Raw genomic sequence first — 80942 nt, 5'->3', positions numbered from 1 at the left:
AGAACCCGCGCCGCGTCTTCATCTCCGGCCAGAAGCGCGGCGTCTTCGGCACTATCAAGCGCCAGCTGCGGCGCCGCTCCGCTATCGAGCCCGTGATCGGCCATTTGAAGGCTGACGGACACCTCGGCCGCTGCTACCTCAAAGGCCGCGCCGGCGATGCCGCCAACGTCATCCTCTCCGCCGTCGGTTACAACTTCCGCCGCATCCTCGCCTGGCTAAGGGCTCTTTGGTACCTCTTCCTGGCTGCCTTCTTCTCAGTCACCAGCCACCGCACACCACTCAAATCGGCTTCTTAACCGACGACGAAGTAGAGGCCGCCTGCGAGGAACGGCACCGAGGCCAGGCGGAAGTACCACTCCTTCAGCCATTCGATGCGCACGCCCTGGCCGTCATGGGTGATTGCAACCGACATCCTGTCCTCTGCCATCAGCTGGAAACGGGAACAGGCGGTAGTCGGCAGTCCGGTGTGCCAGGTTCGACGAAAATCGCCCGTTTTGCAGCGAAAAGCCGCGAAATCAGGCCCGTTTCGGCCGGGAAATCCTTGACTTCCCACGGTTTATGGCTAGTTTCCCGGCCAAACGCGGGCCGATTTGGCCGGCTCCCGATATCTCTGCATTTTCGAGGTTTTGCACATGGCCAAGGCGGTCACCATCAAGGTCAAGCTCGTGTCGACGGCCGATACCGGCTTCTACTACGTCGCCAAGAAGAACTCGCGCACCATGACCGACAAGCTGGTCAAGAAGAAGTACGACCCGGTCGCGCGCAAGCACGTCGAGTTCAAGGAATCCAAGATCAAGTAAAATCGCCTGCTTCTGACGTTTCAAACGGGGCCCTTTGGGCCCCGTTTTTGCTTCGTGCCCAAGCATCATCCCTGATGCGTCCCGGACCGCCCCGGGCGAAGGGCTCGCATGATTGCAACCTTGGACGAGGGAAACGTCGGCGGCTATTCGGTCGCCTACGGCCGCGAGGACATCTACTTTCCGGTCTATGTCACGGCCGCCCTGGCCGCGATCTTCCTGACCGCGAGCTGGATCACGGGCGCGATCTACTGGCTGGCGCTGGCGGCTGCGGCGGCCGGCTTCACCTACTACAACATCCCCCTGCTGGAGGCCGGTCGTCCGACCATCGGGGCCAACCAGTACGGCATCTTCATCCAGGCCTTCGGGCTGATCCGCTGGCGCGCCATCGCGCGCATCGACCTCGTCGAGATCGCCGAGCGCGCGATGACCGTTCACGAGTTGCAGATCGCGCTCAATGGGCCGCTCGGCAGCGCGCTGGTGGCCGATTGGCGCAAGCGGCCGGCCTATCGGCTGCTGATGCGCTTGCCGTGGCGCATGGACCAGCGTGGCGTGGTGCGCGTCGATCTCGAGCCATTCGACCGGACGCCCGACGAGATCCACCGGACGTTCCTCAGGATGTGGCGCTACTACCGGAGCTAGCGCTTGAACGCCTCATCACGCAGATGCGCATCTGCGATTTGCGCATCCGGATTGTGCGTGATGGTCATGAACCAAACCAGGCTGAAGAACAGCGACCACGCTGTGTTCCAATAGAACCAGTTCATGGGATCACCTCGAACAGCTTTGACCCGCACCGGCCAGCGAAGATCGCCGGCCTTGCGGAACGCCGCCCAGTCTACTGCACGACCTCGCCGTGCAGCGCGAGATCCAGTCCTTCCCGCTCGATCTCCCGCGTCACGCGAAGCCCGACGAAGAGATTGATCACGAACAGGATGACCAGACTCACGACGGCATCATACACGAAGACGGTCGCGACGCCGATGCACTGATTGATGAACTGCCCGGCATTGCCCTCCAGAACGCCTGCCGTACCACCATACTGCTCGACCGCGAACACGCCCGTCAGCAGCGCTCCGACGATGCCGCCGACGGCATGGACACCGAAGCAGTCCAGCGCGTCGTCGTAGCTGAACATCCGCTTCAGCCCGGTGCATCCCCAGTAGCAGCATACGCCGGCGGCGATGCCGATGGCGAAGGCGCCGACCGGCCCGACGAAACCGGAGGCCGGCGTGATCGCGACGAGGCCGGCGACGGCACCCGAGCAGATGCCGACGACGGTCGGCTTGCCCTTCAGCGCCCACTCCACCAGCATCCAGGTGAAGCCCGCCACCGCCGTGGCGATCTGGGTCACCAGCATGGCCATGCCTGCCTGCATTCCCGCCGTGACGGCGGAGCCGGCGTTGAAGCCGAACCAGCCGACCCACAGTAGCGAGGCGCCGATGAATGTCAGCACCATATTGTGAGCCGGACCCGTCTCGACGCGCTTGCCAAGCATGATGGCGCACATCAGCCCGGCCACGCCGGCATTGATGTGCACAACGGTGCCGCCGGCGAAATCGAGAACTTTGACATACGCGGCGTCGTTGCCCGCCGAGAAGATCCCGTCAGGCCCCCAGACCCAATGCGCGATCGGCGCATAGACGAAGATCGCCCACAACCCGATGAACCAGAGCATGGCAGAGAACTTCATCCGCTCGGCGAACGCACCGGCAATCAGCGCCGGCGTGATGATGGCGAACGTCATCTGAAAGCAGATGTAGACAGACTCAGGAATGGTCGCGGCGAGTGGATTGGGATTGCCGATGCCACCCTTACCGATGTCACTCAGGATGTCCTGAGGAACATGCGATCCAGACCGCCGATAAACGGCGTGCCGGCACGGAACGCCAAACTGTAGGTCAGGACGGCAAACAGGATCGTGACCAGGCAGGTGAGGGCGAAGCTGGTCATCACGGTATCGCCGACATTCTTCTTGCGCACCATGCCGCCGTAGAACAGGCCGAGGCCCGGCACCGTCATCATCAAGACGAGTGCGACGGATGTCAGCATCCACGCGGTGTCGCCGGAGTTTGGTGTGCACTTCTCGAGAATCTTGCCGCCGCAGGCCGGCGGCGCCGCGTCCTCGGCCAGCGCGAGGTCGCTGAACAGCAGGCACAGAAACGCTACTCCAAGCAGCGCAACCACTGTCCTCACGAGCTTCTGGCGCGTGTATGTCCCAGACTCCATCATCTTCCTCCCATCACAAGAAATGTTGCTGTTCGGAATGGGCGCGGCGCGTTCGGGGCGTGAGCACCGAGAGGCCACTTGCGCGTTCGGTTATCGGGATGTCTCGAAGTGCCGCGATGCGGGTGGCAGGATGCGGCGAAGTCAGAGCGGCATCACGCCGGACGTCGGGCACAAGGGCCTCCTGCTCGGCGGCGCGGCGAAGGCCGTGGTGCGCGGATGGCTGGAGAGTGACGGCGACTAGCCTCATCGCGGCCAGCCCTTCCCATAGTCCCCAAGCCGGAAAGCCTAAGCGACGGCGTCCGGCACGAATTCTAGCCAAATTCAATCAAGATTCGTGCCACCAGTGCGTACGGAGTAACGCTTTGAAAGCGCTGTTACTTCAATCGCCGTACGGAACCATGTCGCGCTGCGCTGCGCGTTCTCGCAGCAAGCGATCGACTGAAAAATAGGCAGACATCGGCGGCTGCCCACGGACGTGGCAGCCACCGACCTGGTCGGGATCGGAAGCTAGGCGGCCTTGAGCAGCGGCGGCTGCGCGGGCCGGATCAGCGCGAAGGCGACTTGGATGATGCCGCCGGCAAGGCCGAGCGCGACGCCGATCCGCCAAGCCATGGTGTAGGAGCCGAGCGAGTCGTAGATCACTCCGCCGCCATAGGCGCCGAGGAAGCTGCCGACCTGGTGGCTCATGAAGGCGAGGCCCTGGATCATCGCCTGCCAGCGCAGCCCGAACATCTCGGCGACCGCGCCCGCGACCAGCGGACCGACGCCCATCCAGAGGAAGCCCATGATGGCGCCGAACAGCAGCGTCGAGCCCGGCGTTGCCGGCAGCATGAAATACCAGGCGAGCGCCAGCGAACGCAGGATGTAGATCGCGCCGAGCAGCGCGAGCTTGTTCCAGCGCTGGCCGGCCCAGCCGAAGAACAGCGAGCCCAGCACGTTGAAGCCGCCGATCATGCCGAGCGTCTGTGCGCTCAGCAACGGATCGAGCCCGCAGATCGCGAGATACGACGGCAGATGCGTGGTGAGAAAGACGAGCTGCATGCCGCAGACCATGTAGGCGCAGGTCATCACCACGAAGGATGCGTTGCCGAACGCGGTCTTCGCCGCGGTCGCCGCAGTGGCGTTGCCGATATCGTCGGCCGCGGGCTTCGGCAGCGGAATGCTGTCGACGCGCCCTGCGAACCAGGCGGCCGGAATCATCGCGATCGACAGGATGACAAAGCCGGCGAGCCCGACGCGCCACCCGAATCCTTCATTGAGCATCTGGCCGAGCGGCGCCGAGAGTAGTGCGCCGAGCGAGCCCGCACCGGAGACGATGCCGAGTACGGTCGAGCGCACCGTCTCCGGCACCGCCCGCGCGGCAACCGACATCGCAATCGCCGCCGCGGTACAGGCCAGCGAGGTGCCGATCAACACGCCGCCGCCGATCATGACACTGACCAGCCCATGCGCGGTCGTCATCAGCACGAGGCCTGCGATATAGAGCAGCGCGCCGACCACCATGATGGGTCGGAAGCCGTACCGCACCGTCATCGCACCGGCGAGCGGCTGCAGGAAGCCCCAGGCGAGGTTCTGCACGGCTAGCGCCAGCGTGAAATCGGATATCGAGATGTGGATGTCGTGCGTCAGCGGCTGCATGAAGATGCCGAGGCTCTGCCGCAGCCCCATGCTCAGCGTGAGCATGATGGAAGCACCGATCAGAATGGGAAGCGTGGGACGCAGGACCTGCAACAGGGGCATTGTTCTTGTTCTCCCAAATGGGCACGGCACGAGTGCCGCAGCCTGCGATTCACGCTTGTTTTGGTTACACAGACCTGTGTACTTAGGCTACACAGGGGGCGAGCTGTCAAGCAAAGAGGATCACGGCCGGCGCATGGCTTCCCCGCCTCCCAAACAGACCATGAAAGAGCGGATCCTCGAGACCGCCGACAAGCTGTTCTACCTGCAAGGCATTCGCGCCATCGGCGTCGACACCATCGCGGCCGAGATCGGCATCAGCAAACGCACGCTTTACAATCACTTCCCGTCGAAGGACGCGCTGATCGAGGCTTATCTGCAGCGCCGCTTCGTGCAGCCCCGCCCCTCCGACAAGCCGCCGGCCGAGCAGATTCTCGCGACCTTCGATTCGCTGGAGCGGCGCTTTTCAGCGCGGGATTTTCGCGGCTGCCCGTTCGTCAACGCGGTGGCCGAACTCGGCCCGGAGGACGACGACCGGACCGTCAGAAACATCGCTGTTGCCTTCAAGGAAAGCCGCCGGGTCTGGTTTCGCGACCTGCTGCGGCAACTCGGCGTCGCCGATGCCGAGGGACTGGCGACCCAGCTCACGCTGCTGGTCGATGGCTCGATCGCGCAGGACCTGGTGCGCGACGATCCCGCCATGGCGCGCGCGGCGAAGGAAGCCGCCCGCGTGCTGCTGGCGAATGCGGGGGTCAAGGTCGGCAAAACCGATCCCGCAGCCAGGAAGCCAGCTGGCTGAATACGGTTGCGTCCCGAAGCGGCGTTTGGTTGGTAGCGCTGACGACGCGCGACGGCGTCCGAAGGAATATTCCGTCAGGCGAGATTGACAGCGACCGCGCCAAAGGGCCCGCGGCGCAACAGGGGAGCGACCATGGAAGATCCGAAGGTGACCGCGACCGGCTACGATTTCGCGCCGGCGCGCGCGGCCATGCAGCGTTATATCGACAACGATCTGCTGTCCGGCATCTCGTCGGCGGTCATGGTCGGCCGCGAGCTGGTCGATGTCAGCTGCGTCGGATGGGCCGACAAGGAAGCGCAGATCCCGCTGCGCACTGACCACATCTTCCGGGTCTTCTCCAACACCAAGCTCATCACCTCCTGCGCGGCACTGCTGTTGGTCGAGGATGGCCGCTTCCAGCTCGACGATCCAATCGAGAAATTCATCCCGCAGCTGCGCAACCGCAAGGTCCTGCTGAAAGGCGCGACGTCGATCGACCAAACCGAGCCCGCGAAGAGCTCAATCACCATCCGCCAATTGCTGAGCCACAGCGCCGGTCTGAGCTACGGCTTCTTCGATCCCGGCACCGTCATTTTCAAGGCGCTCAACGAGCGCGGAGTGCACAATCCCAATACGAGCTTGGCTGAGATGGTCGACGTGCTGGCCGATCTGCCGCTGATCTATCAGCCGGGCACGTCGTGGGAATACTCGCTCGCGATCGACGTCGTCGCGCGCCTGGTGGAAGTCGTCAGCGGCCAGACCTTTGACAAGTTCATCAAGGCACGCATCCTCGATCCGCTCGGCATGGTCGATACCGGCTTCGTTGTTCCGCAAGAGGATCAGGGTCGCCTTGTTGCGTACTACGCCGGCGCCGATCTGATGGAGCCGATGAAGCCGGGTCTCACCCGCACCGACAATGCGCCCTTCCCCGGCGCCTATCTGCGTCCGGTCGCAAGGCTCAATGGCGGCGGCGGCCTGGTGTCCACACTGCCCGACATGGTTGCGCTGATCCGCAGCCTGCTGCCCGGCGGACCGACGCTGCTGAAGCCGGACACGATTGCGCAGATGATGACCAACCAGTTGCCCGAGGGACAGTGGATCCGCTTCGCGATGATGGGCGAGCAACCCGGCAAGGTGCACGGACTTGCCGGCGGCCTGATCCAGAAGCCCTCGCCGATTGATCATCCCGACGCTGCCGGCGAATTCTATTGGGGCGGCGTTGCGGGAACGCAGTGGTGGATTTCGCCGAAGACCGGGATGGCCGGCGTCATGATGGCGCAGCGCCAGATGGCGTTCGTCCATCCGTTCTCGTTCGAGTTCAAGCGGATGGCCTACGACGCGGTGAAGCGCGGGCGCTAGGTTCATCTATCCTGTCGTCACCCGCGCATGCGGGTGACCCAGTATTCCAGAGGCAGTGTCGTTTAAACGAGAGGCCGCGGCGTACTGGATACCCCGCATTCGCGGGGTATGACGATGGATATGACGGTGTGAAACGCGGACGTTATGCCGCCGCAGAAACCACGCGGTTGCGGCCGTCGTGCTTGGCGCGGTAGAGCGCGGTGTCAGCTCGCTTGAGCACGTCGGTGACCTGCTCGCCCTTGCGCTCCAGCGTGGTGAGCCCGATCGAGATTGTGACCGTGATCCGCTTGCCGCCCTTTTCGACGGAAAAGGGCTCGCCTGCGATCGAGCGGCGCAGCCGCTCGGCGACCATGCCGGCGACGTGCAGGTCGGTCTCCGGCATCACGATCACGAACTCCTCGCCGCCATAGCGGCAGGCGAGATCGATGCCGCGGATCGACTTGCGAATCCGGACGGCGAATTCGCGCAGCACGTCGTCACCGGCGTCGTGGCCGTAGGTGTCGTTGATCGCCTTGAAGTAGTCGATGTCGAGGATCATCAGCGCCAGCGGCTTGCCGCGAACCGAGGCCTGCTCCGCGAGCGTCGCGAGGTGGCTCTCCATGTAGCGGCGGTTATTGAGGCCGGTCAGCGCATCGGTGATCGCCATCTCGATCGAGTTCTGCACATTATCGCGCAAATGATCGGTGTAGCGGCGGCGGCGGATCTGGGTGCGCGCGCGCGCCAGCAGTTCGTTCTTGTCGACGGGGCGCAGCAGATAGTCGTTGACGCCGATCTCGAGCCCGCGCATCAGCCGCGCGTTGTTGTCGGCATCCGAAATGGCGAGGATCGGCACCTGGCGGGTGCGCTCCAGCGAGCGGGCCTGGCTGCACAGCCGCAGACCGTCATAATTGTCGAGGCTGAGCGACACGATCAGCAGGTCGTAATTGCCCTCGGCGGCGTGGAACAGCGCGTCCGCCGGATTGATTTCGACATCGACGGTGTGCTCGGCAGACAGGATCGGCGCCAGCTTCTCGTAGGATGACGGCCGGTCGTCGACCAGGAGGATGCGGCCGCCGGTGCCCCGGTCGGCGATCGCGCTGCGCTCGGGCGCCTGCATGCCGATCTCGAGCGAGGTGATGGCGCGCATGCGCAGCTCGTCGGTCATCATCTTCAGCCGCGTCAGCGAGCGCACGCGCGCGATCAGCACGACGTCGGACACCGGCTTGGTCAGGAAATCATCGGCGCCGGCTTCAAGCCCGCGCACGCGGTCGGCAGGACTGTCGAGCGCGGTGACGATGACAACGGGAATGAAATGGGTCGCAGGGTTCGACTTCAACCGGCGGCAGACCTCGAAGCCATCCATGTCCGGCATCATGACGTCGAGCAGGATGATGTCGCATTCGGCGCGGGTGCAGATTTCCAGCGCCTCCGTCCCGTTGGAAGCAGTCAGCACATCGAAGTATTCGGCTGACAGGCGGGCTTCCAACAGCTTGACGTTCGCCGGAACGTCATCGACGACGAGGATACGCGCGGACATGGCACCACAACTCCCCTATCCGATAAAGCGTCGGACAGTCTCAATAAATTTGCCGACCGAGATCGGCTTGGACAAATAGGCTTCGCAGCCGCCCTCGCGGATGCGTTCTTCGTCGCCCTTCATTGCGAAGGCGGTGACCGCGACCACCGGAATCGCGCGCAGATCGGGATCGTCCTTGATCCAGCGCGTGACCTCGAGGCCGGAAACCTGCGGCAGCTGAATATCCATCAGGATCAGGTCGGGGCGCAGCTTGCGGACGAGATCGAGCGCTTCGAAGCCATTGCTGGTGCCCGAAGTCTGATAGCCGTGCGCTTCCAACAGATCGCGAAAGAGCTTCATGTTGAGCTCGTTGTCCTCCACGATCAGGACGGTTTTGGCCATCCCGTCCCTCCCAAACCCAGGAGACAGGCCCCGCTGCGGCACCTCACGCACCGCGCTTGGGGCGCGTCGAAAAAGTGAATTCAAACTAGCGCCAGAATCGGTCTAACCCGTTAATCCCGTAGTCCAAACGTCCGCGGTGAGGTTTCCGTTGCTTGAACACCTGCGGAAGACTCGGGCATGATGGGCCTCTCAATAGAGACCATAAGTTAACGGAAAGGCAAACCGGCGCGTTGAAAAAGCCTGTTCACAACCCCCGGGAAGTTGCTGAAATCGTTGCGATTCAGGCGCTCGGTTTTATTGCCGGCGATCCTGAGCGGCTGGGTCTGTTTCTGGCCGAGACTGGAATCGGTCCAGAGACGCTGCGGAACGCCGCATCCGACCCTCAATTTCTCGCGAGCGTGCTCGATTTTGTGATGCGCGACGACGCCACCGTGACGGCGTTCGCGAAGGCCTCCGAGCTGCACCCGACCAACATCGCTGCCGCCCGTCAGGTGCTGGGCGACCCGCAATGGGAGCGCGACGTGCCGTGACGACGGCACCGGCAGCTCACGACGGCCCCCTCAGTTTCTGCCGAGACTGCCTCGGCGATCTCGATATCAAGGTGAAGCGCTGCAGCCAGTGCGGGTCGCCGCGGCTGGTGCGGCATCGCACCCTGCCCGCGCTGACGCTCGCGCATATCGACTGCGACGCGTTCTATGCCACCGTCGAGAAGCGCGACAATCCCGATATCGCCGACCGCCCCGTCATCATCGGCGGCGGCAAGCGCGGCGTGGTGTCGGCCGCCTGCTACATCGCCCGCACCTACGGTGTCCGCTCGGCGATGCCGATGTTCAAGGCGCTGGAACTGTGCCCCGACGCGACCGTGATCCCACCCGACATGGCGAAATATGTCCGGGTCGGGCGCGAGGTGCGCCATGCCATGCAGGCGCTGACGCCGCTGGTCGAGCCGCTGTCGATCGACGAGGCCTTCCTCGATCTCGCCGGCACGCAGCGCGTCCACGGCATGATCCCGGCCAAGGTGCTCGCCAAATTCGCCCGCGATGTCGAGCGCGACATCGGCATCACCGTCTCGGTCGGGCTGTCCTGCAACAAGTTCCTCGCCAAGATCGCCTCCGACCTCGACAAGCCCAGGGGCTTCGCCACGCTCGACCAAGACGAGGCGCGCGAGATGCTCGCAAGCAAACCGGTCGGCTTCATCTACGGCGTTGGCCCTGCGACGCAGGAGAAGCTGGTGCAGCGCGGCTTCCGCAACATCGCCGATTTGCAGCGCGCCGACGAGAACGAGCTGATGAAGCAGTTCGCCAGCGAAGGCCGCAGGCTGTGGCGGCTGGCGCGCGGCATTGACGACCGCAGCGTGGTGCCCGACCGCGGCGCCAAGACCATTTCGAGCGAGACCACCTTCGAGACCGACATCCGCGACTTCGCAACGCTCGAACGGCTGCTCTGGAAGCTGTCCGAAAAGGTCTCGGCGCGGCTGAAGACTTCTGAGCTTTCCGGCTGCACCATCACGCTGAAGCTGAAGACCGCGGACTTCCGTCAACGCACCCGCTCGCAATCGATCCAGACCCCGACCCAGCTCGCCGCCAAGATCTTCGCGGTCTCGCGCGAGATGCTGGTGAAGGAGATCGACGGCACCGCCTTCCGCCTGATGGGCACCGGCGTCAGCGCGCTGCGCCCGGGCTCGCAGGCCAACGATTCCGACATGCTCGACCGCCGCTCGGCGCACGCCGAACGCGCCATCGACAATCTGCGCAAGAAGTTCGGCAACGCCGCCGTGATCAGGGGCATTGCGTATGAGGGGCCGGCAAAGCCGGCGGAGGAGTAGTCTCCAGTCGTCATGGCCGGGCATAGCCGTCCGAAGGACGGCGTCGCTTCCGCTCGCCTATGCCCGGCCATCCATCCAGAATGATTCTTTGAAGAGCGATGGATGCGCGGGTCAAGCCCGCGCATGACGATCGGTATCAATCCGCGACCGCGACCGCCTCGATCTCGATCAGCCATTCCGGAGCCGCGAGCGCGCTGACGCCGACGAGCGTACTGGCCGGCGGCTCCATGCCTTCGAAGAACGCCGAGCGCGCCTTGCCGATGATCGGGCGGAGCTCCGGCTTGTAGCCGACCACGTAGGTCGTGATCTTGACGATGTTGCCGTAGCTGGCTCCGGCGGCCTTCAGCGCCATGCCGAGATTTTGCATCACCTGCGTCGTCTGCGCGGCGAGATCGCCGGCGCCAACCACCCGGCCCTCCTCGTCCACGGACACCTGTCCCGAGATGTAGATCGTGCGCGCGCCCGACGCGACGACGACGTGGGTGTAAGCCGGATTGTGATGAAGGCCGCTGGGCCGAAGATGGTCGCGCTTGCTCATGATGTGCCTCCCTGACACGCGTGTTTTGGGAAGCGTACTCGCGTCGGACGGTTCCGGCCAGAGCGGTCTCGGAGTGCTCAGGCTTGCTCCGCGGTCGTCCCGGCGAAAGCCGGGACCCATAACCACCGAAGGTGATTGCTGCGCGACGTTGGGGCCACAGCCCCCTTCAACAACTCAACCCTGTGGTTAGTCCCGGGTCGCGCGGAGCCTGTCATCGGGCGGCGCTTCGCGCCGACCCGTTGGCTTGCCCGGGACGACGCCAAATGGGTGGCGCTAGCCAGCCATCACTTGCAAGGCTTGGAATCCCTAACGTCGAACTTGTCCAGCGCGCCCGAGATCACGAAATCGTTGTAATCCAGCACCAGCGCGCGGGAGACACCGTTCTCGTAGAGTTCGAACGACATCGCGTAGACCGGGGTCTGCTCGCCGTCCTTGGCCCGTGCGTCGCTGTCGTAATAGCTGACCGTCACCGGCCAGCGCGTCATCGTTTTCATCGCATCGCTCGCCGTCGACGGATCGGGCGACGACGGCGTGCGGTCGCCTGCGATCGGCCGGCCGATCACGGTCAGCGTGTTGTAGACCTTCTCGCCATTGTCGGAGCCGTCATAGACGGTCTGTTCGAGCACCGATTTGCCGTCGCGGGCGGCGACGATGATGTGCTGGATCTGCTCGGTCGGGAACAGGACCTTGCCGTCGATATTGAACGTCTTCTTCACCGGCTGGGTCAGCTTCACGGTGATATGATCGCCCACCCGCTCGGCGATGCCGTCCACCGGCGCCGGTTCGCTGTCGTTCATCCGCGTGTCGATCTTGAAGCGGTAGCTTTTGCCCGCCGCATCCTCCCAGGACGAGGAGCGCAGATCAGAGAGCGTCACCTTGCCCTCGCCGCTGTCGAGCTCCGACACCTGGCGGAATTCGGAGGTGTAGCCCTCGCAGGAGCTGCCGGAGAAATTGTAGAGGATGCGCCCGCGCGCATCGCTGACCGAATTGGAGCCGCGCGACTTCACCAGGCTCAAATCGTACAGCGCCTGATGCGCGAGAAACGGCCCGCTGGCCGCAGCGGCGGCCGGCCCCTGAACCAGACCGGACCCTGCGGCAACGGCAATCGACAGCACCAGGGCACGCGACGGCTTCCGAAACGGCAGGATCATGATTTCTCCTCAGGGAGGCAGGGATTCGCCACAATAGTGACGGTGGTATTGCGCCGCAACTGGGGCAAATTTTACAAAATGGCAATGTGCGCGGTGAAAATGCCGTCAATTTCGACCGCTTTCCGTGCGATTCCACACCCAACAGCAACGTTATTGCTGCCGTACCGTCGCTTGCAACCGGCGGCACGATGCGCGAAACAAACCCGGCCCTGACCGCGTTTCAGGCTTCGTGCAAATCCAATTTGGGGATCAAAAATGGCGGGTACCGTCGAACAGAAACTGGCGTCACAGGGCATCACACTTCCCGAGCCGACCTCCCCGGTCGCGAACTATGTGCCCTTCGTCCGCAGCGGAAACCTGCTGTTCGTCTCGGGCCAGGTCTGCTTCAACGCCGAAGGCAAGCTGATAGCCAAGGGCAAGCTCGGCGCCGGCGTCACGATCGAGCAAGGCACCGAGGCGGCGCGCGGCTGCGCGATCAATCTGCTGGCGCAGATCAAGGCCGCGCTCGGCGACCTCGACAAGGTCGTGCGCGTGGTGCGGCTCGGCGGCTTCATCAACTCCGCACCGGACTTCTTCGACGGACCGAAGGTCCTGAACGGCGCCTCCGACCTGATGGTTGCGGCGTTCGGCGACAAGGGCCGTCACGCCCGCACCACCGTCGGCGTAGCCTCGCTGCCGGCGGATGCCGCGGTCGAAGTCGAAGGCGTGTTCGAAGTCTCCTGACCGATGCGTGCCCCTGATTGGCTGACAAAGCGGCCGGTCGCCCATCGCGGCCTGCACGATGCCGCACGCGGCATCATCGAGAACATGCCGGCCGCGGCCACCGCCGCGGTCGCAGGCAATTTCGCTATCGAGTGCGATATCCAGCTTACCTCCGACGGCGAGGCGATGGTGCATCACGACGATGCGCTCGGCCGCCTCACCGAGGGCTCGGGCCTGCTGTCGACCAAGACCGCAGCCGAGCTGAAGGCGGTGAAGTTCAAGAATACCTCCGAGCAGATGATGACGCTCGGCGATCTCTGCGCGCTGGTCGCAGGCCGCGTTCCGCTGGTGGTCGAGGTGAAGAGCCATTTCGACGGCGACCGCAAGCTGGTAGCTCGGATGGCCGAGGTGCTGTCGTCCTATTCCGGCCCGGTGGTCGGGATGTCGTTCGATCCCGACCAGGTGCTGGCGCTGCGCGAGATCATGCCGGCCCTGCCACGCGGCATTACCGCCCAGCGCACCTATGACGACAGTTCCTGGACCAAGCTGACGCCGGCGCAGCGCGACAGCATGCTCTATCTGCGCCACGGCTTCAAAACCGAGCCGCATTTCGTCGCCTTCTGGGTCGACCAGCTACCGGCGCCGGCGCCCTGGATCGCCCGCAAGGTGTTCGGCTGCTCGCTGCTGGCCTGGACCGTGCGGACGGCGGAACAGCGCGAACGCGCCGCGCGCTACGCCGACCAGATCATTTTCGAGGGGTTTACACCGGGAACCTGACATGTCCCCTTGCAGCCTTGAAGTCGTCGCTGCGATGCACGATCTTGGCAAGGGCTGGTAAGGCGTTGGTCAAGCGTTGGTCGTCATCGGCGATGGCGGAATGCGGAGCATGATCCGGAAGTGGAGCCAGCTGTTCCGGAAAGATCATGCTCGAACGAGGCACCGGTCTTCATTCTCGATGGCGTCTTCTGAAATCACCCTAGAGGCTGTAGCTGACATCGGCGGCATTCCACCCGCCGAATGGGACGCCTGCGCCAATCCGAAGCCGGATGCGGACAGCATCCATCACCTCGACACGCTGGCCTCGCCCGGCTCCGCAGGCAATTGCCAGGCGACCGCAAGTTCAAGCTATAACCCGTTCGTTTCCCACGCTTTTTTCGCAGCCGCCGAAGCCTCCCATTCGGCCTGCCCGCGGACCGGCTGGGGGCCGCGGCACCTGGTGGCAAAGCTCGATGGCCGGATCGTCGGTGTCGTGCCCTGCTATCTGAAATCGCACTCGCAGGGCGAATACGTGTTCGACCGCGGCTGGGCCGAGGCCTATCACCGCGCCGGCGGCAGCTATTACCCGAAGCTGCAGGTCTCCGTCCCCTTCACGCCAGCGACCGGGCCGCGGCTTCTGATCCGTGACGGCGTCGACCGCGAGGCAATTGGCTCAGCGCTGGCGCGGGGCCTGCGGGCGCTCTGCAACGCCACCGAGGCCTCGTCGGTGCATGTGACATTTGCCCGTGAGGATGAGGCAAAATTCTTGGGCGCGCATGGCTTCCTGCAGCGGACCGACCAGCAGTTCCACTGGTACAATGCGGGCTACAAGACCTTCGACGATTTCCTCGGCTCGCTGAACTCGCGCCACCGCAAGGGGATCAAGCGCGAACGCCGCGAGGCGGTCGCCGCCGGGATCACCATCCACTGGCTGACCGGCTCCGACATCACCGAGGACGCTTGGGACGCGTTCTTCGAATTCTACATGGAGACCGGCTCGCGCAAATGGGGCCGGCCGTACCTGACCCGACAATTCTTCTCGCTGATCGGCGAGAGCATGAGCCGGGACGTGCTGCTTGTCATGGCCAAGCGCAACGGCCGCTGGATCGCGGGCGCCATCAACTTCATCGGCTCGGACACGCTGTTCGGCCGTAACTGGGGTGCGGTCGAGCACCACCCATTCCTGCATTTCGAGGTCTGCTATTATCAGGCGATCGACTTCGCGATTCAGCGCGGGCTCAAGGTGGTCGAGGCCGGCGCGCAGGGCGAGCACAAGCTGGCGCGCGGCTACCTGCCGCAGATCACCCATTCGGCGCACTACATCGCCGATCCCGGACTGCGCAAAGCGATCGCCGATTACCTCAAGCGCGAGCGCGACTATGTCGCCGAAGTCGGACGCGAGCTGGCCGAGGCCGGTCCGTTCCGGAAGACTGCCGACGACGACGCTTGACGTTTGGATCGCGACCGAGACATTAGACTTGCAGATTTAGACCTGCAAAATCCAGGGAGCCGCCGCCATGCCCGCCGCCTATGACAACAACAATCCCTTCGCAAAAATCCTGCGCGGCGAATTCCCCTGTTACAAGGTCTATGAAGACGAGCACGTGCTTGCCTTCCTCGACATCATGCCGCGCTCGCCCGGCCACACGCTGGTGATCCCGAAGGCCCCTGCCCGCAACATCCTCGACATCAAGGCTGACGACTACGCCCATGTCGCGCGTGCCGGCCACAAGATCGCCGCCGCTGCGATGAAGGCGTTCGAAGCCGACGGCATCACGGTGCAGCAGTTCAACGAGCCCGCCGGCGGCCAGGTGGTTTTCCACCTGCACATGCACGTGATGCCGCGCAAGGACGGCATCGCGCTGCTGCCGCCTGCGAGCCACAAGGAAGACGGCAAGGTGCTGGAGGCGAATGCGGCCAAGTTGATCGCGGCGTTGAAGTGACGCCCTCGTCGTCATTCGTTGGCCCATCCCACAAGGTTGATCACTGAGGCTGGTGATCACCCAAAGCTTAACTGGTTCTGGCGAGAAGCAAGTCGGCTTGCGATGAAGTCCATAAAGCTTTGGATTGCGCTTGAGAGATATCGCCGCGTCGGATGGAACAGGTAAAGCGGGACATCTTCGGGTCTCCACGCAGCAAGAACCGGCACGAGGCGCTTGTCGCTCACCGCATCCCGGCATATGTAGCTCGGAAGCAGCGCGATGCCTGCGCCAGCGATCGCGGCGTCACGCAGCAGGCTGTAGTTGTTGGCTGCGATGGATCCACTAATCGGCACATTGCGCTTGCCGGTCGCGCTCACAAGGGTCCACTCGGGTATCCGGCCCCCAGTCGGGAACCACAGGCAGGAATGCCGGCGTAGGTCGGTAGGCTGTTTCGGCTTTCCCCTATTTTTCAGGTAACCTGGGCTGGCGTACAATCCTCGATGCATCGCCAGTACCTTGCGTGCAATGAGCGAGGGGCTCCCAACGAGGTTCACTCGAATTGCTATGTCGACGCCCTCCTCGACGAGGTCGACGAGGCGAGACGTTGCATCGACCTGCACCTGTACCTCCGGATATTGACCGACGAATTCGCCGATCAGCGGGCCCAAGAAATTCACAGAAAACTCGACGGGAGCCGTCATGCGAATGAGCCCCCGCGGTGCCTGGTGCGCGCGTCTCAGCGCAAGTTCGGCATCCTCGATCTCAGCTATCGCTCTGACGCAGCGTTCATAATAACTCACGCCTAGATCGGTTGGCCTCACCTGGCGCGTGGATCGAGCCAGGAGCTGCACGCCGAGGCGTTTCTCCAAGCGGGCGATCTTTTGGCTCACAGTCGATTTGGGAAGGCCCAGCTTCTCGCCGGCCGCAGTGAAGCTCTTGGCTTCGACCACCCTGGCGAAAACGATAAGTTCGTCGAGGCTCATTTGATTGTCCATTTTTCCGAACAATATGTTTCGATCAGGCCAGCTTATCCATCTTTTCGAACAGAGGTAAGAGCTGCCGAAAGGTTCGCCGGATGCACCGGCCGAACCGCTGACCTCAGCCGCACGAACTGGGGCTCTCCACACCCGTCAAGGGGGGGATCGATGACAGCTCTGCGGAACGTCAGCTCGTTGTTTCGCTCGCTCAGCAAGTTGGGCGATCGCCTGGAGCCGCTTGGCTACCGGCTTTGAATATTCGCTGATCCTGTTGGCGCTCGCACTGGCCTTCCTCGTCAAGGGAGGCGGCCCGTATTCGGTCGATCGTTTGAGCGGCAGTGGAAATTAGGTCTCGCGCAGGCCGTCAAGGGAGGTCCAGGTGTTAGAGAGAAGAAAGAAAATAAATCTGATGTTCGCGAGCGCCGTCGGAACCACGCTCGAGTGGTACGATTTCTTTATCTTCGCCGCATGCTCCGTCCTGGTTTTCGACAAACAGTTTTTTGCGGCAAGTGATCCATTCCTGGCCACCCTGCTGGCGCTCGGCACATTCGCCGTCGGCTTTATTGCCCGTCCGCTGGGCGGCATTGTGTTTGGCGTTGTAGGTGATCGCATCGGGCGCAAGCGCCTGCTCGTTGCCAGCCTGATCGCCATGGGCGCGGGCACTTTCGTGATCGGTCTGCTGCCGACGTACGCGAGCATCGGCGTGGCCGCACCTATGCTTTTGGTCGCGCTTCGCATCGTGCAGGGTGTCGCGGTCGGCGGCGAAGCGACGGGTGCAATCCTCATCGTTGCGGAAACGATGCCTGCCGCACAGCGCGCCTTCTGGACCAGTTTCACAATGTTGGCCGGTCCGGCGGCCAATGTCATCGCAGCGAGCGCTATTGGCACTGTTCAGCTGATCTACGGCAACGACGCCTTCGTCGCGTGGGCCTGGCGAATTCCGTTCTTCCTGTCGGGGTTGCTAGTGCTTCTGGGATTCTGGACGCGCAGACAGGTGGAAGAGTCTTCAGCGTTTCTCCAGTTGGCCGCTCGCCCGGACAAGGTGGCGCATGCGCCGCTGCGTGAGGCGTTCACTCATCACTTCAGGGAGATGGCTCAGACGTTCTGCGTCAAGGCAGCGGAAAATACGCTGCTGTATCTCTTCTCGACCTTTCTCCTGCTGATGGCGACCAAATTCCTGGGCTTCTCGCGAGGTCAAGCTCTCAATGCCTTGCTCTGGGGCTCGGCGCTAGAAGTGTTCGTGATCCTGCTAGCGGCGCAGCTTTCCGACAAAGTTGGACGGCGCCCGATCATTCTCGTGGGCCTCGTCAGCAGCATCGCATCTGGCTTTGGCCTGTTCACCCTCGCTCCCGGGAGCAGCTACGTCCAGCTTCAGGTCGGCGTTGCTCTATGCCTTGCTTCCCATGGGGTCATTCTCGGTGCGATGGGTGCGTACCTGTCGGAACTGTTCCCAACGTCGGTTCGCTACACCGGTCTGTCCACGAGCTATCAGCTCGCCTCTGTCCTGGGTGGCTCCATCGCCCCGATCGTCGGAACCGTGTTGCTGGAAAAAACCGGAGCAAACTTGTCGGTCGCTTTCTATGCAGCCGCGATTGCATGCCCCGCGCTCATCTGGGTTTATCTCGCGCCGGAGACCAGGGCGCGCGAGTTCTCTTCCGACAAGGCCGGCCCGCACCTGGACCGGTATCCGCAAGCGATCACCGAGCAGCCGACATCGCAAACGCAAGAGCGCGTGCCCAACTGATGCCACCAAGCAAGATCTCTCAAAGAGAGAGCTATGAACGTCAATTCACTCCGTCTCGAAATCCCCCGGCTGCGGCGGGGCGAGCGGGGTGAACTCGCAGCGGTCGGGCTTGACGTCGATCAGGGGCGTCTCGTCGAGGCAGTCGAGCCCGCGCACCAGGATGACGTTGCCCTCGACGCCGACCAGCTTGACGATCGAGGTGCCGATCGGGTTCGGCCGCACCGGTGAGCGCAGCGAGAAGGTGCCGCGGGTGTTGCCGTTGTTCTTCGGGCTTTGCAGCACGATGTCGCGGCGCGACTGGTGCAGCCAGTACAGCACTTCGAGATTGCTGTAGAAATCGACGCCCTTGATCGCGGCAACCCAGGGCTCAAAGATCTCCAGCCGGCACACCGGGCCGTCATGCCGCCCCTGCCGCGGCGTCGCCAGCCGCGAGGTCCAGGGCGTGCGGATACGGCCGATGAAGACCAGGCCGGCATCGCGCGCCGCCGGCATGTCGACGGCGACCTCGCCCTGGCGCAATTCCATTTCACGTACCATGTGTCAGTCCAACGATATGTTCAGCGCCTTGACCACGCCCGCCCATCGCGCGCGATCCGCACCTACGTATTTGTCGATCTCGGCCTGGCTCTTCGGGCGCAGCGGCGGGAAACCGATCTTGACCAGCGAAGCGCGAAACGCCTCGTCGTTCAAGGCCCGGTCGAGGCTGGCCTTGATCTTGTCGGCGATCTCGTCAGGCACTTTCGACGGCGCTGCGATACCATACCAGACGCTGACCGCATAATCGGGATAGCCGCTCTCGGCAATCGTGGGCAGATCGGGCAAGTCGGAGATCCGCTCGGTCGAGCTAACGCCGAGCGCGTGCAGCATGCCGGATTTGACCGGCGGCAGCGCGGTGCCGAGCGTGTCGAACATCAGCTGGATATTGCCGGACAGCAGATCGGTCAGCGCCGGCCCGGCGCCCTTGTAGGGCACGTGGGTCATCTCGACGCCAGCCATCTGCTTGAACATCTCGCCGGCGAGATGAACCGTGCCGCCGGTGCCGGCCGATCCGAAATTGAGCTTTCCGGGATTCTTTTTGGCGTAGGCGACGAACTCGGCGATCGTCGTTGCCGGCACCGAGGGATGCACCTCCATGATCATCGGCGCGTCGGTGATCACCGCCAGCAGCCGAAAATCCCTGGTCGGTTCGTAAGGCAGCTTTTTGTAAAGCAGCGGATTGAGCACGAAGATCGAGGCTGCCGTCACGAACAGCGTGTAGCCGTCGGGATCGGAGCGCGCCACGGCTTCGGCGCCGATCGCGCCCTGCGCGCCGGCCTTGTTCTCGACCACGACCACCTGCTTGAGATCGCGCCCGAGATACTCACCGACGATACGGCCGAGCACGTCGGTCGGTCCGCCCGCGGCATAAGGCACCACCAACTTGATCGGACGCGCCGGATAATCGGCGGCAGGCGCCGGCAGCGCCGCCACCAGCACGGCGGCCAGAGCAACCATGAATGCCGATGATGCGCGCCGCTGCATGCCGTTTCCCCCGTTGTTGTTGTTGGGGACGAGAGTAGCGGATAATGCGTGCGCCGCAATCAGCCGAGCCAGTATTTGCCCGCCAGCATCACGATTTCACCCGCGATCACGCCGGCGAAGATCGATTTTCTCGTCAGCATGAACACCGCAAAGCCCGCTGCGACGGCGCCGTAGCGCAGCCAGTCCGGAACGCTGGCGAGCGCGCCCGGCGGCTGCACCACGATCTGCGCGATGATCCCGGCAAGGATCGCGGTGGCGACTGCCCTCACCCAGACCAGCAGCTCGGAATTCTCGTCGATGCCGCCGCCGAACCACAGGCCGAGCATGCGCCAGATCTGGTTGGGGATGACGCCGGCAACGAACAGGATCGCCAGCGCGTGCCAGTCGCCGATGAAGCCCGTCATGCGCGCGCCCTCACGCTGCCTGCCCTCGCCCGGTGCACGCCATAGGCGATGGTGCCTGCGACGACGCCGCTGACCAGGATGTCGACGCCGCTGTTCAACATCGCCGCCAGCGGGAACAGCAACAGCCCGAGCACCAGCGCGATGACGTCGGCGAGCTCGCGGCAGTTGCGCGCGGTCGAGAACAGGAAGGCGAGCGGCGTCAGCATCAGCATGCCGGCGGCCAATAGCGGCGTGAGGTTGGCGGCGAGCGTGTAGCCGATCGTGTTGGCGATCAGGCAAACGGTCACCAGCCCGCAGCCGAGCCCGTGGATGAAGGCGATCCGCCTGATACGCGGCACCTGCGGCAGGAAGCGGAAGCACTCGACCCACAGCGTCACCGCCGTCAGATGCGCCACCAGGATCAGATGCCGCCGCTTGGTGTCCTCGGTGCGCATCATCGGCAGCACCGACACCACCATCGGAAACAGCCTGATCGCGCTGACGGTGACCGCGATCGCCGACTGCAGCACGGTGGCGCCGGAGCCGAGCGTCGTGATCACGATGATCTGCGCGGGCCCCGCCCAGACGAACGCCGTGCTCGCCAGGGTCCAGCCCAGCGAGAAACCGGAATCATGCGCCAGCGCGCCGATGCCGAGATAGGTCGCAAACAGCACCAGGGTCAGCACCGTCGCGCCGATCGACCGCGCGCCCCACAGGAAAGCGCGGAACGAGGTCTGCCATTGCGGAGAATCGAGCGGAGGAAGCGCCACGGGATACCGGATGGTTTTGCAATGGCGGCGGCTTAGGGCGCGATGCTCAAGCGGTCAAGCGAATGGCTGCACAGATCCGGTATGCAGTAGCCCGGATAACCTCTGTCCGTCATTCCGGGGCGATGCGCCAGCATCGAACCCGGAATCTCGAGATTCCCCGGTGCGCAATTGCGCACCTGAGGTTCACGCTTCGCGTGCCCCGGAATGACGATGATGCGAAGCGCAATTCGAGATATCCGGATTTCGCTTCGTCCGGGCTACGGGACTTAGACATCACGCCCTGTTCTTCAGCACGAAGCACGCGCCGCCCGCCTTGCGGATGCGGCTGCAGAGGCCGTCGGCCTCGGGGCGCGTATCGGCGCCGATGCGCACCTGGTAGAAGGTGGCGCTGCCACGGGTCCGCAGCCGCGAGCTCAAGAGGCTCGGATCCTGATCGCCGATCACGCTCGACAGCCGCTTGATGGCCCGGGCATACATCGCAAGTGCCTTGTCGCGGCTGAAGCCGGCGGCGAGCTGCACGCCCCACAGCTTGGCGGCCGACAGCGTGACGTGCTGCTCGAGCCCGGCCACGAACGGATTGGGCGCGCGCTTCAACAGCGCCATCAGCTGGCGGCAGCTCGTGGTCGGCGCGCGCGCCGGCATCTTGCCGCTGCGGCCGGCGGCGGCCCAATCGTCGACGCTGGAGCCGGTGATCGCGGAGACATAGTTGCGCGTCTCCTGCGGCATGTAGCCCGAGCCGGCGAGCCAGTCCTGGATCCGGCGCGGGCCGGCATTGTAGGCGGCCGCCGCAAGGCCGAGATTGCCGAACTGGTTGCGCAGCTCGCTCAGGAATTCGGCCGACTTCGGCAGCGCCTGTACCGGATCGAGCGGATCGAGCAGTCCGCGCTCGTTGGCGGTGCCCGGCATGAACTGCGCGATGCCCTGCGCGCGCTGGCCGTTGCGGGTGACGGGCCCCACCGCATCGGCCTGGAAGCGGCTCTCCTGCCAGATCACGCGGGCGAAGAATTCGAGCGGCAAATCGTTGGCCCGCGCCGCCGACTCGATCATCAGGCACATCGCCTCGCGGGTGTCGCTCTCGCGCGCGTCATCTGCGGGCTTGTCGGCCGCGGGCGTGTCCGCTGGAGGTGCCGCAGGTTTGTCGGCCTGCGTCCCCGGAGGCGTCGCAGGCTGCTCCGCTGGCAGAGCCGCGGGAGTCTCGGCAGGCGTGGCCGGCTTGTCCGCCGGCGGCGATGCGGGCTGCTCGGGGCCTGGCGGCGTCGCCGGGGCTGCGGCAGGCGCGTCCTCCGCGCCGGCGCCGACCGGCGGCAGCAGCGTCAGAAGCATGACCAATGCGGCGCAAAGACCCGTTCGCATCGCAAATCTGTTCCCGCGCAACGCGGCTTGACACCGCAGTCTCGTGGTCTAGCTATGGACCGAAATGATGGCGCGCAAAAGGGAGCGCAAAATGGCCGCAGCCTCCGACGATCAAACAGGCTTTGCCCCCGACGACGACGCCCCGATCGGCTACATGAAGCGAACCCGCGATTATTACGCGGCGATCGGCTACACCACCCCCTACCGCTGGGCGCATTACACCTCCGCCCCGTTCCAACCCCTGAACAAACCGCTGAGCCAGTCCCGCGTCGCCATCATCACAACGGCGGCACCGTTCGATCCCATCAGGGGCGACCAGGGTCCCGGCGCAAAATACAATGGCGGGGCAAAATTCTATTCGGTCTATGACGGCGACACGTCGCAGCCACACGATTTGCGGATTTCGCACGTCGCCTATGACCGCACCCACACCGCGGCGACCGACAGCGGCACCTGGTTCCCGCTGGCGCAGCTCAAGCGGCTCGCCGCGGCCGGCAAGATCGGCGAAGTCGCTCCGCGCTTCTTCGGGGCGCCGACCAATCGCAGCCACCGCGTGACCATCGAGACCGACGCGCCCGAAATCCTCAAACGCTGCCGTGACGACAAGGTCGACGTCGCGGTGTTGGTGCCGAACTGCCCGGTCTGCCACCAGACCGTCAGCCTGGTCGCGCGGCATCTCGAAGCGAACGGTATCCCGACCGTCGTGATGGGCTGCGCCAAGGATATCGTCGAGCACGCCGCGGTGCCGCGCTTCCTGTTCTCGGATTTCCCACTCGGCAACTCCGCCGGCAAGCCGCATGACGAGGCCTCGCAGGCGTTCACGATGGAGCTTGCGCTGCGCGTGCTGGAGCAGGCTCCCGGTCCGCAGACCACCGTGCAATCGCCGCTGCACTGGAGCGAGGACGCTTCGTGGAAGCGCGACTACAGCAACGCCGACGCACTGAGCGCCGAGGAGCTGGCGCGCCTGCGCCGCGAGTTCGACGCGCAGAAGGAGATCGCGAAAGGCCTGCGCGTCGCGTAGCACAAAGCTGAGCGTCGAAGGCCATCGCTTGCCAAGCTGACAGTGTCATCGCCCGGCTCGACCGGGCGATCCAGTATTCCAGAGACACTGGTCAGTGACGGAGAAGCCGCGGCGTACTGGGTCCCCCGGTCAAGCCGGGGGACGACACGCGAAGGCAAAATGCCTACGCGCGCACCGGGACGACATCATGTGACGTCCCTTGCTCGTTGCCCGCATAACGCCGCGCCAGCGCCGCGCAGGTCATCAGCTGGATCTGGTGGAACAGCATCAGCGGCAGCACGATCAGCCCGACCGACTGGCTGGCCAACAGCACGCTCGCCATCGGCAGTCCGCTTGCGAGGCTCTTCTTCGAGCCGCAGAACATGATGGCGATCCGGTCGGCGCGGGAGAAGCCGAGCAGCTGGCTGCCGAAATGGGTGATCAGCAGCACGGTTGCGAGCAGCAGTGCATCGAGGCCGAGCACGATGGCCATCTGGGTCGCATTGACCTGGTGCCAGATGCCGTGGCTGACGCCGTCGCTGAACGCGGTGTAGACGATCAGGAGGATCGAGCCGCGGTCGACCAGGCCGAGCATCGCATGATGCCGCTCGACCCAGCGGCCGATCAGCGGCCGCGACAATTGCCCCGCCACGAACGGCAGCAGCAGCTGCACCACGATGTCGAGCGCGGCATTGCCCGAGAACCCGCCATGGCTCGAGAGCAGCACGCCCGCCAGCAGCGGCGTCGCGACGATGCCGAGCAGATTGGAGGCGGTCGCCGAGCACAGCGCCGCCGACACATTGCCATGTGCGATCGAGGTGAAGGCGACCGACGACTGCACGGTCGACGGCAGGATGCAGATCAGGATCACGCCCGCCCACAGCGCCGGCGTCAGTAGATGCGGCGCCAGCGCATGCGCTGTGAGCCCGAGCAGCGGGAACAGCGCGAAGGTCGAGAGGAAGATCACGAGGTGCAGGCGCCAGTGCCGGGCGCCCACCAGCGCCTCCGACGTCGACAGGCGGGCGCCGTGGAGGAAGAACAGCAGCGCGATCGCAGCATCGGTGGCATAGCCGCCGATCACGGTGCCCTGCCCGTGCAGCGGCAGCAGCGTGGCGAGGCCAACCATGCCGACGATGGCGGCGATGTAGGGGTCGACGGGCACGAATGAGCGCAGGCGGGTGATGGTCATGGCGGCTCCCTTTCCTTGATGGGAAAGTGCGTCTTCGCAGGGCGATTGTGAACCGCTCTTACCGATGTTATTGTCATTACGTTATGTAATGACGGACCGCCGGCATGCTCGACCCGACCCAGCTCGAAACCTTCCTCACCGTGGTGCAGACGCAGAACTTCACCGAGGCCGGCCGCCGCCTCGGCCTGAAGCAATCGACGGTGAGCCAGCACATTCGCAAGCTCGAGGCCGCCGCCGGCCGGCGCCTGTTCGTGCGCGACACGCATTCGGTCGTCCTCACCGCCGACGGCGAGGCGATGACCGGCTTTGCGCGTCCGATCCTCGAGGCCAATGCGCGCGCCCGCGATTACTTCGCGGGGTCGCAAATACGCGGCAAGGTCCGGTTCGGCGCCGCGGAGGATTTTGCCAATTCGCGCCTGCCCGATCTGCTGCGTGACTTCGTCCGCCGCCATCCGCAGGTCGATCTCGAGCTGACGGTGGGCTTGAGCGCCGTGCTGTACCAGCAGCTTGACGCCGGCGAGCTCGATCTCGTGCTGGGCAAGCGGCGGCCCGGCGACGCGGCGGGGCAATTGGTGTGGCAGGACCGCCTGGTGTGGACCGCCGCGCCCGGCATGCGGCTTGATCCCGAGCAGCCGCTGCCCCTGATCCTCTACCCGCCGCCGAGCGTCAGCCGCAGCGTGGTGCTGGAAGCGATGGAGCGGTTCGGACGGCCCTGGCGCATCGTCTGCTCCAGCGGCAGCCTCAGCGGCCTTCGCGCCGCGGCGCTGGCCGGCCTCGGCATCACGCCGCAGGCGCAGGGCCTGATCCCCGACGGATTGGAAGCGATGCCGGCGTCAGGCCTGCCGCCGCTTGGCAGCGTCGAGTTCGTGGTCCGCACCGCGCGCCGGACCAAGCGCGGCCCGGCGGTCGAATTGGCGCAGGCCATCACCGCGCACGGCGGCCGGCTGCGGCCCTAACCACGGCGATGTCAGCTCGGATCGGTGCTGCGGCAGACTAGCTGCACCTCTCCCGCTTGCGGGGAAGGTCGGATCGCATCGTTAGATGCGATCCGGGCGGGGGCTCTCTCCACGATACGACTGGCGGAGAGAGCCCCCACCCTAGCCCTCCCCCGCAAGCGGGAGAGGGAACGCAGTTCCGATGTGGCCTGCGCTCGCTCTATCCGAGCATCTGCAGCGTCAGGCGGACGGCGCCGCCGCGAGTTGCACCGCGCCCAGCATGCCGGTTCGTTCGTGGCAGCCGAGATATTCGAAGAACTGCTCGTCGGCGGCGGCGACGGTGACCTCGTGATACAGCCTGAGCTTCGCGCTCGGCCCCAAGGTCGACAGATACTTCATCGCCGCGCCAAAGATCCTGACATGGGTCGGATGCGATTCCGCCCAGCGCTCCAGCGCCGCCAGCGACTTCCACCAGCTCTGGCCGTAGGATTTTTCGGTCAGCCGCCCCTCGGCGTCGACCACGCGCAAGTAGCGGTTGGCGTAGCAGCCGATCGGCACGCCCTCGTCGCGCAGGAAATCCATGCCCTCGCGCAGCACCGGCTCGACATCGTCGAGATACATCTTGCGTTCCGACGCTTCCGTGTCGCTCCAGTCCTGCCCGGAGCGGATCAGGCAGAGATTGTCATGCGCGACCACGCGGATGCGCGCGCCGTCGCGGATCACGCGCGGCTCGCCGTTCGGCGACATCGCGTCGGTTTGCGACAGCGGAATGCGGTCGCGCATGCCGCCCCAATAGGCGTGCTCCTGCACCTCGCCGCTCATGCCGTCGGCAAGAACGGCGACGCCCTCCGGGCGGCCGAGCGACGAGAACAGCGTCTCGTAGCGCGCAACATGCGGCCGCAGCACCTCGATGAAGCGGCCAACGCCGCCACCCGCCGCGCCGCCACCGGTCCAAGCCTCGCGCGCGCCGTCGAACCAGGCATCGAAACGCCCGGCATCGTCCCAATAGGCCACCGAGACGACATTGGTGAAGCCGGCCTGGTCGATATATTGCGCGCGATCCCAATGGGTCGGGCCGTTGTCCCCGGCAAAGCGTTTTGCGATTTGCGCCAGCGCCTCGGCCGCTGCGGCGGTCGGCTCGCCACGAAACTGCACGCCGAAATAGGCCATGATGACGCTTTTGACCGCGGGCTTGTGGCGCGCGACGAACGATGGATAAGGCGGCGCGTAGTCGTCGGGCACGCGACGATGACGGGACCGTTCTGCTTGCAGATGAGTGGGAATCGCGGATTCCATGGCAGTCGCCTCCGTTTGGATTTCCCGATGCTTCAGCTCGCGGCCGCGTCGATCTCCTCAAAACTGTCGAGCGGCAGCGCGAAATGTTCGACCCGCTTCGAGGGCTTCTTGTTCAGCAGCAGACGCGTCACGTCGGGGCGCGAATAATGCCCGGCCGGATCGGCGGCGTTCTTGGCGATCCCGATCGCGCCGAGATCGATATCGGCGAGCAGCAGGCCTTCCTGATCGGGCGGCAGTTTCTCGGCAATCGAGCTGCCGTCCGGCCCGTAGATCGCCGCGTGTCCACCGCCGACATGCAGCAGCCCGTGCTTGTCCTCGCGGTCGCACATCTCGTCGATCATCGCCTGCGAGACCGTGGCGCAGGGCGCCAGCACGAAGCAGGAGCCTTCGACCGCATAAACGCGCGAGGCCGCGTTGTTGACCTCCCAGCCGAGCGCCGGCGCGAACGGATCGTACAGCGAGAAGCTCGGCCAGGCCGCGACATGCACCTGCTCGTTCTGGGCGTACATCGCGTATTTCGACAGCGGCTGCAGGTGCTCCCAGCAGCACAGCGCGCCGAGCCGGCCGATGCCGGGGCGGTCATGCACCGCAAGGTCGCTGCCGTCGCCCTCGCCATAGACGGTGCGCTCGGCATGGGTCGGCCGCAGCTTGCGCCGCTTGGCGATGGTCTCGCCGTCGGGTCCGATCAGCCATTGTGCGAGGTAGAGGCTGCCGCCGTCGCGCTCGGACAGGCCGAGGACTGCGGTCATGCCGGCCTTCTTCACCGCCAGCCTCAGCTTCTCGGCCTGCGGGCTGTCATAGCTCAGCGAATTGTCGAAATAGCGCTGCACAAACCCGCGCCCGATCGCCCAGGCCGGCGAGTCCAGCCAGATGTACCAGGGATAGCCGGGGATGAAGGCCTCGGGGAACGCGATCAACTTTGCCCCTTTCGCGGCGGCCTCCTCGATCAGCGCGATGCTCTTCGCAACGGAGGCGTCAAGGTCGAGCCAGGCCGGTGCTGCCTGCACCACCGCAACGCGATATTTCGGATGTTCGATACCCATGATGTCCTCCTCGCGCCGGCCATTCCGGCCGGTTCGTACTTGATCGGCCCTATCAGCCTCTGACATCATGCTGCCCCGGGACCGGGAATGCCGTTCGACCAGGACGGAAGGAAAATTCGACTGCGGAGGCGATTCCCCAGCCGTCCCCGGTACGAAGCTTGCTTTGTTGGAGTGGTCAGCGTTTGCACTCGTGAAGGGAGGAAATCATGCCGGCCCTGTTCACCACGGACAACGCGCCCACGCATCGGCGCCTCGCGCTCTGGCGGGACATCGTCTGCGACGTGTTCGTGCAGCTCGACTGCAAGTCCGAGCTCGGCAGCGCCTTCCACGGCGCCATCACCAGCGCGCAACTCGGCGCGGCGAAATGCTCGGTCGTCTCGTCAGGCCAGCAGCGGGTGCTGCGCACCCCGTCGCGGATCGCGCGCGCCAGCGAGGACTTTGTCCTCGTCGCGCTCGGCCAGCGCGGCTGCGGCGCCGTGCTGCAGGACGGCCGCGAGACCGTGATCCAGCCGGGCGAGTCGCGTTCTACGACACCACGCGGCCCTATGAATTGCGCTTCGACGACGACTTCACCCAAACCATCTTCCAGGTGCCGCGCGCGATGCTGCACCGGCGCTTTGCCGGCACGCAGGGCCTCACCGCGACCACGTTCTCATCGGATCGTCCGGTGCAGCGGCTGGCCTGGCAGTTTATCTCGGGCCTCTCCGACGTCGCCGACAAGCTCGATCCGGACAGCGCGATCCGCCTCGCCGATCAGGCCGCCGACCTGCTCGCGATGGCGATAAGCGAACGGCTCGGCGGCGCGGCGCTACAGGCCTCGACGCACCGCTCGGCGCTGCTCTACCGGCTGAAGGCGCATGTGCTCGCGCACCTGCAAAACCCCGATCTCGGCCTCACCGAGACCGCCGCCGCGCTCGGCATCTCGCCGCGCTATGTCAACAGCCTGCTCGCCGACGAGGACACCTCGTTCCAGCGCTTCGTGCTGGCGCAGCGGCTGGAGCGCTGCAGGCGCGACCTCGCCTCGCCGGCGCACGCCCATCGCCATATCGGCGAGATCGCGTTCGCCTGGGGCTTTAACGATCTCTCGCATTTCGGCCGCGTGTTCCGCGACCATTACGGCCTGTCGCCGCGCGATTGGCGGCACAGCCGGCTGCCGAACTGACTTCCGGGTCCTTTGCGGCGCAAAATAGCCGGGAATCCGGACCTTCACACATGCAAACAATTTACACTAACTGCAACGGGTTCCGTTGGTACCCTTCTTTTCGCTTTGGCGGAGCGGTACATTCCTGCCGTTCATTTGGAGTATTTCCCATGCAGGACCGGCGCCAGAGCCCACGCGACAAGGTACTTTACGGTGCGGTTGCGGAGATCAATGAGCGCGGCTCGACGATGGATTGTGTCGTCCGCAACATCAGCGAAGGTGGCGCCTGCGTCGAATTCGGCGACGCCACGCGGCTGCCCGAAGAGATGAATCTGAGCATTGCGCGCAAGGGCCGCTCGTTCCTCGCGCGCCTGATCTGGCGCCAGGCCAACAAGGTCGGCCTCGCCTTCCGGATCATGACCTCGGACACGCCGGTCAGCGATCTCGACGAGCGGGTCCGCCGCAGCGAGATCAAGAAGCGGCAGCTGCAACGTCGCATCAAGGAGTTGCTCGGTCAGGGCTAAGGCGTCCACGCGCGGCTCGCCGGCCTCGTTTCGATCGCTGCCGGCGTCTGCCATTTCGGGGGTTGCAAAGGTCAGGCTAATCCAGCATCCGGTAAGCCCGCCGATGCTGGAACCGAGAGCAACTTCACGACATGTCGTCCGCGATCATTGAGCATCCCGACGGGCTGCCGCAGCCGCAGCGCAATTGGGCCATTCTCACGATCGCGCTCGGCCTCGTGATGGCCGTCGTCGACGGCTCGATCGCCAACGTGGCGCTGCCGACCATCGCCCGGGATCTCGACGCCAGCCCCGCATTCTCGATCTGGATCGTCAACGGCTACCAATTGGCGATCACGATCTCGCTGCTGCCGCTGGCCTCGCTCGGCGAGATCATCGGCTATCGCCGGGTCTATCTGGCGGGGCTCGTGCTGTTCACGCTGGCCTCGCTGTTCTGCGCGCTGTCGCACACGCTGCCGCTGCTGACGGTTGCCCGCATCCTGCAGGGATTTGGCGCCGCCGGAATCCTCAGCGTCAACACCGCGCTGGTCCGCTTTATCTATCCGCATTCGCTGCTCGGCCGCGGCATCGGCGTCAACGCGCTGGTCGTCGCGATCTCGGCCGCGGTCGGCCCGACCATCGCCTCGTTCATCCTGGCGATCGGGACCTGGCCCTATCTGTTCGCCATCAACGTCCCGCTCGGCATCATCACGCTGGCCCTGGGCTGGCGCTTTCTGCCGCATACCATGCCCGCCGTGCACGCCTTCGACTGGCAAAGCGCTGCGATGAGCGCCATCGCATTCGGATTTGGCATCAGCGCGATCGACAGCGCCGGCCATGGCGAGGCGCTGTATCTCTGCGCCCTGGAGTTCGCCATAGCCGCGGTCGCCTCGCATTTGCTGTACCGGCGGCAGCAGCATCTGCCCTCGCCGCTGCTGCCGGTCGACCTGTTGCGGATCCCGATCTTCGCGCTGTCGATCGGCACCTCGATCGCCTCGTTCTGCGGCCAGATGCTGGCCTTTGTCGCGATGCCCTTCTACCTCGAGAACCATTTCGGATATTCCGCGGTGCAGATCGGCCTCCTGATCACGCCCTGGCCGATCGCGGTCGCATTCGCCGCGCCGCTCGCCGGCTGGCTGGTCGAGCGCTATCCAGCCGGCCTGCTCGGCGGCATCGGCCTACTGCTGTTCGCATTGGGATTGGGCACGCTGGCATTCATGCCGGCCCACGCGACGCCGATCGACGTGATCTGGCGCATGGCGCTCGCCGGCGCCGGCTTCGGCCTGTTCCAGACCCCCAACAACCGCACCATGATCGCCGCCGCCCCGCGCGAGCGCTCGGGCGGCGCCAGCGGCATGCTCGGCACCGCGCGCCTGCTCGGACAGACCATCGGCGCCGCCCTGGTGGCGTTGCTGCTGGCGCGCTATCCGGCCGACGGCACAAGGCTCTCGCTCATGGTCGGCGTCGGCTTTGCGCTGGTCGGTGCAGTGCTCAGCACGCTGCGGCTGTCATCCGTCGGCAGCCGCGGCGCCGACCAAGTGCGAGTCCATGAGGGCCAGCGCCTAAAGGGCGAGTGACGCCGCGCGCCCTCCATCGCCGCGAACAAAAAGGCCGGCTGTTAGCCGGCCCTTTCATTTAATCGTTCGCTGGCGCCTCAGGCCTTGACCATCGGCCCCTTCGAGGCCGGCCCCTTGGTGCCGCCTCCGCCGCCGTTGTTGGGACCGCCCTTCGGCGGCTTGCGCTTGCGCGGCGGCAGATTTTCCGGCTTCGGCGTGACAGGGCCCTCGACATATTCGAAGCCGATCTTGTCCTTGTCGGTCGCCTCGTCCTTGACCAGGACGACGCGGACATGTCCGCCGCCCTTGAGCTGGCCGAACAGCACCTCATCCGCGAGGGGCTTCTTGATGTGCTCCTGGATGATGCGCGCCATCGGACGCGCGCCCATCTGCTCGTCATAGCCGTGCTCGATCAGCCATGCCTTGGCGGGCTCGGACAGCTCGATCGTGACGTCGCGGTCGGCGAGTTGCGCCTCGAGCTGCAGCACGAACTTCTCGACCACCATGCCGATCACGTCGGCATTGAGGTGCGCGAAGGAGACGATCGCATCCAGCCGGTTGCGGAATTCCGGCGCGAACTGGCGGTTGATCGCCTCGTGGTCGTCGCCTTCCCGCTTCGAGCGGGTGAAGCCGAAGGCCTGCCGCGCGAGGTCGGCCGCTCCCGCATTCGTGGTCATGATCAGGATCACGTTGCGGAAGTTGACCTGCTTGCCGTTGTGGTCGGTGAGCCGGCCATGGTCCATGATCTGCAGCAGCACGTTGTACAGATCCGGATGCGCCTTCTCGATCTCGTCGAGCAGCACCACGCAATGCGGATGCTGGTCGACGCCGTCGGTGAGCAGGCCGCCCTGGTCGAACCCGACATAGCCGGGAGGCGCGCCGATCAGGCGCGACACGGTGTGCCGCTCCATGTATTCGGACATGTCGAAACGCAACAGCTCGACGCCAAGCGAGGCTGCCAGCTGCTTTGCGACCTCGGTCTTGCCGACGCCGGTGGGGCCCGAGAACAGATACGAGCCGATCGGCTTTTCCGGCTCGCGCAGGCCGGCCCGCGACAGCTTGATCGACGCAGCCAGCGCCTCAATCGCCTTGTCCTGGCCGAACACCGTGCGCTTCAGCGTCTGCTCGAGATGCTTCAGCACCTCGGCATCGTCCTTCGACACGCTCTTCGGCGGGATCCGCGCCATGGTCGCGATCGTGGTCTCGATCTCCTTGATGCCGATCGTCTTCTTGCGCTTGCTCTCGGCGACCAGCATCTGCGCCGCGCCGGACTCGTCGATCACGTCGATCGCCTTGTCGGGCAGCTTGCGGTCGTGGATGTAGCGCGACGACAGCTGGACGGCCGCCTCGATCGCCTCATTGGTGTATTTCAGCCGATGGTAATCCTCGAAATAGGGTTTCAGGCCCTTGAGGATCGCGATCGCGTCTTCCACCGTCGGCTCGTTGACGTCGATCTTCTGGAAGCGCCGCACCAGCGCGCGGTCCTTCTCGAAGTGCTGACGGTATTCCTTGTAGGTGGTCGAGCCCATGCAGCGGATCGTGCCCGAGGCCAGCGCCGGCTTCAGCAGGTTGGACGCGTCCATCGCGCCGCCGGAGGTGGCGCCGGCGCCGATCACGGTGTGGATCTCGTCGATGAACAGGATGGCGTTCGGGTGCGCCTCCAGCTCTTTCAGGACCTGCTTGAGCCGCTCCTCGAAATCGCCGCGGTAGCGGGTGCCGGCCAGCAGCGTGCCCATGTCGAGCGAGAACACGGTCGCGGCCGCCAGCACTTCCGGCACATCGCTGTCGACGATGCGCTTGGCGAGGCCTTCGGCGATCGCCGTCTTGCCAACGCCGGCTTCGCCGACGAACAGCGGGTTGTTCTTCTGGCGGCGGCACAGCACCTGGATCGCACGGTTGATCTCGGCATTGCGGCCGATCACCGGATCGATCTTGCCGTCACGCGCCTTCTTGTTGAGGTTGACGCAATAGGTATCGAGCGCCTCGCCCTTTTTCTTGGCGTCCTCGTTGCCCTTGGTCTCGGTTTCCTCGTCGACGCCGCGCACCGGCCGCGCCTCGGAGACGCCGGGCCGCTTGGCGATGCCGTGGCTGATGTAGTTGACGGCGTCGTAGCGCGTCATGTCCTGCTCCTGCAGGAAGTACGCAGCATGGCTCTCGCGCTCGGCGAAGATCGCGATCAGCACATTGGCGCCGGTCACTTCCTCGCGACCGGACGACTGGACGTGAATCACCGCGCGCTGGATCACGCGCTGGAACCCGGCCGTCGGCTTCGCATCGTCGGCGCCGTCGGTCACCAGGTTCTCGAATTCGGTCTCGAGATAATTGACGAGGCTGGTCCTGAGCTTGTCGAGATCGACGCTGCAGGCCCGCATCACCGCCGCCGCATCCGAGTCATCGATCAGCGACAGCAGCAGATGTTCGAGCGTCGCGTATTGATGGTGACGCTCGTTCGCGATCGCCAATGCACGATGCAAGGATTGTTCAAGGCTTTGAGAAAAAGTAGGCATTCGCGTCCTCTATGGCCCCCGGCCATCATGATCGCCATTACCGGGTCAGGCAATAACAACCTTCGTGATCGCCATTGATATAGTTACGACGGATCGTGGCGAAAGACCGGCCCCAACACGATGGTTTTCCTCTAAATTGCAGGCACCGGAACGTCGCATGCGGTCCACGCCCGTGATCATACGGGACGCGCGGTTGCGTCATAAAACGCGATGCAAGACCCGTTCCGCGGCCCGCGGCGGGTCAATCGTTCCAGCGAACTACTTCTTTTCCATCACACATTGCAGTGGATGCTGATGCTTGCGCGCGAAGTCCATGACCTGCGTCACCTTGGTCTCGGCGATCTCATAGGTAAACACGCCGCACTCACCGATCCCGTGATGGTGAACATGCAGCATGATCTTGGTCGCCGCCTCGGCGTCCTTGTTGAAGAATCGTTCCAGCACGTGAACGACGAACTCCATCGGCGTGTAGTCGTCGTTCAGGATCAGGACACGATACAGGTTCGGGCGCTTGGTCTTCGGCTTGACCTTGGTGATGACCGAGGTCGACGGGCCGGTGCCCGCGCCGTTGCGGTTGTCGTCATTGCTCATTGTCGGCGCGTGCGCGGCGGCGACCGCCGGCATGGACGAAACCGGCTCGGAGATCAGGGCTGTAGACGTAAGTCGCAACATGGCTCAGGCGTTCGAATTCCCCAAGGGAAACCGGTTGGCGATTGGAAGGTGGTCGCGATGGCCGCAAGACGGATCGCGGAACCCCCAGCAATGCTTTCCAGATTGCCGCTTCCGGTTCGATCCGGCGGCCGGATCGACCTCCCGAATATGGGCCTCGCGACGCCCTGCCGCAAGCGCAGAACCGCAGCGGCCCACCGGTCCGATTCCCGGCGCGGCAACCCTCGGAAGGTTAATCATTTCTGCCTGATTTGACAAAGGACTCGGGCAGCCAATTTAGACGCCATTGAGGATAGCGAACGCTTTTGCCCCGATTTTGAGCCTTCCGCAGGGCCGGCTGCCGGGTTTCCCCAGCCCGATTCACCATCTGTTTAGCCGCGCGCGTAGAGATGGCCCAGCAATCCATTTTGACGAGAGCCCCATGCTTGGTTCAGCCATTTTCAATCGCTTCCGCTCGGCTGCCCGCCGGTTTTCCGGGGCAACTGACGGCAATGTCGCGGTGATCTTCACCCTCGCAATCCTGCCGCTGATCGCCTTCGTGGGTGCCGCGATCGACTACACCCGCGCCAACACCGCCCGCTCGTCGATGCAGGCAGCGCTCGATTCGACCGCACTGATGCTGTCCAAGGATCTGACCATGGGCAGCATCACGGCCGCCCAGATCCCGAGCAAGGCGCAGACCTATTTCGCCGGCCTTTATACCAACAAGGACGGCCAGGGCATTGCCGTCTCGGCGACCTATACGACCCCGACCGCCAGCACGGCGGCGACCATTCTGCTGAACGGATCCGGCTTCATCAAATCCGATTTCATGCAGCTTGCCGGTTTCCCGACCATGAATTTCAGCAGCTCGACGACCACCACCTGGGGCAACGTCAAGATGCGCGTCGCGCTCGCCCTCGACAACACGGGATCGATGAAGGACGACGGCAAGATTACCGCGCTGCGCAACGCGGTGGCCGCAACCGGCGGACTGATCGACCAGCTCAGCGCGCTGAGCAAGAGCAACGGCGACGTCTACATCTCCGTCATTCCGTTCGCCAAGGTCGTCAACGTCGGCACCAGCAATTCCGGCCAGAGCTGGATCGACTGGACCGACTGGCTCAATCCGCCGACCACGCAGCCCGCCAACGGCACCATGCAGGCAAGCCTGCCGATGAACTGGCATGCGGTCGGACCGGGTGCGAAATGCCCCTGGACCACCAGCAGCGGCGGCTTCAGCTGCGTCAAGAACCCGACCAGCACGTCGACCACGAACTACATCCCCTCGAGCGGGACCTATTCCGGCTACATCTGCCCGAGCGTCGATGCCAACTCGCACACGCGCTACAATGGCTGCTGGGTAAGCACACAGGTCGGCACCACCGCGCAGGTATTCTGCACGGGGTCGTCGTCCTGCGCCTGCCCAACGGATTCCACGGGCAACGCCGTCTCCGGCTGCAGTTGCGCGACCAGCGGCGGCGTCAAGTCGTGCTCCGGCTATATCTATACCCACAACTGGACGCAGCCAGGCCCCAACGACACGACCGACAATCTGGGCCAGCCCCGCGTCAGCGCCGTTGTCGGATGGACCAACAACAAATGGACCGCGACCACCCAGACACCCACCGTGCAGAACGACTGGCGGCAGGCGTCCACCAATCCGATCAGCAACTGGACGGGCTGCGTCGCCGACCGCACCCAGCCGAACGATGCGACCGGCGTGCTGCCGGCGTCGTCCGACGTCACCACGTTGTTCCCGGCCAACGAGTACTATGAGAACAGCACTTACTACTGCAACACCAGCGTTTCGACGCCGCTCGAGGCGATCATTCCGCTAAGCTACAGCTGGACTACGCTCAAGAATGCGGTCAACGCCATGCAGCCGACCGGCGGCACCAACCAGGCGGTCGGACTGGCCTGGGCCTGGCAGTCGCTGCTGGTGGGCGGTCCGCTGAACGCACCGGCGGAGGATTCCAATACGACCTACAACCGGGTCATCATTCTCTTGTCCGACGGTCTGAACACCGAGGACCGCTGGCCCGACTACGGCGACGGCAGCTCGCAGGCTTCCGGCAATCCGATCGACGCAAGGCAGGCGCTGATGTGCCAGAATCTGAAGGCCGCGACGGATAGCGGCGGCCGGCCGATGTACACCATCTACACAATCCAGGTGAACACCGGCACGCCCGCCGATCCGACCTCGACCGTCTTGCAGAACTGTGCGAGCAGCGCCGACAAATTCTACATGCTGACCAGCTCCACCCAGATCGTGACGGCGTTCAACTCGATCGGAACGGCGCTGAGCAAGCTGCGGCTGGCGAAGTAACCGCCCGCTTCACGCACAACAAAAAAGCCCGGCCGCAACGGCCGGGCTTTTCGTTTGTCTTTATCTGTGAGGCTTACTGAGCAGCCGGCGTGAACTTGGAGACCAGGCCCTCATAGGGCTTGAAGGTCTGCTTGGCGCAGTCGCTGTACAGGCCGGCGATCTTCTGCGATTCCGCGACGAAGGTCTCGTAGGACGAGCGCAGGTACTCGGTCTGCGCCTCGAGCGCCTTGTCCAGCGACTTCACGCCCGACAGCTTCTCGACGAACGACTTGGTGTCTTCAAAGGACTTCTTGGCATAGTCGCCATAGGCGGTGGCAATGGCCTGGACGCCGCTCTGCAGGTTATTCGCGGAGGCGGTAACCGACTCCATATGCTCTTTGCCGTAGCTCTGAATGTCTTCGATCTTGACCATGGATAGAATGTCCTTTTCCCAGACTTGAACGCGCAAATTCCCATGCCGGGAAGCTCCCGGCCCCCTGACGGCAATAGGAATATCGCATCGCACAATAAAGTCAACAAATATTGTGCAACGCACAATCAGACAGCCCGAATCTTCAGCATTTGCGCTAAACCCCGGGCAACTGCGCAACGGTTGCTTAATCTTTTGGAAACTCGGTCCGCCTAACCTGATTCCCGGGCTCTTGTTCGCCTTCCAACAGACGGCTCCGAAAGCTGTTTGTGAACAACACCTTAGCTAGAAGAGCGACCTGAGCGGCCACCGCGGCGAATGGGTTCTGCCCGAAGTGGTTGGTTGCGCAGGCAAGGATCGATGGCCGCCGGGCACAATTTCGCCTCACGAGCCAGTGATCTAGATAGAAATTGGGACGGGGAAGTAGATGCTTCGAACAACCTTGGCCTCCTCGCGGGCGCTGCGAGTTGGCGTTCTTGGGCTCGTTACCGTCACGACGGCGATCCTGATCACCAGTGATAGCGCGGAGGCGCGCCGGCACCGGCGCCACTACGCACGGCACCACAACAGCGAGCCCGCGCGCGAAAGCTACAGCCCGCAATTCGCGACGATCATTGTCGACGGCAACACCGGCTCGGTGCTGACATCAAACAGTCCCGATGGCCTGCGCCATCCCGCCTCGCTCACCAAGATCATGACGCTCTATCTGCTGTTCGAGCGCCTCGATTCCGGAAAGATGAAGCTCGACACCGAGATGCCGGTGTCGGAGCACGCCTCCGAACAGGACCCGACCAAGCTCGGCCTGCGGCCCGGCCAGACCATCAGGGTCGAAGACGCCATCAAGGGCCTGGTCACCCGTTCCGCCAATGACGCCGCAGTCGTGATCGCCGAGGCGATCGGCGGCAGCGAAGACGATTTCGCCCGCATGATGACCCGCAAGGCCCGCGCGCTCGGCATGAGCCGGACCACCTATCGCAACGCCTCGGGCCTGCCGAACGACGAGCAGATCACCACTGCGCGCGATCAGTCGACGCTCGGCCGCGCGATCCAGGACCGCTTCCCGCGCTACTATCGCTACTTCTCGACGACGGCTTTCAATTTCCGCGGCCACACCATCACCGGTCACAATCGCCTGCTCGGCAGCGTTGAGGGCGTCGACGGCATCAAGACCGGCTACACCCGCGCCTCCGGCTTCAACCTCGTGACCTCGATCCACCGCGGCAATCGCTTCCTGGTCGGCGTGGTGCTCGGCGGCCGCAGCGGCGGTTCCCGCGACGCCATCATGCGCAACCTGCTGGCCGAGAATATCGGCAAGGGTGCGACCACCCGCACGGCCGCCGCGATCACCGAACGCAATCCGGCCGACGCCAATGTCGAGGTCGCCGATGCGGACGATGCGCGCGCTTCGGCGGAGACCACGCCGGTCGCAGCGGCCGAGCCCGCCGCGCCTGCCCCGATGCCGGCGCCGCGCCCGGCCAAGCCCTCCCTGATGGCGGCCGCAGCCGCCGCCCTGCCGCCGCCCCCGGCAAAGCCGGAGCCACAGGCCAAGCCCGAGCCGGCGCCTCTGACCTCAGGCGTGATCCAGACCCAGCCGATCGCCGCGATCCCGGGCTCGGCTGAACCGATGAAGCCGGTCAAGGTGAAGACCGTCCAGGTCAAGGCCGGCCAGATCAAGCTCGCCGCTGCCGGCCCGGCGCAGGCCGCGCCCCCGATCACCAGCACGATCCTGTCGCGCGGCGAGATCCCCGAGACCTCCAATGCGATGATGGCGCGCGCCGCCGAGACCTCGAGACCGGAGATGCCGCCGCAGCCGGCCAATTTCGGCACCGGCAACGGCATCCTCGGCGTGCTGCCGGCTTCGGCCGTGCGTGCGCCCGCCCCGCCGGCGCCTCAGGCCGTGGCGTCGATCGAGCAGCCCACCCGCAGCCTGCAGGCCGCGCCGCAGACCAGCGCCGCCAAGCCGAGCGCCGCGCACACCGGCTGGATCATCCAGGTTGGTGCGCTGGAGACCGAGGGCGAGGCCAACAAGCGTATCGACCTCGCGCGCAGCTCGGCCCGCGGCCTGCTCAGCAAGGCGGATCCGTTCACCGAGGTCGTCGCCAAGGACAATCGCAAGCTTTACCGCGCCCGCTTTGCCGGTCTCGAGCGTGACCAGGCCGAAGCGGCTTGCAAGACGCTGAAGCGCGCCGAGATTTCCTGCATCACCGTTCGCAACTGATCGACGCCGAAGTTTCGGTTCTGATTGAATCAGAACCGAAACTCTCGCTTCTTTGTTTTGACGCGTTTTCTTCACGCGAACCGGTATCCATTTCGCTCGAAAACGCTTTTGACTGCTGATCTCAAAGGGCCGGCGCCAAAAGCGCCGGCCTTTTGCTTTGCATGCCGCCACAAGAAAAGCCGGGCCGTCAGCGCGCGGCGCAATCATGAAACTTCTCGTCAAGCTTTTACGGTTAAGTTTTCCCGAAAGAAGATCGGTCACGCCGGACAGCGGCGGGCCAGACAGGGCGTCGATCAGAGACGGAAGGCAGCTCTCGGCTGTGGCGTTGTTGGCGTAGCCGGAGTTAGAGATGCGTGCGAAGCAGAGTGTCCTTGGCCTCGTTCACACGGGCCGCGAGGTACGTCGAGCCCCCTTGGTCGGGATGGAGTTTCTTCATCAAGGTGCGGTGAGCCCGGCTGATGTCGTCACGCGACGCGCCCGGCTGCAGGCCAAGGATCTGATAGGCCTCCTCCTCGGTCATTTTGCCGCTCGCCGCCGCACGGCCCTGCCCCCCTGCCCGGTGGCCCTGCGCGTCCTGACGCCAGGCGGGAAAGCGGCGGTCCAGATAGCTTTCAAGTAGCGCGACGCTCTCGGCGTCGAAGCTCGGGACCATCGCCAGGAGCTGCGACAGGTCGAACTCGTCGAGCGTGCGGCCGGCCTGCGGTCCGGCCACGATCTGGCCGCTGAGCACACCGCTGCCGTGATCGAGGCTCATGTCGAGATATTGCGAGCGCACCCGCGAGCTCTGCCCCGCACTACGCGAACCACCGAACATGCCGCCGAAATTGGGGAAACCGGTGTTGCCGAACGGCGACCAGCCGAGCAGTCCGGCGCCGAAGATGCCGAGCGGAATCGCCACCGCCAATTCGCCCCGCACGCCGGTAAAGGCGGCAACGGCGAGCGCTAGCACCCCGCCTCCGATCTTGATCGCGCGCGCAAGCACGGCGGGATTGGCCGCACGAAACATCTGCAGCGCGGAATACAGGACGACAATTGCGACGACGCCGGCGATCAGGGTTGGCATGCGCAGAATATAGGCGGCCCGGCGACAAAAAGCATGCGAAGCTTCGTCTCACCGGAGCGTGAAGCGCAACCGCGTGGCGCCGGCCCCCGCCATTGAGTAGCTTGCGCCGACCGCACCGGAGGACAGTCGATGGCGATTGACGGACTGATCAGCCTTCGCAGCAATGTCGGGCCGAAGCAAACGGCCGATCGGCTCAAGTCCGAACTCGAGACGCTCGGGCTGACCCTGTTTGCGCAAATCGATCACGCCGCGGGCGCCGTCGGCGCCGGTCTCGCGCTCCGCCCCACCGAGCTCTTCGTGTTCGGCAATGCGAAGGGCGGCACCCCGCTGATGCAGGCCACACAAACGATCGGGATCGATCTGCCGCTCAAGGCGCTGGTCTGGCAGGACACCGGCGGCGACACCTGGCTCTCCTACAACGATCCGGCCTGGCTCGCCGAACGGCACGGCGTTGCGGAGACGACCCAGGCAGTGACCGCCGCCATGTCGGCGTTGCTCGGCGCAATTGCAAAGACCGTGACGTCAGGCGGGGCCTGACGCGGCGCACCCCCTACTTCATCTGGCCGATCAGCTTCGCCGCTCCGCTTGCGGTCTTGGCCAGCTGCAATAGCGCCTCGCGGCCACCCGCGGCATAGGCCGCGGCGGCGCGCAGCAGCTCGCGGAGCTGCGCGGCTGCGCCGGGATCGAACCTGCACCATGCGCCGCCGGTCAGCCGCGCGATCTCGCGGAACGCGTGCTCGGCAGCCGCGTCGTGACCTTCCTGGAACATGAAGACCGGTACCTTGAGCAGGCCGAGCTCGCCAGCCTTGGTGCAGAGGTCGTCGACGCTCTCCTCCATCGCGTCGCCCACGAACACCAGCGCGCGCACGCCTGATCCGACCGCTTCGCGGCGCGTCTCCGACAAGACCTTGCCGATCTGGGTATTGCCGCCCTGGCAATCGATCTTGGTCATCAGCCGCGCGAGCTGCGCGCTGTCGGAGATCCAGCCGGTGGCACGGCATTCATTGAAGCCGCGGTAGTACACCAGGCGAATATCGAGGCTGCCGAGCGAGCCGGCCTCGCGGAACATGTCGGCTTGCAGCGTGCATGCCATGTCCCAGGTCGGCTGCCGGCTCATCGTGGCGTCGAGCGCGAACACCAACCGGCCGCGTGCGCCGGCGCGATGCGGCGACATCGCCCGCGCCTTCGCCACGAACGCGGCGATGTCGTTCGCGGTCGACGACGGCACGTCCGGAGTGTCGGCCGGGCGTACATCGCTTCCGGATGTCGGTTTGATTGTCTTGCCGGCCATCAGCGCTTGCCTCGTGCAGCAAACACTATGTGGGCCGCGCCATGGGATTGGTCAACGTAGCGGATCGATCAAGATCGCGGGCCCCTCTGCCCGGATGGGATCCCGGGCGGCGCCGTCAATTGGTGATCGACGGGTCCTTCTTCGTCTCGGTCTTGGTCAGCGAGAGCGACTTCTTGACCTTGTCGGTGAAGGTCTGACGCTTCTCGATCGGCACGTAGAGCGAGACGGGACCGGGCTCCAGAATCTTCGGCGGCGCATTCCTTGTGTCGACCGCCGCGACATCGCTGTCGGTATCGGCAAGGAATTTATCGAGCATCGCCTGGATCGAGTCCTTGGCCTTCTCGGGCCCGGTGTCGCGCATGTCGTTGTGCTGGAAGTTGGTGTTCACAACGGTGATGCCGGCCTTCTCGCACTCCTCCGCATCGGGAACGACGCCGGGATCAGGCTTGAACTGCGAGTCGTGGGAACGGAACGACAAAATCTTGAACCTGCCGTCGGTCATGAACGGCACGCGCAGATTGTCCAGCGTCACCACCTTCTTGATTTCGTCGGGATACTGCTTGGCGAAATACATCGCGATGTCGCCGCCATTGGAATGGCCGACCATCGTCAGCTTGCTGTAATCGGCGTTCGGGTGACGCTTCTTCATCTCCTCGATCGCGAATTTGATGTTGGTGATGCCGCGCTGATATTGCGGCAAGCGGCCGACATAGATCTCGCCGACCTTGGTCACCATCGGTCCGTCCGACGGCAGGTCGTTCTGAATGCTGATGGTCAGATAGCCGCGCGCTGCGAACACGTTCGCGAGGAAGGAATATTCGGTGAATTTGACGGTATTGCCATGATTGAGGATCGCAACCGGCAACTTGATCATGCCAGCGTCGGCCTGCATCTCCTTGTCGAAGCGCACGGCAACGTCGACTGCGACCGGCCGCTCATCGCGCGTCGGATCCTTGAACATGAGAGTTTCGTGACGGATCGCCCACTTGCTCGCGGTGAAGTAAGCCGCAGTGACCACCACGCAGAGCGAAAGCAGAACGGAAATTCCACGCTTCATGACGTCCTCAAGGCGCCCGCCTTACAGGGCTGATTTTCGCCGGAAGCTCTTCGGCCTCCTTTTTTAGAATATATGTCACAGCGCCGTGACAGGAAGTCCAAATATTGTGGCTTCGACGCCATAACGTTGTGCGCTGCACCTATAGTTTGTGCATTTGCTTCTACCGCATTGGCGCGACGGCACCGCAGCACCTCACCTGCCGGCATGCCGGATAAGGGAACGATGGCATCCCGAGTCAAACCAGATTTCGGCTGCTTTGTTCCGGCTTTTTGGCCACTCTGTGGCAAAAATCACCGGAAAACCACGGATTTCAACCGATTTCGGTGTAAATGACCAGTTTCAGGCCGGGATCGTCATTGGCCTGGAAACTGGCGTATTCGAAACGCAGCCGGCCGCGCCTGGGGTGGCTGAGCGTCTTCCGGCCGGCGACGCTGCTGCCGACATCGTGGGTTCCCCACCACGCATCGAATTCCGGGCAGCCCCCGCGCAGCCGCGTCAGCAGGTCGAGGAAGGCCGGATCTCCGGCCCAGAGGTCGTGCGTCCGGCGGAATTGGGCCACCATCCGCCGCGCCTCCTCGCCCCAGCCGGCAGCAAACAGCCGGCGGGTCTCGGGATTGGTCAGCATGCAGATCAGGGTGTTGCGCTCGCCTTCAGGCAGGCGGCCGAAGGCAAAGACGTCCTCGGCGGCCGCATTCCACGCCAGCACGTCCCATCGCCGTCCCGTGACATAGGCCGGCTGGTTGAGGCTCTCGACCGTGCGGCGGATCGCAGGCGGCACGATCTCGGCCACGAACGGCCGGCGATCGCCGTCCTTGGCGAGCGCCCGCAGATGCGCGTGCTCGGCCTTGCTCAGCCGCAGCGCCCGCGCCAGCGCGTCGATCGTGGTGGCCGACGGGCTCACCGAGCGTCCCTGCTCGAGGCGGATGTACCAGTCGACCCCGATGCCGGCGAGTTCAGCCACTTCCTCGCGGCGCAGGCCGGGCGTTCGGCGCCGCCGGCCGACCGGCACGCCGGCGAGCTTGGGCGTCAGCTTCGCTCGCCGCGATCGCAGGAAATCACCAAGCTCGCTTTGCCGTGCGGTGGCCATCCCGGGCTCCCTCTGCGTGGGTCTGATTATCCTAGGATAATACCAGGTCTTCTTCGCTGCAACGGACCGCACGATCATGCCGATCTCAGCCCAAGCGCGAGGCAAGTGCGAGACAAGGAAGAGATCAAATGAAAGCAGCAATCTTGAAGTCGTTCGGTTCGCAGCTCGCGATCGAGGAGATTCCCGCGCCGGTCATCGGCACCGGCGAAGTCGTCGTCGACGTGAACGCGACCCGCGTGCTGTCCTATGCCGACGAGGTGTTCAGCGGCGCACGCAACTACCTGCTCGAGCTGCCGGCCGTTCCCGGGCCCGGCGCGATCGGCCGGGTGCGCGCCGTCGGGCCGGACGCGACGCATCTCGTCGCGGGCGATTGGGTCTATTGCGATCCCACCTTCCGCTCGCGCGACGACTCTATCTCGCCCGACATCACGCTGCAGGGCTGGAGCGCGCGCGGCGAAGGCGGGCTGCGCCTGCAACGCCACTTCCGCCACGGCTCGTTCGCCGAGCAGACGCTGGTGCCGACCGAGAACGTCAAGCGGATCGGCAGCATCGATGCGGCCGACGCGCCGTCATGGTGCGCGCTCGGCACCTGCCTCGTACCCTATGGCGGCTTGCTGGCGGCGCGGCTGCAGCCGGGAGAGACGGTGCTGGTGAGCGGCGCCACCGGCAATTTCGGCAGCGCCGGCGTCGCCGTTGCGCTCGCGATGGGCGCCGCCTGCATCGTTGCGCCAGGCCGTAACGAGAAGGTGCTGGCCGATCTGGTCCGGCGGTTCGGACCGCGCGTGCGCCCGGTCAAGCTCAGCGGCAACGAAGACGACGATCGCCAACGCATGCGGAAGGCTGCACCGGGGCCGATCGACTGCGTGCTGGATTTGATGCCGCCGTCGGTCTCGACGACCACCGTCCGCGCCGCGATCATGACGGTGCGCCCTTACGGACGGGTCGTGCTGATGGGTGGTGTCGGCATGCAGGGCGGACCCGGGCTCGACCTGCCCTATCCCTGGATCATGCGCGAATGCATCAGCATTCACGGTGTCTGGATGTATCCGCCGGAGGCCACCTTCGGGCTCGTCAACCTCGTCCGCGCGGGCCTGTTGCAACTCGATCAGTTCGAGGTGACGACCTTCGATCTCGATCACGTCAACGACGCTGTGGCACATGCGGCCGCCAATGGCGGGCCGTTCCGGATGACGGTGCTGGAGCCGAACTGAAACGCGTCAGGAATAAGAATCGAGCCACAAGCGCATCAATGCGTCACTCGGCTGGCCGATACCTCAGTCCGGCTGGCCGATTCCTCGGACGTCATCCGGTTCGAGCGGGTCGGACGCGTGCTTTGCCAGCGCGAGCCGTCTGAATTCAGTCGGTGTCACGTCGGTGGCCGCCTTGAAGGCCCGATTGAACGGGCCGACCGACTGGAATCCGGCATCCATGGCGATGGTCAGCACAGGCACTTGCTTTTGCCCGGGGTCGGCCAGGGCCGCCTTGGCTTCATCGATCCGGTAGCCATTGAGGAAGGCATTGAAGTTGCGGTGCCCGAGCCCTTCATTGATCAACTGCCGCAGCCGGTATTCCTGAACGCCGAGCTCTGCGGCCAGCGCGCCGATGGTCAGTCCTTCACGCCGATAGGCGCATTCCACGGTCATCAGCCGCTGCAACCGGCGCAGCAATTCGGCGTCGACCGCGGACGGCTTATCCTCTCCAGGTGCCACAGCACTGGTCTCGCCCGGAACCCTGTCCGTGGTAGGCAGAAACGCGGATGCCTGCTGCATTCTGGCCGCCTGAAACAGGCTCCATCCACTGAGGCTCAGCAGCACCCAGAGCCCAACCGCGTTGGCGATGCTCCAAACGGAGGAGCCGAACGCGGGCCAAAGGCCGTGAAAAAAACCCGCGAGGCTATAGGTCACCGCGCCGACCAGGACGACGGCGCGCAACCGCCGTCGTCCCGCCACCAGGTCCAGGCGCCACGTCGGGAGTATCTGCGCCGCAGCCAAGAGAGCGAGGCCGAGATAGACCAACGACAGCGGTTGATCGAGGTCACCTCTGAGCACGGTTCTTGCGGGCCAGACGTCAAACAGTTGCGCGCCGGGAATGGCGACCAGCAAGGCACCATGCCAGGGCCGCAGCACGAAATCGTCATCGAAGGTCGCGCGCGCCCAGAGCCAGAGCAGGACCGCCCCGCTGCTGGACAGAGCGGCCAGGATCAGGCTCCAATATGGCCATGGCCGCGGAAATCCCGGCGCTGAGGAAATCGCTGATGCCGCGACGGCGACCAGCAGGGCGGCGCTCAGGCGCGCCGGCGTGTCCCTGCGGTCGCGCAGCAACACGCCGGCGATCAGCAACGACAATCCGACGGCCGCGCCCCGACAACCCAGATCGATCGCCATCAACGCGCTGCTGCTCACGATCGCTAGCTGCCGATGATGTCGTGGACTTCCAGCGGCTTGTCGACCTGGCTGAACCATTCCGCCCGGTTGGCGGCCCGGCGGCGGCCGCGCTCGTCGAGCGGCAGCTTGAGCTGGCGTAATAGGCCCATCACCTCCTCGCGCGCGGTGACGTGCCCGAGATTCGGGCGGGTGCCGAGCGTCGCCTCGTCGATGTCGTCGAGCGCCGTCAGCCCGCGCGGGAAGAATTCTCGATAGACCACCCGCTCGGCAAAGCCGTCGACCGAACGGAACCCGAGTTGCAGCGACAGCTGCTTCAGGCCGTCGGCGACCAGCTGCTTGTTGCGCGAGCCGAGCATCGACAGGCGGTTGCGCACCACGATCCAGTCGGTCGAGGCGCCGTCGAGCTGGCGCCGTTTGCGTCTGGTGTCGCGCACCATCTCGGCATAGTGGCTCTCGCCGGTGACCGCGTAGGTCGCGGCATCGACGGTGCCCAGGACGTCGAAATCGAGGAAGCTGTCGTTGATCGGCGTCACCAGCGTATCGGCCATCGAATGCGCGAGCCGCATCAGGTAGCTGTCCGAGCCCGGCGTATCGATGACGATGAAATCATGGGCGCGTTCCACGGCGCTCACCGCCGCCATGAACTGCAGGAATTCGGCGTTCTCGTTCTCCTCGATCTGCATCGTCTCGCCGTACTTGATGCAGTGGTGCGCCGGGAGCTCGAGATCGAGCCCGGAGCGCCGCGCCCAGGCCTGGCGATTATTGATGTAGCGGGTGAAACTTTGCTGGCGGCAATCAAGATCGATGCTGGCGACGCGCTGTCCGGCCTTCAAGAGCGCGACCGCGATATGCAGGGCGGTGGTCGACTTGCCCGAACCACCCTTCTCGTTGCCCAGCACGATGACATGTGCGGAGCCGGACTGACCCTGACTAGCCTGCACCAACATGATTCAAACCCCGGCAATGATCTTCAAATCGCGCACGGCTGCGGTCAAGTGAAATGCATCACCGCGAGAGGAAATCAGTTGCAGCCGTCCTTAATGATGAATCGATCAGGCAAGATGGCTGCGTCGATCGGCGGCATGACTGCGTGATCCACGCGCGTCCGGGATCGGGTAAGGCTGGTCGCGACACGGCGGTTTGCCGATAGCGGTGCGGACTTGGTAAGCTGCGCCACCCGCCGAACCGCAAACATCCCACCCCGATCGCCCACGAGTTGAGACCAGATGCCGAGAAATCCCACCGTCGTCCGTACCGTCCCTGCCCTTCGTCGCGCCGTCGACGCCTTCCGCGCCAAGAAGGCGGCCGTCGCGTTGGTCCCAACCATGGGAGCCCTCCATGACGGCCATGTGTCGCTGGTACGGCTTGCCAAGCGCCGCGCCAAGCGGGTCGTCGTCTCGATCTTCGTCAACCCGACCCAGTTCGCGCCGACGGAAGATTTCGGCTCCTATCCGCGCACCTGGAAGGAAGACGTCGCCAAGCTCGCCGCCGAAGGCGTCGACCTGATCTGGCATCCGGAGGTGAAGGCGATGTATCCGGACGGCTTCGCCACCCGGATCGTGCCGGAGGGTCCGGCCACCGCCGGACTCGAGGATCGCTTCCGGCCGCATTTCTTCGGCGGCGTGGCCACCGTGGTCGGCAAGCTGTTCACCCAGGTCCGGCCGGACGTTGCGATCTTCGGCGAGAAGGATTTCCAGCAGCTCCGGGTCGTCACCCAGATGGCTGTTGACCTCGACCTCGGCGTCAAGGTGATCGGGTCCAAAACGGTGCGCGAACGCGATGGCCTCGCGATGTCCTCACGCAACGTCTACCTCTCGGCGGAGGAACGGCGCACCGCCCCCGAGCTGCATCGGGTGATGAAAGAAACGGCAGGCCGCCTGCGTGCCGGCGAGGACACCGCAACCGCGATGGCCGCCGGCGCCGCGCTGATCACCAAGGCGGGCTTCGTGCTCGATTATCTCGAGGTTCGTCACGCCGCCTCGCTGGCGCCGATCGGTTCGCTGAAGGAAGGCCCGATGCGGATGCTGGTGGCGGCACGGCTCGGCAGCACGCGCCTGATCGACAACATCGCGGTGTAGCCATGCTGGGTTGAGCTTGCTCCCCTGCCGCGACGCAGGGATGATCGCGCCTTTCAGGGGCGGTCGGAATGAACAATCTTTACAGGCTAGGCATTCTTCTCGGTATCGCGCTGCTGACCACCGGCCTGGCGCAGGCTCAGACCCGGCCGCCAGTCGGCGGGGTCAATTCGTCGCCCGGCGCGATGATCTTCTATGTCGCGCATGGCGCACTCGATTCGTGCGGCCCCGGCTGCTCGGACTGGATCGCCGCCGAGGGCGTCGTGCAATGGGACACCTACAAGCGGCTGCTGGCGATCCTCGACCGCCAGGCCGGGCACAAGCTCCCTGTCGTGATCAATATCAAACAGGGGTCCGACCTCACCGTCGCTGCCAGCCTCGGCCGGATCCTGCGCGGTCGCGGCATCGACGCCGCGGTCGCGGCGACCGAGGTCGAGGCCTGCAACGGGAAATCCGACGCGGACTGTTTTGCACTGAAACGCCCTGGCGGCCCGCTGGATGCGAAGGAAAAGCTCTCCGATGTCCCCTGCGAGCTTGCCTGTGTATTGGTGCTTGCAGGCGGCGTGCATCGCAGCCTGCCGCCCGGCAATCGCGTCGTCCTGACCGCCAGAATGGCGATCACCAACCGGCTCGCGCCCAACGTCTCGGACGAGCACCGCGAAAGCCTGACCTCGATCTTCACCGATCAGTTCCGGCGCTATCTCGGCGAGATGGGGATCGATCACGAACTGCTCGACGTCACCGTCAACAGAGCGGGTGGCCGCTATGTCGAAATCCCGGCATCCGAATGGGGCCGGCTGCATCTCGTGACGCAGTCGCAGTGATCCTCGGCAGCCGCCGTCCGATTGCTTACAGCAATCCGATTGTTCAGAGCAATCCGAGGTCGCGCAGCTCGCGGCGCATCGGCTCGGGCATCGATGCCACGCTGGCCGCGCTCGATTTGGTGAGATCTGCCGGCGCAGAGTCCGCGGTCAGATAACGCCAGCCCTGGAACGGCCGCATCGGCCGCGGCGAAACCGCGATCACCTTGGGCTGCATCACCAGCCGGCAGCGTCCGATGCCGTCCTTGTCGCGGAACGGCTCGATGGCGATGATCTTCTCGCGCGCGGCGATCTCGCCGCGGATCACCCAATAGAGCGAGCCGCCGGCAAGGAGCTCCTCCTCGCGCTTCGGCGTCATCCGCGTGATGTGGACGTGACGGAGCGGCAGGCCCTTTTTCTTCGCGGTCGCCATCCGTTCGGCGACCCAGCCCTTGAGTTCCTTGACGGAGTCGCAACCGACGGCGAGCTTGATGAGATGAAGCGGCATGTGCCGGATGTAGCGGCCGGCGCGCGCTTTGAAAAGGGAGCGCTATCCGCGGCGGTGGATATCGGGACTTACTGCGCGAAACAGTGCAATGGCGACGGCTGAGGCCGCCGTCATCGCGCTCATCGTCACGCTTATTCCTGGCCCTCGGCCGCCGCCGGCGCACTCGCAGCGGCGGGTGCCGGCGCGGGCGCGGCGGCAGCCGGCGCGATCTGGACCGGGCGCTTCGCCGCCGGTGGCCGCTTCGGAGCGGCAGGCGGCGCGGCGGCAGCACGGGCGGCCGGCGGCGGAGCCGCGGCACCCGGCTTCGCCGACGGTTCAGGCGTCATGATGCTGACCGGCGGCGTCGACGCCGCGCTCGGGAACTCGGCGTTGGTTGGCCTGCCCGTGGGAATCGACTGCGGCAGCGCCGCGACCAGACCGGCGGCCGACGGCTGGCCAGCGGGCGCGTTCCACGACGAGGCGTAGCGCGTGACCAGGTTCTCGTAGGTGCGCTCGTTCATGTTGGCGATGATCTGATGATTATCGCCGAGCGAGCGGAACGCGGGGCACGCGGTCGGTGTGCAGTGGTCGCGCGCCATCAGCGCGTAGGCGACCAGGCCGTAACGGTCATGCTCGATGGCGCGGCGCAGTGCCTGCAGCTCGGTGGTCGAGTTGCGCTCCGCCGCGGCGAGGTCGCCGAGCGCGGTCAGGCGCGAGACCTGGGCCGCCGCATAGCTGACTGCCGCCGCCGCGGTATCCGATGCGCCGAACAGCACCTTCTCGCAGGCATTGAGAACGGCATCTCCGGCGAGGTCGTCGACGCAGGCCAGCGCCGGCACCGTCTGGCCGGTCAATTGCGCGGTGCGTGTCTCGGCCGGCGACGCCGTTCCGCCCTGCCCGAAGCCGCGGATCGTCGCGGCGACCGCAACCGCGATCGACAGCAGCGTGATGACGGTCAGCGCGCCGTTGGCGACGGATTTTTCCGCGCGCAGCAGCGTGACCAGAACGACCACCCCAAAGAACCCGGCGGCGGCCAAGGTCAGCCACATCGGGAAGGTCGGCGAGCGCCACACCTGATCCAGCGAAGTCCAAGCCCAGTTCATGCGCGATGTCCCTCAACGCAGCGTAAGCACAATCGGCGATGGCCAACGCCGCCACCCCGGCACTCGACCTTCAGCAGAATGTGTCTGCGAACAGGGCCTTTTGACGGCGACGGCGCGGAACCCGCTCCAGCCACCGGCTTGCGCACAACTCCGTCAGGACAGCGCGAGCTGACTCTCCTTGGCCACCCGTTCGAACGCTTCGGTCGAGCTCTTGATTCGATACTGGCAGTCGTCACCATCGGTCGGCAGCAGGCGGATCACCTGGTAGGTGCCGCTCGCGGCGGGGCGCGCCACATTGCTGGCCGTGAAATAGACGGTCTCGCCAATCGAGTACTTATGCTTCAACGCCCTCTCCATTTTCTTAGAGATTGCTGGCTGAGCTGACAGTCCCGATAGCTCTGGCCGGCATTTTGAACCCTGCGGCAACCTAGCACAGGGCAGGGCTCAAAATCCAGCAACATTGGGGCATGGCGAAGGTGCGGTTTTTGCAGGTTTTTCAGGGCGATAGGCAGCAATTTATGTGCCAGCCAGAAATTGCCCGCAGACCCGGCCGAAACCGGGTTCCACCGTCCCTCAGGCGGTATGCGGCAGCTTGCCGTTGGGGCTCGCGCTGTCGACCGCCGTCGGCAGTTGCTGGGCCAGCACCTTGGACAGTTCGTCGACCGGAATGTTGAACTTGGCGGCAAGCTGCCTGACGGTGTCGCTGCCGAGCACCTCCTGAAGCTGTTCGGCCGTGATCGGCAGGTTCTGGCCGGTGCCGATCCAGGATTTAACCTGCTCACCAAGCCCGGCTTGCTGGAGCTTGGCGACGATCGCCGACAATCCGCCCTGCCCGCCATTGCCCATCACCTCGCCGAGCACGACTGGGATCACCGTTGCCCCGAGCTGGCCAAGCATGCCCTTCAGCTCCGGCGAGTTCTCCAGGGAATCCAGAATGCCCATGGTCTAAGTCCTTTCACGACTTGCAAAACCGGTCGTTCGGATTCGACGCCTTCGGCCCCGCGGCGTCAAGCCGCGATCTTTGCCGCCGCTGTCACATTTCGGAAGCGCAAGACGCAGTCAGGCGTCCTCGAATCGATCGATCCGCAGCGTCTCGGCAAGGCCGTCTCGCGTCCATTCCTGGAACGCCGGCAGCGACATCATCGCGTCGACATAATGCTGCGCCTCGACCTTCACCGGGATTGCATAGGTGCGGAAGCGATGCACTACGGGGGCGTACATCGCGTCCGCCCCGGAGAAGGCCCCGAACAGGAACGGGCCCTCTTTGCCGTAGCGCGCATGGCACTCGGCCCAGATCTCCTGGATCCGCGCCACATTGGCGCGCGCATCGTCCGACAGCGCGACAGCGCGGATCGGCCGGTGCAGGTTCATGCCGCACTCGCTGCGCAGCGGCACAAAGCCCGAATGCATTTCGGCCGAGATCGCACGGGCATGCGCGCGCGCGGCGCGATCCGATGGCCACAGCTTCGACTCGGGAAATCTTTCGGCGAGATATTCGATGATCGCCAGCGAATCCCACACCGCGACGTCGCCGTCGATCAGCGTCGGCACCTTGCCGGCCTTGCTGAAGCTCAGGATGCGGTCCTTGTCGGCCTTGTTGTCGGTGTAGAGCGGAATGAAGACTTCCTCGAACGGGATGGCGTTGGCGCGCAGCGCCAGCCAGGGCCGCATCGACCATGACGAATAGTTCTTGTTGCCGATGACGAGCTTGAGCATGTCCGGAGAATCCTGTTGCCACCGCATTTTGCCATAGTGCATTGCACGCGTTCAACCTGTACATGACGCGGAACGCCGCGCGGCGCGGCAGCCGCGCATTGACGGAGGCAGCCGCGCGTTCACGAAGGAAGGCACCATGACCGGCTATTGGGCCGACATCCTGGCCGTCAGCTTCTTCGCGCTGGAATGGCTGGTCTACGCCATCACACTGGAGCACAGCGCCTATGGGCGCGACAGCCTGTCGGCGCGGATGCATGTCTATCGCGAGATCTGGGTGCGCAATCTGCTCAACCGCGAGGCGCGGATGGTCGATATGCAGATCATGGCCAGCTTGCAGAACGGCACCGCGTTCTTTGCCTCCACCAGCCTGATCGCGATCGGCGGCGGGCTGGCGCTGCTGCGCGCCACCAACGACGCGCTCGCGGTGCTCGGTGCATTGCCGGTCAACCTCTCGCCCTCGCCCGCGCTGTGGGAGATCAAGTGCATCGGGCTGATCCTGATCTTCATCTACACGTTCTTCAAATTTGCCTGGGCCTATCGCCTGTTCAACTATGTCGCGATCCTGTTCGGCGCGATGCCGCCGGCCGGCCAGCGCGACACGCCGGAGGCCGAGGCCCACGTGGTCCGCACCACGCGGCTGTTCGAGACGGCGGGCCGGCACTTCAACCGCGGCCAGCGCGCGTTCTTCTTCGCGCTCGCCTATCTCGGCTGGTTCGTCAGCCCCTGGGTGCTGTTCGTCACCACCGCCGCCGTCGTGATCGTGATCTGGCGCCGGCAGTTCGCCTCGAATGCCTGGCAGGCGATGGGAAGCTGACGCTCGTCCCTGCCCTACGACGCGAAGTCGCGCGGCGTGAAGTCGAGGTCGAGCACCTTCCATTCGCCGTAGCGATCCCTGGGCAGCATCGCGTAGGGCTGGCAGGCCTCCAGCGCATCGGTCGCGCTCTTCAGCAACAGCGGCCCCTTGGCCGACGCGCTGGCCTCGATCAGCAAGGGCGATGAGGCGAGCTTGCCGTCGGGCTTCATGAACACCCTGAGCTTGACCCTGACGTCGTCGGCACTGCTCAGCGTCGGCGGCAGCTTCATGCAGCTCTTCAGATGACGGCGGAATTCGGCTGCTACGCTGGAGCCGACGTCGGCCTTCTCGGTCGCCGCCGCGTCGAAATTGTCCTTGCCGGGTCCGGGGCCGGCCGGCGCGTCGGCGGGGGCCTGCACGGAGATATCGGGCGGCAGCCCGAGCATGACGTTGTATTTGACCGAGAGATCAGGTTCGGGCTGCACATAGGCGGGTGATGCCTGCGGAGCCGGTTGCTGCGGCATCGGTGGAGGCGTCGGCGGCGCGGGCGGCACGGCCGCCGCCGTCTGCTGCGGCGACGGGCTGGGCTTGGGCGCCGGTGGCGTCGGCTGCTTCTGCGCGGGCTGCGGCGCGTTCTGTTGCGGCTGAGGTGCAGGCGTCTGCGCGGAGGGCTCCGGCTTGGCGGTGTCGATCGGCTTGTCGAGCGACGGCAATTGCAATTCGGGCGTCGGCGACGGGCTCGGCACCGGTTCGGGCTCGGTCTTGATCTCGGACTTGGCCGCCTCCTGCGGCGTCACGATCTCGACCGGCACCGTGTCAGCGGCGACGGGATCGAACTGATGGACCTCCGAATAAAGGAAAATCAGCGCGAGCAGCATCAGGTGTACGAACACCGACGCCATCAGATCCGCGTTTGGCCGAAACTTCATCCCACTCGATCACGTCGTGATGCTCCCCTGCCCGGCACCATAGCGGGCAATCAGGACCGGCCTCAATCCCATTCTGGTTCGGGCGGCGGATTCCGGCGGGGAGCCACCGCCCATCATCAGCGCGCAGCAACGTCTCAGTAGCACGCGCGGTTGCGTGTCCTGCAGGGCCGGTTGTTGGCTTGCCCGGTCGTTTGCCCGGCCTTCTTGGCACCGGCCTTCGGCGGGTTCTGCTGGGCGACCGCATCAGTCACTAAAAGCGGCGCCGTTACAGCACCCGCGAACAGAATACTCAAGAGAACGACTATGATTTTCATCGAAACCTCCCTTGAAAATGTCGGCCGGGAAAATCGGGCAAAAGAGATCGGCCGCAGCAAGGCGAACGGAAAAGGATTTCGAAGTCAAGGTATTTTGGAACCAGAGATTGCAAGCAGGGCCGAAGACCAGTCAGGCGATGCAGCGGGTCACCCGGTGGCCGGGCAACGCGCCCATGCGCAATGCGCCGACTATCGCGCGTTGCCGCTGCCGATTGCCGAAATCTCGCGCATGTCTTCATCCGACAATTCGAAATCGAAGATGCCGATGTTTTCCTGGAGCCGCTCGAGCTTCGAGGTGCGCGGGATCGCGGACACATTCTGTTGCAGCAACCAGCGCAGGCAGACCTGGGCGGCGGTCTTGCGATAGCGGTCGCCGATCCGCCCCAGCGCACGGTCGCCCTTGACCCGCCCCTTCGCGATCGGGCTGTAGGCGACGAAGCCCATGCCATGGCGCGCGCAGGCTGAGATCACATCGGTCTGGTCGAGATAGGGATGGTACTCGGACTGGTCGCAGGCGAGCGGCTCGGGGCACGCCGCCACGGCCTCCTCGATCAGCGCCACGCTGAAGTTCGACACGCCGATATGCCGCGCCAGTCCCGCCTGCTTGACCCGCGCCAGCGCGCCGAGCGTCTCGGCCAGCGGCACATGCGGATTGGGCCAGTGCAGCAGCAGCAGGTCGACCTCGGTCAGGCGCAGCCGCGCCAGGCTCTCCCTGGCGGAGCGTTCGAGATCCTTTGCCATGAAATGCGTGGTCCAGACCTTGGTGGTCACGAACACATCGTCGCGCTTGACGCCGGAGGCGCGCAGTCCCTCGCCCACCTCGCGCTCATTGTCATAGATCTGGGCGGTGTCGATGTGGCGATAACCGAGCCGCAGCGCCTGCTCGACGATGCGCGCGCAGACCCGCCCGCGCAATTCCCACGTGCCGAGCCCGATCGCGGGGATGCTGGCGCCGTTGCCTTCGACGACTTTCATCCGCCCATTATGCGCGCGTGACGACAGCCTGCCAACTCACGTATCGGTTCCGCAGGCGGTCGCGGCGGGCTTACCGCTCCACCTGATAGCCGTCGGTCAGCGTCTTCAGGAAGGCGATGACGTCGGCTTCCTCCTGCGCCGTCATCGCAGGCGTGTCGCCCAAATGGCGCTCGAACGGCGGATCGCTGACGTCGACATTGCCATGGTATTTCCCCGGCAGGTCGTCGTATTTGCGTACTGTTCCGTCGGCTGCACGGGGATACACCTTCTCCGGATTGGTATCGCGGAAATTATAGAAATCGAGCACCTGCTCGAGGCTGCTAAAGACACCGTTGTGGAAGAAGGCGCGGCGCGTTGCGGTGTTGCGCAAGGTCGGCGTCAGAAACATCCCGCAATATTGCGTCTGCTCAGCGACGTCGGTGCGCTGCGGACCGCAGACCCCGAGATCGAAATAATTGGCATCGGCGTTGCCTGCGAGCGCGGCATTGCGCGGCGCGCCGAGCGCCTCGTACTGATGGTCGGTGAACAGCGGCGGCAGGCCGTCACGGGTCGGCGCCGAGGTATGGCAGCCGGCGCAATTGGCCTTTTCCGGATCGTTGAACAATTGCAGGCCGCGCAGCTCGGTCTCGCTCAGCCGCGCCTTGCCCTCCAGCCAGTAGTCGAACTTGCTGGTGTAGGGATGGAAGCTCACCTCCTCCACCTGATAGCGCGCCACCGCGAACATCGCCTCCGCGACCAGGAGCCGCCTGTTGTCGAAGATGCCGGCGCCGAACAACTCGACGAAGCGCTTGGCGTAGGGCTCGCCGCGCAACTTGTCGGCCACGATGTCGAGGCTGCCGCCATCCATCTCATTGGGGTCGAGCAGCGGCATGATCGCCTGATCCTGCAGCGTGTCGGCGCGGCCGTCCCAGAACAGGCCGCCCTGCGGCACGATGTTCGCCGCCGACGCGGCGGTCGCGGTCGCGGTCTTCTTCGCGCGCGCGGCTTGCTGGCCGATTGCTGCCATCTGCGCGAGGTCGACGACGTTGTCGTCTTCGTCCTTCTCGGGGCCGATGCTGAAATTCGGGTGACGTTCGAGATAGGTCAGCGACGGAACGGCGCGCGCGCCCTGCCGCTGCAGCGTGCGGCCGCCGAGCATCACCGGTCCGTCATTGGGCGGCCCGTAGGCGTGGTCGGGGCTGTGGCAGGAGGCGCAGGACAACGCGCCCGACGACGACAGCGACGCGTCGTAGAAGATCTCGCGGCCGAGCTGCGCCATGGAAGAAAGCGGCGCGACGGGCGGCCGCCTGAGCTGCACCGGGTTCGGATTTGTCCCCGGGAGTCCTTGGGTCTCGACTGCCGCAACGGCGCCGGCCATGGAGAGCAGGCCAGCGCCGAGAAGCCAAAGAGTGCGGCCGTTCATACCAGGTCCAGTGTCGTTAGGGCGCTTTCGCGCAAACTGGGGACCAGTTCGCGCGAGTAAAACGCATCAAGACCGTAAGCAGAGCTTCGGTTCTGACTGGATCAGAACCGAAGAGCTTTAGTGATGATGGTGATCATCCGGCGGGCTGACGATGACCGTGCCGGCCGTCGGATCGAGGAACAGCGCGTCCTGCCGGTACTCGTGGTCCTGGCCGTGGCCGCGATCGAAGTCAAACATGTCAGCGATCGATTCGACGCTGTCGTCGAATGCGCCGCCGCCAAGACGCTGGCCGTGCAGCCAGTTGTCTTCGATGAAGCGAACCACGGAGGCCTGCGAGATGCGGGTGTGGCTGACGAAGTTCCTCTTGGCGAAGGGCGAGATCACCAGGAACGGAACGCGCGTGCCCGGCCCGCAGCGGCCGTTCACCGGCTTGCCGTCGAGGCCCTTCGGCTGCGTCTGCTTGCCGATACCGCGGCCGCACTGGCCGGGACCGTTGATTTGATCGGCGGTCGGATCATACGAGGCGCTGGTCGGCGCAACGTACTGGTGGTCGTACCAGCCGTCGGAGTCGTCATAGGTGATGATGACCGCGGTCTCGCCCCACTCCTTCTGCTTCTGCAGGAAGTTGATCAGCTCGACATTGCCGGCCTGCTCGTCGAGCGGATCGGAGTTGCCGGGATGACCGTCCTGATAGGCCGGCATCTTGATGTAGGAGACGGCCGGGAAGTTGCCGGCTTTCACCGAGGCGTAGAAGTCGTCGAGATCGTAGGCGTGATTGGCCGGATCGACAGTCTTGCTGCCAGGAACGTAGGTGTGGCCGACGGCGTTCACCGAGCTCGGCCGCGCATGGGTCGGGTTGGCGGTCGACTTGTAGTACTGGAACCAGGCGTGATGCGGGATGTAGTCCACGATGGTGCCGTTGACGTTGCTCGAGAAGGTGCTGCGGCCGCAGTTGGTGGTGCCGTTGGTGTTCTTGAGCGTCAGGTCGAAGCCGCCCATGAAGCTGCCCCAGCTGATCTGCTCGGCATTGAGCAGGTCGCCGATGTTCTTGCTGGTCATCAAGACCTGGCTGGTCGTGCTCGAGCAGGAGTCGTAGGCAGGATCGGTATCACCGATCAGCGTCAGGCCGCCCTGGCCATCGGCGATCGACGATGACGTGCCGACGATGTTCTGCGCACCGTTGGTCTGGCCGGAAACCACCTCGAGCGCGCCGGGCGTCGACGGACCAAAGGTGTCGGTCCAGTGATTGTCGCTCATCGCGAAGTTCTGGGCGTAATTCCAGAACGCGGTGACGGTGTTGCCGTCGAAATAACCCATCACCTGCCCGTTGGTGCCGAAGGCGCCGACGCCGCCGGCAGTGCCGCGCCCGGTGAATTCCGGAAACAGATCTTCCTTGCCGTTGTCGACCGCCTGCTGCTCGGGCGTGTAGGAGTGGTTCTGCGAGCGCGTGTTGGCCTGGGTGCGGTCGAGACGGAACGGATTGGTCGCGCCGGTGCCGTTGGCCGGATTGAGGTTCGGGTTGTTGGTCAACAGATTGGCGTTGGCGAGATTGTTCACCTTCGGCGTATGCGGCTTCGCAACGAAGGGAATCGAGCCCGACGGATTCGTCGCCTTCGGGTAGGTCGCGAAGTAATGATCGAACGAGCGGTTCTCGTTGAAGATGACCACGAGATGCTTGATCGGCGTGGCGGTGTGAATGTCGTGCGGATGACGATGATCGCGGTCGTGATCATCCTGCGCGGCGGGAGCGCTGCTCGCGATCGCCGCGGCGACCACACAGAATCCGACCGTTGAAAGGAATTTCGCCTTCACTTCTTGCCCCATTTTTTAAGGATTTATGACGTCAACGTGCGACACATTAGCCAGCGCGCGTAACAGCTCTGTGTCGGTTTTGCGATTGCCGCATCATCGCGACATAATCGTCGCGCGTTCGATTCACGCGGCGGTTGCAGCGCGCGCGAACGGATATTGAATCGATGTCATTGAAGCGATGCCGGCAAGCGCGTCGGCGTTATGCGCAGCCCAACCCTACTATCTTGCTCTCAGTGCCGCATCCGCTACCCGTATGGCTTCCGCCTGGTCATCCGACGCAATAATCGCTTCATAGATGGCCTCGTGAAGCTGTCTGGAGTCGGGAGAGAGGGCAAATGCCAGTGCTGCCGCCGCACGCGCTTTGCGAAATACGAGTAAAGCCTGTGACGACGTGGCGTCAGATTCCCCGCTGAGCTTGAAGTATTGCTCGTCAAACCGCGCGGTTAAGGAGTCGAGCCTCTGCCGCACACCGGGCTGGGCGCTTCCGCCATGACGAAGAAGATTAATGGCAGCGTCCACTTCGTCCCCCTGCAATCCCGCTCGCGCAACGGCAACGAGACACGTCGCCAAAGCCGCATGTCGTCGCTGGTCGTCATTCGCCCGCCGAAAGGACCCGGCCAAACCCGGTGATATCGAATCAAGACGCAGGAGATTCTCCATCACGGAACCTTCAATGGTGTTACGGGAGTTTCTCCAACTCCCTCAATGAGCAATGCGCAGGAGACGTAAATCGGACGTGTGGCGCCAGCCACGCAAAAACACGCTCATCAGATCAATTCATTTTAACTACTTGATATCGTCATATCCGTAGAATTTTGGATTTGACAGAATTTGATTGACCAGCGACTCCGCCTGACTCTCCAGGTCAAGGTGGGTCAGAATCTCGATCATTTTCGATTGATCAACTGCACGGACTGCCTTGTCCCATTCTGCCAACCGGCCAGAAACGACGATCCGTTCGTTCAATGTCATGCCAGCGTAAGGTGATTGCACATTCTGGCTCCGTGAACGCAACTCGTGGCGCGCATGTAAGCGGAAGATCGTCCACTGCCCAACCGTGTCACGAGACTTGCTGCGCCTCACGGGGAATAACATCGGAGCTGCCGAACTGATAGCCCTACTCTTTCATCCCGTGATCGAAGCACTCACGCTCGGGGATTGCGCTGCGGCCCACGGCCGCTTTCGACCTGCGAGAGGATCGCCGACGATCCGGTTGTATTCGTCGGGCTCCTCGATGTTGATGGCGTGGCCGCTATTCGGCATCACCGCGAGCGCGGCCGACGGGATGCTCTGCTTCATCAGGATGCCCGGCAGCAGGCACGGCCAATCCGCGTCGCCGGTGATGATCAGCGTCGGCACATTGATGCGCTTCATCTCGTCGACCAACGTGTAGAGCGACGGACGCTCCTTCCACCCCGGGTGCGGTCCCGCCGAATTGCCAATTACTGAGTTGCCTGATGTCAAGCCCCGGAGAAGGCGTCTTCAGTTTTTCCGAATTTGCTCTTGACGCGGACCCCAACTCACCGGTCTAATGCCGCCGTCTCACCCGATGAGGGGCGCTCGCGATCGTCACGAACGTTGCGGTGAGATGCGGTGGACGCCGATTGCGCAACTGACGAGGACGCAAGAGGCGGACGGCGAAGTCGTGCAGGCCTGACGCCCTAGCGGCAGTGTCCTCTCGTAAAGCGCGCAAGCGTTTTTGCGAGGGCGGTGACAAGCAAGCCCGGTCTCGCCGGGGCGAGCACGTATAAGCCGTAAGCCATCGCGCAGGGAAAGCCGGAGTTCCCGGTTACACCTGTGGTCCTACCTCCGGTGCTTTTTGTTGCACCGGACCCATGGGTGCGATCGGTACCCGGCTTTCCCTGCGCCCTCTGTGTGAGATGAGGGCGGAACGAAGAGCAAAGCTCGGACAGAACATGTCGCGAGAACGCGAATGTGTGAATCACAACTCGCGCAACACACTCAATGTCGTCCCGGCGCAGGCCGGGATCCATAACCACAAAAGTCTATTGTTGAGCGTCGCTGGAACGACGAGTCCCGTTCACTACAATTGCTGCGGCGTATGGGTCCCGGCCTTCGCCGGGACGACACTGAAATTGTGGCGCATATGCGCAATCAATTGGTTGAGGACGGAGCCCGCCGTATCAGTTCAAGCCGCCGTCGGCTCGCTCGACAGCGCCGCGAACACCGTTTCCGGCGAATGGGCGATCACGGCGAGCAGCGCGCGGGCGGGGCCGCGCGGGGCGCGCTTGCCCTGCTCCCAGTTGCGGATGGTTTCGACGGGCACGCCGAGCTTGGCGGCGAATTCGAGCTGGGTCAGTTGCGCGCGGCGGCGCAGATCACGCACGACCAAGGCGCGCACCGCCGGTTGCGAGGTTGCGGGCGACATGGTCGGCACCGCCGGGTGTGCGGGCACGAGCGGGACTTCCTGTCCGTCGCGCAGTTCGACGATCCGTCCGTCCGCCTTGAGCCGCAAGCGCTGCATGATGGCCCCCGTGATGGCCCCTTGGAGATGGAAGCATCATCCGCGAACCCCGTTAAGGCGCGATTAACGATAAACCAGCCGGCTGGCGCTGGCCTATTTCAGCCCGAACCACAGCGTGGCGATGCCGAGGAACGAGAAGAAGCCGACCACGTCGGTGACGGTCGTGACGAAGGTGCCGGAGGCAACCGCGGGGTCGGCCCGCACCCGATCCAGCACGATCGGAATCAGGATGCCGCCGAGCGCGCCGGCGACCAGGTTGCAGATGATCGCAAGCCCGATCACAAGGCCAAGACCGGGGATCTTGAACCAGGCCACCGCGGCGATGCCGGTGATCACGGCAAAGGCGATGCCGTTGACGAGACCGACCATAGTCTCGCGCAAGACGACACGCATCGCGTTCGCCGATCCGAGCTCGCGCGTGGCAAGCGCGCGCACCGCGACCGTCATGGTCTGGGTCGCGGCATTGCCGCCCTGGCTCGCCACGATCGGCGCCAGCACCGCGAGCGCCACCATCTTCTCGAGCTGGCCCTCGAACAGGCCGAGCACCGACGAGGCCAGGAACGCAGTGGCGAGATTGACCAGCAGCCAGTTGAAGCGGCCGCGCGCGATGGTCCAGACCGTGTCGGACAGCTCTTCGGGATGGGTGACGCCGCCCAGCGCCTTGAGGTCCTCGTCGGCCTCCTCCTCGATCACGTCGACGACGTCGTCGATGGTGATGACGCCGACCAGCCGGTCGACGGTATCGACCACGGGAGCTGCGACGAGATTGTACTTGCCGAACATCCGCGCGACCTCTTCCTGGTCCTCCAGCGCGGAGACGCGGCGACGGTCCTCGTCGATCAGGTCCTTGACCGGGACCGGGCGACGGGTGCGCAGCAGCACGTCGAGCGGCACGGCGCCGAGCAAGTGCTTGTCGGCGTCGACGACATAGATCTCGTAGAAGCGGTCCGGCAGATCGGGCGTGTCGCGCATGTAGTCGATCGCCTGCCCGACATTCCAGTCCGGCGGCACCGCGATGAACTCGGTCTGCATCCGCCGGCCGGCGGAATTCTCCGGGTACAGCAGGCTGCGCTCGATGTCCTCGCGCTCGGCCGCCGGCAGCTTCTCCAGGATCTCTTCCTGGTCCTCCTCGTCGAGGCTTTCCAGGAGCTCGACGGCGTCGTCGGATTCGAGTTCGCGGACGCCCTCCGCCACCGTCTCCGGCTCGAGCTCCTCGAGGATCTCCTCGCGGACCGTCTCGTCGACCTCGTTGAGCGCCGAGAAGTCGAAATCCGTGCCGGTGATCTCGACCAGGGTGACGCGGTCGTCCGGCTCCAGCGCCGCGATCAGGTCGCCGAGATCGGCCTCGTGCAGTTCCGCGACCACCTCGCACAGCAGCGGCCGGTCCGCGGCGTGAATGGCCCGGGTGACCTCCGCGACGAATTCAGGGCGCAGCTCGCCCTCCTCGTCCCGCATCGGCATCCGGGCCAGCGGGTCGGTCTCGGCGGGTTCGGCAACGTCGAAATTCTCGGCCATGCCGTGTTTCGCCGGTTTGACAGGAGGGGAAAAACTGCTCTGATGAGTGCGGAACGGATTACCTAATCGGCGGTGCCCAGTGCAATGAGAAATATTGCAATTAGAAATATGTCGAGCGGCCAACGGTCAATCCTGAACGTCGTCGCGGCGCTGATCGCCCTCGCGCCGGCTGCGCTGATCGCCTCCGCGCAGGCCGCCGAGTGCCAGCGCAACGACGCGCTCGGCACCTCGCGTGTGCTCGAGGTCGATCCTGCGACCTATCCGCGCGTCGGGCTGAAGAGCTTTCCGCAGACCCTGCCGCTGCGCGACGGCGAGATCGTGCTGACCTTCGACGACGGCCCGACGCCGGGCACCACCGACAAGGTGCTGGCGGCGCTGGCGAGCGAATGCGTGCGTGCCACCTTCTTCATGGTCGGCCGCAACGCGGCTGATCATCCCGATATGGTCCGCAAGGTCGCGCGCCTCGGCCACACCATCGGCTATCACACCTGGGACCATCCGCATCTCAACAAGCTCCCGTTGGACCAGGCCGAGGCGAACATCAATCGGGGGATAGAAGCGGTCGGCAAGGCCCTGCGCGGAACCGAGAGCACGACCCCAAGCACGCCGTTCTTCCGGTTCCCGTACTTCGAGTCGACGCCCACCCTGCTGAATCACCTGGAAAAGCGCGGTATCGCGGTGTTCGGAGCCGATTTCTGGGCCAGCGACTGGGTCAAGATGTCGCCCGAGGAGGAACTCAAGCTGCTTACCGGGCGGCTCGAAGGCCACCGCAAGGGCATTATCCTGCTGCATGACGCGCAAATGCGAACAGCCGAGATGCTGCCGGCCTTTTTAAGGTATCTGCGTGAGCATAATTATCACGTCGTCCACATCGTCCCGGCGGCGATGAAGACCGTGTCCGACCGGTCACATTGAACCCGGAACCAGAACTGGATTACAGACCGTTAAGGCGGCGTTCATGGCGCCATACCTAAGGATTCGTCAGTGCGTTTGGAATGCGGCCGAATTTGATGATTGCGAACGTCCTGGTGACTATCCGGAAGCGGTCGCGGACCGTGATCGGCGCGGCGCTGCTCGGCTGCTGCTTCATGGCGCCGCAGGCCGTTCGCGCTGCGGATTGCCCGGGTAACCCCAACGCACTCGGCACCTCGCGAACCCTCGTCGTCGATCCCATGGAGCATCCGCGGATCGGCACCATGCAGTATCCGGAGACACTGCCGCTCGCCGATCACGAGGTGGTGCTGACCTTCGACGACGGCCCGCTGCCGAAATACAGCAACCAGGTGCTGGCGATCCTCGCCAGCCAGTGCGTCAAGGCGACCTTCTTCACCATCGGCTCTCAGGCCCGGTTCAATCCGGAGGGCGTGCGCAAGCTGATCGCGGCCGGACATACCGTCGGCACGCACAGCCAGAACCATCCTCTGACGATGAACAAGATGCCGCTCGAAAAGGTGAAGCAGGAGGTCGACGACGGCATCGCCTCGACCCTGGCCGCGCTCAACGGCGACAAGAGCAAGCTCGCGCCATTCTTCCGGATTCCCGGCCTGATGCGCGCCGAGATCCCGGAAGCCTACCTGGCCTCGCAGGGCATCCAGGTGTGGAGCGCCGACTTCCCGGCTGACGACTGGCGCCACGTCTCGCCGCAGCGGGTCTATGATCTTGCGATCCAGCGCATCGAGGCCAAGCACAAGGGCATCCTGCTGCTGCACGATATCCAGCCGCGCACGGTGGCAGCGCTGCCGCGAATCCTCAACACGCTGAAGGAGCGCGGCTACCGCATCGTTCATGTGGTCCCTGCAACGGCGGACCGCCCGGCGACACCGACCGAGCCGCAGCAATGGTTCATGCATCCGCCGACCGAGACGGTGGCGATCACGCGCTGGCCGAAAATTCCGAACTTCGTGTTCACGGCGACCCGGACGCTGCCTGCACCTGTCTTTGCAGACATGGACTGGCGCGACGCCGACATCCTCGATCACGCGCAGCGCAGCCGAATAGCGGGGCCTGTCCGCACGCTGTGGCCGCAGCCGCAGCTCGCGCAGCTGGCGGCGGTCTCGACATTGCCGATTCCCTCGTCCGACGTGTTTCGTGTTCCCGAAGCGCTGGACCTGACCCTGCTCGCGACGCGATCGGCGGCCAGTCGCCGGATCGCGCAACGTCCGACAATTGCCCCGGGCGCCGTCGGACCGCGCGCGCAGGCGATCTCCGCGCGCCAGGCCAGGCATCCGAAGCAGGCCGCGCATCAACCTCCCGCTGCGGCTCACGGCAGAGCCCACGCCGCGCCCGGACACGCCGCGCCGCCGGCTGCGAGCAATGCCTCGGTCCGCCTCGCCAAACGCAACCCACGCGCCGAAGCGTCGGCCGGCAAGCGCGTGGCCGACTGAGGAACTAACTGGCGACGATCTTGGCGACGCAGAGCAGGATCACCAGCGCCAGGAAGAAGATGTCGATATAGGATTTGATCTCGCCGGCATGCCTGAGCTCGGTGACACCGGCGACGATCTGCCGGCGCGAGGCGGTCGCATTGGGCCCCTCGCCGGCCGCCGCTGCCAGCCGCCGCGTCTCGCCTTCGAGGCGCTCGATGCGCTGGAAGAAGGTGAACGAGCGCAGGCCCGAGAATGCATGCATCGCCGCATAGACCAGAATCAGGATCGCGACCGTCGCGCGCTGCTCGTACTTGTCGAGCAAGTTCAGCGTGAAATAGACCAGCCCCAGGAACACGAAATTGGAGAGGACACGGTAGGCGTAGCTAGCAAAGATCATCAGGCGCTCCGGGTGGGGCAGGCTTTACGGCCGCGCACCCGCGAAACTACCCGCGCGGTGTTACAGGATCCCGTCGGCCGGCACCTCCGCATCACCGGCCGGCTCCCGATCCGGACGCCACGCCGGCATCGCCGGCGTGCAGTCCCTCATCGAAAAATCCAGCGATTTCAAGGATCAGCTGAGGTGTGGTGCGCTCGGAGGGACTCGAACCCCCACGGTGTTACCCACTGCCACCTCAAGGCAGCGCGTCTACCAATTCCGCCACGAGCGCTAAGGATGTCGGATGGAACCCTAAGGCGCCGCCGCATCGACGGGGCGATGTAACAAATCATGCATGCAGGGACAAGGCGCTAAATGCGAGAATTAACTGCGAACTCCGGGAGATTTCGGCAGCATTTGCTTGACCTCGACCGCAATCCTGTTGCGGTCGACCAGCACCACGCCGCTGGCCACCGGCAGGTTGTTGGCGAGGATCTTGACCTCGTCGGCCTCGGTGGCATCCAGTTCGATGATGGCGCCGCGGGACAGCCGCATGACCTGATGAATCGGCATGGTGGTCGTGCCGAGGACCACCATGAGATCTACGCTGACTTTATCGAGGGTGGGCACTTATGAACCGCCGAACCGGAACTAAATTGTGCATTCACCTGACCACGTTAGGGTTAGCTAATGGTTAACGACCGCCAAAGCCTCGATTTGACGACCTTTGCGCGCCCTTCGGGCGGCGGCGCGGTCGAATGGCGGATTTCGGACGGCCCGGTGCCCTACCCCGATTCCCTCGCGACGATGGACGCAAGGGTGGCGGCGATCGCGGCCGGCGAGGCAGCCGAGCTGGTGTGGCTGCTCGAGCACCCGCCGCTCTACACCTCCGGTACCAGCGGCAAGGCCGATGACCTGCTCGCTCCGCGCTTTCCGACCTTCCAGAGCGGCCGCGGCGGCCAGGTCACCTATCACGGCCCGGGCCAGCGCGTTGCCTATGTGATGCTCGACCTCAAGCGGCGCCGGCCGGACGTGCGCGCCTATGTCGCCTCGCTGGAGGAATGGATCATCCGCACGCTCGCCGCCTTCAACGTCCGCGGCGAGCGCCGCGAAGACCGCGTCGGGGTCTGGGTACGGCGCCCGGACAAGGGACCGGGCTTTGAGGACAAGATCGCCGCGATCGGCGTCCGGCTGCGCCGCTGGGTCTCATTCCACGGCATCGCGATCAATGTCGAGCCGGAGCTCTCGCACTTCCAGGCGATCGTGCCCTGCGGCGTGGTCGACCCACGTTACGGCGTCACCTCGCTGGTCGATCTCGGGCTGCCGGTCACGATGGCCGATGTCGACATCGCGCTCCGGCACACCTTTTCCGAGGTGTTCGGCGACAGCGCGGCGCGCCTGCCGGAAGCGACGGCGCTGTGACCTGATGCGCAAGTGGTTCCTGGTCGCGTTGATCGTTCTGGCCTCCGCAAGCCTGGTCTATCGCCTGCTGGACACTCCGGTCGAAAAACTTCGACAGAACGCAACACTGCAGCGCGTGCAGGATTTCATGACGCGTCATGGCAGCGAAAAGCCGGTCGCTTTCGTCGGCGACAGCCTGGTCGAAAGCGCCAGCTTTTCGCCTGCGATCTGCGGACGACCCGTCTTCAACGCGGGTTATGCCGGTGCGATCGCTAGCGGCGTGCTTCAACTGGTCAAGGAGTTCGAGCGCATCAAATTTTCCCCGGGCATTGTCGTGATCTCGGTCGGCGTCAATGACAGCCTCGTGGTCGACCGGCGTCCCTTTGCCGAGTCCTATCAGGAGATCGTACAGCGGGCCGGCGCGCATGGCGCCAAGGTCTTCCTCGTGTCGCTGGCACCGATTGCCGGATCGGGCGTGCTGGCAAATGCCATCGACCGGTCGCGCTTCGCCGACATCGACCGGGTGATACGGCAGACCGCCCGTGATCGTTCGATCCCGCTCATCGATGTCGGCACGTTGCAGACGCAGGCGAGCCCCCAGGTCGAGGACGGCATCCATCTCAGCGCAGATGGCTATGCCGCCTGGACCGGCACGATCGAGAGCACAATCGGCGGGCAGTGTCCTTGAGGCGCGCGCCAGCCGGACAACTGGCAATCATGCCGCTGCTTGCTGCGGCGCGACCTCGAGCTTGCCGGCAATGTAGCGGCGCTCCTGGGTCAGGCCGCCGAAGCCGTAGGCATCGCCCTTCACCTCGTCGACATGGGCGTAGCTCTCGGTGTGGAGCGGGCCGAGCAGTTCGCCCATCCGGCTGAACAGCGCGGCGAGATAGGCCGCCTTCTCGTCCTTGGTGTTGGTGCCCTCCGTAACGTGGATGTCGAGCCAGTAGCTCGCGAGCCCCTGCTCGGCGAGCGACTTGCCACCCGCGAACCAGTCGGCGGCATCGGCCGACTTCACGATGATGGCGGTGACCTTCGGATCCTTGTGCAGGATCCCTGCGGTCAGGTCTGACACCGCAGCGGCGATATCGGACTTCAGCGACGGCCTCTCGCGCGAGGTCGCATAGGTGACGGTGATGAGCGGCATGATCGGTCTCCTTGAATTCGGTTGGCGCGGGTCAACCGCGCCTCCCCTAGCTAGACCTTTCGCCATCATCTTGGTATCTTATCTAGATGGATAGCAATGATAACGATTGTTGATCATCAATGACGACGCTCGATATCGATACCGTGCAGGCCTTTCTCCTCGTCGCCGAACTGCAGGGCTTTACCCGCGCCGCCGAGGCGCTCGGCACCACCCAGGCGGCGATCAGCATGAAGTTGCAGCGGCTCGAAACGCTGCTCGGCAAGCGGCTGGTCGAACGCTCGCCGCGCGCGGTGCGGCTGACCGCCGACGGCGCCGCCTTCCTGCATCATGCCCGCGCGCTGATCGAGGTACATGACCGTGCACTCTCCGGCGAAAAACCAACACGGCAGCAGCTCACGCTCGGGATCAGCGACCACGCCGCAGGTCCGGAGCTGGTGCCGCTGCTGGAGCGGCTGCACGCAATGGCCTCGCAGCTCGCCCTCGCCGTGACCATCGGCTTCTCACGCGAAATGCTCGACGCCTACGATGCCGGCGAGCTCGATGCTGTGATCGTGCGCCAGGAAGGCAGCCGGCGCGGTGGCGAGAAATTGACCGAGGACGAATTCGGCTGGTTCGCCACCAAGCGCTTCGTGTGGCCGCGCGGCGAAGCCTTGCCGCTGGCGACGCTCGCGCCGCCTTGCGGGGTACGCGCCTTGGCGGTCCGGGCGCTGGACAAGGCCGGCATCGCGTGGACCGAGGGCTTCGTCGGCGGCGGTGTCACCGCGGTGGTAGCCGCCGCACTCGCAGGGCTTGCGGTCGCGCCGCTCGTCCGCCGGATCGCGCCGCCGGGCCTGATCGACATCGGACCTGCGCACAGATTGCCGCGGCTCGGCATGTCAAAAGTGATGCTGCATTCGAAGGTCAGCGACCCCGCCAAGTTGGCCGCATTGCGGACCCTGGCCGCGACGCTCCGCAGCGTGGCGTCTGCAGCGTAGTGCGGGCACTGCTCTGCGGCATCACGAAGAATGCTCGGCGGCTTCCAGCTCTCGCACGACAAACCAGTAGGTCAGACCCGCAACGAATCCGGCTGCGACGAACAGACAGACGAGTCCTGATGTCCAGACGGCCGGAGACCGCAGCAGCACCGTGATGCTGAGCGCGCCGATCGCAGCGCCTGCGCCGGCGAAGAACCCTGCGGATCGGATCCGGAGCTCTTCGCTAAGCCAGATCGCGATCGCTGCGGGAATCGCGGTCAGCAGGCATGTGATGACGAAAACCAGGAATGAGGGAAGCAGAAGCGCGATGACGCCTCCCAGCAGCCTGATGATGTCGCCGCCGGATGCGACCATCAGGAGGGTCTGGGCAACGCCAGAGAGAACCGCAGTTGCGGCTCCGCATCCGGCGAACCAACCTCCGAAAGCATGGGAACAGCTGCTTGACATGCCGCCCTCCTCACAGGATCGCATCGAACGCGCTACGCAAGGTTTCGTGCCGGAACACAAAACCGTTGCTCAACGCCTTGTTCGGCAGCACCCGCTGGCCGCCGAGCAGCAGCTCATCGGCAAAATCGCCACCGACTGCGCGGAGCAGCGCGGCAGGGACACGGAAGATCGCGGGCCGGTGCAGGCGGCGCCCCAGCTCCTCGGTGAATTTCGTGTTGGTCACCGGGATCGGCGCGGTCGCGTTGACAGGGCCGGACAGTTCGGGCCTCGCGATCACATGCGCGATCAGGCGCACCAGATCGTCGCGCTCGATCCACGACATCCACTGCTTGCCCGAGCCGAGCGGACCGCCGAGACCGAACTCGAACGGCGTCAGCATCCGCGTGATGAAGCCGCCGTCGGTGCCGACCACGAGACCGATCCGCAAATAAGCCACACGCACGCCGTGATCGGCAGCAGGCCTGGCCGCATTCTCCCACGCTTCGCACAGCTCGTGACTGAAGCAGGCGTGGGATTTCGCCGATTCCGTCAGCACCTGGTCCTGCCAGAGCCCGTACCAGCCGATCGCCGAGCCGCTCACCAGCACCGACGGCTTGCGCTCGAGGCGCGCGATCAGCCTGACGACCTCCGCCGTCATGTCGATCCGCGAGGCGAGGATCTTCCGCCGCTTGGCCTCGGTCCACAGGCCATTGCCGATCGGTTCGCCCGCGAGATTGACGATGGCGTCGATCCCTGAGTCGGAAGGCAACTGGTCGAGGCTCGTGATCAGCGTCACCGGCGGCGCCAGCATCTCGGCCTTCGCGGGGTTGCGGATCAGCGCGATGACCTGATGGCCTGACGCGGTGAGGCTTGCGACCAGGCGGCTGCCGATGAAGCCGGTCGCGCCGGTGACGAGCACGGTCTGCCGCGCCGGCAATTTCTCAACCAGCGTCGTGGCCGGCACGCTGGCCATCCGTCCGAGGCGTCTTGCCGCGGCGAAGTCTCGCGCACCGAACAGCGCAGCGCCGAAGGCTACGGCCGTCGCGAACAGACTGAGCAGACCCGCAGAGGCTGGCGCGACGGCCGTCGGCAGCATTGCCCAGCCGATCAGGACCGGCACCAGCAGCACCAGGATCGCGCCATAATTGATCGCCAGCAGCGTATGGTTGATCCGTTCGCTCGGCGGCAGCTTTCGGCTCAGATCCTCCTCGACGAAGTCCATCAGCGTGATGACGACCTCGACGACCAGCACGGCCATGACGGCGATCGCAAAAATGCCGTGCACCTCGAGCCAGCCGAGCACCAGGAACAGCAGCGCGTAGAGCATGTTCCGCACACTGTGCAGCTGCAGCTCATGGCGCTGCGACGGACGCCAGGCCAGCCGCTCGGTGAATTCGTGGTGATAGAAGGTGTCGAACGCCCCCATCGCGATCTGGATGGCGACGAGCGTCCAAAGCAGCGGCGTCATGACGAGGCCTCCCTGAACACGGCGGACTGACGGATCAGCCGGCCCAAACGCGGGTGGATGATCTCGAGCGTGAAGCGGAAGTCGCCGCAGCCGAGATCGGAATGGGTCACGGTGAGAGCGCCGGGCGTGAGCCATTCGGGCAGCTGCAGGCGAAACGGGCCGAACTGCAGCGAATAGCCGACGCTGCGAAACACTAGCGCCTCGTGCTCGACCGCGATCCGCAGCGCCATGCTGACGCCGAAGCCGACATACTCCTCGAGGCCGGTCGGACCGGCAAAACGCTTGGCGGAATGAATCACCTGCGGGAAGCCGTCGCGGCGCGCGCAGATGCGGGTCCAGATCTGGCCGCCGCTTGCCGCATCCTCGGTGACCGTGACGATCATCGGCACGCCGGTCTCGGTGCCGGTTGGAAGCGGACCGCCGATCAGCCGTGCGACCTGTGCCAGCCACCAGCCGGCGCGGCTGCTCGAGGCTTCCTCGACCTCGCCGACATAGACGACGGTGTTGCCGTCCTCGAAGCGTTTCGAAAAACGCCGCCAGATCGCAACCGGCAGGCGGCCCCAATCCTCATCCGGCAGCAATGCGCGGAAGCGATGGTCGTCGAGCAGTTTTGTATCCGGGACCGGCGATGTCTTGAGGCTGGATATCCTTGCTGACGCCATCGCACACTCCCGTTACGCCGCCGCCTCTATTTGGCCCTGCCTGTGGGCAGGAAACTTACGATCTTCTCGCCGAGCCTGATCAGCGCGACCAGCCGCGGCCGCGGCACGTTCAGCATTTGCGTGTACCAGCGGTCGACGAGCTCGGTGAATGTCAGCATCTCCTTCAGCCGCTTGCTGGCGAGCGGACTGATGGCGGGATCGTCGGCCGCGTCGGAGACGCAGGCGCGCAGCGCCGCCAGCGCGGGATCGATCTCGCGCTCCTTGCGCCCGGCCGCGATCTTGGCCGCGACCTCCCAGATATCGGCCTCGGCCTCGAAGTGGTCGCGACGGTCGCCGAGGATCGGCACCCGCCGGATCAAGCCCCAGGACAACAGCTCCTTGATCGAATTGGAGACGTTGGAGCGCGCCATGCCGAGGGTGTCGGCGATGTCCTCCGCGGTCATCGGCGCTTCGGCAAGATAGAGCAGCCCGTGGATCTGGCTGACCGAACGGTTGACGCCCCATTCGTCGCCCATGTCGCCCCAATGCAGGATGAAGCGCTCGACGACGGCAGGCAGTTTTTTCTTGGCGGTTATTTCTGTCATGACAGAAATATCAGACCATTCGGAGCGGAAGTCAAGAGCCGCCGGCGCCGCTCGTGAGGGGGGCGCGCGACCCGGAAGGCCACCCTGTGTGACGCACCGGTGAGTGCACTTGATCGTGGGTGACGCGTTTTCCTTTGTGGTTGCCGAGGTCTTCGGCCAAGCTGATCGGGGTGGACCATTTTGGGCCGTAGACCGGGCTCTCGATGTGAGCCGGCTTCACGGCCGCCAGGGAGATCGCCGATGCCAGCGTCAGACGAGGAGTTCGTCGGGTCCATTCCAGAGCTTTACGACCGGCTGCTGGTGCCGATGATCTTTGAACCCTATGCGCGCGATTTGGCTCAACGCGCGAAGGCTCTTGGCCCGCACGAACTGCTCGAGACGGCCGCGGGCACCGGCGCCGTCACCCGCGCACTGTCGTCGGCGCTCGGCCGCGCCACGAGGATCACAGCGACCGACCTGAATGAACCGATGCTCGAACGGGCGAAATCGCGGATGCCGGACGCGACCGATATCAGGTGGCGGCCGGCCGACGCCCTCAACCTGCCGTTCGACAATGCGAGCTTCGATGTCGTCGCCTGCCAGTTCGGCGCGATGTTCTTCCCCGACAAGCCCAAGGGTTACTCGGAGGCGCGTCGTGTCCTGAAGCCGGGCGGCCGCTTCCTGTTCAACATCTGGGATCGCATCGAAGACAACGAGTTTGCCGACGTGGTGACCCAGGCATTGGCGGAGGTCTTTCCAGCCGATCCGCCGCGATTCCTGGCACGCACGCCTCATGGGCACTATGCGGTCGACCCGATCCGGGCAGATCTTGCGGCCGCGGGCTTCAGCAAGATCGAGATCGATACCGTCCGGAAGCAAAGCCGGGCGAATGCGCCTCGCGATCCGGCGATCGGTTTTTGCCAGGGTTCGCCCTTGCGCGGCGAGATCGAGGCGCGCGGCGGGATCGGCCTTGATGCTGCGACCGAGCACGCCGCAGCAGCGCTCGCGCACCGCTTCGGCAAGGGCGCGATCGAAGGCCGCATTCAGGCGCTGGTGATTTCAGCCGTCGCGTAACAACGTGCTTCAGACCGTCGGCAGGACCGAGAACCGCTCCCCTGCCCGGCGCTGGTTCAAAAGATCGGGATTGACCGCCGTAGCCTGCACGGCATCGACGCGCGCAGAGAACGGACCGCGGTTACATGCTGCGATCATGTCGGTGACGACGTCGTCAGCTCCGGCAAACACCGCCTCGACGCCGCCGTCGCGGCGGTTGCGGACCCAGCCTTCGAGGCCGCGCGAAGTCGCCTGCTCGTCGACCCAGGCGCGGTAGCCGACGCCCTGGACACGGCCGCTGATGGTGACGTGGCGGATCACGCCGCTCATTTCTTCAGACCGAGGAACTCGCCGCTGCGCGCCTTGGTCTCCGCCTCGCGCATCACGCGGCCGGTCAGTTCGGGAGAGGCGATGCCTTTGAGGTTCTTCGGCGAGGTGCCTTCGCGCAGCGCCTTCAGCGTCTCGTAGACGGCCTGGGTAGCGGCGGCGAACGGCGCATGGCCCTGCAGCGCGATCCTGACACGCTGACTGGTCAGATAATCCAGCGCGGTCATCTCCTCCGGCGCGCCGCCGAGCACGATCGGCAACGTCGTCGCGGCCGAAAGCGCCTCCAGTTCGCCGCGCGACTTGATGCCGGTGAAGAACAGGCCGTCGACGCCGACCGCCTCATAGGCCCTGGCGCGTGCAATCGCATCGTCGAGACCAGCGATCGAGACGGCGCCGGTCCGGCCGAGGATCACGAGCGACGGATCGCTGCGGCCGTCGAGCGCGGCCTTCATCTTGCCGACGCCTTCCTCGAGCGAGATCAGCTGCGTCTTGGCCTGGCCGAACGCCTGCGGCAGCAGCGTGTCCTCGATGGTGAGGCCGGCGGCACCTGCGGTTTCCACTTCCCGGACCGTGCGGCGGACATTGAGCGCATTGCCGTAGCCGTGGTCGGCATCGACAAGCACCGGCAGGCTCGAAGCACGCGACATCCGGCGTATCTGCTCGGCGAACTCGGTCAGCGTGATCAGCGCGATATCGGGATCGCCGAGCACGGCGAGCGAGGCGACCGAGCCACCGAACATGCCGAGTTCGAACCCGAGATCCTCGGCAATCCGGATCGAGGTCGCGTCATAGACCGAGCCCGGGCGAATGCAGGTTGACCCACTCAGAATCGATCGCAGTGCTTCGCGGCATTTGCGGAAGGCCATGGTGTTTTCTCCATCCACGTCATTGCGAGGAGCAAAGCGACGAAGCAATCCATTCTTGTTTGTGAGGAGAAATGGATTGCTTCGCTGCGCTCGCAATGACGAGGCAGTTGCTCTTGCTAAGCGAACTCCAGGATCAGCGCATCGACCGCGAGCGTGGCGCCGGCGGCGGCGTGGATCTTCTTGACCGTGCCGTCGCGCTCGGCGCGCAGCACGTTCTGCATCTTCATGGCTTCCACGACCGCCAGCGTCTCGCCGGCCTTGACCTCCTGGCCCTCGGCCACCGCGATCGACACCACGAGACCGGGCATCGGGCACAGCAGCTTCTTGCCGGTGTCGGCCGCCGAGGTCACCGGCATCAGCCGCGCCGACGTCGCCTCGGTCTCGGTGAAGACGTAGACCGGCACCTCATAGCCCTGATGCGCGAGCCGGAAGCCGTTGTTGATGGCCCGCACCTGCAAGGCGACAAAATTGCCGTCGATGGTGCCTTGCCAGACCGGCTCGCCCGGCGCCCAGCTCGACACGAGGTTGTGCGGATTGCCCGGCAGGCCGTCGGCGCCGATGAAGCGCACCGCGATGGCGTCATCCTCGCGCGCGACGTCGAGCGCGATCTCGGCGCGGTCGAGCCACACCGCGCGGCGGCGCTCACGCTGCACCACGCGGCCACCCATCTGGCCGGAAATCTGCCGCTTGCGTTCGCCCAGCACGTGATCGATCGCAGCACCGACCGCGGCCAGCCGCCGCGCGATCTCACCCTCGGGCGCGCGCGCCGAAAACCCCTTCGGGAATTCCTCGGCGATGAACCCGGTCGAGAGCCGGCCCTCGCGCCAGCGCGGGTGGTTCATCAAGGCCGACAGGAACGGAATGTTGTGCCTGATGCCGTCGACGTAGAACGCATCGAGCGCGGTCGCCTGCGCCTCGATCGCGGCCGCGCGCGACGGGGCGTGGGTGACGAGCTTGGCGATCATCGGATCGTAGTGGATCGAGATCTCGCCGCCTTCCTGGACGCCGGTGTCGTTGCGGATGGTGATGCCGTCATGGCTGGCCTCGGCCGGCGGACGGTATTTCACCAAGCGGCCGATCGACGGCAGGAAGTTGCGGAACGGATCTTCGGCGTAGACGCGGGACTCCACCGCCCAGCCGGTCAGCGTCACGTCCTTCTGCGCGAGCGCGAGCTTCTCGCCGGCCGCGACGCGGATCATCTGCTCGACGAGGTCGATGCCGGTGATCAGTTCGGTGACGGGATGCTCGACCTGCAGGCGGGTGTTCATCTCCAGGAAATAGAAGCTCTTGTCCTGGCCGGCGACGAATTCCACGGTGCCGGCCGAATCGTAGTTCACCGCCTTGGCCAGCGCGACCGCCTGCTCGCCCATCTTGCGGCGGGTCTGCTCGTCGAGCAGCGGCGACGGCGCCTCCTCGATGACCTTCTGGTTGCGGCGCTGGATCGAGCACTCGCGCTCGCCGAGATAGATCACGTTGCCATGCTTGTCGCCGAGCACCTGGATCTCGATGTGCCTGGGATCGGTGATGAACTTCTCGATGAAGACGCGGTCGTCACCGAACGACGACTCCGCCTCCGCCTTGGCGAGGTTGAAGCCTTCGGCGACCTCCGATTTGGAATGCGCGATGCGCATGCCCTTGCCGCCGCCGCCGGCGGACGCCTTGATCATCACGGGATAGCCGATCTCGTCGGCGATCTGGACGGCGTGCTTGTCGTCCTCGATGACGCCGAGATGACCCGGCACGGTCGAGACCTTGGCCTTGGCCGCGGCCTTCTTGGATTCGATCTTGTCGCCCATCGCGGCGATCGCGCCGGGATTCGGGCCGATGAACACGATGCCGGCAGCTTCCAGCGCGCGCGGAAATGCCTCGCGCTCGGACAGGAAGCCGTAGCCGGGATGCACGGCCTCAGCGCCCGTCTTGCGGCAGGCCTCGACGATCTTGTCGATCAAAAGATAGCTCTCGGCCGCGGCGGGCGGGCCGATCAGCACGGCTTCGTCGGCCATCTCGACATGCAGCGCGTCGCGGTCGGCCTCGGAATAGACGGCAACCGTCTCGATCCCCATACGGCGCGCAGTCTTGATGACCCGGCAGGCGATCTCGCCGCGATTTGCGATCAGGATTCGTTTGAACATGCTCTTCTTGCTTGGGCTTTTTTCGACTTGAATTTGTCTATTGGGTAGGATCCTCCCCGCGCAATCCGGCACGGGCGATTGGCCACTCCGTCGTACAGCAAATTGCCCCGGAGGCAACGGTCTAATGCAGACCCCGCCCGGTGCTTGGCCAGTCCTTGGCCAGTCCTTGGCGGTAGCCTGAGGGGTATTTCAGCCCGAATAGGTCTTGAAGCGGCCGCGCGAATGCGCCTTCGCCACGGCTTTCATCAGCTCGCTGACCTCGTTCTCCAGGAATTCATTGGCAACGATCAGCGCCCGGATGGTTGCGCGCAAATTGCCGCCGCAAGCCGAGATGGCCTGATCGACAGCCGCTTCCAGCCCGTCATCGTCGTCAGATTCGGGCCGTGCAGACATCATGAGGTATCCGGGATTCAGTTGGCGCAACATGTTCCTATTTTGTTCTCATCAAGTCAATCGGATCTTTGATCGGATGCCACCGCGCACGCGGCTCGCACGAACGGGCCCGCTCTCGAACGGGCCTTGGTTGGATCGCGCCGGCCTGTGCTAGAAGTTCGGCTGCCCGCCCCAAGACCTGCCATCAAGATCTGACGCCCAAGCCCTGACGTCCAAAACCTGACGCCCAAGCCCTGAAGTGAGAATGATGCGGTTTCGAAATCCGGTCGCCACGACGCTTCTCCTGACCAGCCTGTCTGCGACGCTCGGCCTGTCTGCGACGCCCTGCCTGTCTGCAACCCCCGCCCTCGCCGCCTCAGCGGTCATCAAGGATGCCGGCGCCATTCAGCTCGGCAACACGACCTATCGGCTCGACGGCATCGACGCGCCGGCCGCCGATCAGCTCTGCATCGACGAGCATGCCGATGTCTGGAGCTGCGGGATCGAGGCGCGCGACCAGCTCACCAAGCTGATCGGCGGCAAGCCGATTCATTGCGACGATATCGGCGTCGACCCCACCTTCAAGAAGCGCCGCCTCGGCGTCTGCAAGATCGAGGGCGACCCGACCAGCCTAAGCGAGCTGCTCGTCCAGAAGGGCTACGCGCTCAATGTCGAGACGTCGGCCACTGGCCGATTCAAGCCGGATGAAGCGACCGCGAGGGACAATCGTGCCGGGCTCTGGAAGGGCTGCTTCGTGGCGCCGCGCGATTTCCGGACCGGCAAGAAGGACGGCGCCCTGCTCGGCAACGCCTGTCCGGCCGACCGCGACAAGCAGATCCGCGATGCGCTCTTCCCCGATGACCTGCCGATGCCGGCAAGCTGCAACATCAAGGGCAAGTACGCCGTGCGCGCCCGCGTCACCGGCAATGTCGGCATCTATCACCTGCAGGCGTGCCGCAGTTACCCCGGCCTCGACAATCCGGATCGCTGGTTCTGCTCCGAGGAGGATGCCCAGGCCGCCGGGTTCCGCAGGGCCTATAATTGCCGTCCGCCCAAAGACCAAGCCAAGACCAAGTGAAGAGCAAGTGACCGCGATAAATCACGCTGGCAAAGCCGCCTTGTCCTGTGTGAAAATGCGCCAAGAGGTTGCCGGCGCGTATGACCCCACCCGATCCCGCTGATGTGCTCCCCGAAACTGCGGCAGCCGAACGGCTGCGGCAGCACCTTGAGGAGATCGCGCGCGAACGCGATCGTGCCCATCGCGAGCTCCAGGAGCGCGAGGCCGAGCTGGCGCGGATCCAGCGCATTGCCCGGGTCGGCGGGCTCGAGATCGATTTCCGCGACGGCGTGCGCAACCGCCGCTCTCCCGAATATCTCCTGGTGCACGGGCTGCCGCCCGAAGAGGTCAACGAGACCTATGAGAACTGGGTCGCGCGCATTCATCCCGAGGACCGCGAGCGCACCATCCAGCATCTGTTCGGCGTGCTCAAGGCCGGCGGCGAGGACTACACGGCCGAATACCGCATCATCCGCCCGAACGACGGCGAGAGCCGCTGGATCCGCGTCGTCGCCAAGATCGAACGCGACCGCAACGGCCGAGCGCTGCGGCTGGTCGGCGCCGATCTCGACGTCACCGATCAGATGCTGGCGCAGGAGACCCTGCGCGAGAGCGAGGAACGCTTCCGCCTGATCGCCGACAGCGCGCCGGTCCCGATCTGGGTGACGAAGCTCGACCGCACCCGCTCCTTCGCCAACCAGGCCTATCTCGATTTCCTCGGCCTGCCATTCGAGGAAGCGGTCGTGTTCGACTGGCGCAAGGCGCTGCATCCGGATGATCTGCCGAATATCCTGCAAGAGCAGATCACCGGCGAGCTCTCGCTCAAGCCGTTCGTGCTCGAGGCGCGCTACCGCAATGCGGCCGGCGACTGGCGCTGGCTGCGTTCGGAATCGCAACCGCGCTGGGACCCGACCGGCAAGCATATCGGCTTCATCGGCGTCGCCCACGACATCACGGCCGCCAAGGAAGCCGAGATCGAGCTGCGCAAGCTCAACGAGTCGCTGGAGCGGCGCATCCTCGAGCGCACCGCGCAGCTCGAATCCCGCGAAGCCCAGACCCGCGCGATCCTGGAAACCAGCCATCAATACCAGATGCTGCTGAACCGGGATGGCGTCCTGCTCTACACCAACCAGACTGCGCTCGCCGGCATCGGTACCGATGCCGCCGATGTCGTCGGCAAGCCGTTCTGGGACACGCCGTGGTTCGCCGCGACCGACGGCATGCCGCGCCTGATCCAGAATGCCTTCGCGACCGCAATGCGCGGCGAGGAGGTCAAGATCGAGCTGCTACTGCGCCTGCCGGCGGGCGAGCGCTATTTCGATTTCGCGATGCGGCCGCTGCAGGACCAGCACGGCACGATCGTCGGCGCGGTGCCGGAGGCGGTCGACATCACCGAACGGCGCCGCGGCGAGGAAGCGCTGCGACAGTCGCAGAAGATGGAGGCCGTCGGCCAGCTCACCGGCGGCGTCGCGCACGACTTCAACAATCTGCTCACCATCATTCGCTCGGCGACCGACTTCCTGCGCCGCCGCGAGCTGCCGGATGAACGCCGCCGCCGCTATATCGACGCGATCGCCGAGACCGTGGAGCGGGCGTCCAAGCTGACCGCCCAGCTATTGGCGTTTGCGCGCCGGCAGCCGCTCAATCCCGAAGTGTTCAATGTCGGCACCCAGGTCGACAGCGTGACCCAGCTGATCCGCCCGCTGGTCGGCGGACGGATCCACATCGAGATCAGGATCGACGATCCCGACTGCTTTGCGATCGCCGATATCGGCCAGTTCGAGACTGCGTTGATCAATCTTGCGGTCAACGGCCGCGACGCGATGAACGGCGAAGGCCTGATGACGATCAGAGTCAGGAAGGCCAACAGCATCCCTGCCCTGCGCGGCCAGGCCTCGCGCAGCGGCGATTTCGTGACGGTCTCGATCCAGGATACCGGCACCGGCATCTCGCCGGAAAATCTCGACGCGATCTTCGAACCGTTCTTCACGACCAAGGAGGTCGGCAAGGGAACGGGCCTCGGATTGAGCCAGGCCTTCGGCTTCGTCAAGCAATCCGACGGCGACATCGAAGTCACCTCTACGCCCGGGCACGGCGCGATCTTCACCATCTATCTGCCGCAGGCGATGCGCCCGGCCGACACCAAGGTCGCAGCCAGCGCGGGCACCGAGCAGACCTCGATCGGCCGCGGCTATCGCGTTCTCGTGGTGGAGGACAATGATGATGTCGGCCAGTTCTCCACCGAGCTGCTCGAGGATCTCGGCTATTCGGTCAAGCGCGCCGCCAATGCCAACGCGGCACTCGCGATCCTGTCGGAGAACGAGTTCGCCGCTGACCTCGTGTTCTCCGACGTGATCATGCCCGGTATGAACGGCGTCGAGCTCGCAGGCGTGATCCGTCACCGCTTTCCCGGCCTGCCGGTGGTGCTGACCAGCGGCTACAGCAACGTGCTCGCCGAGAACGCGCATAGCGGCTTCGAGCTGATCCAGAAGCCCTATTCGGTCGAGGCGCTGTCGCGCACGCTCAGGAAGGCGATCGCCGAGCAGCGGGCTTCCAAGCCCTGATCCCGCCTTCGGGCGCGCCCTATTCGATCACCACATGCGCGACGCCCAGCTGAAGGATGCCAAGCGCGCGGGCCGCCGTGGTCGAAACGTCGATGATCCGTCCGCGAATGAACGGGCCGCGATCATTGACGCGGCACCGGATTGATTTCCCGTGATAGGACACCGTGACCATGCTGCCGAACGGCCGCTTGCGATGCGCACAGGTCATCTCGCCGCTCCTGCCGATGCCGTGATAATAGGACGCAAGGCCACTCTCTGCGGTTGCCATGGACGAGGCAAACAGCAGCATGGCCGCGGACGTAGCTGCGGTTTTCATTGATCGCCTGCCGGTCGAGCCCCGCAAGGGAACGCGGTTCCGGCAAAACAGTTCCCGTCAATATTGGGGAGACGGCGCCAGTCGGCGCCCTAGGTGTTTAGTCCCGGCATTTGCTGGAGCGGATTGAGGGTGAATCGTTCGGGCTCCTTTGTCCAGGCTTTGCAGATATATTCGTAGGGCGTGAGGCCCTTCAGGGTCTTCAGCCGCCGAGCGTAGTTGTATGCGTTAATGAAGTCAGCAAGGTGTGCTTCGAGCTGATCGTGTCGATCGTAATGATAGCGTTGGACGGTCGCTTCCTTGATCGTGCGGTTCATGCGCTCGACCTGCCCATTGGTCCAGGGATGCTTGATCTTGGTCAGCCGATGTTCGATGCCATTCTCTTGGCAGCGCATATCGAACATATGCGTCACGTATCTTGCCGTCGGGCCGTCCGCGTA

The 80942-nt window shown here is 64.8% G+C and carries 83 protein-coding genes, 1 tRNA gene and 3 pseudogenes; 33 read left to right on the top strand and 54 right to left on the bottom strand.

Going from position 1 to position 80942, the window contains the following annotated elements; genetic code table 11:
* The 3 genes and pseudogenes from K359_RS53760 to K359_RS0134020 all read left to right on the top strand — a co-directional run.
* Window positions 1-296: pseudogene (locus tag K359_RS53760) on the top strand (IS5/IS1182 family transposase); the annotation flags it as partial.
* 336 nt (window positions 297-632) lie between these two features.
* Window positions 633-800: a 50S ribosomal protein L33 gene (gene rpmG / locus K359_RS0134025; RefSeq protein WP_027537094.1), complete on the top strand. Its 168-nt coding sequence runs from the start codon at window positions 633-635 to the stop codon at window positions 798-800.
* Between the two features lie 108 nt (window positions 801-908).
* Window positions 909-1439, top strand: coding sequence for a hypothetical protein (locus tag K359_RS0134020; RefSeq protein WP_029083313.1), 531 nt, complete (start codon window positions 909-911; stop codon window positions 1437-1439).
* Here the strand turns inward: K359_RS0134020 and K359_RS65885 are convergent.
* From K359_RS65885 to K359_RS0134000, 3 genes and pseudogenes are all read right to left on the bottom strand, one after another.
* Window positions 1436-1564, bottom strand: a complete 129-nt coding sequence (locus tag K359_RS65885) for a hypothetical protein (protein ID WP_256375187.1) — start codon at window positions 1562-1564, stop codon at window positions 1436-1438. The two genes, K359_RS0134020 and K359_RS65885, sit on opposite strands and share 4 nt — an antisense overlap.
* Window positions 1565-1635: 71 nt before the next feature.
* Window positions 1636-3029 (bottom strand): annotated as a pseudogene (locus tag K359_RS53750) (ammonium transporter).
* Between the two features lie 504 nt (window positions 3030-3533).
* Window positions 3534-4766, bottom strand: a complete 1233-nt coding sequence (locus K359_RS0134000; RefSeq protein ID WP_029083311.1) for an MFS transporter — start codon at window positions 4764-4766, stop codon at window positions 3534-3536.
* Window positions 4767-4899: 133 nt separating this feature from the next.
* On the opposite strand from K359_RS0134000, the gene K359_RS0133995 reads away from it, so the two are divergent.
* Window positions 4900-5502, top strand: a complete 603-nt coding sequence (locus K359_RS0133995) for a TetR/AcrR family transcriptional regulator (protein WP_035977595.1) — start codon at window positions 4900-4902, stop codon at window positions 5500-5502.
* Between the two features lie 132 nt (window positions 5503-5634).
* A complete protein-coding gene (locus K359_RS0133990; RefSeq protein ID WP_029083309.1) occupies window positions 5635-6840 on the top strand; it encodes a serine hydrolase in 1206 nt (401 codons plus the stop codon).
* A 142-nt stretch (window positions 6841-6982) separates the two neighbouring features.
* Here the strand turns inward: K359_RS0133990 and K359_RS0133985 are convergent, their stop codons facing one another.
* Entirely contained in the window at window positions 6983-8356 is a 1374-nt protein-coding gene (locus K359_RS0133985; RefSeq protein ID WP_029083308.1) for a PleD family two-component system response regulator, read from the bottom strand.
* A gap of 15 nt (window positions 8357-8371) precedes the next feature.
* Window positions 8372-8737 (bottom strand): response regulator, encoded by a 366-nt coding sequence (locus K359_RS0133980; protein WP_028336390.1) that lies wholly within the window; start codon window positions 8735-8737, stop codon window positions 8372-8374.
* 230 nt (window positions 8738-8967) lie between these two features.
* Here K359_RS0133980 and K359_RS0133975 point away from each other — a divergent pair, with 230 nt between their 5' ends.
* Complete coding sequence (locus K359_RS0133975) at window positions 8968-9267, top strand: DUF3572 domain-containing protein (protein ID WP_029083307.1); 300 nt, start codon at window positions 8968-8970, stop codon at window positions 9265-9267.
* A complete protein-coding gene (locus K359_RS0133970; RefSeq protein ID WP_156928793.1) occupies window positions 9246-10562 on the top strand; it encodes a DNA polymerase IV in 1317 nt (438 codons plus the stop codon). Before K359_RS0133975 ends, K359_RS0133970 begins: the two co-directional genes overlap by 22 nt.
* Before the next feature lie 136 nt (window positions 10563-10698).
* Here K359_RS0133970 and K359_RS0133965 read toward each other — a convergent pair whose 3' ends face one another.
* Window positions 10699-11100: a RidA family protein gene (locus K359_RS0133965; RefSeq protein WP_029083305.1), complete on the bottom strand. Its 402-nt coding sequence runs from the start codon at window positions 11098-11100 to the stop codon at window positions 10699-10701.
* A 284-nt stretch (window positions 11101-11384) separates the two neighbouring features.
* A complete protein-coding gene (locus tag K359_RS0133960) occupies window positions 11385-12251 on the bottom strand; it encodes a cell envelope integrity EipB family protein (RefSeq protein WP_029083304.1) in 867 nt (288 codons plus the stop codon).
* A 255-nt stretch (window positions 12252-12506) separates the two neighbouring features.
* Between K359_RS0133960 and K359_RS0133955 the strand changes: the two genes are divergently transcribed.
* The 4 genes from K359_RS0133955 (at window position 12507) to K359_RS0133935 (ending at window position 15652) form a co-directional block, all read left to right on the top strand.
* Window positions 12507-12974 (top strand): RidA family protein, encoded by a 468-nt coding sequence (locus K359_RS0133955; protein WP_029083303.1) that lies wholly within the window; start codon window positions 12507-12509, stop codon window positions 12972-12974.
* A gap of 3 nt (window positions 12975-12977) precedes the next feature.
* On the top strand, window positions 12978-13730 hold the full coding sequence (locus tag K359_RS0133950; RefSeq protein WP_029083302.1) for a glycerophosphodiester phosphodiesterase: 753 nt from the start codon (window positions 12978-12980) through the stop codon (window positions 13728-13730).
* Between the two features lie 178 nt (window positions 13731-13908).
* On the top strand, window positions 13909-15159 hold the full coding sequence (locus K359_RS0133940) for a GNAT family N-acetyltransferase (protein ID WP_029083301.1): 1251 nt from the start codon (window positions 13909-13911) through the stop codon (window positions 15157-15159).
* A 67-nt stretch (window positions 15160-15226) separates the two neighbouring features.
* The gene (locus tag K359_RS0133935) at window positions 15227-15652 is read left to right on the top strand and encodes an HIT family protein (protein WP_029083300.1); all 426 of its coding nucleotides are present in this window, start codon (window positions 15227-15229) and stop codon (window positions 15650-15652) included.
* A gap of 56 nt (window positions 15653-15708) precedes the next feature.
* Here K359_RS0133935 and K359_RS53745 read toward each other — a convergent pair whose 3' ends face one another.
* Window positions 15709-16614 (bottom strand): LysR family transcriptional regulator, encoded by a 906-nt coding sequence (locus K359_RS53745; RefSeq protein ID WP_035977608.1) that lies wholly within the window; start codon window positions 16612-16614, stop codon window positions 15709-15711.
* 403 nt (window positions 16615-17017) lie between these two features.
* Between K359_RS53745 and K359_RS53740 the strand changes: the two genes are divergently transcribed.
* Window positions 17018-18352 (top strand): MFS transporter, encoded by a 1335-nt coding sequence (locus K359_RS53740; protein ID WP_063618974.1) that lies wholly within the window; start codon window positions 17018-17020, stop codon window positions 18350-18352.
* Window positions 18353-18397: 45 nt separating this feature from the next.
* Here the strand turns inward: K359_RS53740 and tsaA are convergent, their stop codons facing one another.
* From tsaA to K359_RS0133895, 5 genes are all read right to left on the bottom strand, one after another.
* The gene (gene tsaA, locus K359_RS0133915; protein WP_029083299.1) at window positions 18398-18889 is read right to left on the bottom strand and encodes a tRNA (N6-threonylcarbamoyladenosine(37)-N6)-methyltransferase TrmO; all 492 of its coding nucleotides are present in this window, start codon (window positions 18887-18889) and stop codon (window positions 18398-18400) included.
* A gap of 3 nt (window positions 18890-18892) precedes the next feature.
* Complete coding sequence (locus tag K359_RS0133910; RefSeq protein WP_029083298.1) at window positions 18893-19873, bottom strand: tripartite tricarboxylate transporter substrate binding protein; 981 nt, start codon at window positions 19871-19873, stop codon at window positions 18893-18895.
* Window positions 19874-19932: 59 nt separating this feature from the next.
* Window positions 19933-20277, bottom strand: coding sequence for an AzlD domain-containing protein (locus tag K359_RS0133905; RefSeq protein WP_029083297.1), 345 nt, complete (start codon window positions 20275-20277; stop codon window positions 19933-19935).
* Complete coding sequence (locus K359_RS0133900) at window positions 20274-21026, bottom strand: AzlC family ABC transporter permease (protein ID WP_029083296.1); 753 nt, start codon at window positions 21024-21026, stop codon at window positions 20274-20276. The genes K359_RS0133905 and K359_RS0133900 overlap by 4 nt, the downstream gene beginning before the upstream one ends.
* A gap of 273 nt (window positions 21027-21299) precedes the next feature.
* A complete protein-coding gene (locus K359_RS0133895) occupies window positions 21300-22349 on the bottom strand; it encodes a lytic transglycosylase domain-containing protein (RefSeq protein ID WP_029083295.1) in 1050 nt (349 codons plus the stop codon).
* Window positions 22350-22470: 121 nt separating this feature from the next.
* Here K359_RS0133895 and K359_RS0133890 point away from each other — a divergent pair, with 121 nt between their 5' ends.
* Window positions 22471-23400, top strand: a complete 930-nt coding sequence (locus K359_RS0133890; protein WP_029083294.1) for a glycine/sarcosine/betaine reductase selenoprotein B family protein — start codon at window positions 22471-22473, stop codon at window positions 23398-23400.
* A gap of 163 nt (window positions 23401-23563) precedes the next feature.
* On the opposite strand, the gene K359_RS0133885 is transcribed toward K359_RS0133890, so the two are convergent.
* Entirely contained in the window at window positions 23564-24568 is a 1005-nt protein-coding gene (locus K359_RS0133885) for a bile acid:sodium symporter family protein (RefSeq protein ID WP_035977593.1), read from the bottom strand.
* Window positions 24569-24672: 104 nt separating this feature from the next.
* Here K359_RS0133885 and K359_RS0133880 point away from each other — a divergent pair, with 104 nt between their 5' ends.
* Complete coding sequence (locus K359_RS0133880; protein WP_029083292.1) at window positions 24673-25524, top strand: LysR family transcriptional regulator; 852 nt, start codon at window positions 24673-24675, stop codon at window positions 25522-25524.
* Window positions 25525-25743: 219 nt separating this feature from the next.
* Here the strand turns inward: K359_RS0133880 and K359_RS0133875 are convergent, their stop codons facing one another.
* Window positions 25744-26799 (bottom strand): phenylacetaldoxime dehydratase family protein, encoded by a 1056-nt coding sequence (locus K359_RS0133875; protein ID WP_029083291.1) that lies wholly within the window; start codon window positions 26797-26799, stop codon window positions 25744-25746.
* A 32-nt stretch (window positions 26800-26831) separates the two neighbouring features.
* Window positions 26832-27842 (bottom strand): carbon-nitrogen hydrolase family protein, encoded by a 1011-nt coding sequence (locus tag K359_RS0133870; protein WP_029083290.1) that lies wholly within the window; start codon window positions 27840-27842, stop codon window positions 26832-26834.
* A gap of 206 nt (window positions 27843-28048) precedes the next feature.
* Between K359_RS0133870 and K359_RS66315 the strand changes: the two are divergent.
* From K359_RS66315 to K359_RS53730, 4 genes and pseudogenes are all read left to right on the top strand, one after another.
* Window positions 28049-28560: pseudogene (locus tag K359_RS66315) on the top strand (AraC family transcriptional regulator); the annotation flags it as partial.
* Between the two features lie 57 nt (window positions 28561-28617).
* Window positions 28618-29004, top strand: coding sequence for a helix-turn-helix domain-containing protein (locus tag K359_RS66310; RefSeq protein WP_371261217.1), 387 nt, complete (start codon window positions 28618-28620; stop codon window positions 29002-29004).
* A gap of 149 nt (window positions 29005-29153) precedes the next feature.
* Window positions 29154-29507 (top strand): PilZ domain-containing protein, encoded by a 354-nt coding sequence (locus tag K359_RS0133860; RefSeq protein WP_029083289.1) that lies wholly within the window; start codon window positions 29154-29156, stop codon window positions 29505-29507.
* A gap of 131 nt (window positions 29508-29638) precedes the next feature.
* The gene (locus K359_RS53730) at window positions 29639-31060 is read left to right on the top strand and encodes an MFS transporter (RefSeq protein ID WP_051346557.1); all 1422 of its coding nucleotides are present in this window, start codon (window positions 29639-29641) and stop codon (window positions 31058-31060) included.
* A gap of 77 nt (window positions 31061-31137) precedes the next feature.
* On the opposite strand, the gene clpA is transcribed toward K359_RS53730, so the two are convergent.
* Both clpA and clpS read right to left on the bottom strand, forming a co-directional pair.
* Window positions 31138-33546 (bottom strand): ATP-dependent Clp protease ATP-binding subunit ClpA, encoded by a 2409-nt coding sequence (gene clpA, locus K359_RS0133850; RefSeq protein ID WP_029083288.1) that lies wholly within the window; start codon window positions 33544-33546, stop codon window positions 31138-31140.
* A gap of 258 nt (window positions 33547-33804) precedes the next feature.
* A complete protein-coding gene (gene clpS / locus K359_RS0133845; protein WP_029083287.1) occupies window positions 33805-34137 on the bottom strand; it encodes an ATP-dependent Clp protease adapter ClpS in 333 nt (110 codons plus the stop codon).
* A 499-nt stretch (window positions 34138-34636) separates the two neighbouring features.
* Here clpS and K359_RS0133840 point away from each other — a divergent pair, with 499 nt between their 5' ends.
* Entirely contained in the window at window positions 34637-36523 is a 1887-nt protein-coding gene (locus K359_RS0133840; RefSeq protein WP_029083286.1) for a pilus assembly protein, read from the top strand.
* 73 nt (window positions 36524-36596) lie between these two features.
* Here K359_RS0133840 and K359_RS0133835 read toward each other — a convergent pair whose 3' ends face one another.
* The gene (locus K359_RS0133835; protein ID WP_029083285.1) at window positions 36597-36935 is read right to left on the bottom strand and encodes a phasin family protein; all 339 of its coding nucleotides are present in this window, start codon (window positions 36933-36935) and stop codon (window positions 36597-36599) included.
* A 424-nt stretch (window positions 36936-37359) separates the two neighbouring features.
* Here K359_RS0133835 and K359_RS0133830 point away from each other — a divergent pair, with 424 nt between their 5' ends.
* Window positions 37360-39150 (top strand): D-alanyl-D-alanine carboxypeptidase, encoded by a 1791-nt coding sequence (locus tag K359_RS0133830; RefSeq protein WP_029083284.1) that lies wholly within the window; start codon window positions 37360-37362, stop codon window positions 39148-39150.
* Window positions 39151-39493: 343 nt separating this feature from the next.
* Here K359_RS0133830 and K359_RS0133825 read toward each other — a convergent pair whose 3' ends face one another.
* On the bottom strand, window positions 39494-40213 hold the full coding sequence (locus tag K359_RS0133825) for a DnaJ domain-containing protein (protein WP_029083283.1): 720 nt from the start codon (window positions 40211-40213) through the stop codon (window positions 39494-39496).
* A gap of 129 nt (window positions 40214-40342) precedes the next feature.
* On the opposite strand from K359_RS0133825, the gene K359_RS0133820 reads away from it, so the two are divergent.
* Window positions 40343-40750, top strand: a complete 408-nt coding sequence (locus K359_RS0133820; RefSeq protein WP_029083282.1) for a DUF302 domain-containing protein — start codon at window positions 40343-40345, stop codon at window positions 40748-40750.
* A gap of 13 nt (window positions 40751-40763) precedes the next feature.
* Here the strand turns inward: K359_RS0133820 and K359_RS0133815 are convergent, their stop codons facing one another.
* The 3 genes from K359_RS0133815 to K359_RS0133805 form a co-directional block, all read right to left on the bottom strand.
* The gene (locus tag K359_RS0133815) at window positions 40764-41504 is read right to left on the bottom strand and encodes a hypothetical protein (RefSeq protein ID WP_029083281.1); all 741 of its coding nucleotides are present in this window, start codon (window positions 41502-41504) and stop codon (window positions 40764-40766) included.
* Window positions 41505-41619: 115 nt separating this feature from the next.
* Window positions 41620-42561, bottom strand: coding sequence for a S9 family peptidase (locus K359_RS53725; RefSeq protein ID WP_051346556.1), 942 nt, complete (start codon window positions 42559-42561; stop codon window positions 41620-41622).
* Between the two features lie 310 nt (window positions 42562-42871).
* Window positions 42872-43648 carry a helix-turn-helix transcriptional regulator gene (locus K359_RS0133805; RefSeq protein ID WP_029083280.1) on the bottom strand — a complete coding sequence of 259 codons (777 nt, stop codon included), beginning with the start codon at window positions 43646-43648 and terminating at the stop codon, window positions 42872-42874.
* Window positions 43649-43776: 128 nt separating this feature from the next.
* Between K359_RS0133805 and K359_RS0133800 the strand changes: the two genes are divergently transcribed.
* Entirely contained in the window at window positions 43777-44859 is a 1083-nt protein-coding gene (locus tag K359_RS0133800) for a zinc-binding alcohol dehydrogenase family protein (protein ID WP_029083279.1), read from the top strand.
* 63 nt (window positions 44860-44922) lie between these two features.
* Here the strand turns inward: K359_RS0133800 and K359_RS53720 are convergent, their stop codons facing one another.
* Together K359_RS53720 and K359_RS0133790 are read right to left on the bottom strand one after the other, a co-directional pair.
* Window positions 44923-46032, bottom strand: coding sequence for an AraC family transcriptional regulator (locus tag K359_RS53720; protein WP_035977590.1), 1110 nt, complete (start codon window positions 46030-46032; stop codon window positions 44923-44925).
* Between the two features lie 23 nt (window positions 46033-46055).
* Complete coding sequence (locus K359_RS0133790; protein WP_029083278.1) at window positions 46056-46979, bottom strand: division plane positioning ATPase MipZ; 924 nt, start codon at window positions 46977-46979, stop codon at window positions 46056-46058.
* Between the two features lie 279 nt (window positions 46980-47258).
* Here K359_RS0133790 and panC point away from each other — a divergent pair, with 279 nt between their 5' ends.
* Together panC and K359_RS0133780 are read left to right on the top strand one after the other, a co-directional pair.
* The gene (gene panC, locus K359_RS0133785) at window positions 47259-48110 is read left to right on the top strand and encodes a pantoate--beta-alanine ligase (RefSeq protein ID WP_029083277.1); all 852 of its coding nucleotides are present in this window, start codon (window positions 47259-47261) and stop codon (window positions 48108-48110) included.
* 68 nt (window positions 48111-48178) lie between these two features.
* Window positions 48179-48931, top strand: coding sequence for a hypothetical protein (locus tag K359_RS0133780; RefSeq protein ID WP_084518593.1), 753 nt, complete (start codon window positions 48179-48181; stop codon window positions 48929-48931).
* 43 nt (window positions 48932-48974) lie between these two features.
* Here the strand turns inward: K359_RS0133780 and K359_RS0133775 are convergent, their stop codons facing one another.
* The 5 genes from K359_RS0133775 to K359_RS0133755 all read right to left on the bottom strand — a co-directional run bounded on the left by K359_RS0133775 (window position 48975) and on the right by K359_RS0133755 (window position 52213).
* Complete coding sequence (locus K359_RS0133775) at window positions 48975-49415, bottom strand: DUF1489 family protein (RefSeq protein ID WP_024581318.1); 441 nt, start codon at window positions 49413-49415, stop codon at window positions 48975-48977.
* A 131-nt stretch (window positions 49416-49546) separates the two neighbouring features.
* A complete protein-coding gene (locus tag K359_RS0133770; protein ID WP_029083275.1) occupies window positions 49547-50497 on the bottom strand; it encodes a hypothetical protein in 951 nt (316 codons plus the stop codon).
* 153 nt (window positions 50498-50650) lie between these two features.
* Window positions 50651-50854 carry a hypothetical protein gene (locus tag K359_RS0133765; protein WP_018272021.1) on the bottom strand — a complete coding sequence of 68 codons (204 nt, stop codon included), beginning with the start codon at window positions 50852-50854 and terminating at the stop codon, window positions 50651-50653.
* 216 nt (window positions 50855-51070) lie between these two features.
* Window positions 51071-51439, bottom strand: coding sequence for a YidB family protein (locus K359_RS0133760; RefSeq protein ID WP_029083274.1), 369 nt, complete (start codon window positions 51437-51439; stop codon window positions 51071-51073).
* A 117-nt stretch (window positions 51440-51556) separates the two neighbouring features.
* Window positions 51557-52213 carry a glutathione S-transferase family protein gene (locus tag K359_RS0133755; protein WP_029083273.1) on the bottom strand — a complete coding sequence of 219 codons (657 nt, stop codon included), beginning with the start codon at window positions 52211-52213 and terminating at the stop codon, window positions 51557-51559.
* A gap of 136 nt (window positions 52214-52349) precedes the next feature.
* Between K359_RS0133755 and K359_RS0133750 the strand changes: the two genes are divergently transcribed.
* Window positions 52350-53027: a DUF599 domain-containing protein gene (locus K359_RS0133750; protein WP_029083272.1), complete on the top strand. Its 678-nt coding sequence runs from the start codon at window positions 52350-52352 to the stop codon at window positions 53025-53027.
* Between the two features lie 14 nt (window positions 53028-53041).
* On the opposite strand, the gene K359_RS0133745 is transcribed toward K359_RS0133750, so the two are convergent.
* From K359_RS0133745 to mgtE, 10 genes are all read right to left on the bottom strand, one after another.
* Window positions 53042-53935, bottom strand: coding sequence for a hypothetical protein (locus K359_RS0133745; RefSeq protein WP_029083271.1), 894 nt, complete (start codon window positions 53933-53935; stop codon window positions 53042-53044).
* A gap of 134 nt (window positions 53936-54069) precedes the next feature.
* On the bottom strand, window positions 54070-54249 hold the full coding sequence (locus tag K359_RS0133740) for a hypothetical protein (protein WP_029083270.1): 180 nt from the start codon (window positions 54247-54249) through the stop codon (window positions 54070-54072).
* A 189-nt stretch (window positions 54250-54438) separates the two neighbouring features.
* Window positions 54439-55224 carry an aldo/keto reductase gene (locus K359_RS0133735; protein WP_029083269.1) on the bottom strand — a complete coding sequence of 262 codons (786 nt, stop codon included), beginning with the start codon at window positions 55222-55224 and terminating at the stop codon, window positions 54439-54441.
* Between the two features lie 70 nt (window positions 55225-55294).
* A complete protein-coding gene (locus tag K359_RS0133730) occupies window positions 55295-56626 on the bottom strand; it encodes a cytochrome-c peroxidase (protein ID WP_029083268.1) in 1332 nt (443 codons plus the stop codon).
* A gap of 117 nt (window positions 56627-56743) precedes the next feature.
* Window positions 56744-58438, bottom strand: a complete 1695-nt coding sequence (locus K359_RS0133725) for a phospholipase C (protein ID WP_029083267.1) — start codon at window positions 58436-58438, stop codon at window positions 56744-56746.
* 219 nt (window positions 58439-58657) lie between these two features.
* On the bottom strand, window positions 58658-59098 hold the full coding sequence (locus tag K359_RS0133720; RefSeq protein WP_029083266.1) for a hypothetical protein: 441 nt from the start codon (window positions 59096-59098) through the stop codon (window positions 58658-58660).
* A 126-nt stretch (window positions 59099-59224) separates the two neighbouring features.
* Complete coding sequence (locus tag K359_RS0133715; protein WP_029083265.1) at window positions 59225-59431, bottom strand: hypothetical protein; 207 nt, start codon at window positions 59429-59431, stop codon at window positions 59225-59227.
* A gap of 132 nt (window positions 59432-59563) precedes the next feature.
* Window positions 59564-59812, bottom strand: a complete 249-nt coding sequence (locus K359_RS53715; protein WP_156928790.1) for an alpha/beta fold hydrolase — start codon at window positions 59810-59812, stop codon at window positions 59564-59566.
* Between the two features lie 775 nt (window positions 59813-60587).
* Window positions 60588-60923 (bottom strand): DNA-binding transcriptional regulator, encoded by a 336-nt coding sequence (locus K359_RS0133705; protein WP_029083263.1) that lies wholly within the window; start codon window positions 60921-60923, stop codon window positions 60588-60590.
* Between the two features lie 93 nt (window positions 60924-61016).
* Window positions 61017-62438, bottom strand: a complete 1422-nt coding sequence (mgtE, locus tag K359_RS0133700; RefSeq protein ID WP_029083262.1) for a magnesium transporter — start codon at window positions 62436-62438, stop codon at window positions 61017-61019.
* A 108-nt stretch (window positions 62439-62546) separates the two neighbouring features.
* Between mgtE and K359_RS0133695 the strand changes: the two genes are divergently transcribed.
* Complete coding sequence (locus tag K359_RS0133695; RefSeq protein WP_035977584.1) at window positions 62547-63353, top strand: polysaccharide deacetylase family protein; 807 nt, start codon at window positions 62547-62549, stop codon at window positions 63351-63353.
* Between the two features lie 95 nt (window positions 63354-63448).
* Window positions 63449-64822 carry a polysaccharide deacetylase family protein gene (locus tag K359_RS0133690; protein WP_029083260.1) on the top strand — a complete coding sequence of 458 codons (1374 nt, stop codon included), beginning with the start codon at window positions 63449-63451 and terminating at the stop codon, window positions 64820-64822.
* 4 nt (window positions 64823-64826) lie between these two features.
* Here the strand turns inward: K359_RS0133690 and K359_RS0133685 are convergent, their stop codons facing one another.
* From K359_RS0133685 to K359_RS0133670, 3 genes are all read right to left on the bottom strand, one after another.
* Window positions 64827-65201 (bottom strand): hypothetical protein, encoded by a 375-nt coding sequence (locus K359_RS0133685; protein WP_029083259.1) that lies wholly within the window; start codon window positions 65199-65201, stop codon window positions 64827-64829.
* A gap of 186 nt (window positions 65202-65387) precedes the next feature.
* Window positions 65388-65472 (bottom strand) — tRNA-Leu (locus tag K359_RS0133675).
* 92 nt (window positions 65473-65564) lie between these two features.
* Window positions 65565-65810, bottom strand: a complete 246-nt coding sequence (locus tag K359_RS0133670) for a FliM/FliN family flagellar motor switch protein (protein WP_021080574.1) — start codon at window positions 65808-65810, stop codon at window positions 65565-65567.
* Window positions 65811-65870: 60 nt separating this feature from the next.
* On the opposite strand from K359_RS0133670, the gene lipB reads away from it, so the two are divergent.
* A complete protein-coding gene (gene lipB / locus K359_RS0133665; RefSeq protein WP_029083258.1) occupies window positions 65871-66602 on the top strand; it encodes a lipoyl(octanoyl) transferase LipB in 732 nt (243 codons plus the stop codon).
* Between the two features lie 4 nt (window positions 66603-66606).
* Window positions 66607-67269 (top strand): GDSL-type esterase/lipase family protein, encoded by a 663-nt coding sequence (locus tag K359_RS0133660; protein WP_029083257.1) that lies wholly within the window; start codon window positions 66607-66609, stop codon window positions 67267-67269.
* 27 nt (window positions 67270-67296) lie between these two features.
* On the opposite strand, the gene K359_RS0133655 is transcribed toward K359_RS0133660, so the two are convergent.
* Window positions 67297-67725, bottom strand: a complete 429-nt coding sequence (locus K359_RS0133655; RefSeq protein WP_029083256.1) for a 4-oxalocrotonate tautomerase family protein — start codon at window positions 67723-67725, stop codon at window positions 67297-67299.
* Between the two features lie 119 nt (window positions 67726-67844).
* Here K359_RS0133655 and K359_RS0133650 point away from each other — a divergent pair, with 119 nt between their 5' ends.
* Window positions 67845-68699 (top strand): LysR family transcriptional regulator, encoded by an 855-nt coding sequence (locus K359_RS0133650; RefSeq protein WP_029083255.1) that lies wholly within the window; start codon window positions 67845-67847, stop codon window positions 68697-68699.
* A 21-nt stretch (window positions 68700-68720) separates the two neighbouring features.
* On the opposite strand, the gene K359_RS0133645 is transcribed toward K359_RS0133650, so the two are convergent.
* From K359_RS0133645 to K359_RS0133630, 4 genes are all read right to left on the bottom strand, one after another.
* Window positions 68721-69053: a hypothetical protein gene (locus tag K359_RS0133645; RefSeq protein ID WP_029083254.1), complete on the bottom strand. Its 333-nt coding sequence runs from the start codon at window positions 69051-69053 to the stop codon at window positions 68721-68723.
* Between the two features lie 103 nt (window positions 69054-69156).
* Window positions 69157-70593, bottom strand: coding sequence for a TIGR01777 family oxidoreductase (locus tag K359_RS0133640; protein WP_029083253.1), 1437 nt, complete (start codon window positions 70591-70593; stop codon window positions 69157-69159).
* The gene (locus K359_RS0133635) at window positions 70590-71255 is read right to left on the bottom strand and encodes a DUF4166 domain-containing protein (protein WP_029083252.1); all 666 of its coding nucleotides are present in this window, start codon (window positions 71253-71255) and stop codon (window positions 70590-70592) included. Before K359_RS0133635 ends, K359_RS0133640 begins: the two co-directional genes overlap by 4 nt.
* Window positions 71256-71281: 26 nt before the next feature.
* Complete coding sequence (locus tag K359_RS0133630) at window positions 71282-71839, bottom strand: GbsR/MarR family transcriptional regulator (protein ID WP_029083251.1); 558 nt, start codon at window positions 71837-71839, stop codon at window positions 71282-71284.
* Window positions 71840-72079: 240 nt separating this feature from the next.
* Here K359_RS0133630 and K359_RS0133625 point away from each other — a divergent pair, with 240 nt between their 5' ends.
* On the top strand, window positions 72080-72892 hold the full coding sequence (locus K359_RS0133625) for a class I SAM-dependent methyltransferase (protein ID WP_029083250.1): 813 nt from the start codon (window positions 72080-72082) through the stop codon (window positions 72890-72892).
* Between the two features lie 9 nt (window positions 72893-72901).
* Here the strand turns inward: K359_RS0133625 and K359_RS0133620 are convergent, their stop codons facing one another.
* The 4 genes from K359_RS0133620 to K359_RS0133605 all read right to left on the bottom strand — a co-directional run bounded on the left by K359_RS0133620 (window position 72902) and on the right by K359_RS0133605 (window position 76592).
* Entirely contained in the window at window positions 72902-73201 is a 300-nt protein-coding gene (locus K359_RS0133620; protein ID WP_029083249.1) for an acylphosphatase, read from the bottom strand.
* Complete coding sequence (locus K359_RS0133615; RefSeq protein WP_029083248.1) at window positions 73198-74064, bottom strand: oxaloacetate decarboxylase; 867 nt, start codon at window positions 74062-74064, stop codon at window positions 73198-73200. The genes K359_RS0133620 and K359_RS0133615 overlap by 4 nt, the downstream gene beginning before the upstream one ends.
* Window positions 74065-74180: 116 nt before the next feature.
* Window positions 74181-76196, bottom strand: coding sequence for an acetyl/propionyl/methylcrotonyl-CoA carboxylase subunit alpha (locus tag K359_RS0133610; RefSeq protein ID WP_029083247.1), 2016 nt, complete (start codon window positions 76194-76196; stop codon window positions 74181-74183).
* A gap of 189 nt (window positions 76197-76385) precedes the next feature.
* Window positions 76386-76592 carry a hypothetical protein gene (locus K359_RS0133605; protein WP_016840474.1) on the bottom strand — a complete coding sequence of 69 codons (207 nt, stop codon included), beginning with the start codon at window positions 76590-76592 and terminating at the stop codon, window positions 76386-76388.
* A 244-nt stretch (window positions 76593-76836) separates the two neighbouring features.
* On the opposite strand from K359_RS0133605, the gene K359_RS0133600 reads away from it, so the two are divergent.
* Both K359_RS0133600 and K359_RS0133595 read left to right on the top strand, forming a co-directional pair.
* Window positions 76837-77646, top strand: a complete 810-nt coding sequence (locus tag K359_RS0133600) for a thermonuclease family protein (RefSeq protein ID WP_029083246.1) — start codon at window positions 76837-76839, stop codon at window positions 77644-77646.
* 80 nt (window positions 77647-77726) lie between these two features.
* Entirely contained in the window at window positions 77727-80189 is a 2463-nt protein-coding gene (locus K359_RS0133595; protein ID WP_029083245.1) for a PAS domain-containing sensor histidine kinase, read from the top strand.
* Window positions 80190-80208: 19 nt separating this feature from the next.
* Here the strand turns inward: K359_RS0133595 and K359_RS0133590 are convergent, their stop codons facing one another.
* Both K359_RS0133590 and K359_RS0133585 read right to left on the bottom strand, forming a co-directional pair.
* A complete protein-coding gene (locus K359_RS0133590) occupies window positions 80209-80505 on the bottom strand; it encodes a septal ring lytic transglycosylase RlpA family protein (RefSeq protein ID WP_029083244.1) in 297 nt (98 codons plus the stop codon).
* 89 nt (window positions 80506-80594) lie between these two features.
* On the bottom strand, window positions 80595-80942 hold a 348-nt coding region (locus tag K359_RS0133585; RefSeq protein ID WP_029083243.1), incomplete at its 5' end, for an integrase core domain-containing protein.

This window comes from Bradyrhizobium sp. th-b2 (assembly GCF_000426785.1).
In the GTDB taxonomy this organism is placed as follows: Bacteria; Pseudomonadota; Alphaproteobacteria; order Rhizobiales; family Xanthobacteraceae; genus Bradyrhizobium; species Bradyrhizobium septentrionale.
The sequence above is the reverse complement of the archived record's forward strand: the minus strand, read 5'-3'. Positions and strand labels throughout refer to the sequence as shown.

Coding starts and splice junctions, on each gene's coding strand:
- rpmG (WP_027537094.1), top strand. CDS start 633: ATGGCCAAGGCGGTCACCATCAAGGTCAAGCTCGTGTCGACGGCCGAT.
- K359_RS0134020 (WP_029083313.1), top strand. CDS start 909: ATGATTGCAACCTTGGACGAGGGAAACGTCGGCGGCTATTCGGTCGCC.
- K359_RS65885 (WP_256375187.1), bottom strand. CDS start 1,564: ATGAACTGGTTCTATTGGAACACAGCGTGGTCGCTGTTCTTCAGCCTG.
- K359_RS0134000 (WP_029083311.1), bottom strand. CDS start 4,766: ATGCCCCTGTTGCAGGTCCTGCGTCCCACGCTTCCCATTCTGATCGGT.
- K359_RS0133995 (WP_035977595.1), top strand. CDS start 4,900: ATGGCTTCCCCGCCTCCCAAACAGACCATGAAAGAGCGGATCCTCGAG.
- K359_RS0133990 (WP_029083309.1), top strand. CDS start 5,635: ATGGAAGATCCGAAGGTGACCGCGACCGGCTACGATTTCGCGCCGGCG.
- K359_RS0133985 (WP_029083308.1), bottom strand. CDS start 8,356: ATGTCCGCGCGTATCCTCGTCGTCGATGACGTTCCGGCGAACGTCAAG.
- K359_RS0133980 (WP_028336390.1), bottom strand. CDS start 8,737: ATGGCCAAAACCGTCCTGATCGTGGAGGACAACGAGCTCAACATGAAG.
- K359_RS0133970 (WP_156928793.1), top strand. CDS start 9,246: ATGGGAGCGCGACGTGCCGTGACGACGGCACCGGCAGCTCACGACGGC.
- K359_RS0133965 (WP_029083305.1), bottom strand. CDS start 11,100: ATGAGCAAGCGCGACCATCTTCGGCCCAGCGGCCTTCATCACAATCCG.
- K359_RS0133960 (WP_029083304.1), bottom strand. CDS start 12,251: ATGATCCTGCCGTTTCGGAAGCCGTCGCGTGCCCTGGTGCTGTCGATT.
- K359_RS0133955 (WP_029083303.1), top strand. CDS start 12,507: ATGGCGGGTACCGTCGAACAGAAACTGGCGTCACAGGGCATCACACTT.
- K359_RS0133950 (WP_029083302.1), top strand. CDS start 12,978: ATGCGTGCCCCTGATTGGCTGACAAAGCGGCCGGTCGCCCATCGCGGC.
- K359_RS0133940 (WP_029083301.1), top strand. CDS start 13,909: ATGGCGTCTTCTGAAATCACCCTAGAGGCTGTAGCTGACATCGGCGGC.
- K359_RS0133935 (WP_029083300.1), top strand. CDS start 15,227: ATGCCCGCCGCCTATGACAACAACAATCCCTTCGCAAAAATCCTGCGC.
- K359_RS53745 (WP_035977608.1), bottom strand. CDS start 16,614: ATGAGCCTCGACGAACTTATCGTTTTCGCCAGGGTGGTCGAAGCCAAG.
- K359_RS53740 (WP_063618974.1), top strand. CDS start 17,018: ATGTTCGCGAGCGCCGTCGGAACCACGCTCGAGTGGTACGATTTCTTT.
- tsaA (WP_029083299.1), bottom strand. CDS start 18,889: ATGGTACGTGAAATGGAATTGCGCCAGGGCGAGGTCGCCGTCGACATG.
- K359_RS0133910 (WP_029083298.1), bottom strand. CDS start 19,873: ATGCAGCGGCGCGCATCATCGGCATTCATGGTTGCTCTGGCCGCCGTG.
- K359_RS0133905 (WP_029083297.1), bottom strand. CDS start 20,277: ATGACGGGCTTCATCGGCGACTGGCACGCGCTGGCGATCCTGTTCGTT.
- K359_RS0133895 (WP_029083295.1), bottom strand. CDS start 22,349: ATGCTTCTGACGCTGCTGCCGCCGGTCGGCGCCGGCGCGGAGGACGCG.
- K359_RS0133890 (WP_029083294.1), top strand. CDS start 22,471: ATGGCCGCAGCCTCCGACGATCAAACAGGCTTTGCCCCCGACGACGAC.
- K359_RS0133885 (WP_035977593.1), bottom strand. CDS start 24,568: ATGACCATCACCCGCCTGCGCTCATTCGTGCCCGTCGACCCCTACATC.
- K359_RS0133880 (WP_029083292.1), top strand. CDS start 24,673: ATGCTCGACCCGACCCAGCTCGAAACCTTCCTCACCGTGGTGCAGACG.
- K359_RS0133875 (WP_029083291.1), bottom strand. CDS start 26,799: ATGGAATCCGCGATTCCCACTCATCTGCAAGCAGAACGGTCCCGTCAT.
- K359_RS0133870 (WP_029083290.1), bottom strand. CDS start 27,842: ATGGGTATCGAACATCCGAAATATCGCGTTGCGGTGGTGCAGGCAGCA.
- K359_RS66310 (WP_371261217.1), top strand. CDS start 28,618: ATGGCGATAAGCGAACGGCTCGGCGGCGCGGCGCTACAGGCCTCGACG.
- K359_RS0133860 (WP_029083289.1), top strand. CDS start 29,154: ATGCAGGACCGGCGCCAGAGCCCACGCGACAAGGTACTTTACGGTGCG.
- K359_RS53730 (WP_051346557.1), top strand. CDS start 29,639: ATGTCGTCCGCGATCATTGAGCATCCCGACGGGCTGCCGCAGCCGCAG.
- clpA (WP_029083288.1), bottom strand. CDS start 33,546: ATGCCTACTTTTTCTCAAAGCCTTGAACAATCCTTGCATCGTGCATTG.
- clpS (WP_029083287.1), bottom strand. CDS start 34,137: ATGAGCAATGACGACAACCGCAACGGCGCGGGCACCGGCCCGTCGACC.
- K359_RS0133840 (WP_029083286.1), top strand. CDS start 34,637: ATGCTTGGTTCAGCCATTTTCAATCGCTTCCGCTCGGCTGCCCGCCGG.
- K359_RS0133835 (WP_029083285.1), bottom strand. CDS start 36,935: ATGGTCAAGATCGAAGACATTCAGAGCTACGGCAAAGAGCATATGGAG.
- K359_RS0133830 (WP_029083284.1), top strand. CDS start 37,360: ATGCTTCGAACAACCTTGGCCTCCTCGCGGGCGCTGCGAGTTGGCGTT.
- K359_RS0133825 (WP_029083283.1), bottom strand. CDS start 40,213: ATGCCAACCCTGATCGCCGGCGTCGTCGCAATTGTCGTCCTGTATTCC.
- K359_RS0133820 (WP_029083282.1), top strand. CDS start 40,343: ATGGCGATTGACGGACTGATCAGCCTTCGCAGCAATGTCGGGCCGAAG.
- K359_RS0133815 (WP_029083281.1), bottom strand. CDS start 41,504: ATGGCCGGCAAGACAATCAAACCGACATCCGGAAGCGATGTACGCCCG.
- K359_RS53725 (WP_051346556.1), bottom strand. CDS start 42,561: ATGAAGCGTGGAATTTCCGTTCTGCTTTCGCTCTGCGTGGTGGTCACT.
- K359_RS0133805 (WP_029083280.1), bottom strand. CDS start 43,648: ATGGCCACCGCACGGCAAAGCGAGCTTGGTGATTTCCTGCGATCGCGG.
- K359_RS0133800 (WP_029083279.1), top strand. CDS start 43,777: ATGAAAGCAGCAATCTTGAAGTCGTTCGGTTCGCAGCTCGCGATCGAG.
- K359_RS53720 (WP_035977590.1), bottom strand. CDS start 46,032: ATGGCGATCGATCTGGGTTGTCGGGGCGCGGCCGTCGGATTGTCGTTG.
- K359_RS0133790 (WP_029083278.1), bottom strand. CDS start 46,979: ATGTTGGTGCAGGCTAGTCAGGGTCAGTCCGGCTCCGCACATGTCATC.
- panC (WP_029083277.1), top strand. CDS start 47,259: ATGCCGAGAAATCCCACCGTCGTCCGTACCGTCCCTGCCCTTCGTCGC.
- K359_RS0133780 (WP_084518593.1), top strand. CDS start 48,179: ATGAACAATCTTTACAGGCTAGGCATTCTTCTCGGTATCGCGCTGCTG.
- K359_RS0133775 (WP_024581318.1), bottom strand. CDS start 49,415: ATGCCGCTTCATCTCATCAAGCTCGCCGTCGGTTGCGACTCCGTCAAG.
- K359_RS0133770 (WP_029083275.1), bottom strand. CDS start 50,497: ATGAACTGGGCTTGGACTTCGCTGGATCAGGTGTGGCGCTCGCCGACC.
- K359_RS0133765 (WP_018272021.1), bottom strand. CDS start 50,854: ATGGAGAGGGCGTTGAAGCATAAGTACTCGATTGGCGAGACCGTCTAT.
- K359_RS0133760 (WP_029083274.1), bottom strand. CDS start 51,439: ATGGGCATTCTGGATTCCCTGGAGAACTCGCCGGAGCTGAAGGGCATG.
- K359_RS0133755 (WP_029083273.1), bottom strand. CDS start 52,213: ATGCTCAAGCTCGTCATCGGCAACAAGAACTATTCGTCATGGTCGATG.
- K359_RS0133750 (WP_029083272.1), top strand. CDS start 52,350: ATGACCGGCTATTGGGCCGACATCCTGGCCGTCAGCTTCTTCGCGCTG.
- K359_RS0133745 (WP_029083271.1), bottom strand. CDS start 53,935: ATGAAGTTTCGGCCAAACGCGGATCTGATGGCGTCGGTGTTCGTACAC.
- K359_RS0133740 (WP_029083270.1), bottom strand. CDS start 54,249: ATGAAAATCATAGTCGTTCTCTTGAGTATTCTGTTCGCGGGTGCTGTA.
- K359_RS0133735 (WP_029083269.1), bottom strand. CDS start 55,224: ATGAAAGTCGTCGAAGGCAACGGCGCCAGCATCCCCGCGATCGGGCTC.
- K359_RS0133730 (WP_029083268.1), bottom strand. CDS start 56,626: ATGAACGGCCGCACTCTTTGGCTTCTCGGCGCTGGCCTGCTCTCCATG.
- K359_RS0133720 (WP_029083266.1), bottom strand. CDS start 59,098: ATGGAGAATCTCCTGCGTCTTGATTCGATATCACCGGGTTTGGCCGGG.
- K359_RS53715 (WP_156928790.1), bottom strand. CDS start 59,812: ATGAAGCGCATCAATGTGCCGACGCTGATCATCACCGGCGACGCGGAT.
- K359_RS0133705 (WP_029083263.1), bottom strand. CDS start 60,923: ATGCAGCGCTTGCGGCTCAAGGCGGACGGACGGATCGTCGAACTGCGC.
- mgtE (WP_029083262.1), bottom strand. CDS start 62,438: ATGGCCGAGAATTTCGACGTTGCCGAACCCGCCGAGACCGACCCGCTG.
- K359_RS0133695 (WP_035977584.1), top strand. CDS start 62,547: ATGTCGAGCGGCCAACGGTCAATCCTGAACGTCGTCGCGGCGCTGATC.
- K359_RS0133690 (WP_029083260.1), top strand. CDS start 63,449: ATGATTGCGAACGTCCTGGTGACTATCCGGAAGCGGTCGCGGACCGTG.
- K359_RS0133685 (WP_029083259.1), bottom strand. CDS start 65,201: ATGATCTTTGCTAGCTACGCCTACCGTGTCCTCTCCAATTTCGTGTTC.
- lipB (WP_029083258.1), top strand. CDS start 65,871: ATGGTTAACGACCGCCAAAGCCTCGATTTGACGACCTTTGCGCGCCCT.
- K359_RS0133660 (WP_029083257.1), top strand. CDS start 66,607: ATGCGCAAGTGGTTCCTGGTCGCGTTGATCGTTCTGGCCTCCGCAAGC.
- K359_RS0133655 (WP_029083256.1), bottom strand. CDS start 67,725: ATGCCGCTCATCACCGTCACCTATGCGACCTCGCGCGAGAGGCCGTCG.
- K359_RS0133650 (WP_029083255.1), top strand. CDS start 67,845: ATGACGACGCTCGATATCGATACCGTGCAGGCCTTTCTCCTCGTCGCC.
- K359_RS0133645 (WP_029083254.1), bottom strand. CDS start 69,053: ATGGTCGCATCCGGCGGCGACATCATCAGGCTGCTGGGAGGCGTCATC.
- K359_RS0133640 (WP_029083253.1), bottom strand. CDS start 70,593: ATGACGCCGCTGCTTTGGACGCTCGTCGCCATCCAGATCGCGATGGGG.
- K359_RS0133635 (WP_029083252.1), bottom strand. CDS start 71,255: ATGGCGTCAGCAAGGATATCCAGCCTCAAGACATCGCCGGTCCCGGAT.
- K359_RS0133630 (WP_029083251.1), bottom strand. CDS start 71,839: ATGACAGAAATAACCGCCAAGAAAAAACTGCCTGCCGTCGTCGAGCGC.
- K359_RS0133625 (WP_029083250.1), top strand. CDS start 72,080: ATGCCAGCGTCAGACGAGGAGTTCGTCGGGTCCATTCCAGAGCTTTAC.
- K359_RS0133620 (WP_029083249.1), bottom strand. CDS start 73,201: ATGAGCGGCGTGATCCGCCACGTCACCATCAGCGGCCGTGTCCAGGGC.
- K359_RS0133615 (WP_029083248.1), bottom strand. CDS start 74,064: ATGGCCTTCCGCAAATGCCGCGAAGCACTGCGATCGATTCTGAGTGGG.
- K359_RS0133610 (WP_029083247.1), bottom strand. CDS start 76,196: ATGTTCAAACGAATCCTGATCGCAAATCGCGGCGAGATCGCCTGCCGG.
- K359_RS0133605 (WP_016840474.1), bottom strand. CDS start 76,592: ATGATGTCTGCACGGCCCGAATCTGACGACGATGACGGGCTGGAAGCG.
- K359_RS0133600 (WP_029083246.1), top strand. CDS start 76,837: ATGCGGTTTCGAAATCCGGTCGCCACGACGCTTCTCCTGACCAGCCTG.
- K359_RS0133595 (WP_029083245.1), top strand. CDS start 77,727: ATGACCCCACCCGATCCCGCTGATGTGCTCCCCGAAACTGCGGCAGCC.
- K359_RS0133590 (WP_029083244.1), bottom strand. CDS start 80,505: ATGAAAACCGCAGCTACGTCCGCGGCCATGCTGCTGTTTGCCTCGTCC.